The 115343-nt window shown below is 65.5% G+C and carries 94 protein-coding genes, 2 tRNA genes, 4 pseudogenes and 1 riboswitch (2 of these 101 running past the window's edge); of the genes and pseudogenes, 36 read left to right on the top strand and 64 right to left on the bottom strand.

Translation table 11 applies throughout. The features are described from left to right. The 6 genes from ACDI39_RS20515 to ACDI39_RS20490 all read right to left on the bottom strand — a co-directional run. Positions 1-893 carry the 5' portion of a YybS family protein gene (locus tag ACDI39_RS20515; protein WP_253081069.1) on the bottom strand. It extends 1 nt beyond the left edge of the window, so the window shows 893 of its 894 coding nt (coding positions 1-893); it begins with the start codon at positions 891-893; only part of the stop codon is in view: it crosses the left edge, with 2 bases visible at positions 1-2. Between the two features lie 33 nt (positions 894-926). Further along, a complete protein-coding gene (gene rpsR, locus ACDI39_RS20510; protein ID WP_009403887.1) occupies positions 927-1157 on the bottom strand; it encodes a 30S ribosomal protein S18 in 231 nt (76 codons plus the stop codon). 29 nt (positions 1158-1186) lie between these two features. Further along, the gene (rpsF, locus tag ACDI39_RS20505; protein ID WP_225788960.1) at positions 1187-1612 is read right to left on the bottom strand and encodes a 30S ribosomal protein S6; all 426 of its coding nucleotides are present in this window, start codon (positions 1610-1612) and stop codon (positions 1187-1189) included. Between the two features lie 242 nt (positions 1613-1854). Beyond that, entirely contained in the window at positions 1855-2601 is a 747-nt protein-coding gene (gene rlmB, locus ACDI39_RS20500; protein WP_253081068.1) for a 23S rRNA (guanosine(2251)-2'-O)-methyltransferase RlmB, read from the bottom strand. Further along, positions 2598-5162, bottom strand: a complete 2565-nt coding sequence (rnr, locus tag ACDI39_RS20495) for a ribonuclease R (RefSeq protein ID WP_253081067.1) — start codon at positions 5160-5162, stop codon at positions 2598-2600. The genes rlmB and rnr overlap by 4 nt, the downstream gene beginning before the upstream one ends. After that, entirely contained in the window at positions 5162-5416 is a 255-nt protein-coding gene (locus ACDI39_RS20490) for a hypothetical protein (protein ID WP_486537002.1), read from the bottom strand. Before ACDI39_RS20490 ends, rnr begins: the two co-directional genes overlap by 1 nt. 16 nt (positions 5417-5432) lie before the next feature. On the opposite strand from ACDI39_RS20490, the gene ACDI39_RS20485 reads away from it, so the two are divergent. The 4 genes from ACDI39_RS20485 (at position 5433) to ACDI39_RS20470 (ending at position 8483) form a co-directional block, all read left to right on the top strand. Further along, positions 5433-5519, top strand: a tRNA-Leu gene (locus tag ACDI39_RS20485). 80 nt (positions 5520-5599) lie between these two features. Next, a tRNA-Leu gene (locus tag ACDI39_RS20480) sits at positions 5600-5686 on the top strand. 218 nt (positions 5687-5904) lie between these two features. Further along, a complete protein-coding gene (locus ACDI39_RS20475; protein WP_225788956.1) occupies positions 5905-6918 on the top strand; it encodes an extracellular solute-binding protein in 1014 nt (337 codons plus the stop codon). Continuing rightward, positions 6918-8483: an ABC transporter permease gene (locus ACDI39_RS20470; RefSeq protein ID WP_225788955.1), complete on the top strand. Its 1566-nt coding sequence runs from the start codon at positions 6918-6920 to the stop codon at positions 8481-8483. The genes ACDI39_RS20475 and ACDI39_RS20470 overlap by 1 nt, the downstream gene beginning before the upstream one ends. Positions 8484-8589: 106 nt before the next feature. On the opposite strand, the gene ACDI39_RS20465 is transcribed toward ACDI39_RS20470, so the two are convergent. The 13 genes and pseudogenes from ACDI39_RS20465 to ACDI39_RS20405 form a co-directional block, all read right to left on the bottom strand. After that, positions 8590-9294 (bottom strand): methyl-accepting chemotaxis protein, encoded by a 705-nt coding sequence (locus ACDI39_RS20465; protein WP_486539018.1) that lies wholly within the window; start codon positions 9292-9294, stop codon positions 8590-8592. A 201-nt stretch (positions 9295-9495) separates the two neighbouring features. Beyond that, positions 9496-9708, bottom strand: a pseudogene (locus ACDI39_RS20460) (methyl-accepting chemotaxis protein); the annotation flags it as partial. Between the two features lie 1032 nt (positions 9709-10740). Further along, complete coding sequence (locus tag ACDI39_RS20455; RefSeq protein ID WP_225788953.1) at positions 10741-12033, bottom strand: adenylosuccinate synthase; 1293 nt, start codon at positions 12031-12033, stop codon at positions 10741-10743. Between the two features lie 56 nt (positions 12034-12089). After that, entirely contained in the window at positions 12090-13277 is a 1188-nt protein-coding gene (locus ACDI39_RS20450) for an ATP phosphoribosyltransferase regulatory subunit (protein WP_225788952.1), read from the bottom strand. A 290-nt stretch (positions 13278-13567) separates the two neighbouring features. Then, entirely contained in the window at positions 13568-14437 is an 870-nt protein-coding gene (hflC, locus tag ACDI39_RS20445) for a protease modulator HflC (protein WP_225788951.1), read from the bottom strand. Then, positions 14437-15615, bottom strand: coding sequence for an FtsH protease activity modulator HflK (gene hflK, locus ACDI39_RS20440; RefSeq protein WP_225788950.1), 1179 nt, complete (start codon positions 15613-15615; stop codon positions 14437-14439). The genes hflC and hflK overlap by 1 nt, the downstream gene beginning before the upstream one ends. Before the next feature lie 96 nt (positions 15616-15711). After that, entirely contained in the window at positions 15712-17013 is a 1302-nt protein-coding gene (gene hflX / locus ACDI39_RS20435) for a ribosome rescue GTPase HflX (RefSeq protein WP_225788949.1), read from the bottom strand. 12 nt (positions 17014-17025) lie between these two features. Next, complete coding sequence (gene hfq / locus ACDI39_RS20430) at positions 17026-17286, bottom strand: RNA chaperone Hfq (protein ID WP_196176002.1); 261 nt, start codon at positions 17284-17286, stop codon at positions 17026-17028. 94 nt (positions 17287-17380) lie between these two features. Beyond that, entirely contained in the window at positions 17381-18352 is a 972-nt protein-coding gene (miaA, locus tag ACDI39_RS20425) for a tRNA (adenosine(37)-N6)-dimethylallyltransferase MiaA (protein WP_225788948.1), read from the bottom strand. 1 nt (position 18353) lies between these two features. Beyond that, a complete protein-coding gene (gene mutL / locus ACDI39_RS20420; protein WP_225788947.1) occupies positions 18354-20252 on the bottom strand; it encodes a DNA mismatch repair endonuclease MutL in 1899 nt (632 codons plus the stop codon). Next, the gene (locus ACDI39_RS20415; protein ID WP_486537001.1) at positions 20249-21688 is read right to left on the bottom strand and encodes an N-acetylmuramoyl-L-alanine amidase; all 1440 of its coding nucleotides are present in this window, start codon (positions 21686-21688) and stop codon (positions 20249-20251) included. The genes mutL and ACDI39_RS20415 overlap by 4 nt, the downstream gene beginning before the upstream one ends. After that, on the bottom strand, positions 21689-22162 hold the full coding sequence (tsaE, locus tag ACDI39_RS20410; protein WP_225788945.1) for a tRNA (adenosine(37)-N6)-threonylcarbamoyltransferase complex ATPase subunit type 1 TsaE: 474 nt from the start codon (positions 22160-22162) through the stop codon (positions 21689-21691). After that, positions 22150-23010, bottom strand: coding sequence for an NAD(P)H-hydrate dehydratase (locus ACDI39_RS20405; RefSeq protein ID WP_225788944.1), 861 nt, complete (start codon positions 23008-23010; stop codon positions 22150-22152). Before ACDI39_RS20405 ends, tsaE begins: the two co-directional genes overlap by 13 nt. A gap of 65 nt (positions 23011-23075) precedes the next feature. Between ACDI39_RS20405 and queG the strand changes: the two genes are divergently transcribed. Then, positions 23076-24146 carry a tRNA epoxyqueuosine(34) reductase QueG gene (gene queG / locus ACDI39_RS20400; protein ID WP_225788943.1) on the top strand — a complete coding sequence of 357 codons (1071 nt, stop codon included), beginning with the start codon at positions 23076-23078 and terminating at the stop codon, positions 24144-24146. A 66-nt stretch (positions 24147-24212) separates the two neighbouring features. Here the strand turns inward: queG and ACDI39_RS20395 are convergent, their stop codons facing one another. Next, positions 24213-24824 carry a trimeric intracellular cation channel family protein gene (locus ACDI39_RS20395; RefSeq protein ID WP_225788942.1) on the bottom strand — a complete coding sequence of 204 codons (612 nt, stop codon included), beginning with the start codon at positions 24822-24824 and terminating at the stop codon, positions 24213-24215. 108 nt (positions 24825-24932) lie between these two features. Further along, positions 24933-25475: an oligoribonuclease gene (gene orn / locus ACDI39_RS20390; RefSeq protein WP_225788941.1), complete on the bottom strand. Its 543-nt coding sequence runs from the start codon at positions 25473-25475 to the stop codon at positions 24933-24935. A gap of 145 nt (positions 25476-25620) precedes the next feature. Between orn and rsgA the strand changes: the two genes are divergently transcribed. Next, positions 25621-26652 (top strand): small ribosomal subunit biogenesis GTPase RsgA, encoded by a 1032-nt coding sequence (gene rsgA, locus ACDI39_RS20385; RefSeq protein WP_225788940.1) that lies wholly within the window; start codon positions 25621-25623, stop codon positions 26650-26652. A 134-nt stretch (positions 26653-26786) separates the two neighbouring features. Here the strand turns inward: rsgA and motB are convergent, their stop codons facing one another. Beyond that, positions 26787-27806: a flagellar motor protein MotB gene (motB, locus tag ACDI39_RS20380; RefSeq protein WP_225788939.1), complete on the bottom strand. Its 1020-nt coding sequence runs from the start codon at positions 27804-27806 to the stop codon at positions 26787-26789. 3 nt (positions 27807-27809) lie between these two features. Further along, the gene (gene motA / locus ACDI39_RS20375) at positions 27810-28661 is read right to left on the bottom strand and encodes a flagellar motor stator protein MotA (protein ID WP_253081062.1); all 852 of its coding nucleotides are present in this window, start codon (positions 28659-28661) and stop codon (positions 27810-27812) included. A gap of 123 nt (positions 28662-28784) precedes the next feature. Between motA and ACDI39_RS20370 the strand changes: the two genes are divergently transcribed. The 3 genes from ACDI39_RS20370 to asd are packed head-to-tail and all read left to right on the top strand — an operon-like array spanning position 28785 to position 32057. Further along, positions 28785-30320, top strand: coding sequence for an HDOD domain-containing protein (locus tag ACDI39_RS20370; RefSeq protein WP_486537000.1), 1536 nt, complete (start codon positions 28785-28787; stop codon positions 30318-30320). Between the two features lie 46 nt (positions 30321-30366). Beyond that, the gene (locus ACDI39_RS20365; protein ID WP_225788936.1) at positions 30367-31176 is read left to right on the top strand and encodes a rhodanese-like domain-containing protein; all 810 of its coding nucleotides are present in this window, start codon (positions 30367-30369) and stop codon (positions 31174-31176) included. Positions 31177-31193: 17 nt separating this feature from the next. After that, positions 31194-32057, top strand: coding sequence for an archaetidylserine decarboxylase (asd, locus tag ACDI39_RS20360; RefSeq protein ID WP_225788935.1), 864 nt, complete (start codon positions 31194-31196; stop codon positions 32055-32057). Positions 32058-32154: 97 nt separating this feature from the next. Here the strand turns inward: asd and serB are convergent, their stop codons facing one another. Then, complete coding sequence (serB, locus tag ACDI39_RS20355) at positions 32155-33366, bottom strand: phosphoserine phosphatase SerB (protein ID WP_253103080.1); 1212 nt, start codon at positions 33364-33366, stop codon at positions 32155-32157. 136 nt (positions 33367-33502) lie between these two features. On the opposite strand from serB, the gene ACDI39_RS20350 reads away from it, so the two are divergent. Beyond that, complete coding sequence (locus ACDI39_RS20350) at positions 33503-34936, top strand: histidine kinase (protein WP_225788933.1); 1434 nt, start codon at positions 33503-33505, stop codon at positions 34934-34936. 276 nt (positions 34937-35212) lie between these two features. Here the strand turns inward: ACDI39_RS20350 and ACDI39_RS20345 are convergent, their stop codons facing one another. The 9 genes from ACDI39_RS20345 to ACDI39_RS20305 form a co-directional block, all read right to left on the bottom strand. Further along, positions 35213-35923: a PqiC family protein gene (locus ACDI39_RS20345; protein WP_225788932.1), complete on the bottom strand. Its 711-nt coding sequence runs from the start codon at positions 35921-35923 to the stop codon at positions 35213-35215. 175 nt (positions 35924-36098) lie between these two features. Next, complete coding sequence (gene parC / locus ACDI39_RS20340) at positions 36099-38357, bottom strand: DNA topoisomerase IV subunit A (protein WP_486536999.1); 2259 nt, start codon at positions 38355-38357, stop codon at positions 36099-36101. Between the two features lie 10 nt (positions 38358-38367). Then, positions 38368-38886 carry a retropepsin-like aspartic protease family protein gene (locus ACDI39_RS20335; RefSeq protein WP_486536998.1) on the bottom strand — a complete coding sequence of 173 codons (519 nt, stop codon included), beginning with the start codon at positions 38884-38886 and terminating at the stop codon, positions 38368-38370. Then, on the bottom strand, positions 38883-39869 hold the full coding sequence (locus ACDI39_RS20330) for an esterase-like activity of phytase family protein (protein WP_225788929.1): 987 nt from the start codon (positions 39867-39869) through the stop codon (positions 38883-38885). Before ACDI39_RS20330 ends, ACDI39_RS20335 begins: the two co-directional genes overlap by 4 nt. Further along, a complete protein-coding gene (gene parE, locus ACDI39_RS20325; RefSeq protein ID WP_225788928.1) occupies positions 39866-41770 on the bottom strand; it encodes a DNA topoisomerase IV subunit B in 1905 nt (634 codons plus the stop codon). Before parE ends, ACDI39_RS20330 begins: the two co-directional genes overlap by 4 nt. Positions 41771-41805: 35 nt before the next feature. Further along, complete coding sequence (locus ACDI39_RS20320) at positions 41806-42414, bottom strand: YqiA/YcfP family alpha/beta fold hydrolase (protein WP_225788927.1); 609 nt, start codon at positions 42412-42414, stop codon at positions 41806-41808. Positions 42415-42547: 133 nt separating this feature from the next. Continuing rightward, positions 42548-43363 (bottom strand): 3',5'-cyclic-AMP phosphodiesterase, encoded by an 816-nt coding sequence (cpdA, locus tag ACDI39_RS20315; RefSeq protein WP_225788926.1) that lies wholly within the window; start codon positions 43361-43363, stop codon positions 42548-42550. A 76-nt stretch (positions 43364-43439) separates the two neighbouring features. Next, complete coding sequence (locus ACDI39_RS20310; RefSeq protein ID WP_225788925.1) at positions 43440-43892, bottom strand: DUF1249 domain-containing protein; 453 nt, start codon at positions 43890-43892, stop codon at positions 43440-43442. Then, positions 43883-44500 (bottom strand): NUDIX domain-containing protein, encoded by a 618-nt coding sequence (locus ACDI39_RS20305; RefSeq protein WP_225788924.1) that lies wholly within the window; start codon positions 44498-44500, stop codon positions 43883-43885. Before ACDI39_RS20305 ends, ACDI39_RS20310 begins: the two co-directional genes overlap by 10 nt. 184 nt (positions 44501-44684) lie before the next feature. Here ACDI39_RS20305 and ACDI39_RS20300 point away from each other — a divergent pair, with 184 nt between their 5' ends. Continuing rightward, positions 44685-45431, top strand: a complete 747-nt coding sequence (locus ACDI39_RS20300; protein WP_225788923.1) for an RsiV family protein — start codon at positions 44685-44687, stop codon at positions 45429-45431. Here the strand turns inward: ACDI39_RS20300 and cytX are convergent. Then, entirely contained in the window at positions 45400-46677 is a 1278-nt protein-coding gene (gene cytX, locus ACDI39_RS20295) for a putative hydroxymethylpyrimidine transporter CytX (RefSeq protein ID WP_225788922.1), read from the bottom strand. The two genes, ACDI39_RS20300 and cytX, sit on opposite strands and share 32 nt — an antisense overlap. A gap of 116 nt (positions 46678-46793) precedes the next feature. Continuing rightward, the gene (thiC, locus tag ACDI39_RS20290; RefSeq protein ID WP_225788921.1) at positions 46794-48680 is read right to left on the bottom strand and encodes a phosphomethylpyrimidine synthase ThiC; all 1887 of its coding nucleotides are present in this window, start codon (positions 48678-48680) and stop codon (positions 46794-46796) included. Between the two features lie 152 nt (positions 48681-48832). Continuing rightward, positions 48833-48939, bottom strand: a riboswitch (TPP riboswitch). Between the two features lie 162 nt (positions 48940-49101). Between thiC and ACDI39_RS20285 the strand changes: the two genes are divergently transcribed. Next, on the top strand, positions 49102-50538 hold the full coding sequence (locus ACDI39_RS20285; protein ID WP_225788920.1) for a TolC family outer membrane protein: 1437 nt from the start codon (positions 49102-49104) through the stop codon (positions 50536-50538). A 31-nt stretch (positions 50539-50569) separates the two neighbouring features. Here ACDI39_RS20285 and waaA read toward each other — a convergent pair whose 3' ends face one another. Continuing rightward, positions 50570-51841 (bottom strand): lipid IV(A) 3-deoxy-D-manno-octulosonic acid transferase, encoded by a 1272-nt coding sequence (waaA, locus tag ACDI39_RS20280; RefSeq protein ID WP_225788919.1) that lies wholly within the window; start codon positions 51839-51841, stop codon positions 50570-50572. Positions 51842-52023: 182 nt separating this feature from the next. Further along, positions 52024-52914: a LysR family transcriptional regulator gene (locus tag ACDI39_RS20275; RefSeq protein WP_225788918.1), complete on the bottom strand. Its 891-nt coding sequence runs from the start codon at positions 52912-52914 to the stop codon at positions 52024-52026. Between the two features lie 88 nt (positions 52915-53002). Between ACDI39_RS20275 and ACDI39_RS20270 the strand changes: the two genes are divergently transcribed. From ACDI39_RS20270 to ACDI39_RS20255, 4 genes are all read left to right on the top strand, one after another. Beyond that, a complete protein-coding gene (locus tag ACDI39_RS20270) occupies positions 53003-53335 on the top strand; it encodes a DMT family transporter (protein WP_225788917.1) in 333 nt (110 codons plus the stop codon). Between the two features lie 120 nt (positions 53336-53455). Continuing rightward, positions 53456-54631, top strand: coding sequence for an NAD(P)/FAD-dependent oxidoreductase (locus ACDI39_RS20265; protein WP_225788916.1), 1176 nt, complete (start codon positions 53456-53458; stop codon positions 54629-54631). Next, entirely contained in the window at positions 54628-55440 is an 813-nt protein-coding gene (locus tag ACDI39_RS20260; RefSeq protein WP_225788915.1) for an aldo/keto reductase, read from the top strand. Before ACDI39_RS20265 ends, ACDI39_RS20260 begins: the two co-directional genes overlap by 4 nt. A gap of 37 nt (positions 55441-55477) precedes the next feature. Then, positions 55478-56446 (top strand): metal ABC transporter ATPase, encoded by a 969-nt coding sequence (locus ACDI39_RS20255; protein ID WP_225788914.1) that lies wholly within the window; start codon positions 55478-55480, stop codon positions 56444-56446. A 174-nt stretch (positions 56447-56620) separates the two neighbouring features. Here the strand turns inward: ACDI39_RS20255 and hldE are convergent, their stop codons facing one another. The 3 genes from hldE to ACDI39_RS20240 form a co-directional block, all read right to left on the bottom strand. Beyond that, positions 56621-58042 carry a bifunctional D-glycero-beta-D-manno-heptose-7-phosphate kinase/D-glycero-beta-D-manno-heptose 1-phosphate adenylyltransferase HldE gene (hldE, locus tag ACDI39_RS20250; protein ID WP_225788913.1) on the bottom strand — a complete coding sequence of 474 codons (1422 nt, stop codon included), beginning with the start codon at positions 58040-58042 and terminating at the stop codon, positions 56621-56623. Positions 58043-58171: 129 nt separating this feature from the next. Beyond that, on the bottom strand, positions 58172-59980 hold the full coding sequence (gene msbA / locus ACDI39_RS20245) for a lipid A export permease/ATP-binding protein MsbA (RefSeq protein WP_225788912.1): 1809 nt from the start codon (positions 59978-59980) through the stop codon (positions 58172-58174). 15 nt (positions 59981-59995) lie between these two features. Beyond that, complete coding sequence (locus tag ACDI39_RS20240) at positions 59996-61171, bottom strand: O-antigen ligase family protein (RefSeq protein WP_225788911.1); 1176 nt, start codon at positions 61169-61171, stop codon at positions 59996-59998. Between the two features lie 103 nt (positions 61172-61274). On the opposite strand from ACDI39_RS20240, the gene ACDI39_RS20235 reads away from it, so the two are divergent. Beyond that, a complete protein-coding gene (locus ACDI39_RS20235) occupies positions 61275-61880 on the top strand; it encodes a BUD32 family EKC/KEOPS complex subunit (RefSeq protein WP_225788910.1) in 606 nt (201 codons plus the stop codon). Positions 61881-61883: 3 nt separating this feature from the next. Here ACDI39_RS20235 and ACDI39_RS20230 read toward each other — a convergent pair whose 3' ends face one another. From ACDI39_RS20230 to putP, 9 genes are all read right to left on the bottom strand, one after another. Then, positions 61884-62975 carry a glycosyltransferase gene (locus tag ACDI39_RS20230; RefSeq protein ID WP_225788909.1) on the bottom strand — a complete coding sequence of 364 codons (1092 nt, stop codon included), beginning with the start codon at positions 62973-62975 and terminating at the stop codon, positions 61884-61886. 48 nt (positions 62976-63023) lie between these two features. After that, positions 63024-63797: a glycosyltransferase family 2 protein gene (locus ACDI39_RS20225; RefSeq protein WP_225788908.1), complete on the bottom strand. Its 774-nt coding sequence runs from the start codon at positions 63795-63797 to the stop codon at positions 63024-63026. A gap of 66 nt (positions 63798-63863) precedes the next feature. After that, complete coding sequence (locus ACDI39_RS20220) at positions 63864-64820, bottom strand: glycosyltransferase family protein (protein ID WP_225788907.1); 957 nt, start codon at positions 64818-64820, stop codon at positions 63864-63866. A gap of 47 nt (positions 64821-64867) precedes the next feature. After that, positions 64868-66271: a PIG-L deacetylase family protein gene (locus ACDI39_RS20215; protein WP_225788906.1), complete on the bottom strand. Its 1404-nt coding sequence runs from the start codon at positions 66269-66271 to the stop codon at positions 64868-64870. Next, a complete protein-coding gene (locus ACDI39_RS20210; RefSeq protein WP_225788905.1) occupies positions 66268-67164 on the bottom strand; it encodes an antimicrobial resistance protein Mig-14 in 897 nt (298 codons plus the stop codon). Before ACDI39_RS20210 ends, ACDI39_RS20215 begins: the two co-directional genes overlap by 4 nt. Next, positions 67164-68294, bottom strand: coding sequence for a glycosyltransferase (locus tag ACDI39_RS20205; protein WP_225788904.1), 1131 nt, complete (start codon positions 68292-68294; stop codon positions 67164-67166). Before ACDI39_RS20205 ends, ACDI39_RS20210 begins: the two co-directional genes overlap by 1 nt. After that, positions 68278-70035, bottom strand: coding sequence for a carbamoyltransferase family protein (locus ACDI39_RS20200; RefSeq protein WP_225788903.1), 1758 nt, complete (start codon positions 70033-70035; stop codon positions 68278-68280). The genes ACDI39_RS20205 and ACDI39_RS20200 overlap by 17 nt, the downstream gene beginning before the upstream one ends. Before the next feature lie 175 nt (positions 70036-70210). After that, positions 70211-71047, bottom strand: coding sequence for a 23S rRNA (adenine(2030)-N(6))-methyltransferase RlmJ (locus tag ACDI39_RS20195; RefSeq protein WP_225788902.1), 837 nt, complete (start codon positions 71045-71047; stop codon positions 70211-70213). Between the two features lie 126 nt (positions 71048-71173). Then, positions 71174-72652, bottom strand: a complete 1479-nt coding sequence (gene putP, locus ACDI39_RS20190; RefSeq protein WP_225788901.1) for a sodium/proline symporter PutP — start codon at positions 72650-72652, stop codon at positions 71174-71176. A gap of 360 nt (positions 72653-73012) precedes the next feature. Between putP and putA the strand changes: the two genes are divergently transcribed. Then, the gene (putA, locus tag ACDI39_RS20185) at positions 73013-76966 is read left to right on the top strand and encodes a trifunctional transcriptional regulator/proline dehydrogenase/L-glutamate gamma-semialdehyde dehydrogenase (RefSeq protein WP_253167880.1); all 3954 of its coding nucleotides are present in this window, start codon (positions 73013-73015) and stop codon (positions 76964-76966) included. Positions 76967-77211: 245 nt separating this feature from the next. Here putA and ACDI39_RS20180 read toward each other — a convergent pair. From ACDI39_RS20180 to ACDI39_RS20170, 3 genes and pseudogenes are all read right to left on the bottom strand, one after another. After that, a pseudogene (locus ACDI39_RS20180) lies at positions 77212-77376 on the bottom strand (IS5/IS1182 family transposase); the annotation flags it as partial. A 33-nt stretch (positions 77377-77409) separates the two neighbouring features. Then, the gene (locus tag ACDI39_RS20175) at positions 77410-77889 is read right to left on the bottom strand and encodes a hypothetical protein (RefSeq protein ID WP_486536997.1); all 480 of its coding nucleotides are present in this window, start codon (positions 77887-77889) and stop codon (positions 77410-77412) included. A 226-nt stretch (positions 77890-78115) separates the two neighbouring features. Then, positions 78116-79420 carry an IS1380-like element ISPa33 family transposase gene (locus ACDI39_RS20170; protein ID WP_010793081.1) on the bottom strand — a complete coding sequence of 435 codons (1305 nt, stop codon included), beginning with the start codon at positions 79418-79420 and terminating at the stop codon, positions 78116-78118. A gap of 1623 nt (positions 79421-81043) precedes the next feature. Between ACDI39_RS20170 and ACDI39_RS20165 the strand changes: the two genes are divergently transcribed. The 7 genes from ACDI39_RS20165 (at position 81044) to yccS (ending at position 92278) form a co-directional block, all read left to right on the top strand. Continuing rightward, on the top strand, positions 81044-82846 hold the full coding sequence (locus ACDI39_RS20165; protein ID WP_486536996.1) for an acyl-CoA dehydrogenase: 1803 nt from the start codon (positions 81044-81046) through the stop codon (positions 82844-82846). 34 nt (positions 82847-82880) lie between these two features. Then, positions 82881-84323: a TldD/PmbA family protein gene (locus tag ACDI39_RS20160; protein WP_225788897.1), complete on the top strand. Its 1443-nt coding sequence runs from the start codon at positions 82881-82883 to the stop codon at positions 84321-84323. Then, positions 84323-85654, top strand: a complete 1332-nt coding sequence (locus ACDI39_RS20155) for a TldD/PmbA family protein (protein WP_225788896.1) — start codon at positions 84323-84325, stop codon at positions 85652-85654. Before ACDI39_RS20160 ends, ACDI39_RS20155 begins: the two co-directional genes overlap by 1 nt. A 120-nt stretch (positions 85655-85774) precedes the next feature. Then, on the top strand, positions 85775-87202 hold the full coding sequence (gene mdtD, locus ACDI39_RS20150) for a multidrug transporter subunit MdtD (RefSeq protein ID WP_225788895.1): 1428 nt from the start codon (positions 85775-85777) through the stop codon (positions 87200-87202). A 112-nt stretch (positions 87203-87314) separates the two neighbouring features. Further along, positions 87315-88652: an ATP-dependent RNA helicase DbpA gene (gene dbpA / locus ACDI39_RS20145; protein ID WP_253080931.1), complete on the top strand. Its 1338-nt coding sequence runs from the start codon at positions 87315-87317 to the stop codon at positions 88650-88652. 49 nt (positions 88653-88701) lie between these two features. Continuing rightward, positions 88702-89883: a BaiN/RdsA family NAD(P)/FAD-dependent oxidoreductase gene (locus tag ACDI39_RS20140; protein WP_225788893.1), complete on the top strand. Its 1182-nt coding sequence runs from the start codon at positions 88702-88704 to the stop codon at positions 89881-89883. Between the two features lie 211 nt (positions 89884-90094). Further along, complete coding sequence (gene yccS, locus ACDI39_RS20135) at positions 90095-92278, top strand: YccS family putative transporter (RefSeq protein WP_225788892.1); 2184 nt, start codon at positions 90095-90097, stop codon at positions 92276-92278. A 15-nt stretch (positions 92279-92293) separates the two neighbouring features. Here the strand turns inward: yccS and ACDI39_RS20130 are convergent, their stop codons facing one another. The 5 genes and pseudogenes from ACDI39_RS20130 to ACDI39_RS20110 form a co-directional block, all read right to left on the bottom strand. After that, complete coding sequence (locus ACDI39_RS20130) at positions 92294-93031, bottom strand: substrate-binding periplasmic protein (RefSeq protein ID WP_225788891.1); 738 nt, start codon at positions 93029-93031, stop codon at positions 92294-92296. Positions 93032-93341: 310 nt separating this feature from the next. Beyond that, positions 93342-94319, bottom strand: a complete 978-nt coding sequence (locus ACDI39_RS20125; protein ID WP_225788890.1) for a threonine/serine dehydratase — start codon at positions 94317-94319, stop codon at positions 93342-93344. 8 nt (positions 94320-94327) lie between these two features. Then, positions 94328-94486: pseudogene (locus ACDI39_RS20120) on the bottom strand (PAS domain-containing protein); the annotation flags it as partial. Positions 94487-94558: 72 nt separating this feature from the next. After that, on the bottom strand, positions 94559-94855 hold the full coding sequence (locus ACDI39_RS20115) for a winged helix-turn-helix domain-containing protein (protein ID WP_225788889.1): 297 nt from the start codon (positions 94853-94855) through the stop codon (positions 94559-94561). Between the two features lie 12 nt (positions 94856-94867). Then, positions 94868-95368, bottom strand: coding sequence for a M48 metallopeptidase family protein (locus tag ACDI39_RS20110; protein WP_225788888.1), 501 nt, complete (start codon positions 95366-95368; stop codon positions 94868-94870). Between the two features lie 107 nt (positions 95369-95475). Between ACDI39_RS20110 and ACDI39_RS20105 the strand changes: the two genes are divergently transcribed. From ACDI39_RS20105 to ACDI39_RS20070, 8 genes are all read left to right on the top strand, one after another. Further along, complete coding sequence (locus ACDI39_RS20105; protein ID WP_225788887.1) at positions 95476-96381, top strand: AraC family transcriptional regulator; 906 nt, start codon at positions 95476-95478, stop codon at positions 96379-96381. 153 nt (positions 96382-96534) lie between these two features. Next, positions 96535-97845, top strand: coding sequence for an ABC transporter substrate-binding protein (locus ACDI39_RS20100; protein WP_225788886.1), 1311 nt, complete (start codon positions 96535-96537; stop codon positions 97843-97845). A 78-nt stretch (positions 97846-97923) separates the two neighbouring features. Further along, positions 97924-98847 (top strand): carbohydrate ABC transporter permease, encoded by a 924-nt coding sequence (locus tag ACDI39_RS20095; protein WP_225788885.1) that lies wholly within the window; start codon positions 97924-97926, stop codon positions 98845-98847. 10 nt (positions 98848-98857) lie between these two features. Further along, positions 98858-99691 (top strand): carbohydrate ABC transporter permease, encoded by an 834-nt coding sequence (locus tag ACDI39_RS20090; protein WP_225788884.1) that lies wholly within the window; start codon positions 98858-98860, stop codon positions 99689-99691. A 49-nt stretch (positions 99692-99740) separates the two neighbouring features. Next, the gene (locus tag ACDI39_RS20085; RefSeq protein WP_225788883.1) at positions 99741-100853 is read left to right on the top strand and encodes an ABC transporter ATP-binding protein; all 1113 of its coding nucleotides are present in this window, start codon (positions 99741-99743) and stop codon (positions 100851-100853) included. A gap of 24 nt (positions 100854-100877) precedes the next feature. Then, the gene (locus ACDI39_RS20080) at positions 100878-102353 is read left to right on the top strand and encodes a mannitol dehydrogenase family protein (protein WP_225788882.1); all 1476 of its coding nucleotides are present in this window, start codon (positions 100878-100880) and stop codon (positions 102351-102353) included. Positions 102354-102370: 17 nt separating this feature from the next. Beyond that, positions 102371-103858, top strand: coding sequence for a xylulokinase (gene xylB / locus ACDI39_RS20075; protein ID WP_225788881.1), 1488 nt, complete (start codon positions 102371-102373; stop codon positions 103856-103858). Between the two features lie 41 nt (positions 103859-103899). Further along, positions 103900-104919, top strand: coding sequence for a carbohydrate kinase family protein (locus ACDI39_RS20070; protein WP_486536995.1), 1020 nt, complete (start codon positions 103900-103902; stop codon positions 104917-104919). Between the two features lies 1 nt (position 104920). Here ACDI39_RS20070 and ACDI39_RS20065 read toward each other — a convergent pair. The 7 genes and pseudogenes from ACDI39_RS20065 to tkt form a co-directional block, all read right to left on the bottom strand. Next, positions 104921-106273, bottom strand: a pseudogene (locus ACDI39_RS20065) (diguanylate cyclase domain-containing protein); the annotation flags it as partial. A gap of 220 nt (positions 106274-106493) precedes the next feature. Further along, on the bottom strand, positions 106494-107558 hold the full coding sequence (gene fba / locus ACDI39_RS20060) for a class II fructose-bisphosphate aldolase (protein WP_225788879.1): 1065 nt from the start codon (positions 107556-107558) through the stop codon (positions 106494-106496). A 99-nt stretch (positions 107559-107657) separates the two neighbouring features. Next, positions 107658-107987 (bottom strand): MliC family protein, encoded by a 330-nt coding sequence (locus ACDI39_RS20055; RefSeq protein WP_225788878.1) that lies wholly within the window; start codon positions 107985-107987, stop codon positions 107658-107660. Positions 107988-108065: 78 nt separating this feature from the next. Next, on the bottom strand, positions 108066-108284 hold the full coding sequence (locus ACDI39_RS20050; protein WP_225788877.1) for a hypothetical protein: 219 nt from the start codon (positions 108282-108284) through the stop codon (positions 108066-108068). A 32-nt stretch (positions 108285-108316) separates the two neighbouring features. Further along, positions 108317-109480, bottom strand: coding sequence for a phosphoglycerate kinase (locus ACDI39_RS20045; protein ID WP_225788876.1), 1164 nt, complete (start codon positions 109478-109480; stop codon positions 108317-108319). A 12-nt stretch (positions 109481-109492) separates the two neighbouring features. Next, positions 109493-110554 (bottom strand): erythrose-4-phosphate dehydrogenase, encoded by a 1062-nt coding sequence (gene epd, locus ACDI39_RS20040; RefSeq protein WP_225788875.1) that lies wholly within the window; start codon positions 110552-110554, stop codon positions 109493-109495. 148 nt (positions 110555-110702) lie between these two features. After that, positions 110703-112700, bottom strand: a complete 1998-nt coding sequence (gene tkt / locus ACDI39_RS20035) for a transketolase (RefSeq protein WP_225788874.1) — start codon at positions 112698-112700, stop codon at positions 110703-110705. A 265-nt stretch (positions 112701-112965) separates the two neighbouring features. Between tkt and ACDI39_RS20030 the strand changes: the two genes are divergently transcribed. The 3 genes from ACDI39_RS20030 to ligB form a co-directional block, all read left to right on the top strand. After that, positions 112966-113961, top strand: a complete 996-nt coding sequence (locus ACDI39_RS20030) for an ArsR/SmtB family transcription factor (RefSeq protein ID WP_225788873.1) — start codon at positions 112966-112968, stop codon at positions 113959-113961. A 19-nt stretch (positions 113962-113980) separates the two neighbouring features. Next, positions 113981-115171, top strand: a complete 1191-nt coding sequence (gene metK, locus ACDI39_RS20025; protein WP_225788872.1) for a methionine adenosyltransferase — start codon at positions 113981-113983, stop codon at positions 115169-115171. Positions 115172-115316: 145 nt separating this feature from the next. Then, positions 115317-115343, top strand: the 5' end (the start) of a protein-coding gene (gene ligB, locus ACDI39_RS20020) for an NAD-dependent DNA ligase LigB (protein ID WP_225788871.1). 1641 nt of this gene lie beyond the right edge of the window; only the first 27 of its 1668 coding nucleotides appear in the window; its start codon is at positions 115317-115319; its stop codon lies beyond the right edge, outside the window.

The following is a 115343-nucleotide window of genomic DNA, read 5'->3' as shown; positions in this document are numbered from 1 at the left end:
TAACCTTCACCGTTCGCGGAATCGTCACCCTGGTGAGGGGACTTGCGACCGCGAAAATCAATCAGGCTATCGACAATGGCCAAGACCACGAGCAACGGATAGGTCAGCTGCATGAACAGCACCAGCGTCACGTACAACCCCACCAGCCAGAACCTGGCCAGGCGTTTCTGGGCCACCAGCCCATGCAGCAGGGCGATCCCCGCGAACATGAGCGGCACGCTGCACAGCGGCGTCAGCAATGCCAGGGCAGAACCGAAGTTCGGCCCGAACAGCATGCACGCCAGCAGCACCAGTGCCGGCACCAGGGGAATCCGCACCGCTTGAAACTCGCGGCCGAAACCTCCCGGGTTGTACAACGCGGCCTGCCAGTAGCGCCCCAACATCAGGGCCAGCACACTGACCACCTGCAGCAACGCCGCGATCAGGCCGTTGAGCACCGGTACGATGAGGCTCCCGAGGTGTGCCTGCTCCTCCACCGACAACTGCTGGTAGAGACCGCCGAGCATCTGCGGCAGGGCTTTTTCAAGCGCTCGCGCCAGAGCTTCGATCGGTTCGCGGAACACCGAACCCAGGATGACACCGTACAACAGGCCCAAGGCGATGCTGGACAACAGCACCCGGCTCCAGGAATGCCCGGCGCGCAACAGCGCAGCCAGCCCCAGCGTCCCCAGCAGCACCATCAAGGTGCGCGGCTCGCCGAAGATCCACCAGGCCAATGCCGGCAGGATGCCCCAGACGATCACCGAGGAAGCGTCCTTGAAACCGCGCCGCAGGAACACCAGGCTCCCGGCAGCGGCACTCAACCAGAACAACAGCGGCAATGCCGCACAACCGGCCACCACGATGGAGGCCTGCACGCGACCGCGCATGATGAAATCAGCCAACGCTCGCATGCTTATCCCTTGCTACTTGTCGACGACCCGGTCTCAGCGGCCGTGGCTGTCGGTGTAGGGCAGCAGGGCCAGGAAGCGGGCGCGCTTGATAGCGGTAGCCAGCTGACGCTGATAACGAGCTTTGGTACCGGTGATACGGCTTGGAACGATTTTGCCGGTTTCGGATACGTAAGCTTTCAGGGTGTTGAGATCTTTGTAGTCGATCTCTTTCACGTCTTCGGCAGTGAAGCGGCAGAATTTACGACGACGGAAGAAACGTGCCATGTAATAGGCTCCTCAAAAAGGTCCGTGGATTACTCGTCAGCGTTATCGCTGTTGTCGCTGTCGTTGCTGTCGTCGCCTTCGGCGCCATCAGCAGCTTCAGGACGCTCACGACGCTCACGGCGCTCGCTGCGGTTCTCTTCGGCCTTCAGCATCTCGGACGGGCCGGTGATGGCTTCGTCGCGACGGATGATCAGGTTACGGATCACGGCATCGTTGTAGCGGAAGTTGTCTTCCAGCTCGGCTAGGGCCTTGCCGGTGCACTCGACGTTCAGCATCACGTAGTGAGCCTTGTGAACGTTGTTGATGGCGTAGGCCAGCTGACGACGGCCCCAGTCTTCCAGGCGGTGGATCTTGCCGCCGTCTTCTTCGATCAGCTTGGTGTAACGCTCGACCATGCCGCCGACTTGCTCGCTCTGGTCAGGGTGGACCAGGAAGATGATTTCGTAATGACGCATGAATGCTCCTTACGGGTTAGTAGTCTGCCAGCGATCTGGTCAGACAAGGAGTGAATGACACTGTATGTCTTGCCTTGGAAAGAAGGCACATGCGCGCCTGCCTGCACGGCAAGGGGCGCAATTGTAGAGAAGGCGGGGCGGACAAGCAAGGCGCCGGAAGCTTCAAGTTACAAGCGGCAAGCGGCACGTTGAAAGCAGATCCACCACGGTTCTGCTTTCTCCTGCCGCTTGGCGCCCGCAGCTCAAGGCTGCTGGCGGCGCTGCCTGACAGCCTCGAACAGGCACACCCCGGTGGCCACCGAGACGTTCAGGCTGCTGACGCTGCCGGCCATCGGCAGCTTGACCAAAAAGTCGCAGTGCTCGCGGGTCAGCCGGCGCATGCCCTTGCCTTCGGCGCCCATGACCATGACCAGCGGCCCGGTCAGGTCCTGCTGGTACAGCTCCTGCTCAGCCTCGCCGGCGGTGCCGACCACCCACAGGCCGCGCTGCTGGAGCTTCTCCAGGGTGCGGGCGAGGTTGGTCACGGCCACCAGCGGGATCACCTCGGCGGCGCCGCAGGCGACCTTGCGCACCACGCCAGTGAGGGTCGCCGACTTGTCCTTGGGGATCACCACCGCCGTGGCGCCGGCGGCATCGGCCGTGCGCAGGCAGGCGCCGAGGTTGTGCGGGTCGGTGACCCCATCGAGCACCAGGATCAGCGGCGGCTGCTCGGTGCGCTCGAGCAGTTCGTCGAGCATGGCCTCGCCCCAGACTTGGCTGGGGCTGACCTCGGCGACCACGCCCTGGTGCACGCCTTCGACCCAGGCATCGAGCTCGCGCCGCTCGGCCTGGCCGACCGGCACGCGGTACTCCGCCGCCAGCGCCAGCAAGGCCTGGATGCGTGGCTCGCTACGCCCCTCGGACAACCAGATCTGCTTGACCCGCTTGGGATGATGCTGCAGCAACGCCTGTACGGCGTGCACGCCGTAGATCTTTTCCAGCTGGCTCATGACTTGTTCTTGCCTTTACGTGGCGCGCCGGACTTCGACGGCCCCTTGCGATGCTTGGTCTTGCCGGAGGCCTTGGCGCCCTTCTCGGCCTTGGCGCCAGCCTGGCCGTGGCGGGCCTCGCTCATCAGCGCCTTCTTCATTTCGCGGCTCTTGCGCACTTCGGCGTTACGCTGCACGGCATCCTTGGGGAAGTACGCCTCGGCGGACTCGCGCTTGCCGCTGCGCGGCTTGGGTGTGGCCTTGGGCTCAGGCGCCGGCTCTGCCGCAGGCTCGGGCGAAGGGCTGCGCGACTTGCGCCCGACCGGTGCGGTGGCTGCCTTCTCCGACAGTTCGAAGTCGATCTTGCGCTCGTCCAGGTCGACCCGCATGACCTTGACCTCGATCGTGTCGCCCAAGCGGAAACTGCGCCCGCTGCGCTCGCCGGACAAGCGATGGTGCACCGGGTCGAAGTGGTAGTAGTCACCCGGCAAGGCGCTGACATGCACCAGGCCTTCGACGTAGATGTCGGTCAGCTCGACGAACAGGCCGAAACCGGTCACCGCGGTGATCACGCCCGGGAAGGTCTCGCCGACGCGGTCGCGCATGTACTCGCACTTGAGCCAGTTGACCACGTCGCGGGTGGCTTCGTCGGCACGCCGTTCGGTCATCGAGCACTGTTCGCCCATCTGCTCCAGGGCATGCTCGTCGTACGGGTAGATGCGCGCCTTGGGGATGCTCATGGCGCCGGCACGCTTGACGTGCGGGGTGTCGACCCGCGAGCGGATCACGCTGCGGATGGCGCGGTGCACCAGCAGGTCCGGATAGCGGCGAATCGGCGAGGTGAAGTGGGTGTAGGCCTCGTAGTTCAGGCCGAAGTGGCCATTGTTCTCGACGCTGTACACCGCCTGGCTGAGCGAGCGCAGCATGACGGTCTGGATCAGGTGGAAGTCCGGGCGCTCGGCGATGCTCGCCAGCAGCGCTTGGTAGTCCTTCGGCGACGGCTCCTTGCCCTTGTGCAACGACAGGCCCAGTTCGCCAAGGAAGGCGCGCAGTTTTTCCAGGCGCTCCGGCGGCGGGCCGTCATGCACCCGGTACAGGGCCGGCACGCCGTGCTTCTGCAGGAACTCGGCGGTGGCCACGTTGGCCGCCAGCATGCATTCCTCGATCAGCTTGTGGGCATCGTTGCGCACGGTCGGGCGGATTTCCGCGATCTTGCGCTCTTCGCCGAAGATGATGCGGGTTTCCTGGGTCTCGAAGTCGATCGCACCCCGGGTATGACGGGCCGCCACCAGCGCCTTGTACAAGGCGTAGAGGTGCTTGAGGTCTGGCAGCACCGCGCTGTACTCCTCGCGCAGCGCCTTGCCCTCGCGGGTGCGGGCGTGCTCGAGCATGCTGCTGACCTTGTTGTAGGTCAGCCGGGCATGGGAGTGGATCACCGCCTCGTAGAACTGGTAGTCGACCATCTGGCCGGCCTTGTTGATGGTCATCTCGCAGACCATGGCCAGGCGATCGACGTGCGGGTTCAGCGAGCACAGGCCGTTGGACAGCTCCTCCGGCAGCATCGGCACCACCCGCTCGGGGAAGTACACCGAGTTGCCGCGCTGCTGCGCCTCGGTGTCCAGGGCCGAGCCCAGGCGTACGTAGCTGGACACGTCGGCGATCGCCACGTACAGGCGCCAGCCGCCCGAGAACAGGCGCAGCTTGCCCAGTGGCTCGCAGTAGACGGCGTCGTCGAAGTCGCGGGCGTCCTCGCCATCGATGGTGACGAACGGCAGGTGGCGCAGGTCGATGCGCTTTTCCTTGTCCTTCTCTTCGACTTCGGAGCGGAACTTGCGCGCTTCCTTGATCACCTCCTTGGGCCAGACATGCGGGATGTCGTAGCTGCGCAGGGCGACATCGATCTCCATGCCCGGCGCCATGTAGTTGCCGATTACCTCGACCACGTCGCCCTGGGGCTGGAAGCGCGGGGTTGGCCAGTGGGTGATCTTGATCTCGACGAACTGGCCGATCTTGGCGCCACCGTTGCGCCCGGCGGTGACCAGCACTTCCTGCTGGATCTTCGGGTTGTCGGGGGTGACGTAGCCGATGCCGCCTTCCTCGAAGTAGCGGCCGACCACGCTCTCGTGGGCACGGGAGATGACCTCCACCAGCACACCTTCGCGGCGGCCACGGCGGTCGACGCCGGAAACCCGGGCCAGGGCGCGGTCGCCGTCGAACACCAGGCGCATCTGCGCCGGGCTGAGGAACAGGTCGTCGCTGCCATCATCGGGGATGAGGAAACCAAAACCGTCGCGGTGGCCGGAGATGCGGCCGCAGATCAGGTCCAGCTTGTCCACCGGGGCATAGGTGCCGCGCCGGGTGTAGATCAGCTGGCCATCGCGCTCCATCGCCCGCAGGCGACGGCGCAGGGCTTCGATCTGGTCTTCCTCGTAGAGGCCGAACTCCGCCGCCAGCTGCTCGCGCGCAGCCGGTTCGCCGCGGTCGGCAAGGTGTTGCAGGATCAGCTCACGGCTGGGGATGGGATTCTCGTATTTTTCCGCTTCACGGGCGGCCTCGGGGTCGAGGGATTGCCAATCGGCCATCAGGAGGGGTTCACCTTGGTATATATAGAGAAGAAGTTTGGCATAGGCGTATTGAAACCGGAAATGTCAGCCTTGGACAGCCCCGTCGGAGTCCCGGGGGTCGGTAGAAGGCCTGCGGAATCAACAAGTTGAATTTTTTGAAAATTTTTTCGATCCGGGGCTTTACAGCCCACCGGGGCATCCGTATAGTGCGCACCACGACGACGGACACCCCCGACGTTGTAGTTGAGAGAAGCGATGTTGTAAAGCATCATGTGATCTCGACGATGTGCCCAGGTGGCGGAATTGGTAGACGCGCTGGTTTCAGGTATCAGTGGCTTAACGGCCGTGGAAGTTCGAGTCTTCTCCTGGGCACCAAAATTTTCGAGCGATAGATAACAGGTTTGTCTGTCACTCAGCAAGTGATGCATCTTGCACGCTGTAGACGTAAAAGATTTGCCCAGGTGGCGGAATTGGTAGACGCGCTGGTTTCAGGTATCAGTGGCTTAACGGCCGTGGAAGTTCGAGTCTTCTCCTGGGCACCATATAAAAACCCACTAGCTTGCTAGTGGGTTTTTTCTTGCCCGCGATTTAATCAGCCACATGAAAAAGATCGTCCAGACCACGGGGCGATCTCCTAGTGGCCCCGCAGTCCATCTCATTCGATAGTCTGCTCATGAATTTTCCCTCACACGGCCACTTGAGAAACGATTTCGTTTACCATTGTTTCCAAATATGTAGCCGTAAGCGAGGAAGTACCCGCATGACGATCCGCCCGCAACCGCTGATGCGCATCCTGGCCGCCGCTGTCCTGGGCCTGGCGATCGGCGCTCCGGCCGCCTTGGCAGACGAACCGGTCACCCTGACCCTATACAACGGCCAGCACAAGGAAATCGGCGAAGCCATCGCCAAGGCCTACGAGGCCAAGACCGGCATCCACATCAATATCCGCAAGGGCAGCAGCAACCAGCTGGCCAGCCAGATCATCGAGGAAGGTGATCGCTCGCCAGCCGATGTCATCTATACCGAGGAATCGCCGCCGCTGAACAACCTGGGCGAGCTGGGCCTGCTGGCGAAGATCGACGATGCCACCCTGGACATGCTGCCCAAGGAGTACGTCGCCGCCAACGGTACCTGGATGGGCGTCACCGCCCGCACCCGCGTGGTCGTCTTCAACCCCAAGAAGATCGATGAAAAGGACCTGCCGCAATCGGTCATGGACTTCGCCAACCCCGAATGGGACGGCCGGGTCGGTTTCGTGCCGACCAGCGGCGCGTTCCAGGAGCAGGCCGTGGCCATCCTCAAACTGCACGGGCGTGACGCAGCCGAGGACTGGCTCACCGGCCTGAAGGCCTTCGGCAAGACCTACACCAACAACATGGTCGCGCTGAAAGCCGTGGAAAAGGGTGAAGTCGATGCTGTGCTGGTGAACAACTACTATTGGTATGCCCTCAAGCGCGAACGCGGGCAACTGGACTCCAGGCTCTATTACCTGGCCGACGGCGACGCTGGCGGCCTGGTGACCATTTCCGGCGCCGCCGCGGTCAAGGCCAGCAAGCACCCGAAAGAGGCCCAGGCCCTGCTCAACTGGATGGCCAGCGAAGAAGGCCAACGGGTGATCACCCAGACCACCGCCGAATACCCGCTGCACAAAGGCATGGTCTCCGACCAGGGCCTGAAGCCGTTCGAGGAACTGCGCCCGCCGAAGATCACTCCCGCCGACCTGGGCAATGCCGAGGAAGCCCTGGAGCTCGAGCGCGAGGTCGGCCTGCTCTGATGACTGCCGCCCTGCCCCAGCCGGCCTTGGCGCGTTTCGTGCCACGCCGCAAGCGCCCCTCGATCTGGGTGGTGCTGCCTGTCCTGTTCCTGGTGGCGATGAGCTTGCTGCCGCTGCTGTACGTCGCCCTCAAGGCCTGGCAGGCCGGCTGGCACGAAGCCCTGCGCCTGCTCTGGCGCCCTTTCGTCTGGGGCTTGCTGCGCAACACCCTGATGCTGATGGTCGGGGTCACGCTGGCCTGCATGGTGGTCGGCCTGGCCCTGGCCTGGCTGCTGGAACGCAGCGACCTGCCCGGCCGGCGCCTGTGGGGTGTGGTGCTGTGCCTACCGTTCGCCGTGCCGGCGTTCGTCAGCAGCTTCACCTGGGTCTCGCTGAGCTCCGACTTCGAGGGCCTGGGCGGGGCGATCCTGGTCATGGCATTGTCCAAGTACCCGCTGGTGTTCCTGCCGGTGGCGGCGACCCTGCGCAACCTCGACACTTCCCTGGAGGAGTCGGCGCGCACCCTGGGCTGCGGGCGCTGGGGCGTCTTCCTCAAGGTCACCCTGCCGCTGCTGTGGCCCTCGATCCTCGGCGGCGCACTGCTGATCGCCCTGCACATGCTGGTGGAGTTCGGCGCCCTGTCGATCCTCGGCCTGCAGACCTTCACCACGGCGATCTACCAGCAGTTCGAGCTGGAATTCAGCAACGCCAACGCCGCCATGCTCTCGGCGGTGCTGCTGGCGCTGTGCCTGGCGATGCTCTGGCTGGAGCTGCGGGTACGCGGCAAGGCCCGCCACGTGCGCATTGGCCAGGGCGTGGCGCGCCGTGCCCAACCGCTGCGCCTGCGGGGCTGGATGCCATTGGCGCAGGCGTTCTGCCTGGGCTTGGCGGTGCTGGGTAGCGGCATCCCCCTGGCCATGCTCGGCTACTGGCTGAGCGTCGGTTCCTCGGCCGCCTTCCCGGTCGCGGAAATCGGCAAGGCGCTGCTCACGTCGCTGTCGGTATCCCTCGGTGGCGCAGGCTTCTGCGTGCTGCTGGCGCTGCCGGTCAGCTTCCTGGTGGTGCGCTACAAGGGGCGACTGGCACTCTGGGCCGAGCGCCTGCCGTACCTGCTGCATGCCCTGCCGGGCCTGGTGATCGCCCTGACCCTGGTGTTCTTCGCCCTGCACTATGTGCCGGTGCTGTACCAGACCACCGCGCTGTTGCTGCTGGCCTATGCCCTGTTGTTCCTGCCATTGGCCCAGGCGCCGGTGCGCACGGCGCTGAACAAGGCCTCGCCGACGCTGGAGGAAGCCGCGCGCACCCTCGGTGCCAGCAGCTTTGGTGCCTTCTGCCGGGTGACCTTGCCGATCATCTTCCCGGCCCTGGCCGCCGCCTTCGCCCTGGTGTTCCTCGATGCCATGAAGGAGCTGACCGCCACCCTGCTGCTCAGCCCCACGGGCATGACGACCCTGGCCACCGAAGTGTGGGCGCATACGGCCAATGTCGAGTTCGCCGCGGCAGCGCCCTATGCGGCGCTGTTGATCGTGGTGTCGGGACTGCCGGTGTACCTGCTGACCACACGGATGTACCTGAACAAGGCGTAGGCCTCTTCGCGGACAAGCCCGTTCCCACGGGGGCCGAACCGATCATGGATGATGCGGTTTTCGGTCGAGCGACATTGGGGCTGCTTTGCAGCCCCGCCTTCGGTCCTCAGGCGCGGAACTGCCCCAGGCTGGCCCGCAACTGTGCCGCCAGGTCATCCAGTACCTTGCTGCTGGCCGTCGTCTGCATCACCACCTCGGCCGAGCGTTCGGCCTGGGCATGGATATTCTCCACCCGCCCGCGCACCGCCTGGGCGCCATGGGCCTGCTGCTCGGCGGCCCGGGTGGCCAGGCCGATGGCCGCATGCACCTGCTCCACCGCGGCCTGCACCGATTGCTGGCGACGCTCGTTCTCGCGCAGTACCAGCAAGCCCTCGCTGGCCTGGCGCCCCGCCTGGCCGATGGTCGCCACAGCCTCCTTCGCCCCTTGCTGCAGCGCAGCGATATGCGCCTGGATATCCCCGGTGGAGCTTTGTGTCTTGCTCGCCAGGGCCCGCACCTCGTCGGCCACCACGGCGAAACCACGACCGGTCTCGCCAGCCCGGGCCGCCTCGATGGCCGCATTGAGCGCCAGCAGGTTGGTCTGCTCGGCAATACCGTGGATCACCGTCAGCACCACCTCGATCTGCTCGCTCTGCCTGGCCAGCCGCTCGATCACCTCGGAGCCGGTCTCTACCTGCCCGGCGAGGTTCTCGATCAACCCTGCCAACTGGGTCGAGGCGCGGCTGTTGTCATCGGTGGCCTGGCGGATGTCGACCACCTGCTGCAACGCGGCCTGCATGGCCTGGCTCTCGGCCTGGGCCTCGTCAGCCATGCTCGACAGATCGCGCAGGCTGGCCGCGACCTCGTCACGCTGCAACGCGGCGGCGGCATCGGCACCGGCATTGCGCTGGGCCATGGCACCGATTTCCACGCCGGTGCGCTGGGCCACCTCACCGGCCTCACGGACGATGGGCTGCAGCTTGTCGACGAAACGGTTGACCGCCGAGGCCATGTCGCCGATCTCGTCACGGCTGTCGAGGGGCACGCGCCGGGTCAGGTCTCCATCGCCAGCGGCCAGGTCATCGAGGGCCGCGATCAGCAGGCGCAGCTTGCTGACCACTCGCCGCCCCAGGACCACCGCCACCACCAGCAGCACACCCAGGCCCACCAGCACCAACCCCAGGCCGATGCGCCAGCGCAGTTCGGCGGCGGCATCGCGGACGGTCTGCGCGGTGTTGGCCTGCATGGCCGTGGCGCTGTTCTGTGCGGTCTCCAGGCGTGCGCGCAAGGCCTTGCCGCTGTCGGCAGCCGCCGCTACCAGGCTGTCGCCCACCAATTGCTCGCCGCTGGCGATCAAGGCGGTGAAACGCTGGTCCAGGGCCTTGAGTTCCTGCTCGACAGCGGCGGTGGACACCCCCATCAGCACCTTGCCGATCTCGGCACCATTGGGGTTGATCGAGGCCTCGACGTAATAGACGGATGGATCCTTGCGCGCGGCATCCAGCACCTTGTCCAATGCCCGCTCGCCCTGGCCCTTCTCGATCAGCGCCTGGTTGATCGGGTTCTGCCGGTTGAGGTAGCGCGTCAGGTGCTGGCCCTGGGCGTCGTCGTAAATGACGAACAGTACGTTGGGATTGCGCTGGGCACGACGGGCGAAGTCCGAGAGCATCGGCACGTCATTGTCCCAGATGGCCCGGGGTGCGACCGAGGCGAGCAATTCGGCCATGTCGTTGGCCGAGTCCTTCAGGTTCTTCTCCAGGGTGGCGCGCAGTTGCTGCTGCTCGCTCTCCAGGCGCGACGACAACCCGGCGCTCAGGCGCTGGCGGGTGCTGGCGGAAAGGCTGTCGAGGCCTGAACGCACGTCCTGGCCAGCCTGCTCCAGCTCCGTGGCGAGCTTGCGGCTGTCGTTGCCCAGACGCTCCCCCAGGTCGGCTTCCAGGGCCGTGACCGTGCTCCGGGTCAGTGCAACGGCAACCAGCACCTGCACCAGAAGAGCGATACCGAGCGCAACAAACACAGGCCGCAGGAGGCGGCTTCGTAACAGTGAAAGGATGGCAGACACGTTGTAACCCTCGTGTTTCTGGCGCCACTATTTTGATGGCAACTACAGACATTTCTTACAGCAAGGGTTGTGCCGCAGGCAGCAGGCATAAACGCCAAATGCACTGACTGTGTTTGTCAGGGTCGGCTTTTTTGCGTAGCAAGACTTTCGGGGACTATGAAAAACGCCGCGCCCCTTGCGGGAACGCGGCGTTCGATCAGCTTGCGAGGCAGCGGATCAGGCGAACGGGTGACGCAGGACGATGGTCTCGTTGCGGTCCGGGCCGGTGGAGATGATGTCGATCGGCGCGCCGACCAGCTCTTCGATGCGCTTGATGTAGGCGCGAGCGTTAGCAGGCAGTTCTTCCAGGGTCTTGGCGCCCACGGTCGACTCGCTCCAGCCTGGCATCTCTTCGTACACCGGCTTCAGGCCGATGTAGCTGTCGGCGTCGGTCGGGGCGTCGATGACCGCACCGTTTTCATCCTCGTAGCCCACGCAGATGCTGATGGTTTCCAGGCCGTCCAGGACGTCCAGCTTGGTCAGGCACAGGCCGGAGATGCTGTTGACGTCGATGGCGCGGCGCAGGATGACGGCATCGAACCAGCCGCAGCGACGGGCACGGCCGGTGGTGGAACCGAACTCATGGCCGCGCTTGGCCAGGGTGGCACCGGTCTCGTCGAACAGTTCGGTCGGGAACGGGCCCGAACCCACACGAGTGGTGTAAGCCTTGGTGATGCCGAGGATGTAGTCCAGGTACATCGGGCCAACGCCGGAGCCGGTGGAGATACCGCCGGCGGTGGTGTTGGAGCTGGTGACATACGGGTAGGTGCCGTGGTCGATATCCAGCAGCGAGCCCTGGGCGCCTTCGAACATGATGTCCTTGCCGGCACGACGCAGGTTGTGCAGCTCGGCGGTGACGTCGAGCATCAGCGGCTTGAGCTGCTCGGCGTAGGCCATGCACTCGTCCAGGGTCTGCTGGAAGTCGATGGCCGGTTCCTTGTAGTAGTTCACCAGCTGGAAGTTGTGGTAATCCAGCAGCTCGCCGAGCTTGGCGGCGAAACGCTCGCGGTGGAACAGGTCGCCCACGCGCAGGCCACGACGGGCCACCTTGTCTTCGTAGGCTGGGCCGATGCCACGGCCGGTGGTGCCGATCTTGGCTTCGCCACGGGCCTTCTCGCGGGCCTGGTCGAGGGCCACGTGGTAGGACAGGATCAACGGGGCAGCCGGGCTGATACGCAGGCGCTCGCGCACCGGTACGCCCTTCTCTTCCAGCTTGGTGATTTCACGCATCAGGGCATCCGGGGCAACGACCACGCCGTTGCCGATCAGGCACTGCACGCCTTCACGCAGGATGCCGGAGGGGATCAGGTGCAGCACGGTCTTCTCACCATTGATCACCAGGGTGTGACCTGCGTTGTGGCCGCCCTGGTAACGCACGACGGCGGCAGCATGTTCGGTCAGCAGATCGACGATCTTGCCTTTGCCCTCATCACCCCACTGGGTGCCCAGGACGACGACATTCTTACCCATAACACTTGTCCTCATTCACGCAAACTTGGTTGCCGGCCTGCTGCCGGCGAAGAATCTCAATGGGTCAGCGGCAGTACCTGCCAGCGCCCGTCCTGCTGAATCAATTGACGATCACAATCCGCCTCGAAGGCAGCACTCAGCGGCTGGCCAGGCAGGGCCTGGACCACACGCTGGCCCTCGTTGCGCAACTGGCAGACCATCTGCCAGAGGGCCGTGTCGCCGCTGTCGGGCATCCAGATCCCGCCAGAGGGCAGCACGACCTCCGCTCGCCCCAGTGTGACCAGGGTCTTCAAATCCGTGGAGAAACCAGTGGCCGGGCGCGCCCGGCCGAAGTCGGCGCCGATGTCGTCATAGCGCCCACCCTGGGCGATCGACTGGCCGACGCCCGGGACGAACACGGCGAACACCACGCCGGTGTGGTAGTGGTAGCCGCGCAGCTCGCCCAGGTCGAAGTACAGCGGCAGGTCCGGGTAGCGCGTGGCCAGGCGATCGGCGATCGCCAGCAGATCGTCCAGAGCCGCCAGCACGCTGGCCGGTGCCCGGCCCAGGCGCACGCGGGCCTCGGCCAGCACTTCGCGGCCGCCGCACAGTTCGCTCAGCGCGCGCAGCATGTTGCCCAGGTCCGCCGGCAGGTCAGCGGTCAATGCATGCACTTCGTCGCTGGCCTTGCGCTGCAGGGCGTCGAACAGCTGCTGCTCGACCGCACCGGAGAGGCCGGCGGCACGGGCCAGGCCGCGGTAGATACCGACGTGGCCCAGGTCCATGTGCACGTCCGGCACATCGGCCAGTTGCAGCATGGCCAGCATCAGGCTGATCACTTCGACGTCGCTGGTGGGGCTGGCATCGCCGTACAGCTCGGCACCCAGCTGGATCGGGCTGCGCGAGGTGGACAGGGCACGCGGCTGGGCATGCAGGACGCTACCGGCATAGCACAGGCGGCTCGGGCCTTCGCGGCGCAGGGTGTGGGCATCGATGCGCGCCACCTGGGGGGTGAAGTCGGCACGAAAGCCCATCAGGCGACCGGACTGCGGGTCGACCACCTTGAAGGTCCGCAGGTCCAGGTCCTGGCCGGCACCGGTGAGCAGCGATTCCAGGTACTCGATATGCGGGGTGACGACCAGTTCGTAACCCCAACTCTGGAACAGGTCCAACACCTGGCGGCGCGCGATCTCGATGCGCGCAGCCTCAGGTGGCAGTACTTCCTCGATGCCATCTGGCAGCAGCCAGCGGTCTACCGTTGCCATTACGCCATTTCCCCTCTGGTCCGGGCGGCTTGCCTGCAGGCGAGCCGTCAGTGAAGCAGGCATTGGCGCACAGCAGCGGGCAGCACCGATCCCAGCGCTACCACCGTACCCAATACCCTCGAATTGCCTTGCGACCTGACCCAACCGTCAACTGGCCGTTTGCCAATCAACCTTGCAGACGCAAAAAAGCCGGGAAATTTCCCGGCTGCCTCATCATACACCCCTTTTCATTCAGGATGCACCCCGACTGGTGTTTTAGCTGCCAGGCGGGGCGCTCCCGAATCAGAGCATCAGGGTTTGCTCTTGTCCAGGAAGCGGAAGAACTCGTTCTTCGGATCCAGGACCAGTACATCGCTCTTGCTGGCGAAGCTCTCGCGGTACGCCTGCAGGCTACGGTAGAACGCATAGAACTCGGCGTCCTGGGTGTAGGCCTTGGCATAGATGGCGGCCGCCTGGGCGTCGCCGTCACCACGGGTCTCCTCGGCCTCGCGATAGGCCTCGGCCAGCAGCACCCGGCGCTGACGGTCGGCATCGGCGCGAATACCTTCGGCCAACTCGTTACCCTTGGCGCGGTGCTCGCGGGCTTCCCGTTCACGCTCGGTGCTCATCCGGTCGAACACGCTGCGGTTGACTTCCTTCGGCAGGTCGATGGCCTTGACGCGCACGTCGATGACCTCGATGCCCAGCTCCTTGCTGGCCATGCGGTTCAGCGAAGCGGTGATGTCGGCCATCAGCGCGTCACGCTCACCGGAGACCACCTCGTGCAGGGTACGCTTACCGAACTGGTCACGCAGGCCGCTTTCCAGACGACGGGACAGACGCTCGTCGGCGATCTGCTTGAGGCCCGAGGTCGCGGTATAGAAGCGCTCGGCGTCCTGGACGCGCCACTTGGCGTAGGCATCGACCATCACCGCTTTCTTCTCCAGGGTCAGGAAGCGCTGGGTCGGGGCATCCAGGGTCATCAGGCGGGCGTCGAACTTGCGCACCTGGTTGACGTATGGAATCTTCACATGCAGGCCCGGCTGGACATCCGCCTGGACCACACGGCCGAACTGCAGCAATACCGCACGTTCGGTCTGGGCCACGATGTAGAAGCTGTTCCAGGCCACGATCGCCAGCACCACGGCGGCGATCAGGACGATCAGCGATTTATTGCTCATCAGCGGCTCTCCCTAGAACGCAGCGACTGTTGTTGCTGTTGCATGTCCTGCGCTGCGCGCACGGCCGCATCGTTGACCGACGCCGGTACGCTGCCACCCGACGCGGCAGAGCTGCTGCGGCTGCCCTCGACCATCTTGTCCAGCGGCAGGTAGAGCAGGTTGTTCTGCCCATCCTTGGTCGCCACCAGGACCTTGCTCGAATTGCTGTAGACCTCCTGCATGGTCTCCAGGTACAGACGCTGACGGGTGACGTCGGGCGCCTTGCGGTACTCGGCGACCAGCTTGGTGAAGCGGTCGGCCTCACCCTTGGCGCGGGCGATCACTTCGTCGCGGTAGCCGTTGGCATCCTCGATGATGCGCTGGGCCTGGCCTCGGGCTTCCGGCACCACGCCGTTGGCATAGGACTCGGCCTGGTTGCGCGCACGCTGCTCGTCCTCACGGGCACGGATCACGTCGTCGAAGGCTTCCTGCACCTCACGCGGGGCTGCCGCGCTCTGTACGTTGACCTGGGTGACGGTGATACCGGTGCGGTAGTTGTCGAGGAAGCGCTGCAGGCGCTCGCGGATGTCCACGGCCATCTGCTCACGACCCTCGGTCAGCACCTGGTCCATGGAGGTGGAGCCCACCACGTGGCGCAGGGCGCTGTCGGTCGCATGCTGCAGGCTGACCTCCGGCTGGTCGACGTTGAGCACGAAGTCCTGCAGGTTGGTGATCTTGTACTGCACGGTCAGCGGCACCTCGACGATGTTCTCGTCCTCGGTGAGCATCTGCCCCTGCTTGGTGTAGGCCCGCTCGCGGGTCACGTTCTCCAGGTACTTGCGATCGATCGGCGGGAAGTAGATGTTCAGGCCCGGGCCAACCGTCTCGTAGTACTTGCCGAAGCGCAGCACCACGGCCTGCTCCTGCTCGTCCACCACGTACACGGCGTTGTACAGCCAGATCGCAGCCAGCACCGCCAGGCCAATGCCCAGCAAGCCGAAGCCGCCACCCTTGCCGATGTTCCTGTCACCACCACCGCGTTTCTTGCCGCTGCCGAACATGCCGTTCAGGCTGTCCTGCAGCTTGCGGAAGGCCTCGTCGAGATCCGGTGGACCTTTCTTGTCGCCACCACCACCGCCACGGCGGCCGCCCCAGGGATCCTGATTGTTCGAGTTGCCACCCGGCTCGTTCCAAGCCATAGCGCTCTCCATCTGATAAAGCAAAGACGCGCCCACGGCGCGCCGTCCAATGCTACAGAATGCCTGTCACGGCTGCCCGGCGACCTCGACGGGCATTTATTGCAAAGTGTGTTGCTCGATGAACACCTGCGGCTCCATACCCTCGCGGCTGACCAGCCGATTGAGTTCGACCCGGGGCAGTCGCACGCTCAGCAGGCTGCTGCCGTGTTCATCATGCACCTCGCCTTGCACCGCGCCGAGAGCGAAGAATTGCGCGCGCAAGCGGGCAAATCGCTGCTCCAGGCGCAGGGTTCCGACAAACAGATCATCCCCCAGCAACTCGGCAATCGCCTGGCCGATCAATTCCAGGCCACGTCCATCACGTGCCGATACCCAAACCCGCTGCGGCTTGCCGTCGGCATCGCGCTGGATCTGCGGCTCGACATCTTCGAGCAGGTCGAGTTTGTTATAGACCTCGAGGATCGGCAAGCCTTCGGCACCGATCTCGCCCAATACCGCCAGTACCTGCTCGATCTGCTCCATGCGCTCGGGCTCATGGGCGTCGATCACGTGCAGCAGCAGGTCGGCGTTGCTCGATTCCTCGAGCGTAGCCCGAAATGCCTCGACCAGCTTGTGCGGCAGGTGGCGGATGAAGCCCACGGTATCGGCCAGCACGATCGGCCCCAGGTCGTCCAGCTCGAGCCGGCGCAGGGTCGGGTCGAGGGTGGCGAAGAGCTGGTCGGCGGCATACACCTGCGAAGCGGTCAGGGCATTGAACAGCGTGGACTTGCCGGCGTTGGTGTAGCCCACCAGCGAGACCGACGGGATGTCCGCGCGCCGGCGCCCGCGCCTGGCCTGCTCGCGCTGGCTGCGCACCTTCTCCAGACGTGCCTTGATCTGCCGCAGGCGCACCCGCAGCAGGCGACGGTCGGTTTCCAGCTGGGTCTCGCCCGGGCCGCGCAGGCCGATACCGCCCTTCTGCCGCTCCAGGTGGGTCCAGCCGCGCACCAGCCGCGTGCTCATGTGTTCGAGCTGGGCCAGTTCGACCTGCAGCTTGCCTTCATGGGTACGCGCCCGCTGGGCGAAGATGTCGAGGATCAGCCCGGTACGGTCGAGCACGCGACACTCGAAGACACGTTCGAGGTTGCGCTCCTGGCTGGGCGTGAGGGTGTGATTGAAAATCACCAGGTCTACCTGCTCGGCGTGGACCAGGTCGCGCAGTTCCTCGACCTTGCCGCTGCCAATCAGGTATTTCGCTGTAGGTTGGTGCCGTGCCACTGTCGCCAGCGAAACGATGTCCGCTCCGGCCGACAGTGCCAGTTCCCGAAACTCCTGCGGATCTTCGCGCGCCTCAGGGTTCTGACCTTCCAAGTGAACGAGAAGGGCCCGTTCACCACCACCGTGGCGCTCAAAGAACAATGCAGGCTCCTATCAGGCGTTGCCTGGCTCGGCGTCGCCGTGGTCGGAATCGGACGGGCTTGGCAGGCGAACCGGACGGGCAGGTACCACGGTCGAGATGGCGTGCTTGTAGACCATCTGGCTGACAGTGTTCTTCAGCAGCACCACGAACTGGTCGAAGGATTCGATCGAGCCCTGCAGCTTGATCCCGTTGACCAGGTAGATCGAAACCGGGACCTTTTCTTTTCTCAAGGTGTTCAAGTAAGGGTCTTGTAGCGAATGCCCTTTTGACATATGCCGCACTCCTGTAAGGATCAATAGTAGAAAAACAAGAAAATTCGATAATTCCGGCCGCCCTTTCGCAAGAATAGACGGCATTTGCAGGGACTCAGCTCAATATGGAGACGGTCCCCAGGTATTTCAAGGTGCGGGACAGATTGTCGCAGGCCAGGCTATCCAGCCAATGCACGCCGGACCAGCCGCGCAACCAGGTGAATTGCCGCTTGGCCAGCTGGCGCGTGGCAATGATACCCCGCTCGCGCATCTCTTCGGCCGTCAGCTTGCCGTCCAGATGATCCCAGACCTGCCGATACCCCACTGCCCGTATAGACGGCAGCCCGGCGTGCAAGTCACTTCTGGCTCGCAGCTTTCGGACCTCGTCGACGAAACCCTGTTCCAGCATCTGCGAAAATCGTAACGCAATTCGCTGATGCAAAATGTGACGATCTGTAGGCGCGATGGCCAGGCTGGCGACAGTATAGGGCAAATGCCCGCCCGCGCCTGCGTCTGCCTCGCGACTTTCCGCGAATTGACGCCGCCGATGCGCGGTCATGCTCTGCCCACTGACCCGGTAGACTTCCAGGGCACGGATCAGCCGCTGCGGGTCGTTGGGGTGGATACGCGCCGCCGACTCCGGATCGACCTCGGCCAATTGCCGATGCAGCTCGGCCAGGCCCAGCTCCCGGGCTTGGGCCTCCAGCTCGGCGCGTACCGCGGCATCGGCCGCCGGCATATCCGCCAGGCCGTCGACCAGGGCCTTGTAGTACAGCATGGTGCCGCCGACCAGCAGCGGGACCCTGCCCCGCGCGGTGATCTCGGCCATGGCCTGCAGGGCATCGGTGCAGAATTGCGCGGCCGAATAGCTCTCGGCCGGGTCGAGGATATCGATCAACCGGTGCGGGTGGGCGGCCAGTACTTCCTTCGATGGCTTGGCGGTACCGATGTCCATGCCACGGTAGACCAGCGCCGAGTCGACGCTGATCAGCTCGCAGGGCAGCACCTTGGTCAGCTCGATGGCCAGGTCGGTCTTGCCGGCCGCCGTCGGGCCCATGAGGAATATCGCTGGGGGCTTGCCGCTCATCTCATCGACCGCGCAGGAAGAGTTTGTCCAGGTCGTCCAGGCCAAGCTGGGTCCAGGTCGGCCGGCCATGGTTGCATTGGCCGCTGCGCTCGGTGTTCTCCATGTCGCGCAGCAGCGCGTTCATCTCGGGGATGGCCAGGCGACGATTGGCGCGCACGGCGCCGTGGCAGGCCATGGTACCGAGCAGTTCGTTCAGGTGCGCCTGGATGCGATCGCTGGTGCCGTACTCCATCAGGTCGCCGAGCACGTCCTGGACCAGGCGATTGGCCTCGGCCTGCTTGAGCAACGCCGGGATCTGGCGAATCGCCAGGGTTTCCGGGCCCAGGCGCTGGAGCTCGAAGCCCAGGCGCTGGAACCACTGCGCATGCTCCTCGGCACAGTCCGCCTCGCGCTGGCTGAGCGCCAGCGACTCGGGCACCAGCAGCGGCTGGCCGCTCAGGCCCTCGCTGGCCATGGCCACCTTGAGCCGTTCGTACATGATCCGCTCATGGGCCGCGTGCATGTCCACCAGCACCAGGCCGATGGCGTTCTCGGCCAGGATATAGATGCCCTTGAGCTGGGCCAGCGCATAGCCCAGCGGCGGTATGTCGCCCTGGCTTTCCGGCAGCGCCACGGGGCTGGCCACGCCGCTCTCCAGCGGGGCGAAGAACTCGCGGTAGACCGCCTGGGCCTCGGCGGCCGGCACGGGCTGCGCGGGGCGCGGGCTGTAGCTGTACTGATAGCCCGCCCCACTACCACCGGAAAACGCCTGGCGTGGCTCGGCTTGGGGCTGCTCGAGCACCGGCGAGGCCAGGCGCATCTCGCCCTGAGGGCCGAACTCGCCCGCCTGCTGGCCCGTGGGGCGAACGATCTCGCTCACCGCCGCCGGCGCGGCCACCTGGTCCTCCGGACGCACGTCCGCCAGGGCTCGGTGCAGGGTGCCGTAGAGGAAGTCGTGGACCATGCGCCCTTCGCGAAAGCGCACTTCGTGCTTGGTCGGGTGCACGTTGACGTCGACCCCGTTCGGCTCCAGCTCGAGGAACAGCACGAAGGTCGGGTGCCGGCCGTTGAACAGCACGTCGCGGTATGCCTGGCGCACGGCGTGGGCCACCAGCTTGTCGCGCACCGCGCGGCCATTGACGAAGAAGTACTGCAGGTCTGCCTGGCTGCGCGAGAAGGTCGGCAAACCGACCCAGCCCCACAGGCGCAGGCCGTTGCGCTCGACATCGATCGGCAACGCCTGCTCGAGGAAGCCCGGCCCGCAGATGGCACCGACCCGCCTGGCCCGGGCGATCTCGTCGGGCGCCTCGTGCAGGCTGAGGACGCTCTTGCCGTTGTGCCGCAGGTGGAAGCCGACGTCGAAACGCGCCAGGGCCAGACGCCGGATGACTTCCTGCAGGTGGTCGAACTCGGTCTTCTCCGACTTGAGGAACTTGCGCCGGGCCGGGGTATTGAAGAACAGGTCGCGCACCTCCACCGAGGTGCCGACCGGGTGCGCGGCCGGCTGCACCCGCGGCGTCATGTCACGGCCTTCGGTCTCCACCTGCCAGGCCTCGCCGGCACTGGCCGTGCGCGAGGTCAGGGTCAGGCGCGCCACCGAACTGATCGAGGCCAGCGCTTCGCCACGGAACCCCAGGCTGAGCACCCCTTCGAGGTCCTCCAGCTCGCGGATCTTGCTGGTGGCATGGCGGGCCAGGGCCAAAGGCAGATCGTCGGGGGCGATGCCACCACCGTCGTCACGCACGCGCAGCAGCTTGACCCCGCCCTGCTCGACATCGATGTCGATACGCCGGGCGCCGGAGTCCAGGCTGTTTTCCAGCAGTTCCTTGGCCACCGATGCCGGGCGCTCGACCACCTCGCCAGCGGCGATCTGGTTGGCCAGCCGAGGGCTGAGCAACTGGATACGAGAACCACCACTCATCGCTGGGACGCCAGGGTGGTGCTGGGGATATCGAGGTGCTGGCCGACCTTCAGCTCATCGCTCTTGAGGCTGTTGGCGCTGCGCAGGCTGGCCACGCTGACCTGGTAGCGCACGGCGATCATGGCCAGGGTCTCGCCCGGGCGTACCGTATGCTCGCGGGGCCCCTGGGCGATCTTGCCGCTGTCACGCAGCCAGGCGATGTAGGTGCCCGGCGGCGGGTTCTGCTGGAAGTACTGGCGCACGCCGGTATGGATCGAACGCGCCAGGGCCTGCTGGTGGCTCCGGGTGGCCAGCTTGGCGGCCTCGTTGGCGTTGGAGATGAACCCGGTTTCCACAAGGATCGATGGGATGTCCGGCGACTTCAGCACCATGAAGCCAGCCTGCTCCACACGCCGCTTGTGCAGCGGAGTGATACGGCCCATGTTGCCCAGCACCTTCTGGCCGACATCGAGGCTGGAGCTGAGGGTAGCGGTCATCGACAGGTCCAGCAGCACACCGGCCAGCATGCGGTCCTTGTCGTCCAGGCTGACGTTGCCAGCCCCGCCGATCAGGTCGGAACGGTTCTCCGTGTCGGCCAGCCAGCGCGCGGTCTCGGACGTGGCGCCACGGTCGGACAGGGCGAATACCGAAGCACCGAAGGCGGCCTTGGACGGCGCGGCATCGGCGTGGACCGAGATGAACAGGTCGGCGCCCTTCTTGCGGGCGATCTCGGTGCGCTTGCGCAGCGGGATGAAGTAGTCGCCCGTACGGGTCAGCTCGGCGCGGTAGCCCTTCTCGGTGTTGATCTGGCGCTGCAGTTCCTTGGCGATCTGCAGCACGATGTCTTTTTCATGCTGGCCACGCGAGCCCGAGGCGCCCGGGTCCTCGCCGCCGTGGCCGGCGTCGATGGCGATGACGATATCGCGCTTGCCGCTGGACACCGGCGGCAACTTGATCGCCGGCTGCGCGGGGGTCACCGGCACCGCCGGGGTGGTGGCAGGCGCACGCGCCGGCGGTGGCGTCGGCGCACTGGCGGCGATGGCGTCGGCTTCTCGGTCGTACAGGTCGACCACCAGACGATTACCGTACTGGGCGTTGGGGGTCAGGGTGAAGCTCTTGGGAGTGACCGCCTGCTTGAGGTCGACCACCACGCGCAGGTCGGTGGGCGTGCGCTGGGCCGAACGCACGTTGCTGATCGGCGTGTTGGAGGTGGAGACGTTCAGCGACCCGCCCAGGGTCGCCCCATTGATGTCGATGACCAGGCGGTCTGGCGCGGTCAGGGTGAAGACGCTGTGCTGCACGGGACCGGACAGGTCGAAGACCAGCCGCGTGTTATCCGGTGCGCGCCATAGGCGCATGCTCTTGACTTGCGTGACGGCCAGAGCGTCAACGGTCACCGCTGTCAGCAGCAGCCCAACGACGGCGACCAGTGCGCGTATGCGCATACCTAACCCCATTTACTGTTTGAATTCTACGGCCAGAGCGGCGCACCAGGACTCACCGCGAGCCCCCTGCGGTGACAGGATCAGCGAGCGCCCGCCCGCCTGCGGGCTTATGGTAATGGTCAGGTCGGGCTTTGGCAAAACGCCCGCACCCTTTTGCGGCCATTCGAACAGGCACAGCGGGTCGCCCTCGAAGTAGTCGCGGATCCCCATGAACTCCAGTTCCTCAGGGTCGACCAGGCGGTACAGGTCGAAATGGAAGGCGCGCACCTCGCCGATCTCGTAGGGCTCGACCACGGTGAACGTGGGGCTCTTGACCGGGCCCGTATGGCCCAGGCCGCGGATCAACCCACGCGACAGCGTGGTCTTGCCGGCACCCAGGTCACCCTCGAGAAAGATCACGCCATGACCGCCCGTCAGCTGGGCCAGACGAGCGCCGAAGGCGACGGTGGCCGCCTCGTCGGCCAGAAACAGGGTTATGCCTGACACGCTGAATGCTCCTCCAACAATTCACGAATGACCGGCACCAGGTCGCTGGCTGCCAGCCCTCTTCCTTTCACCCCCAGGCGCTCGCCGGCACAGGCGTGCAGCCACACCCCCAGGCCGGCCGCCGACCAGGCGTCCAGCCCCTGGGCCAGCAGGGCGGCCAGCACGCCAGTGAGCACGTCGCCAAGGCCGGCACCGGCCATCGCCGGATGGCCGCGCCCGCACAGCACCAGTTGCCCGGCCGGGTCGGCCACCAGCGTACCGGCCCCCTTGAGCACGCAGACGCTGGCATGCTTGCGAGCCAGCTTGCGGGCCGCGCCCGGCCGGTCGGCCTGCACGGCCTCGGTGGAAATACCCAACAGACGCGCCGCCTCACCCGGATGAGGGGTGAGGATGCTGCCACTGGGCAACGCCAGGGGCGTATGAGCCAGCAGGTTCAGCGCGTCGGCGTCCCATACCTGCGGCAGGTGGGCATTGGCCACCGCCGACAGCAGGCTGCGGCCCCAGGCGGCCTGGCCCAGGCCCGGGCCGACCACCAGCACCGAAGCCCGTTCGAGCAGGCCCTGCAACTGGTTGGCCGAGTTCGTCCCCAGCCACATGGTCTCGGGCAGGCGGGTCAGGCCAGCGGCGACGTGCTCCGGGCGGGTGGCCACGCTCACCAGGCCGGCCCCGCAGCGCAGCGCGGCCTCGGCGCTGAGCAGCACCGCGCCGCCGGTACCCAGGTCGCCACCGACGATGAGCACATGGCCGAAATCGCCCTTGTGGGCGTGCGCACGGCGTGGCGGCAGGCTGGCGATGCTCACGCTGCTGAGCAGTTGTGGGGCATTGGCAGGGTGTTTGGTCTGGGGCATGGGGTCAAAGGCTCCGATGTCTGGCAGAATTATACGCACCTGAGCCTGTATTGCCTTGTCCATCCATGTCCGCTCACACCCCTGACCTCGCCGCGCTGTCCCAATCGATCAAGGATTGGGGCCGGGAACTCGGTTTCGCCCACGTCGGTATCGCCGGCGTGGACCTTGGCGAGCATGAACAGCACCTGCAACGCTGGCTGGCGGCCGGCTACCAGGGCGAGATGGACTACATGGCCGCCCATGGCAGCAAGCGCTCCCACCCCGAGCAACTGGTACCCGGCACCTTGCGCGTGGTGTCGCTGCGCATGGACTACCTGCCCGGCGACACGCGCATGGCGCAACAGCTCGCCCAGCCCGAGAAGGCCTATGTCTCGCGCTATGCCCTGGGCCGCGACTACCACAAGCTGGTACGCAAGCGTGTGCAGCACCTGGCCGAGCGCGTGCAACAGGCGATCGGCCCGTTCGGTTTTCGCGCCTTCGTCGACAGCGCCCCGGTGCTGGAGAAGGCCATCGCCCAGCAGGCCGGCCTGGGCTGGATCGGCAAGAACACCTTGCTGCTCAACCGCAAGGCCGGCAGCTACTTCTTCCTCGCCGAGCTGTTCGTCGACCTGCCGCTGCCGGTGGACGAGGCCCAGGCCAGCGAGCACTGCGGCCGCTGCCAGGCATGCCTGGACATCTGCCCGACCAAGGCCTTCGTCGGCCCCTACGTGCTCGATGCACGGCGCTGCATTTCCTACCTGACCATCGAGCTCAAGCAAGCGATCCCGGTGGAACTGCGTCCGCTGATCGGCAACCGGGTGTTCGGCTGCGACGACTGCCAGATCGTCTGTCCGTGGAACCGCTTCGCCCGGCCGACCCAGGAGAACGACTTCAAGCCGCGCCACGGTCTGGACAACGCCGAGCTGGCGGAGCTGTTTCTCTGGGACGAAAGCACCTTCCTCAGCAATACCGAGGGTTCGCCGCTGCGCCGAGCAGGCTACGAGCGCTGGCTACGCAACCTGGCGGTGGGGCTGGGCAATGCGCCGACGACCATACCGGTGCTGGAGGCCTTGCGAGCGCGGCGCGAGCACCCCTCGGATCTGGTGCGCGAGCACGTGGCCTGGGCCCTGGCGCAGCATGGCCAAGCCTCCAGCTGACTTGCGCCGCTCAACCAAGCCGGGCACGCCCTCGGCACCAACGCCAATCCGCCTGCAGCTCGAAATTCACGGCTGATCGTTGTAGTGGAACTTGGGCATTTCCCAGTGGAAGCGAATCGCCAGCAGGCGCACCAGGAACCCGCCGAACAAGGTCAGCAGCATGGCCTGTTCGGCTGGCACCTTGAAATGCACGCACCCCAGGTAGAACCAGGCCGCGGCGAAGGACACGCTGGCATACAGTTCGCGACGGAATACCAAGGGGATGTCGTTGCAGAAGATGTCCCGCAGAATGCCGCCAAACACCCCGGTAATGACCCCGCTGATCGAAGCCACCAGCAGGCCCTGCCCCATCTCCAGGGCGGTCATGCAGCCGATGAGGGTGAAGGCCACCAGCCCCAGGGCATCGAGCACCAGAAACAGCGAGCGCAGATGGCGCATGAGCGGTGCAATGAAAATCGTCAACAAGGCCGCGAAACTGGTCAGCACCAGGTACTCCGGGTGTTTCACCCAGGTCAGCGGATAGTGCCCCAACAGCACGTCGCGCACCGAGCCGCCGCCCAGGGCGGTGACGCAGGCGATCAACACCACGCCGAACCAGTCCATGCCTCGCCGGCCTGCCGACAAGGCTCCGGTCATGGCTTCAGCGGTAATCGCAATCAGGTAAAGCATCAACAGCATGGTGCAGGTCCAGAAGAAGCGACAAGCGGCAAGCGCCAAGCCAAAAGCAATACGCGCGCTCGAGCGCGCCGTTGCTCAACTTGAAGCTTGCAGCTCGGGGCTTGAAGCTTAGAGTTTGATGAAATGTTCGCGGTAGTGACGCAGCTCGGCGATCGACTCGCGGATATCGTCCAGCGCCAGGTGGGTACCGCCCTTCTTGAAGCTGTCGCGCACCTGCGGGGCCCAGCGTGCGGCCAGTTCCTTGAGGGTGGAGACGTCGAGGTTACGGTAGTGGAAGTAGCCTTCGAGCGCCGGCATGTGGCGATACAGGAAACGCCGGTCCTGGCAGATGCTGTTGCCGCAGATCGGCGACTTACCCTTGGGCACCCATTGTTCGAGGAACGCCAGGGTCTGCGCCTCGGCCTCGGCCATGCCGATGCGGCTTTCGCGCACGCGCTGGGTCAGGCCCGAGGCACCGTGGGTGCGGGTGTTCCACTCGTCCATGCGCGCCAGCACCTCGTCGCTGTGATGGATCGCGATTACCGGGCCCTCGGCCAGGGTGTTCAGCTCGCTGTCGGTGACGATGGTGGCCATCTCGATGATGACGTCGTTGTCCGGATCCAGGCCGGTCATTTCCAGATCGATCCAGATCAGGTTCTGTGGGTTCTGCATGAAAGAGCTCCTCGAATAGGCCGTCATATTAGCCTAGCGGTCGCTGCCGATGCATTCGCGCTGGAAAGGTAACGGAATGGCACGCCAGCCGGGCGTGCTAAACTGCCTGCCGTTTTTCCTTCTGCCCCGCCGACACGGAACCTCCATGGCCAAACGCCAGCTCAACCGCCGCCAGAACTGGCGCATCGAAAAGATCCAGGGCGAACGCGCCGCCCGCGCTGCCAAACGCGAGCAGCATGCCCTGCAGGAACTGGAAGGTGGCGACCTGGGGCCTGAGCAACTGGGCCTGGTGATCGCCCACTTCGGCGTGCAGGTGGAGGTCGAGGCCCAGGACAGCGAGGCGGCAGGCCAGGTGTTCCGCTGCCACCTGCGGGCCAACCTGCCGGCGCTGGTCACCGGCGACCGGGTGGTGTGGCGTGCCGGCAACCAGGGCAACGGCGTGATCGTCGCGCAGATGCCGCGCAGCGCCGAGCTGTGCCGGCCGAACAACCATGGCCAGCTCAAGCCGGTAGCAGCCAACGTCGATCTGATCGTGATCGTTTTCGCCCCGGCCCCCGAGCCCCAGGCCAACCTGATCGATCGCTACCTGGTGGCGGCCGAGCATGCGGGCATCCGCCCCCTGCTGCTGCTGAACAAGGCCGACCTGATCGACGAGGGCAATGCCTCGACGCTCGAGGCCCTGCTGGCGGTGTACCGCGAGCTGGGCTACCCGCTGCTGGAGGTTTCGGCCCACCAGGGCGATGGCATGCAGCGCCTGCAACAGGCGCTGGACGGGCATATCAGCGTCTTCGTCGGCCAGTCCGGGGTGGGCAAGTCATCGCTGGTCAACAGCCTGCTGCCGCAGGCGCAGACCCGCGTGGGCGATCTCTCCGAGTGGTCCGGCCAGGGCACCCACACCACGACCACTGCCCGCCTCTATCACTTCCCCAATGGCGGCGACCTGATCGACTCGCCCGGCATCCGCGAGTTCGGCCTGGGCCATGTCAGCCGCGACGACGTCGAGGCAGGCTTCATCGAGTTCCGCGACCTGCTCGGCCATTGCCGCTTCCGCGACTGCAAGCACGACCGCGAGCCTGGCTGCGCCCTGCTCCAGGCGCTGGAGGAAGGGCGCATCAAGCCGCAGCGGATGAGCAGCTACCGCTCGATCATTGCCAGCTTGGCGCAGGACAGCTACTGAGCCCGGGCATCGGCGTTGGCCTTTTCGCGGGCAAGCCCGCTCCCACAAGGGCCGAGTCGATCCTGAATGAGGCGGGTTGCAGCCCCGTGTGGGAGCGGGCTTGCCCGCGAAAGGGCCAGCACTGACAGCAGGAATTATTCCTGGGCGTCATCCATCTTCAGCACGCCATCCTCGAAGATATTCAGCTTCTGACGTAGCTCGCGTGGCTGCATCGGCGCCTGGGCGGCATCGCCCTGGCCCGGCGCCGGCGAAGCCGAGGCACCCGGTGCGCCATCGGCGGGCGTCTCCGGCGCTTGCTGTGTGCCCTGCTCGCCTTCGATGGTGCGCTGGGCCTTCTTGGTCAGGACGATGATGTCGATACGCCGGTTGACCGGGTTGAACGGGTCCTTGCGGTCGAACAGCGACGACGAGGCATAGCCGACCACCCGCGCCACCTGCGCATCTGGATAGCCACCGGCGACCAGCGCCCGGCGCGCGGCGTTGGCACGGCTGGCCGACAGCTCCCAGTTGCCGAACTCGCCAGTGCCGGCATAGGGCTTGGCATCGGTATGGCCGCTGATGCTGATCTTGTTCGGCACCGCCTTGATGGTGTCGGCCATGGCCAGCAGGATGTCCTCGAAGTACGGCTGCAGGCGCGCACTGCCCAGGTCGAACATCGGCCGGTTCTCGGCGTCCATGATTTGGATGCGCAGGCCATCCTGGGTGATCTCGAACAGGATCTGGTCCTTGAACTTCTGCAGCTGGGGATTTTCCTCGACCTTGTTCTGCAGTTCCTGCAACAGCAACTGGAGGCGTTCCTGCTCGACCTGCTCGGCCAGGCTCTCGACCCGGTCCTTGTCCAGTTGGATGCTGGTGTCGGGCATAGGCTCGGACTCCGCCTCCGGGTTGATGGTCTTCTCCGGCGCCAGTTTCGGCGAGCCGCCCAGGTCGATGATGTAGGGGGTACCGCTCTCGGAAAAGCCAATCGGGTCCTTGAAGTAGCCGGCGATGGCGATCTTCTGCTCGGGCGTGGCCGTGGACAGCAACCAGAGCACCAGGAAGAATGCCATCATCGCCGTGGCGAAGTCGGCGAAGGCGATCTTCCAGGAACCACCGTGGTGGCCGTCGCCAAAGCGCTTGACGCGCTTGACGATGATGGGTTGATTGTTCTCCATGGCTTAGCGACCGCGGACCGCTTGTTCCAGTTCGGCGAAACTCGGACGGTGCGCCGGGTACAACACCTTGCGGCCGAACTCCACGGCCAGCGACGGCGGCATGCCGGAAGCCGAGGCCACCAGCGAGGCCTTGATCGCCTCGTAGACGTTCAGTTCTTCCTTGGCGTCGTGGCGCAAGGCGTTGGACAGCGGGCCGAAGAAGCCATAGGCGGCGAGAATACCGAAGAAGGTACCCACCAGCGCCGCGCCCACATGCAGGCCGATGGACGTCTGGTCGCCATCGCCCAGGGACGCCATGGTCACCACGATGCCCAGGACCGCCGCGACGATACCGAAGCCCGGCATGCCGTCGGCAACGCTGTTCACCGCGTGCGCAGGGTGGTCCAGCTCTTCCTTCAGGCTCATCAGTTCCATGTCGAACAGGCCCTCGAGCTCGTGCGGGGCCATGTTGCCGGTGGACATGATGCGCAGGTAGTCGCAGACGAACGCGGTCATGCGCTCGTCGCCCAGCACCGTCGGGTACTTGGCGAAGATAGGGCTGGCGGCCGGGTCTTCGATGTCACCCTCGATGGCCATCATGCCTTCGCGGCGGCTCTTGTTGAGGATCTCGTAGATCAGGCCCAGCACCTCCAGGTAGAAAGTGTGGGTGAAGCGGGTGCCGAACATCTTCAGCGACTTCTTCATCACATGCAGGGTCATGTGGCCAGGGTTGGCCTGAAGAAACGCACCGAAGGCGGCACCACCGATGATCAGCACTTCGAACGGCTGGATCAGTGCCGCGATCTTGCCGTGGGAAAGCACGTATCCGCCGAGCACGCTCGCGATTACGACGATGATGCCGATAATTTTAGCCATAGGTTCAAAGCACTTGCAGTCAGGGTCAGGGGCGGGCGCATTGGAACGCTCTTCTACTTATCGGCAGAACTGCGCCAGACTATAGCCACTAAACGTGAAAAGCCAGTTCGGACTGATATCAAAATGCCAATCGAAACCAAGGTGCCAAATCAGGCTCCGCGCACGCTCCAGGCCTGGGTAAAGCTGCTCGATGGCATCCGCCTGCCGGTGCCGAAGCAGAGCCATGACCAGGTGTTGTCGGCCATCAACGACAGCCGCCGCTCCCTGCGCGATATCGCCGAACTGATGCAGGACAGCCCGGCCCTGGTGCTGTCGGTCATGCGCGAGGCCAACCATCCGGCCAATGCCAGCCTGGCCGAGCCCGCCGAAAGCCTCGAGATCGCCCTCAACCGCCTGGGCCTGGCGCGCAGCGCCGAGTTGCTGGCGCGCCTGCCCGCCGTGCCGGGCGAGGAGATCCCACCGGTGTTGCGCCAGTTCCTGCTGATCAGCCAGCACGCCACCCAGCAGGCCAACGGCTTGTTCGCCAGCCGCCTGGCACGGCTGTGGCAAGAGATCCACTGGGGCAGCCTGCTGTTTCTCTCCCCGCTCTGGCCCCTGGCGCTGGCCTATCCCAGGCTGCTCGACGCCTGGGAGCTGCGGGTCATCCACAAGGACGAGGCGGCCGCCGAGGTCGAGCACGAGTTGTTCGGCGTGCGCATCATGCAACTGTGCCAGGCCATGGCCGAGCACTGGCGCCTACCCGAATGGGTGACCCAGGGCTACCGCCTGCTGATGGACGAACGCGAACGACTGGCCCAGGTGCTGAACATCGCCCGTGACCAGGACCGCCTCAGCCAGCAACAGCGCCTGGACGACGAGCCCGGGCTGCGGCGTTGGTTCAACCAGCCGGCCAACACCGTGCTGCTGGCCAACGGCCTGGCCCTGGCGGCCCAGGTCGGCTGGGACCACCCACACCTGCTGCGCTGGCAGTTGCTGACCGCCCTGTACCTGCAGACGTCCCTGGACGACGTGCAGCAGCAAGTCCACCAGCAGGCTGCGGCCAGTGCCCGCCAGCATGCCCGGCACGCGCTATTCCATCCCGCCGAGGCACTGATCTGGCCATGGCAGCAGCGCCGCCCACACCCGGACATGCTCGCCCCGCCGCCACCACCCAGCCAGGACCTGGAGCGCTGGCGCAGGCTGTGCGGCGAACTGCTGGTGACCCCCAGCCCGTTCAGCAACGCCATTCACCTCGCCACCCAAGGCAGCGACGCCCTGCTGGCCTGCGGCATGCAACGGGTCATGCTGTTGATGCTCGACAAGCCCAACGAGTGCCTGCGCGTGCAACAGGCCGCCGGCCATCCCAAGGAGGCCTCTGCCCTGGTGCTGCCGCTGGCCCAGAGCAAACTGTTGCAACGCCTGATGAGCCAGGCGGCGCAGTTACGTCTGACGCCGGAGAACCACGCCCAGTTCTGCGCGCTGATGCCAGCGCCGCTGCGCACCTTCTGGCGCAGCGAGCACCTGCTGCTGCGTTCGCTGGCGGTCGATGGCCAGCCGCTGATGCTGGTGATCGCCGACCAGGGTGGCAAACCGCTGGCCGATATCGGCGTGCAGGCGTTCGGCAAGACCGCGCAATGCCTGGAGCGCGCCCTGGCCACCTTTGCCAACCGCAACGCCTGAGCCTTGCGCTACAATCGCCCCCTCTATTCCACCCTGGAGACCGTGGATGACTGACTTTTCCGGCTTGCCTCTGGTGATCGAACCGGCCGACCTGCTGCCACGCCTGGCTTCGCCACAGCTGATCCTGGTCGACTTGACCTGCGCCAACCGCTATGGCAGCGGGCATATCCCTGGCGCCCGCTTCGTCGATCCCAAGCGCACCCAGCTGGGCCAGCCGCCAGCCCCCGGCCTGCTGCCGGCGCGCGCCGACCTGGAGAAGCTGTTCGGCGAGCTCGGCCACCGCGACGACGCGGTCTATGTGGTCTACGACGACGAAGGCGGCGGCTGGGCCGGGCGCTTCATCTGGATGCTCGATGTCATCGGCCACAAGGCCTACCACTACCTCAATGGCGGTATCCAGGCGTGGCCGGCGGACAAGCTCTCCACCGAGGTGCCACCCAGCGCCGGCGGCCCGGTCCACCTGCAACTGCACCCGGAACCCACGGCCACCCGCGAATACCTGCAAAGCCGCCTGGGCGCGACCGACCTGGCCATCTGGGACGCCCGCAGCCCCGGCGAGTACCGCGGCGAGAAGGTCCTGGCGGCCAAGGGTGGACACATCCCCGGCGCGGTCAACTTCGAGTGGACCGCCGGCATGGACCTCAACGACCACCTGCGCATCCGCCAGGACATGGCCGACATCCTCCAGCAGCTTGGCATCACTCCCGACAAGGAAGTGATCACCCACTGCCAGACCCACCACCGTTCCGGCTTCACCTACCTGGTGGCCAAGGCCCTGGGCTACCCACGGGTCAAGGCCTACGCCGGCTCCTGGGGCGAATGGGGCAACCACCCGGATACGCCTGTAGAAGTCTGAAATTCCAAGGAAACCCAATGAAATCCCGCTTGTTCATCCTCAGCCAGTACCTGCTGGCGCACCATCTGCTGTCGCGCCTGGCCGGCTGCATCGCCGAATGCCGCGCACGCTGGTTCAAGAACGCCTTCACCGCCTGGTTCGCCAAGCGCTACCAGGTGAACATGTCCGAGGCGCTGGTCGAAGACCTGACGGCCTACGAGCACTTCAACGCCTTCTTCACCCGCGCCCTCAAGCCAGGCGCGCGGCCGCTGGACGAGACCCCGGGCGCCATCCTCTGCCCGGCCGACGGTGCGGTCAGCCAGCTCGGCCCGATCGAGCACGGCCGCCTCTTCCAGGCCAAGGGCCACAGCTTCAGCGCCCTGGAGCTGCTCGGTGGCGACCCGGCCCTGGCCGCACCGTTCATGGGCGGCGAGTTCGCCACCATCTACCTGTCGCCCAAGGACTACCACCGCGTGCACATGCCGCTGGCCGGCACCCTGCGCGAGATGGTCTATGTGCCGGGGCGGCTGTTCTCGGTCAACCAGACCACCGCCGAGAACGTACCGGAGCTGTTCGCTCGCAACGAGCGGGTGGTGTGCCTGTTCGACACCGAGCGCGGGCCGATGGCCGTGGTGCTGGTCGGCGCGATGATCGTCGCCTCGATCGAGACGGTCTGGGCTGGCCTGGTCACCCCGCCGAAGCGTGAGCTCAAGACCTTCCGCTACGACGAAGCCAGCCGCACGCCGATCCACCTGGAAAAAGGCGCCGAGCTGGGACGCTTCAAGCTGGGTTCGACCGCCATCGTGCTGTTCGGGCCGGAGCAGGTGAAATGGGCCGAGGGCCTGGGTGCAGGCTCGGCAGTGCGCATGGGGCAGCAGTTGGCGGCGCCGGCGCAGGCGTGATCGCCGCTTGATACAAAAAGGCCCTGCCTGGCGTGCGTCAGGCAGGGCCTTTTTCATGGGCTGTCGGGGCTGCCTTGCAGCTCGCTACCCCGTAACCTCAGCGCGCGTCGCGGTCGCGCAAGCCCAGCAGGTACAGCACGCCATCCAGCCCCAAGGTGGAGATCGCCTGCTTGGCCGACTGGCGCACCAGCGGCTTGGCCCGGAAGGCCACGCCCAGCCCGGCCAGCGACAACATCGGCAGGTCGTTGGCGCCATCGCCCACGGCGATGGTCTGCTCCAGTCGCAGGCCCTCCCGGCTCGCCAGTTCCTGGAGCAGCTCGGCCTTGCGCTGGGCATCGACGATCGGCTCGACGGCAACGCCGGTGACCTTGCCATCGACCACTTCCAGTTCATTGGCGAAGACGTAGTCGATACCCAGGCGCGCCTGCACCTGCTTGGCGAAGTAGGAAAAGCCACCGGAGAGAATCGCTGTCTTGTAGCCCAGGCGCTTGAGCTCGGCGAACAGGCGCTCGGCGCCTTCGGTCAGGCGCAGGGAAGCACCGATCTCATCCAGCACGCCGACGTCCAGGCCCTTGAGCAGCGCCATGCGCTCCTTGAAGCTGGCGCGAAAATCCAGCTCGCCGCGCATGGCCCGTTCGGTGATCGCCGACACCTGCTCGCCAACCCCCGCAGCCTTGGCCAGTTCGTCGATCACCTCGGCCTCGATCAGGGTCGAGTCCATGTCGAACACTGCCAGGCGGCGATTGCGGCGGAACAGGTCATCCTTCTGGAAGGCGATGTCGACGCTCAGTTCCTCGGCCAGGGCGAAGAAGTCCGCACGCAGGGCCTGGGCGTCGCTCGGCTCGCCACGCACGGAAATCTCGATGCTGGCCTTGCCCTTCTCCCGCGGGGCATCCAGCACCACGCGCGCAGACAGCCGCTCGATCCGCTCGATGGTCAGGCCGTACTGGCTGATGACCGCACTGACCCGCTGCAGTTGCTCGGGGGTCACCTTGCGGCTGAGCAGGGTCACGATATGGCGTGCCTCGCCCTGGCTATCGGCCCAGTGCTGGTAGTCGGCCTCGGAGATCGGTGTGTAGCGCGCCTGCAGGTTCAGTTCGTGGGCCTTGGCCTGCACGCTCTGCAACAGGGCGGTGGCCACCTCGTTGTCCGGAATGTCGACCAGGATGCCGAAGGACAGGGTGCCGTGCATCACCGCCAGGCCGATGTCGAGAATGTTCACTCCGCCCTGGACCAGGACGCCGGTGATGGCCGCGGTGAGACCTGGACGGTCTTCACCAGTGATGTTGATCAGGACGATTTCGCGCAAGACCGGGCTCCGACTTCGATGAAAAATGCGCATTCTACCGATTTTCCGTGATCATCGGGCACCGCCGATACTTTGCCGACAAAACACGGCTCGCTATACTGCGCAACACCTTTTCCGCCATGAAGAGCCGCGCTCTGTGAACCGGCCCACGCCAGTCAAACCCGATAATTTCTTCCTGATGATCTTCCGTGCCCTGCGCCAGCGTCGCATTCCCCTGGCACTGCGCATCGCCAGCCACAACATTTTCCTGGTGGCCCTGGCGCTGGTGATCTATGCCTGCGTGATGGGCCTGCAGTTCAGGCAGGCCATGCACGACCAGGCCGATGCCCTTGGCCAGAGCCTGACCATCCAGACCGCCACCTCGGCCACCGAGCTGCTGGTGTCCAACGACATCCTCAGCCTCAACGTGCTGCTGGGCAACCTGGTGAAGAACCCGCTGGTGGCCCATGCAGCGATCTACAGCGTGGACAACCGCATCCTCGCCGAGGCCGGCCAACGGCCGAAGAACAGCCTGCTGGGCGAGGCCGAAGGCCTGTACCAGACCAAGATCACCTTCCAGGACGTCACCGCCGGGCAGTTGCGCATCAGCCTGGACATGAACCAGTTCCAGCAACCGATGACGATCAGCCTGCAGAGCATGGGCATCCTTGCCGCCATCCTGCTGGCCCTGGCGCTGGCCCTGAGCCTGCGCCTGGGGCGCTTCATCTCCACCCCGCTGCTGCAACTGCGCGTGTGGCTGCGCGACCCGCATCCCTACACCCCGGCGATCGATCGCCAGGACGAGATCGGCGACCTGGCCAGGCAGTTGCATGCGCGCCTGGCGCCACCGCCACCGGAGCCCGAGGAAGAAGACGAGGACGATTTCGACGAGCTCGGCGACGACCAGGCCCCCAAGGCCACGCCACGGCTGCAGGACGACGAGGACGATGAGGCCTTCGCCGGCCTGATCGATGCCGAAGACAGTGCAGCCAAGCCTGCCGTCGTCGAGTCGGACGAACCACAGTACAGTGCTGTGCTGGCCGTGCAACTGGGCTCCCAGGAGCAGTTGCGCCGCCTGCCGCGCACGCGCCTGACCGAGCTGCTGGAGCGCTACCGCGACTGCCTGGAGCAGGCCGCCTCGCTGTATGAAGGCGAGACCCACACCCTCAACGACGGCAGCACCCTGGTGCTGTTCCACAGCCGTGACTGTGGCGAGGACTACCTGACCAACGCCATCTGCTGCGGCGAGCTGCTGCGCGCCCTGGGCCATGCCTTGCAGATCGAGGTGGCCGACAGCGGCATCACCTTGCAACTGCAGTTGGGCCTGGCCCTGGGCGATGACCTGCAGGGCCTGGAACAGGTGGACCTGCTGATGGCCGAGAAGGCCCAGGATGCCCTGGCGCTGTCCCAGCACAGCCGCAACCTGCTGCTGGTGGAACGCCAGATCAGCGATGACGCCCTGATTCGCCAGCGGGCACGCATCCGGCCGATCGCCAGCCCCGAAGGGGCCTGCTGTGTCGAGCGGCTGATGGAGCCTTATCCTTCGATGCTCGAGCGCCAGCTGGCACGGATGCACGAGCGCCGGGCCTGATACCCGCCCTCTCCCACTGAGCTGGCCGGGCTTGTGGGAACGGGCTTGCCTCGAGAACAAGGGCACAGCCCTTACCGTGTGGATTGGGGCTGCTTTGCAGCCCATCGCCGGCAAGCCGGCTTCCCGCAGGTTCATCACGGCCCTTGAGCCCAGCGGAGTACCTGTGGGGCTTGCCGGCGATGGGGCGCGAAGCGGCCCCAACAACCGACACCGATCCTCAGAACCAGCAGACATGAAAAAGCCCGCATCGCTGCGGGCTTTTTCATGCTTGGGCAATCAGAATCGATAGACTTCCATATCGGTACGGATAGGCGAAGCCATGGGGATCTTCGGCTTCTCGGGCGCCTTCTTGACCTGGGTGGGCGCTGCTGGCTTCTTGCGTGTCTCCTCGGCGAGGGCCGGCTGGTTGGCCAGCGGCTTGACCGCAGTGCTGAGCTGCTCGGCCAGCTTTTGCAGCAATTGCCCCTGGGCCTGGACCTGGGACGCCTCGGAGCCCTCGTGCGGCTGCTCCAGGTGGACGATGCGGTTGTCACGCACCTGGCCACGACGATCCAGCAGGCGCCACTGGGCATCCAGGATCGCCGGCTGGTTCTTGCCCGAGTCCAGGCGGGTGATCGACAGCAGCACCTGCACGTCCGGCGAGAAGCCGGCACTGGCCGGGGCCAGGACCACGCGCTGGCTGTCCAGGCGCCAGGCCAGCTGGCGCACCAGCAGTTGGTCGATATCCGACGACAGGCTACCCGCCCAGCGACCGTCGGTCGCCGACGTCAGGCTGCCATCGGCCTGGCGCTGCAGGAAGGTCTCGCGTTGCAGGTAGTCGGCCAGCGACACCGGGCCAAGCACCACGGCCATGCCCGCACTCTGCGAAGGCTGGCCAGGATCACCGCTGTCGAGCTGATACAGGGCCACCTGCTGATGCATGCTGCATCCGCTCAAGCCCAGCAGGCCAGTGATCAACAGCGCAAATGGAAGGCGCAGAAATTTCATTCATCCCATCCAAGCGGTCGCCATCAGGCATACCGCAGTGATACTCATGTAGATTCTTACGGGCACACGGCCACGCCGGCACCGCAAGGGCACTATCATCCGCGAAATATGCGTCCGACTCCAGCATTTCTGCCTGGAACGACGCTGAAAATGCCGCTCCAGGCAGACAGCCGGTTCACACCGGGCGCTCTACCGCCATGCCATCCACCCGCTGGAAGCCACGTGGCAATTTGCTACCGCGACGCCCGCGCTCGCCCTTGTAGTGCTCCAGATCGTCCGGTTTGAGCGACAGGGTACGCTTGCCAGCCTGCAACACAAGGGTCGAGCCCTCGCCGAGCACGGCCAGGTCGGTGACGAACTCTTCACGACTGGCCACCCGATCGCCCGGCACGCCGATGATCTTGTTGCCCTTGCCCTTGCCCAACTGCGGCAGGTCGCCAACCTTGAACACCAGCAGGCGCCCTTCGGTGGTGACGGCCGCCAGCCAGTCCTGCTCACGGTCGACCACCGGCCGTGGGGTCATGACCTTGGCGCCGCTGGGCAGGCTGAGCAGGCTCTTGCCGGCCTTGTTCTTGGCCTGCAGGTCCTCGCCCTTGACCACGAAACCGTAGCCGGCATCGGAGGCTACCACATAGAGCGCTTCGTCATCGGGCAATAGCACGCACTCGAAGCTCGCTCCCGGCGGTGGCGTCAGGCGCCCCGTCAGTGGCTCGCCCTGGCCACGGGCCGACGGCAGGGTATGCGCCGCCACCGAGTAGCTGCGCCCGGTGGAGTCGATGAACACCGCAAACTGGTTGGAACGCCCGGCAGCCGCGCCCTTGAAGCTGTCGCCGGCCTTGTACGACAGGCCGCCGGCATCGATGTCGTGGCCCTTGGCGCAGCGCACCCAGCCCTTCTCCGAGAGCACCACGGTGACCGGCTCGGTCGGCATCAGCTCGTTTTCCGAGAGGGCCTTGGCCTCGGCCCGCTCGACGATCGGCGAGCGCCGTTCGTCGCCATAGGTCTCGGCATCCTTGATCAGTTCGCTGCGCACCAGCTTGCGTAGCTTGGCCTCGCTGCCGAGCAGGGCAAGCAACTTGGCCTGTTCCTTGAGCAGCTCGTCCTGTTCGCCACGGATCTTCATCTCTTCCAGGCGAGCCAACTGGCGCAGGCGCGTCTCGAGGATGTAGTCGGCCTGGACTTCGCTGAGGTCGAAGCGGGCGATCAGTGCCTGCTTGGGGTGGTCCTCGGTGCGAATGATGTGGATCACTTCGTCCAGGTTGAGGAAGGCGGTGAGCAAGCCTTCGAGCAGGTGCAGGCGCTTTTCCACCTTGTCCAGGCGGAACTGCAGGCGGCGGCGGACGGTGCCGATGCGGTACTGCAGCCACTCCTGCAGCAGGGTGCGCAGGTTCTTCAACTGCGGGCGACCGTCCAGGCCGATGATGTTGACGTTGACCCGGTAGCTGCTCTCCAGGTCGGTGGTGGCGAACAGGTGCTGCATCAACTCGTCGGCATCCACGCGGTTCGAGCGCGGGATGATGACGATACGGCAGGGGTGCTCATGGTCCGACTCGTCACGCAGGTCGGCGACCATCGGCAGCTTCTTGGCCTGCATCTGTGCGGCGATCTGCTCCAGCACCTTGGCGCCGGAGACCTGGTGCGGCAACGCCGTGACGACGATGTCGCCATCCTCGACCCGGTAGACGGCACGCATGCGGATCGAGCCCCTGCCACTCTCGTAGAGCTTGAGGATCTCGGCACGTGGGGTGACGATCTCGGCCTCGGTCGGATAGTCCGGCCCCTGGATATGCTCGCACAGCTGCTCGACCGTGGCCTTGGGCTCGTCGAGCAGGCGCACGCAGGCGCTGGCCACTTCGCGCAGGTTGTGTGGCGGCACGTCGGTGGCCATACCCACGGCGATGCCGGTGGTGCCATTGAGCAGGATGTTCGGCAGGCGTGCGGGCAGTACCGCCGGCTCCTGCAGGGTGCCGTCGAAGTTGGCGACCCAGTCGACAGTGCCCTGGCCCAGCTCGCTGAGCAGCACCTCGGAATAGCGGGACAGGCGCGCCTCGGTGTAGCGCATGGCGGCGAACGACTTGGGATCGTCTGGAGCCCCCCAGTTGCCCTGGCCGTCGACCAGGGTGTAGCGGTAGCTGAATGGCTGGGCCATCAGCACCATGGCCTCGTAGCAGGCAGAGTCGCCGTGGGGATGGAACTTGCCGAGCACGTCGCCGACGGTACGCGCCGACTTCTTGTGCTTGGCGTCGGCATCCAGGCCCAACTCGCTCATGGCATAGACGATGCGCCGCTGGACCGGCTTGAGCCCGTCGCCGATGTGCGGCAGGGCGCGGTCCATGATCACGTACATGGAGTAGTTGAGGTAGGCCTGTTCGGTGAAGTCAGCCAGTGAGCGGCGTTCGACGCCGTCGAGACTGAGTTCCAGTGAGTCGCTCATGCGGGCCTCGTCATTTCAGGTTCTGGCGCAGCAGCAAGGTACCGCCGCGCTGGGTAAATTCAAGTTGTTTCAGGGCGCTCATGCCCAGCAGCACCTGCTCGCCGTCCAGCCCGGGAACCACCAGGGCGCGTACGTTGCGCAGGTGGATGTCGCCCAGTTGCAGGCTGTCCAGGCGGGTCCGGTAGCCCTGGGTACGACCATTGGCGGTACTGAGCATCACCGGTGCGCCACGTTGCAGGTCAAGCTCGCGGGCCAGCGTCTCGGGGATCGCCACGTCGGTTGCGCCGGTGTCGAGCAGCAAGCGCACCCTTTGGCCGTTGATCACCCCGTCAGCGACGAAGTGGCCCTGGCCATTGCTCAGCAGGCGGACCTCGATGAAGCCTTCGCCGTGCGAAGACTGCACCTGGGCGTTGGGGTTCTGCTGGCGCTCCTCCCACTGCCCGAAAAAGCGCGTGGCAAGGAACAGCGCCGCCGCCCAGGCGACGATCAGCAGCAGCTTGCCCGCACGCTTGCCCGGCGGCTGGCTCACGGCTTGGCGCTCCAGCCGCCTTCAGGCGCCGCGAAGCGCCAGACGATCGGGCGTGTCTCGCCATCGGCACGGTCGCCGCCGTTGTTGTCCAGGCCGATCCAGGCCCCCTTGGCGTCGATCACCAGGGCTTCGGCCAGGCCGAACGGCTGGTCGTAGCGGCGCGAGTCCACCAGCGCATCGGCGGCGAACGACCAGCAGCGCTCGACCTTGCCACTGTCGGCATCCCGCCGGCAGATGCGAAACGCGTTGCGCTCGAGGGTGAACAGCTTGCCCTGGTACAGCGCCAGGTCGGAAAAATCCCGCGACCGTGCCTGGGGCGACGGCATCTGCGGTGGCTGCATCTCGACCCCGGCTTCGCTGAGCAGCACGCAACTGCGCCCGCAAGTCCATACCGACTGCTGGCGCTGGATCGCCACCAGCCCGCGCCGCTCACGCTCGGCAGCCAGCCACAGGCGGTCACCCGCCGGGTTGACCGCCAGGCCCTCGAACAGCGCATTGAAATGCAGGAGCATGCCGCTGGCGCGCGCCTGGCGGACCATGGCCTGGTCGATCTTCAACCACTCCGGCTCGCCCTCGGCCGGCACCTGCAGCACCGCCGCATGGGCTTCGCTGACCAGGTAGAAATTGCCAGCCTGGTCGCAGCTGACACCTTCGAAGTCCAGCTCGCCACCGCGCAGGAAGGACACCGCCCAGTTACGCGACTTCAGGCCCCAGGGCAGTCCGCTCTCCGGTGCCGGTGGCGGCGTGAACACCAATGGCTGGGCGCGCATGACCCGGTTCGTCTGGTCGAGGCGGTAGATACGATCGTCGTCCCGGTCGGAGATGGCCCACAGGGCGCCACGGCACTCGGCCAGGCCCGACAGGTTGGCGCCACGCATGCCTTCGACCGGGTGCTCGTCGACAAGCTTGAGCTCCGGCCAGTTGCCGGCAAGGCTCGGCATGGCGAGCAACGTCAGGCACGCCGCGAGCAGCAGACGGATCAAACCAGTACCTCGGCCAGGTTGCCCTTGGTTTCCAGCCAGCTCTTGCGATCGCCCGCACGCTTCTTGGCCAGCAGCATGTCCATGATCTCGGTGGTGCCCTGCAGATCGTCCAGGGTCAGCTGGACCAGGCGCCGGGTGTTCGGGTCCATGGTGGTTTCACGCAGCTGCGGCGGGTTCATTTCACCCAGCCCCTTGAAGCGGGTGACCTGCGGCTTGCCGCGCTTCTTCTCGGCCACCAGCCGATCGAGGATGCCATCGCGCTCGGCCTCGTCGAGGGCGTAATAGATCTCCTTGCCCAGGTCGATGCGATACAGCGGCGGCATGGCCACGTAGACATGGCCTGCCTCCACCAGCGGGCGGAAATGCTGGACGAACAGGGCGCACAGCAAGGTGGCGATGTGCAGGCCGTCGGAGTCGGCGTCGGCGAGGATGCAGATCTTGCCGTAGCGCAGTTGGGACAGGTCGGTGGCCCCCGGGTCGACGCCAATGGCCACGGCGATGTTGTGCACTTCCTGGCTGGCCAGGACCTCGCCGCCATCGACCTCCCAGGTGTTGAGGATCTTGCCGCGCAACGGCAGGATCGCCTGGAATTCCTTGTCCCGTGCCTGCTTGGCCGAACCGCCGGCCGAGTCACCCTCGACCAGGAACAGCTCGGCGCGCATCGGGTCCTGGCCGGCGCAATCGGCCAGCTTGCCAGGCAGCGCCGGGCCCTGGGTGATGCGCTTGCGCTCGACCTTCTTGCTCGCCTTCAGGCGCCGACCGGCGTTGCTGATGGCAAGCTCGGCCAGTTGCATGCCCAGCTCGGGGTGGGCGTTGAGCCACAGGCTGAAGGCATCCTTGACCACACCGGAGACGAACGCCGCCGCCTCGCGGGACGACAGGCGCTCCTTGGTCTGCCCGGAGAACTGCGGCTCCTGCATCTTCATCGACAGCACGAAGGTGATGCGCTCCCAGACGTCCTCGGGCGCCAGCTTGACGCCACGCGGCAGCAGGTTGCGGAACTCGCAGAACTCGCGCATCGCATCCAGCAGGCCCTGGCGCAGGCCATTGACGTGGGTACCGCCCTGGGCGGTAGGAATCAGGTTGACATAGCTCTCCTGGACGCTGTCGCCACCTTCGGGCAGCCACAGCAGGGCCCAGTCCACGGCTTCCTTGTTGCCGGCCAGGCTGCCGCAGAACGGCTCGTCGGGCAGGCGCAGGAACTCGCTGACCGAGTCGACCAGGTAGGAGCGCAGGCCGTCTTCGTAGTGCCACTCGACTTTCTCGCCGCTGGCCTTGTCCTCGAAGCTGACCAGCAGGCCGGGGCAGAGCACTGCCTTGGCCTTGAGCACATGCTTGAGACGGCTGACGGAGAACTTCGGCGAGTCGAAGTATTTCGGATCGGGGGAAAAGAACACGCTGGTGCCGGTATTGCGCCGGCCGACCGTGCCGACCACCTCCAGCTCGCTGGACTTGTAGCCATCGGCGAAAGTCATCTGGTACTCGTTGCCGTCGCGCTTGACGCGCACGCGCACCTGCTTCGACAGGGCGTTGACCACCGAGATACCGACACCGTGCAGGCCGCCGGAGAACTGGTAGTTCTTGTTGGAGAACTTGCCGCCGGCATGCAGCTTGGTGAGGATCAGCTCGACCCCCGACACGCCCTCCTCGGGGTGGATGTCCACCGGCATGCCACGGCCGTCGTCGCAGACCTCCAGCGAATGGTCGGCGTGAAGGATCACCTGCACCGAGCGGGCGTGGCCGGCGAGGGCTTCGTCGACGCTGTTGTCGATGACTTCCTGGGCCAGGTGGTTGGGCCGGCTGGTATCGGTGTACATGCCTGGCCGCTTGCGGACCGGGTCAAGGCCGGAGAGGACTTCGATGGCGTCTGCGTTATAGGCGCTAGCGCTGGGATTGGCCATGGGTTCTCGTCGTCAGTCTGGTGAATGCAAAAAGATCAAAATACAGAAAAATCGAGCGCCGCATACTGCCCCCGGGCAATCCCGGCGAAGGCCAGCAAGGCCGGCAGGCGCTCGGCGAAGCCTTGGAAACCGTGGTCGCCGCCGGCCTGGATGCGCAGGGCGCAGGCCCGGTAATAACGCTCGGCCTGGCGATAGTCCAGGGTTTCGTCGGCTGTCTGCAACCATACCTGGTAGCGGCTGGCGTCCTGCGGCGGCGGCACTTCCAGTTCGGCCAGGGCCTGCACGTGGTCCAGGGTCAGTTCCCAGGTTTCGTCGGTGTACAGGTTGCGCTGGGTACCGAGGTAGCCGTCGAACAGCCGGTGCGGCGCGACCGCCGGGTTGATCAGCAGGGCCTTGAGGCCATGGCGCTCGGCCAGATGGGTGGCATAGTAGCCGCCCAGCGAACTGCCGACCAGCAAGGGCGCGCCGAGTTCGTCGATGGCGGTTTCCAGCTGGGCGATGGCCTGGCGCGGCTGGTGATGCAGCGCCGGGACGCGCAAACGCTCGGCCAGGCCCAACTGCTGCATCACCGCCTCGAGCTGACGCGCCTTCCTCGACAGTGGCGAGCTGTTGAAACCATGGATATAGAGGATGGAACCCGACATGCTGCCCCCGGTGTCTGCTGCGGTACGCCCGTCCGTGCGGGCGCAGGGACGCGCAGTGTAGCCTGTTCGCAGGGCTTTGGCGCAGCATCGGGTTTTTCGCAACAAATTTCACTGGGGCCAGGGGCCTGGCGTGTCAGTACCCTGCGCTGTCGAAGTCCAGCCTCACCTCGAAGTCCCGTGCCCGCTCCACACCGGTTTCCACCCGCCCGTCGGCATGCAGGCGCAACCAGCGGTAGCCCGGCAACTCCTCGCTCACCTTGAATTCCTCGCTGCGCGCGGCGAACTGGATGCAGGTGGAAGGCGATGCCAGCCATCGCAGCCCGTCGCGCACTTCGTCCCACTCCTGGTGGATGTGCCCCCAGAGCACCGCCCGCACCCGCGGATGCCCCTGCAGCCGCTGGAGCAACGCCTCGGCATTGCGCAGGCCGATCGGCGCGATCCAGGCACAGCCGATATCCACCGGCTGATGGTGCAGGCACACCAGGCAATGGCGCTCGCCCGCGCCGGCCAGGGCCTGGTCCAGGCAGGCGAGCTGGTCATCGGCCAGCCAGCCGTGGGTCGCGTCGGGCACTGCCGAGTCGAGCATGACGATGCGCCAGGCGCCGATATCGGTCACCGCCCGCACCAGGTCGCTACCACGCGCCACCTGCGCCATGACCCGGGCCTCGTCATGGTTGCCGGGCAACCAGCGGGTCGGCACGCCGAAGTCGGCGGTCAACTGGCGAAAGGCCTCATAGGAAGCGACGCTGCCGTCCTGGGAGAGATCCCCGGTACACAACAGCAGGTCGATGCGCGGCTGCTCGCGGCGAGCCTGGTCGATCACATGGCGCAGGCTGTCGCGGGTATTCATGCCCAGCAGGGTACCGCCTGGCTCGGCGAACAGGTGGGCATCGGACAATTGCACCACATGGACGGGTGCAGGGTCTTGGCAATGATTGGGCTGCGGCAACGGCCGTCTCCTCGAACGGATTCAGCGCGATTATGGCGGCTATGCGGGTTCGAGCAAATACGCGAAAGCGCTCATTTCAGCGCACGGTTTCCAACTCATGGCCACAGGCCAGGCAGTGGCTCAGCCATTCACCGAGGAACAGGTTGAGCTGGGCCTTCTCGTCCGGCTGGTGCATGGCGGCGTTGGGATACGGGTAGATGCTGCGCAGGCGCCGGGTGTGCTCGGCGCTGACCACCTCGGCCATGCGCGCGTCGTGGTACACCTGCACCTCCAGGTGCGGCACCGGCAACCAGGGCAGGCTGTGCTCCTGGCGCACCCGCAGGGTGGTGGTGTAGGGGCAGGCCAGCAGCACGTCGAGCACCAGCACGCCGAGCATCTGGTCGCCCTGGGTCATGCCGATGCGGCGCGAGCTCTGGGCGGTACGCATGTCCGGCAGCAAGCGCATCAAGCGGGCATAGTTGGCTTCGCAGGCCGCCTGCAGCCCGGCCAGGTCGACCCGATAGCGCTCACGCAGCAGGTTCACGACCACATACCTCGCACTTCGCTACGGTTCAGCGCCAGCCATTGCAGGCCGATGATGGTGGCGGCGTTGCAGATCCGCCCGTCCCGCACGGCCTGCAGGGCATCCTCGAACGCCCAGACACGCACACGGATGTCCTCGCCCTCCTCCTCCAGGCCATGCAGGCCACCGGCACCTTCGCTGCTGCAACGGCCGAGGAACAGGTGGACATACTCGTCGCTGCCGCCCGGCGAAGGGAAGTAACGGGTCATCGGCCACAGCGCGCTGAAAGCCAGGCCGGCCTCTTCCTCGGCCTCGCGATGGGCGACCTCCTCGGGCACTTCGTCCTTGTCGATCAGGCCAGCCACCATCTCGATCAGCCAGGGATTGTCGACCTTGCCCAGCGCGCCGACCCGGAACTGCTCGATCAGCACCACCTCGTCGCGCTGCGGATCGTAGGGCAGCACGCAGACCGCGTCGTGGCGCACGAACAGCTCGCGGCTGATCTCACGCCCCATGCCCCCGGCGAACAGTTCGTGGCGCAGGCGCAGCTTGTCGAGCCTGTAGAAACCCTGGAAGCAGTTGGCCTGCTCGACGATCTCGACCGTCCTGGGCTGCGAATTCAACGTATCTGACATGGAAATCCTCATGACCTCGTGTGCCGCATCGCGCCATCCTACTCTGCGTGCCGCCGGGTTTCATCCCTTTCCGGCGACCGTTCGGGCAGCCGGGACAGGCTGGCGCCTCTCTGTTAGCTTAGTGGCGAACCGAAGGCTCCGCCGACGGTCCAAGGCCGACTACCTTTGACCTGCAAGGATCATCATGACGCTTGTCAAACTCACTTCCGTGGCCGTGCTGGCACTGGCCCTGGGCGCCTGCCAGAGCCTGTTCGAGCCCAACTACCGGGCACCGCTCGAGGTCAAGCGCGACGCTTGGGAACACGTCAAGCCCGGTTGCAGCGAGCGTGACTGCCCGCTGGTGAACATCGATACCATCCACTTCCCGGACCTGCCCAAGCTCGACGGCATCGTCGAACGCCGCCTGCTGCAGTTGACCGAGGACAACCAGCGCGCCAACGCGCCGACCTCGCTCAAGGCCTACGAGGAGCAGTACCTGGCCAGCGCCGAGAAGCGCAACAGCAGCTACCTGCAGGCCAAGGTACGCGAGCAGCATGACGGGCTGGTGATCATCGAGCTGTCCAGCTACCTGGACAGCGGCGGCGCCCATGGCATGCCCGGGCGTGGCTTCATCAACTACTCGCGCAAGCTGGACAAGGTCCTGACCCTGCAGGACATGCTGCTGCCGGGCCAGGAGGAGACCTTCTGGAAGACCGCCGAACAATCCCACCAGGCTTGGCTGGCCAGCACCGGCATGGACAAGGACCCGGAATTCGTCAAGACCTGGCCGTTCCGCCAGACCCCGCACGTGGCCCTGACCTACGGCGCGGTGGTGCTCAAGTACGAGGTCTATGCCATCGCACCCTACTCCATGGGCCACATCGAATTGAAGATCCCCTACCCGCGCCTGAACGGCATTCTCAGGCCCGAGCTGTTTCCCGGCCGCGGCTGAGGCTCAGCACAGCGTGCAACACCCCTGCCAGCAGCAATGCCGGCAGGGTCGCCCCCAGCTCCGGTGCGGCATTCGCCATCAGGTGATAAGCCGCCACCCCCACCGCCCAGGCCACCAGAGCCTGCCAATGCAGCCCGCCGATCGCCACCGGCATCTGCCGGCGGCGGATCACGAAGTGATCCACCAGCACCACGCCGAACAGCGGCGCGAACACCGAGCCGATCAGCAGCAGGAAGTTCTGGTACTGCGCCAAGGGCGCCAGCAGCGCCACCAGGGTGCACAGCGCACCGATGGCCAGGGCCAGGTGCTCGACCTTAAGGCGTACCAGCAAGCCGGTGGAGACCGCCGCCGAATGGATGTCGGCAAAGGCGTTTTCCGACTCGTCGAGCAGGATCAGCAGCAGCGGGATCCCCAACCCGGCCCCTGCCAGCGCCAGCAACAGCGCATTGACTTCGCCGCTCGGGGCGAAGGCCAGGGTGTAGGCCACGCCCAGGCTCATCAACCAGGCGTTGCCGATGAAAAAGCCCAGAGCCGTACCGCCGAACACCCGCCTGGCACGCTGGCCGAAGCGTGAATAGTCGGCGATCAATGGCAGCCAGGACAGCGGCATGGCGATGACGATGTCGAAGCCCACCGCCAAGGACAGCGAACCATCCCCGCCACGCCCCCACAACGCGGCCAGGTCGGCTTTGGCGAACAGGTTCCAGGTCAGCCACAGGCAGGCACCGAGCAACAGCCAGATGCCCCACTTGCGCAACACCTTGCGCACGAAGGCCAGCGGCCCGCTGACGGCCAACAGGGTGGCCAGGGCGCCGAAGCACAGGGTCCAGAGCAGCGGGCTGCTCCAGTGGCTGCCCTCGCCGAAGGCACGGGCGCCGAGCAGGCTGGCGGCGTCGCGCATGACGATGATCTCGAACGAGCCCCAGCCGACCAGTTGCAGCAAATTGAGCAGCGCCGGCAGGCGGGCACCGTGGCGCCCCAGGCTCAGGCGCAGGGTGGCCATGGCCGACAGGCCGGTATCGCTGCCGATCACCCCGGCCGCCGCCAGCAGCATCACCCCCACAGCGCTGCCGAGGACGATCGCCAGGATTGCCCCGGCCAGCCCCAGGCCCGGCGCGAGCAAGCCACCGACCTGCAGGACCATCAGGCCGATGCCGAGGGAGAACCAGAGCGAGAACAGGTCGCGGGCACCGAACAGGCGCTGGTTGGAAGGGACCGGATGGTCGGGGGAGAAGTGGCTGCTCATTGGAATTCGTCCACACGTTGAATCTGTAATCACAGGGGCCGCCTTGCGTCCCATTCGCGGCGCTCCGGCGCGAATGGGACGCAAGGCGGCCCTCAACGATCAGTCAGTCGCTGCCATCACACCTTGTGATACAGCTGGCTGCCTTCCTGGCGGAACCGCTCGGCCTGCTCGCGCATGCCCTCCTCGACCGACACGTCCACCGCATCGATGCGCTGGTTAGCGGCGTACTCGCGCACTTCCTGGGTGATCTTCATGGAGCAGAACTTCGGTCCGCACATCGAGCAGAAGTGGGCGACCTTGGCCGACTCCTTGGGCAGCGTCTCATCGTGGAAGGCACGCGCGGTGTCCGGGTCCAGGCCCAGGTTGAACTGGTCTTCCCAACGGAATTCGAAACGCGCCTTGGACAAGGCATTGTCACGGATCTGCGCCCCGGGGTGCCCCTTGGCCAGGTCGGCGGCGTGCGCGGCGATCTTGTAGGTGATGATGCCGGTCTTGACATCGTCCTTGTTCGGCAGGCCCAGGTGCTCCTTGGGCGTCACGTAGCAGAGCATGGCGCAACCGAACCAGCCGATCATCGCCGCACCGATACCGGAGGTGATGTGGTCGTAGCCTGGGGCGATGTCGGTGGTCAGGGGGCCGAGGGTGTAGAACGGCGCCTCGTCGCAACACTCCAGCTGCTTGTCCATGTTCTCCTTGATCAGTTGCATCGGCACGTGGCCGGGGCCTTCGATCATGGTCTGCACGTCATGCTTCCAGGCGGTCTTGGTCAGCTCGCCGAGGGTTTCCAGCTCGCCGAACTGGGCAGCGTCGTTGGCGTCGGCGATCGAACCCGGACGCAGGCCGTCGCCCAGCGAGAAGCTGACGTCGTAGGCCTTCATGATCTCGCAGATTTCGTCGAAGTGGGTGTAGAGGAAGTTCTCCTGGTGATGGGCCAGGCACCACTTGGCCATGATCGAGCCACCGCGGCTGACGATGCCGGTGACCCGCTTGGCGGTCAGCGGCACATAGCGCAGCAAGACGCCTGCGTGGATGGTGAAGTAGTCCACGCCTTGCTCGGCCTGTTCGATCAGGGTGTCGCGGAACAGCTCCCAGGTCAGGTCCTCGGCGATGCCGCCGACCTTCTCCAGGGCCTGGTAGATCGGCACGGTACCGATCGGCACCGGCGAGTTGCGGATGATCCACTCGCGGGTCTCGTGGATGTGCTTGCCGGTGGACAGGTCCATGACCGTGTCCGAACCCCAGCGGATACCCCAGGTCAGCTTGGCCACCTCTTCCTCGATGGACGAGCCCAGGGCGCTGTTGCCGATGTTGCCGTTGATCTTCACCAGGAAGTTGCGGCCGATGATCATCGGCTCGAGTTCGGTGTGGTTGATGTTGGCTGGAATGATCGCGCGACCACGGGCGATCTCCTGGCGCACGAACTCAGGGGTGATTTCCTTGGGGATCGCCGCGCCGAAGCTGTGGCCAGCGTGCTGCTGGGCCAGCAGGCCGGCTTCGCGGGCCTCCTGCAGCTTCATGTTCTCGCGGATGGCGACGTATTCCATCTCGTCGGTGATGATGCCCTTGCGCGCATAGTGCATCTGCGTGACGTTGGCGCCGGCCTTGGCGCGGCGTGGGTTGCGCACATGGGCGAAGCGCAGTCGGGTCAGCTCCGGGTCGCTCAGGCGCTGCTGGCCGAAGTTCGAGCTCAGGCCGTCCAGGCGCAGGGTGTCGCCACGGGCCTCGATCCAGGCCGAGCGCACATCGCCCAGGCCCTTGCGCACGTCGATGATGACGCTGGGGTCGGTGTAGGGGCCGGAAGTGTCGTACACCAGCACCGGGGCGTTCTGCTCGCCGCCGAAGTCGGTGGGGGTATCGTGCAGGCTGATCTCGCGCATGGGCACGCGGATGTCGGGACGAGAGCCCTCGACATAGACCTTGCGCGAGCGGGGGAAGGGTTGCACGGACTGCTGGTCGACTTGCGCCGACTCGCTGAGGTGGATCGTTTTTTCTTGTTTGCTCATCACAGGCTCTCCAGACAGCTTCCTAGCGGGTGGAATGTCGGGGGAGAACCTGAATGGCGTGGATGCACCCTCCACGGGTGCGGTGCCGGATGCACGGGGGGCCTCGAGCGCGAGCTCGACGATCCCGGACCTGGCACAAGAGTCTCGCCGGGAAAGCGAGCAATCTTGTTCCCTACGCAGGCGCTAACCTGATCAGGTTCAACGGGACCCGGACCTCTCCGATCTCAGCCTTTGATTCAAGGCACCCCGACAAGAACATGCGCAGTCTAGACTCAAGTGGTCGGCAAAGCCAAGCGTGTCAGCAGGGGGAATGATGAAAGGCGCAACAGGCGGATTGTTGCCGGCTGCGCGCGGCACTACACTGGCCCATCGCCCGATACTCAACAGTTCAGTAATTCAATTTCGTACAAGGATTGCCCCTATGCTGCGCAAACTCTCACTGGCGATCGCCGTGTCTTGTGCGTCCAACACGGTGGCCTGGGCAGCGGACGTGCCCACGACGGTGAAGACCGACCTGATCAGCGTCTACCAGGAAGCGGTCGACAACAACGCCGACCTGGCCGCCGCCCGCGCCGACTACGGCGCCCGCCGCGAAGTGGTGCCCCAGGCCCGGGCCGGCCTGCTGCCGAACCTGTCGGCCGGTGCCGAGATGATGAGTACCCGCACCAAGCTCGACGAACCGTCGATCACCTCCAACCGCAGCGGCAATGCCTGGAGCGCCACCCTGGCGCAACCGATCTTCCGTGCCGACCGCTGGTTCCAGCTGCAAGCGGCCGAGGCGGTCAACGAACAGGCCGCGCTGGAGCTGTCGGCCACCGAACAGAACCTGATCCTGCAGACGGCCGAGAACTACTTCGCAGTGCTGCGCGCCCAGGACAACCTGGCCTCGACCAAGGCCGAGGAGGCGGCCTTCAAGCGCCAGCTGGACCAGTCCAACGAGCGCTTCGACGTCGGGCTTTCCGACAAGACCGACGTGCTGCAGTCCCAGGCCAGCTACGACACCGCCCGGGCCAACCGGATCATCGCCGAGCGCCAGGTGCAGGACGCCTTCGAGGCCCTGATCACCCTGACCAACCGCCAGTATTCGTCGATCCAGGGCGTGGTCCACAGCCTGCCGGTGCAAGTGCCGACACCCAATGACGCCAAGGCCTGGGTCGAGACCGCCGCACGCCAGAACCTCAACCTGCTGGCGACCAACCATGCCGTCAGCGCCGCCGAGCAAACCCTGCGCCAGCGCAAGGCCGGTCACGCCCCGACCCTGGACGCGGTGGCACGCTACCAGCGGGGCGACAACGACAACCTGGGTTTCACCAACCCCGCCCCCCAACCGGGCGTGCGCTACAGCGGCGACGTGGAGCAGACCAGCATCGGCCTGCAGCTGAACATCCCGATCTACAGCGGTGGCCTGACCAGTTCCCAGGTACGCGAGGCCTACCAGCGCCTGAACCAGACCGAGCAACAGCGTGAGAGCCTGCGCCGCCAGGTGGTGGAAAATACCCGTAACCTGCATCGGGCGGTGAACACCGATGTGGAACAGGTGCAGGCGCGCAAGCAGTCGATCATTTCCAACCAGAGCGCTCTGGAAGCCACCGAGATCGGTTACCAGGTCGGCACCCGCAACATCGTCGACGTGCTCGATGCCCAGCGCCAGCTGTACACCTCGGTACGCGACTACAACAACAGCCGCTACGACTACATCCTCGACAACCTGCGCCTCAAGCAGGCCGCCGGCACCCTCAGCCCGCAAGACCTGCAGGACCTGGGGCGCTACCTGAAGGCCGACTACAACCCGGACCGGGACTTCCTGCCACCGGACCTGGCAGAGGCGGCGGCGAAGAACTTCGAACGCCGACCGTGAACGCAACCCTTGGCCTGTAGGAGCGGCTCCGTCACCCCAAAAGGCGAGCCAACCCATCCAGCAAGCGCTGCAATGCCCCTTGGTTGGCACGCATCACCTGGTTGCCCGCCTCACCCATGCGCCGGGCATCCTGGGGCAACTCGACCAGGCGGCGCACGGCCGTGGCCAGGCCCTCGGCATCGTCCACTTCCTGCAACGCTCCTGCCTCGCGCAGCATCGCGCTGATCTCGAGGAAGTTGAACACGTGCGGCCCGGTGATCACCGGCAGTGACAGCGCTGCCGGCTCCAGCGGGTTGTGCCCGCCAGTGGGTACCAGGCTGCCGCCGACGAAGGCGATGTCGGCCAAGGCATAGAGGAACAGCAGCTCGCCCATGGTGTCGCCGAGCAACACGCGGGTCTGCCCGTCGACGGGTGCACCGCTGGAGCGGCGCACCGTGGCGAACTGCTCGCGGCACAGCGCATGCACCGCCTCGAACCGCTCGGGATGGCGCGGCACCAGGATCAGCAGCGCATCGCCATGGGCCTGCAACAATTGCCGATGGGCCTGGAGCACCAAGGCATCCTCGCCCTCGTGGGTGCTGGCGGCGATCCAGACCGGGCGTTGCTCGGCGCCCCATTGCTCACGCAACTGGCGCGCGCGCGGCAGCAGTTGCTCATCGATCTTCAGGTCGAACTTGATCGAGCCGGTCACCTGCACGCACGCGGGGCGAGCGCCCAGGCTGCGGAAGCGTTCGGCCTCGACCTCGGTCTGCACGGCGATCAGGTTCATCTCGGCGAGCATCGGCCGGGTCAGGCCGGCGAAACGCCCGTAGCCTCGGGCGGAACGCTCCGACAACCGCGCGTTGGCCAGGGCCACCGGGATGCCACGCCTGGCGCACTGGTGAATATGGTTGGGCCACAGCTCGGTCTCCATGATGATGCCCAACCGTGGCCGGACATGATCGAGGAAGCGCCCGGCCGCCCATGGCAGGTCGTAGGGCAAATAGCAGTGCTGGATGCGCGGTTCGCCTTCGAACATCGCGCGGATCCGCTGCGAACCGGTCGGGGTCATGCAGGTGAGGGTGATCGGCAGGTCCGGATAGGCCTTGAGCAAGGCACGGACCATGGGCGCTGCGGCGATGCTCTCGCCCACCGACACCGCATGCACCCAGATGCCGCCTTGGCGCATGGGCGGTAGCTTGCAGGCGAAACGCTCGGCGATCCGCTGGCCGTAGGCCGGCGCCTTGCGTGCACGCAGGAACAGGCGCAGCGCGACCAGCGGCAGGCCCAGGTGAAACAGCAAGGTATAAAGAGTTCTGTTCATGGCGGCGCAGTTTACTAGGAACGGGATGAAAAGGCCTGTGTCCAGGTCATTCGTTCAGGTGATGGACAGGGAATCCAGGGTGTCAAGGCAGGCCTATTCGCAGCGGTTCGGCGCCCCGACAAGCCCGTTCCCACAAGAGCCTCCGTCAACCGTATGTTCTGTGTGCGACAGCGCATGGTCCCCTAGCCGATTGCCCGTAGGTGCACGGCAAAGCGCTCGGCCAGCCACTGTGCCGCCGGCCCCAGTGGCTGGTCGCGGCGCCAGGCCAGTTCGGCCACCAGCGCCGGTGGCCGCCATTCGCTGTCCAGCTCGACCATCTGCGCCTGGTAGGTTGGGTATTGCACCACATGCCGCGGCAACCAGGCCCAACCCAGGCCGCGCATGAGCAACTCGGCCATGGCGTAGAAGCTGTCCGCGCGCCACACCTGCGGGCTGATCGCCTCTCCGCCTGGGTAGCCGCTTTGCTGCGGGGTGATCAGCAACTGCCGGTGACGCGCCAGTTGCTGGCGCGAGACCCGGCCCTGGCGGGCCAGGGGATGGTCCACGGCACAGACCGTGATCATCTCGACGCTGCCCAGGGCACGCCGCTCCAGCGAGGCCGGGATCTGCTCGTGATGGAAGAACAGCCCCAGGTCGGCGCGGCGCTCCACCAGCTTGCGCGCCACGTCGCCCTGGGCCCCGCTGGCCAGTTGCACTTCGAGAAACGGGTAGTGGCTGGCCAGCTCGTCCAGGCTGTCGATGACCGGCTGATACGGCATGGCCTCGTCCTGGGCGACCCGTAACTGGGCCTCCTGGCCACGCATCAGGGCCAGCGCGCGACCGTCCAGGCGCTCGCACTGGCGCAACAGTTCCCGGGCGTCCTCCAGCAATGCGGCGCCCCGCTCGGTCAGGCGCGGCTGGCGGCCGCTGCTGCGCTCGAACAGGACCACGCCCAGGTCGGTTTCCAGCAGGGCGATGGCATTGCTGATCGCCGACTGGGCCTTGCGCTGCTCGCGGGCGACAGCGGAAAACGAACGCAGCTCGGCAACCCGCACGAACAGGCGCAGTTGCTCCAGGTTCCAATGCTCGGCCATGCAAGCTATCTCCATAACAGATAGGTAATGACTTTACCGCATCCATGGAGCGTCTAGAATGCCAGCCCAGCAACGGAGGACCTGCACCATGAACGCCTACACCTACCTGGCCATCGCCATTTGCGCCGAAGTCATCGCCACCGCTTCCATGAAGGCGGTCAAGGGCTTGAGCACGCCGCTGCCGCTGCTGCTGATGGTCTGCGGCTATGCCGTGGCGTTCTGGATGCTGACCCTGGTAGTGCGCAGCATTCCGGTAGGCATCGCCTATGCGATCTGGTCGGGCCTGGGCATCGTGCTGATCAGCGCGGTGGCACTGGTGATCTATGGGCAGAAGCTGGACTTCCCGGCCATGCTCGGCATGGCCATGATCGTCGGCGGCGTGGTGGTGATCCAGGTATTCTCCCGGACCGCAGGGCACTGATCCGTATCCGGGGCTGCTTTGCAGCCCCAAATGGCAACTGCAAGCCCTGAGCCCGGCATTGGGAAGCCTGCCTTCACAGCCTGTATACTTGCCAGCTGTCCCAATCCTCGAGGTGCCCGCATGCCAACCGCCATTTCCACTGACGTGCTGATCGTCGGCGCTGGGGTCGCTGGCCTCTGGCTCAACGCCCGCCTGCGGCGCCTGGGCTATTCGACGGTGCTGGTGGAGCGCGCCAGCCTTGGCGGCGAACAGACCATCAAGTCCCAGGGCATCATCCATGGTGGCACCAAGTACGCGCTGCACGGCGCCCTGACCGGTGCCTCGGAGGCCATCGCCGACATGCCGCGGCGCTGGCGCGAGGCCCTGGCCGGCAGCGGCGAGCTTAACCTGGGCAACACCCGCCTGTTGTCCGATGCCCACTACCTCTGGTCCCCAGGCACCCTGGCAGGCAACCTCACCAGTTTCTTCGCCAGCAAGGCCGTGCGCGGCCGGGTCGACCAAGTCAAGGGCGAGCAACTGCCCCCCGCCCTGCAAGACCGCGCCTTCAAGGGCAAGGTCTACCGCCTGGCCGAGCTGGTCATCGATGTACCCAGCCTGCTCGCCAACCTGGCCGAGCTGGCCGGTGACAGCCTGCTGGCCGGCGAGCGCATCGAGCCGCTGCGCGAGGGCGGCGAACTGCTCGGCCTGCGCGTGGACGATCGCGAGATCCGCGCCCAGCGCATCGTGCTCAGCGCCGGTGCCGGCACCGAGGCACTGCTCCAGGCCCTGGGCCTGGAGCAGCCGGCCATGCAGCGCCGTCCCCTGCACATGGTCATGGCCAAGGGGCCGAACCTCAAGCCGCTCTATGCCCACTGCCTGGGCGGCGGGCCGAAGCCGCGGGTCACCATCACCACCCACCCGGCCGCAGACGGCCAGTGGGTCTGGTACCTCGGTGGCGACCTGGCCGAAGCCGACGGCGTGGCCCGCGAGCCGGCGGCGCAGATCGCCGCAGCGCAAAAGGAAATCGCCAACCTGCTGCCCTGGGTCGACCAGCGCCAGGTGCGCTGGGCCACCCTGCGGGTCGACCGCGCCGAGCCGGCGCAGTCCGGCCTGGTGCGCCCGGACAATGCCTTCCTGGCCGAGCAACAACGCCTGCTGGTGGGCTGGCCAACCAAGCTGGCCCTGGCGCCCGACTTCTGCGACCGTGTGCTGGCGAGCCTGGAGCGTGATGGCATCCGCCCAAGCGCGCAACCGAACCTTGCCGACCTGCCCCGCCCCGCGCTGGGCGTGCCTGCCTGGGAGCAACTGCTGCCATGAGCCTGCCGACCCTGCACGACTTCCACCGCCCGTTGGGCAGCACCGGCCTGACCGTGTCGCCCCTGGGCCTGGGCACGGTCAAGCTTGGCCGCGACCAGGGCGTCAAGTACCCCACCGGCTTCACCATCCCCGGCGACGACGAAGCCCGCCTGCTGCTGGCCCAGGCCCGTGAGCTGGGCATCAACCTGATCGACACCGCGCCGGCCTATGGCCGCAGCGAAGAACGCCTGGGCCCGCTGCTGCGTGGCCAGCGCGATGAGTGGGTGATCGTCAGCAAGGTGGGCGAAGAGTTCGAGAATGGCCAGTCGCATTTCGATTTCAGCGCCGCCCACACCCGACTTTCGGTGGAACGCAGCCTGCGCCGCCTGGAAACCGATCGCATCGACCTGGTGCTGGTGCACTCCGATGGCAACGACCTGGCGATACTCGAGCAGCAGGAGGTCTACCAGACTCTCGCCGCCCTCAAGCAGGAGGGCAAGATCCTCGGCTACGGCCTCTCCGGCAAGACCGTGGCCGGCGGCCTCAAGGCCCTGGAACAAGGCGACTGCGCCATGGTCACCTACAACCTCAACGAGCAGGCAGAACGCCCGGTACTGGACTACGCTGCCGAGCACGGCAAGGCCATCCTGGTGAAAAAGGCCCTGGCCAGCGGGCACGTTTGCCTGGCGCCTGGGGTCGATCCGGTGCAGGCCAGCTTCGAGCTGCTGTTCTCCCACCCTGGCGTGAGCAGTGCTATCGTCGGCACCATCAATCCGTTGCACCTGGCCCATAACGTGGCCACCGTCGCCCGCATCCTGGGCCAGTCTTGAGCCAACCACCAGGGCGCCCAACGCAAGGAGGAGCCTCGTGCCGCGCATGCTGATCCGCAAGAACCCGAGCAACTTCAAGACCTTGCCGCTGCATGTAGAAGCCACCCCCGACGGCCTGACCTACCAGAGCATCGGCATGCCGTTGAACTTCGCCCAGGTCCAGCAACGGCGCAAGGCCATCCAGTTGGCCGACACCGAGCGTTTCGTGGTGGAACTGGCCAACCTCGGCGTCTCGGTGCGCCTGACCCTGCACTGGCAGCACCGCGACTACTGGGTGCTGGTACGCCAGCGCCGGCAGGACCGTGGCGATGTGGTCTTGAAGCTGATCTCAGGCTACGTGCCCGCCCAGGAACTCAACCTGCCGCTGCACACCGCCATCCAGGAAGTGGCGGAGGAGTGCCTGCTGGAAACCCCCGAAGGCTGGCTCGGCGGGCGTTTCAACGACACCTGGCTGCCGGCGCCCTACGCCACCGCCCTGCACTACCGCGAGGCCCTGCCCTTCGTCCTTACACCCGAGTCCGGTGCCGCACGGCCGGTGCATTGCGCCAACCTGATGCTGCTGGAGCGGCCACGGGCCTACGTGCACCTGCCCACGGCATCGCTGCAACTGATCTACGACCTGCGCCTGCAGGTGCCCAGGGAAGCCAAGTCGCTGAGCCTGTTCCATGTCGACGAGCGGCTGGAGGGTGAGCACCTGGTGGCCCGGCTCAACCGCAAGCGCCCGGACCTGTACCTGATGCCGCTGAAGGACGGTCGGCCGCTGGCCGAGCTCTATACCTTGAAGAAGGACGAACTGGTGCCCGCCAGCACCCGTGGCCTGTACCTGGCCGAGAGCTTCGCCCGACAGGAGGGTTGGGTGGTGCAGGATGAGCGGGTGCGCTGGAAGGACTGGGTGAAACGGCAGGGGTTGGTGGAGCCGAAGCGGGAGCCGGCATCGCACCTGGAGCGCTTCGGTGAGAAAGCGCGGGAGTTGCTGGCCCGGGCACGGACCACCTTGCACAAGTGATCATGGGGCTGCTGCGCAGCCCATCGCCGGCAAGCCGGCTCCCACAGGTTTCCCGCTGGATTCAAGCCCTGCGCTCTATCTGTGGGAGATCATGCGCTGCGCTATCTGCGGTTTACGCAGGCCCTTGTGGGAGCCGGCTTGCCGGCGATGGGCCGCATTGCGGCCCCGGCACTCTCAGTGCTTGCGGATCTTCTCGACGATCGCCGTGGTCGAGCTGTTTTCCACCAGCCCCAGCACCTTCACCGTCCCGCCATAGGCCTTGACGATATCGGCGCCGACCACTTGGTCGATGCCATAGTCGCCCCCCTTGACCAGCACATCCGGCTTGACCTGGCGCAGCAGGTTCTCGGGCGTCCCCTCGGGGAAACTGATGACCCAGTCCACCGCACCCAGGCCGGCGAGCACGGCCATGCGCCGATCGACGCTGTTGATCGGCCGGCCCGGCCCCTTCAGGCGGCTGACCGAAGCGTCGTCGTTGACCGCCACGATCAGGCGGTCGCCCTGGGCACGTGCCTGCTCCAGGTAGGTCACGTGGCCGGCATGGAGAATGTCGAAGCAGCCGTTGGTGAAGACGATCGTCTCGTTGTGCGCCCGCGCATCGTCGATGGCCAGCAACAGCTGGTCGAGGGTCAACACGCCGCGCTCGGAGCCCTCCTCGCGCTGGATCGCCCGACGCAGTTCGGGGGCGCTGATAGCTGCAGTACCGAGCTTGCCGACCACGATGCCGGCAGCCAGGTTGGCCAGGGCGACCGCGTGGGGCAGGTCCTCGCCGGCGGCGATGGCCGCCGCCAGGGTGGAGATCACGGTATCGCCGGCACCGGTGACATCGAACACCTCGCGGGCACGTGCCGGCAAGTGCAGCGCCGGATGGCCGGTGCGCAGCAGGGTCATGCCATGCTCGCCACGGGTCACCAGCAAGGCGCCGAGCTCCAGATCGTGCAGCAGTTGCAGCCCCTTGGCGACCAGGTCGGCCTCGTCGACGCAGCGCCCGACGATGGTCTCGAACTCGCTCAGGTTCGGCGTGATCAGGCTGGCGCCCCGGTAGATGGAGAAGTCCTTGCCCTTGGGGTCGGCCAGCACCGGGATGCCCTTGGCCCGCGCCGCCTGGATCAGGCTCTGGTGGTTCTTCAGCGCGCCCTTGCCGTAGTCCGACAGCACCAGCACCTTGACGCCCTCGAGCAGGTCGTCGACTTCCTCCCCCAGCGACAATGGGTCGGTGGCGAAGGGTTCTTCGAAATCGATGCGCAGCAATTGCTGGTGGCGGCTCATGACCCGCAGCTTGACGATGGTCGGCTGGTGGGCGATGCGCTGGAAGATCGAACGCACGCCCGCGGCCTGCAAGCTGTTGGACAGGCTATCGGCGGCCTCGTCCTGGCCGGTCACGCCGACCAGCGCGGCCGGCGCACCGAGCGCGGCGATGTTCAGTGCGACGTTGGCCGCGCCGCCGGGGCGATCCTCGATCTGCTCGACCTTGACCACCGGCACCGGCGCTTCGGGAGAAATCCGCGAGGTACCGCCATGCCAGTAGCGGTCGAGCATGACATCGCCGACCACCAGTACCGGGGCTTGATCGAAACGCGGCATGGACAACTTCATGGGCAACCCAAATGGAAAAATGAACAGGGGCAGGATATTAGCACAGGGCAAGCGACGGCTTTATGGCCACCTGCGCTCGCGACAACTCCAGTGACAATCGGGGCCGGCCAGGCCCCGATTCAGTAGGCTTCAGGTGATATCGGCCTTTTCCGGCTGATCCAGGCCCATGGCATGCAGGCGGGCATAATGGCCATTTGCCTGGAGCAACTCGGCGTGGGTGCCGCGCTCCACCAGCCGGCCCTGATCCATGACCAGGATCTGGTCGGCCTTCTCGATGGTCGACAGGCGATGGGCGATCACCAGGGTGGTGCGGCCTTCCATCACATGGTCGAGCGCGGCCTGGATGTGGCGCTCGGACTCGGTATCCAGGGCCGAGGTGGCCTCGTCGAGGATCAACAACGGCGCGTTCTTCAACAGGGCACGGGCGATCGCCAGGCGCTGGCGCTGGCCGCCGGACAGCAGTACGCCGTTCTCGCCGACCTGGGTGTCGAAGCCCTGGGGCAACTGGTCGACGAACTCCTTGGCGTAGGCATCGGCAGCCGCGGCCTCGATGGCCTCGCGCGGCGCACCGGCCAGGTCGCCATAGGCGATGTTGTTGGCGACCGTGTCGTTGAACAGGGTCACGTGCTGGGTCACCTGGGCCACGTGGCGGCGCAGGTTGCGCAGGCGGTAGTTCTCGATCTCCACGCCATCGAGCAGGATCTGCCCCTTGTCATGGTGATAGAAGCGTGGAATCAGCCCGGCCAGGGTCGACTTGCCGCTGCCGGAGCGACCGACCAGGGCGATCATCTGCCCAGGCTCGGCGGTAAAGCTGATGTCGCTCAGCACCTCGCGCTCGGTGCCTGGGTAGGTGAAGCTGAGGTTGCGCACCTCCAGGCGACCTTCGACCCGCTCCATCTCCACGGTGCCGGCATCCACCTCCGGCTGCTCGTCCAGTTGCTCGAAGATGCTCTCGGCACCGGCCAGGCCTTTCTGGATGGTCGAGCTGACTTCCGACAACTGGCGAATCGGCTTGGGCAACAGGCCCGCCGCCGTGATGTAGGCGACCAGGTCGCCCGCAGAGGCATCGCCCCGCAGGAACAGCACCAGGAACATCAGCGCCGCCATGGCGCTGTAGATCACCAGTTGCAGCAACGGCGTGTACAGCGCGCCGGTCTTGGTCATGCGCAGCTGCTTGTCGGTATTGCCCTGGCTGGCCTGCTGGAAGCGCCGCTCCTCGTAGGCCTCGCCACCGAAGCTGCGCACCACGCGGTAGCCCTGGATGGTCTCGGAGGCAACGTGGGTCACGTCGCCCATGGCCACCTGGATCTTCTTGCTCTGCTTGCGGAACTTCTTGCTGGCGGTGCTCACCATCAGGGCGATGATCGGCAGGATGGCGACCATCACCAGGGTCAGCTTCCAGTTCATCCACAACAGGTAGGCGAACAGGAAGACCACGGTCAGGCCCTCGCGGATCACCACCTTGATCGCATCGGTGGCGGCGCCGGTGACCATGGTCACGTTGAAGGTGATCCGCGAGATCAGGTGCCCGGAGTTGTGGTTGTCGAAATAGCGGTTGGGCAGTACCAGCAGCTTGTTGAACAGCTCCACCCGCAGGTCGTGCACCAGGCACAGGGATACCTTGGCCAGGAAATAGTTGCCCAGGAACGAGCCCAGCCCCTGCCAGGCGGCGATCAGGATGATCAGCAGCGGCACCGCCTGCAGCAGCTGCAGGTCGCGCAGGTAGGGCACGTCGGGGAACAGCACCGCTTGCGGATTGCTCAGCCCATCGACGAAGTACTTGAGGATCCCGGCCAGCATCGGCTGGGTCGAGGCGAAGATCACGAAACCTACGATGCTCAGCAGGAAGATGCCAATGTAGGGTTTCACGTAGCCCAGCAGCCGGAAGTAGATCTTCAGGCTGGAGGCATGCTCCGCGGTTCGCGGTGTTTCGGCCATCATCGAACTCGCTGTTCAGGTTGAACCGGAAATTTTACCACAGGCTCGATCCTCGGCACGCACCCAGGGCAACAACATCGCCAGCCCCACCGGCAGCCAGCTGATGAACCACTCGGCACGCGGCGTGTCGGTCAGGCTCGCGGCGTCGAACTGCATGGCCAGGGTGGCGAACACCCAGAACGCCAGCAGGGCCTTGCCGAACGCCGTATGGCGGACCCGCACGATCTCGCCTAGGGTGAACAGCCATACCGCTGTCCATAGCAGCAGGCCTGGCAGGCCAAGCTCCACGGCAACGTGGGTGAACATGTTGTGGGTATGGTCGAAGGACTTGCCGAACGCCTCGACCCGATAGACCTCGCCCAGCCCCAAGCCGGTCCAAGGGTGCTCGGCGATCATCTGCAACGCCGACTGGAACAGCTCTGGACGGAAGGACGCCCCACGGCGCAGGATCAGCTCGTGCATCACGCCGAAAGCAACGACGGTGGCGACCAGGGCCAGGATGGCATACAGGCCGCTCTTGCGGTCACGGAACCACAGCGGCGCCAGGACCACGGTCATGACCAGCGCCAGGGCCGCCCCGCGACTCTGGCTGAACACCACGAACGCGCCCAGACAGGCCAGCGCCACGGCCCAGGCGACTTGCAGGCCACGCTGTCGGGGTACGTCGTAAAGCGTCCAGAAGATCGCGGCGGCAATGACATAGGCGCCCAGGATAGGGTGGGAGATCTCGCCGATCCCCTCCAGGCGAGCCGTCAGTCGATTTGGCTGCAGGCCATAGTAATGAACGATCGACGCCAGCGCGGCCACTGCCAGCAGGGCGCCCCCCATGCGTAGCAGGGCCTGGCAGCGCGCCAGGCCAGCCTGGGCCAGGAGAGGAAAGGCGAGGAGAAACAGCAGGATGTACAGCAGCCTCTTGGCGTCCCGCCCGGGCTGCTCGGAGGCCGACCAGGCCAGGCTCACGGCGCTCCAGCCAACCAGCAACGCGACGCCGATCCACAGGGCGGGCTGACGGCGCCAGGCCTCCACCAGCACGCGGCGCGCAGGCCAGGCCAACAGCAGCGTCGGCAACCAGAGAAAGAGGATGAGCCCCTGCTGGTAGAGCTTGTTGCTGGGCGCCAGGGCAATCCCTCCCAAAAACCAGACAAAGCCGAGCCCAAACCAGGCCTGGGCCCAGCGATTCTGATACGACATCCATTCCCCCCGGTAGATCAACAAGACACCATCATGGTGCTACAGCTTCAAATTCGGCATTATGGCCGGTCATTTTCGCTTGCAAGACGACAAGGCCCTATCCATGCAATGCTCCCGGCTCTCCCAAGTCGACTTCGATCAGCTGACACTCGGCGCCAAGGTTCTAGAGGCAGATAGCTATGGCGCTAAAGTCTACCTGCTCGGCGATGGAAATATCCTGAAGGTTTTTCGTCGCAAGCGGCTGATTTCATCTGCGCTGCTACGCCCGTACTCGCAGCGCTTCGTCGACAACGCCAGGCGCCTGGCCCAGCTGGGCATTCCAACGCTCGAGGTGATCAGCCAGTACAAGCTGCCAATGCCTGGGCGCACGGCCGTGCTCTACCGCCCGCTGCCGGGCGAGACGCTGCTGCAGTTGTCGCGCCAAGAGGGTTTCAGCTGGGACGAGTACCTGCCCCAGTTGATCGAACTGGTCCGCCGCTTGCACCGTTCAGGGATCTACTTTCGCTCGCTGCACCTGGGCAACGTGGTCGTCACCCCCGAGCAGCGCTTGGGCCTGATCGACGTGGCGGACATGCGTTTCCTGCGCCCACCGCTGTCGGCGCGCATGGTACGGCGTAACGTGCAGCACCTGGCCAGCTATATCGAGCGGGAGAAACTCGCCGACCGCTTCCCCCTCGCCGACTTCCAGGCGGCCCTGCTCGGGCGCTGAACCTCAGCGGCGCAGCAAATTGGCCGAACCCTGGCGAAATGCCTGCCAGGCCAGCTCCGGCGCCAGGGCCTGGCGTTGCTGGCCGGCCGTGTCGCTGGCGTCGAGCGTGACGCAGCGCTCGATCGCCGCAGTCCAGGCGGCTTCGTCGCCGATCGGCAGGTAATAGCCCGCCTCGCCCAATTGCTCGCGAAATACCGGCAGGTCGCTGCACAACACCGGCACGTCGGCCAGCACGGCTTCCTGTAGCACGAGCCCCAGGCCCTCTGACCGTGAGGGCACGAGCAGCCAGTCGAAGGCCCGGTACAACTGCGACATGTCCGGTCGGTAGCCGCAGAACCACACGCTCCCCCCCAGCCCCAGCGCCTCGCTGCGTGCCACCAGGTGCGCTTTCAGTTCACCCTCGCCGAGAATCGCCAACTGGATGTCCGGTTGCTGCGCCCGCGCCTTGGCGAATGCTTCGATCAGCATCTCGAACCCCTTGCTCTCGACCAACCGCCCCACCGCACCGAACAGGCGACCAGGGTTTGCGGGCAAGGCCAGGGAGCGCCGGGCCGACGCCTGATCGAGCAACCCGTCGGCGAACGCCCGGGGGTCGAGCGCGATACGCAGGGTCTGCACTGGACACCCAAGGGTCTGTTCCAGCTCCCGGGCGAGCGTGCGGGACACCGCGGCGACGCTCAGGCGCTCGACACCCACGTCACACAGCAAACGGATATCCCGGCGGCGCAGGCGGGTCGAGCCATGGAACAGCACCGTCGCCCGTACATTCGGCAGATGGCGCAACAACGGCAGTACCAGACGGGCGACGCCCAGGCCATCGAGCAACAGCACGTCGGCCTCGGCCTGCTCCAATGCCTTGCGCAGACGCAGGCGCAGCCACGGCCGCAACAGCCGCCAGAAGTACCGTCCCTTGAGCGCGCGCTGTGGCATGTGCCACTCACGCGTGGTGCCGAGGCCGCAGCACAGGCCATCGCCAAGCAGCAACCAGTTGCTGATGCGGGCATCGTCACCGGCGTGCTTGAGCATTTGCCGGTGGACCTCATGCACGGAGATATACGGAGCTCCGCCCGACCACATCACGTTGACGATGTTCATCGGAATAGCTCCCTTGCACCTGGCAGGCTATCTGCCAGGCCAGCAGATTCAGTGAACAAGAAAACCGATTCCCGTACCAATCAAGACCCCTGCCACCAATACCGCTGCCAGCCTGACCCGGTCGCGCTGTCGTCGCTTGGCCTTGCGCTGGACCTCCTCGGGGACGGTCACGTGGCTACCAAAGCCCGTGTGCAGCACCGCGTCACCCTCCAGGGTGATGGCGGTCAGGTTCAATTCAGCGTAGCGCCGCGACAGCGCTTTTTCACCGGCATAATCAGCGAAAGGCGCACAACGCTGGTAATCGCTCAGCCTGCGCAGGCCTGGATTGAGCGAGAAGGCTTGCCACTCGGCCTTGTCCGAGAGCAGCGGGTAGCAGGGTACGCCGGCGATCACCTGGCGATCGCCGAGGTGGATGTAGGGGCTGTGGATCGCCAGGTCATGGGCATGGCTGCGCAACCAGACCTGCAGCACGTCCGGGCTCGCTTCCAGGATGGCCCGTGAGTCCTCGACGAAGCCCTGCCGGTAGAACCGCCAGTCATCCTCGCAGTGAAAGATGTAGGGCGTCTTGACCCGGCCATAGGCCAGGTCGATCGAGGCCAGTTGGCCCAGCTTCGGCCGGTTGACGAACACCGTGCAGTGATCCTTCCAGTGCGCGGGCACCGCGTCGTGCACGGCATCGTCGCCGGAGTCCTCGGTAATGAAGACTTCGCGTATGGGCGCCGTGTTGTAGCGGTCGAAACTCTCCAGGGTTTCCTTGAGCAGGTCGAAGCGCCCGCAACTGGTCACCACCAGGGTAATGTCACTGTTTTCCGAGAAGCGCACGGGGCTCCCTCCACCTTACGGTCTTGAATTGTTGATGCCCAACCCCCGGGACCTGCGATTCGTCACTCACAGCCCAAGCCTCAGGCGCAGGCGCTGCCATCCCGTCAGCGGCGGGTGTGGCCTCAATGGAGGGGTCATGTGTTCGACGATGCTACGCCCAACCTGGGCAAAGCTGAAACGCGAAACCGCCAGCTCGCGTCCATTCGCGGCGATTCGCTCGGTCAACGCAGGGTCTGCCCGTAAAAGCCGGAGCTTCTCCTGCAATACAGGGATGCTGTCGTACAGCACCACGCTGTGCATGTCCTGCAAGCCCAGGGCGCGATTCTCCTCCTCGCCCTGGTCGAACGCCAGCAAGACACAGCCGCACGCCATCGCTTCGAAGTTCTTGATCATGTATTCGCCCATGCCGACATCGGCACTGACGAAGAAGCGGATGCGGTTGAGGGTGTTGCAGTAGTCCTCACCCGAGTTGGTGCGGGTCACCACCAGGTTCTCCACCCGCCCCAGTTCGTCCAGCAGCGCCTTGCGCCCACTGTAGGCCACGCTCTTGGTACTGCCGACGAACGCCAGTTCGATATCGCGTTCACGCCCCTGGTCGCTGAGCAGTTGCTCATCGTAGCCCTTGGGCACGAACACCGCGTCGAAGCCCTCCTCGCGCAGGCGCTCGCTGACACGGTAGCCGGAACTGATCACCCGCGCCCAGGGCAGCTTGCGGTAATGCGCGCTGAACTTGCCGGTGTATTTGCAAGGGATGTAGTTCTGGTAGGCGTCATGCTCGAGGATCACCAGGTTCGGCACCGTGCGGATGAAGCCGGCCTGACGCATCTCCTGCTTGAAGCGCAGGAAGAAGACGATGCGGTCGTAGCGCGAGACATCCACCTCGCGCCGGAAATAACGGCGCAGGTTGCGCTGGTCCTCGCTGCTCAGCCAGCGCAGGTCGCAATCGCAGTTCGCCGCGACGCCATCGTACAGCCGGTCGAGGATTGCCCGCTGTTCTTTCTGCACCAGAAATAGGACTTTCATGGCTTTCCTTGGGCTCTTTGCGTCAGACGCTCAATCATAGGTGGCACTCAGGAGTCTCGGCGCCAGAACAATTCGTGCCGGCGCACCGCCTTGCGGAAGAACTCGTTCTCCCCGTACGGCGATGGGCGGCGCCCTGCCAACCAGCGCTGCAAGGCCCGGCGCACGCGACGCTTGAACGGTGCGGGCGGCTGCAGGTCGTGCATCATGCCCAAGGCCATGGCCTTGTCGCGCTGGGTCGGCACGTCCAGGACCAGGCTGCAGGGGGCCCAGGCCTGGTCGGCATGCAGTTGCGGCGGCAACGCCACGCCATCGCCGCTGTCGCCCATGGGCCAGCGGTCGTTGTCATGCAGGTGGTTGGCGTAGCAGAGTACGGTTTCCGGTTGCCAGGCCAAGCCCTGCAAGGCCTCGAGCACCGCCGCCCGGGCACACAGGTGGTCGGGGTGCGGGTCGAGCTGCGGATGGGGCATGACCAGTACCTGCGGCCTGGCCCGCTCCAGCAGGACGCGTAGGTCGGCCAACAGGTTGTTCCAGGTCGGCGCACCGTCGGCATCGGCTGGCAGCGCAAACGGATTGAAACGGCGGAATGGGCGAATATCGGCCATGTCAGCCTCACGCGAGTCCACGGGCTGGTCGGGCGCCGCCTGCATGGCCGGCAGTTGCAGGCAGAAGTAACCCAGTTGCACGCAGCGCGACTCGGGCACGCCAGCCCAGCGTGGCACGGCGATGCTGTCCCAGGCCCGCAGTCGCCCTTTCAGCCGTGCGGCCTCGGCCTTGGCCATGCCCATCCGCTGGTAATGCTCGGCTTCGATTTCACCGGCGGTCAAGGTCACCACCCAGGCTTCGTCGGCCTGGCTGTACAACCCGTAGGCGGCCAGCTCGGCATCGTCGGCATGGGGGGCGATGACCATGACTCGGCGTTGGCGCAGCTCGACACCCGGTGCAATCCACAACCGTGGCGCCCCCACCAGCCGGCAGTGCCGTCCCCGCAGCCGCAGGGTGCCCGCCATCAGGGGGGCCGCCAGGCCGGTCAGGTTGAGAAAGCGCACACCCTCGACCCCGCGTTCGAACGTCTGCCGGTCACCCTGCCCCTCTGCAAGCAGTTCGACCTGCGGATCGAGCAGGCGGCCCAGCCAGGTGCTCTTCACCCGGACCTCGAGGACCAGCGTCTCGTCCCCGGCCAGCGCGGCATCTACCTCGAGCAGGCCGCCGCGCAGGGTCACGGACGCCTCGCGGGTCTGCTCACCGAAGCGGTACTCGTAGTCCTCGGCCGGGGAATAGAACAGGTGATCGGCGAACCAGGCCTCGTGGGCCACCCAGATCAGCGGCAGCAGTACCAGCGGCAGCCACCAGTACGTGGCGACCCCGAGCACGACCAGCAGGACCAGGCCCGCCAGCAGGCCGAAGCGCTTGTTGCGCCGGTGGCGCCTGAGCAGCGCCTGCTTGCGGCTCATGCCTGGAACACCGGCACAGGGTTGCACCAGCGGTCCTTGTACTCGCGGTCGGCACGACCGAACGAGAACCGCAGCGGCTTGTTGCGGGCGCGGGCATCCTCCCAGGCGGCCTGGGTATTGAGGAAGCTCAGCACGCTGCCGGGGCTGAAGGCCTTGGTTTCAGGGTCGACGCCGCCATTGACGTACTCGACGCTGATCCATTCCGGCGCCTCGACCCGGTACACCAGCTGGATGGCGATGGGTGCGCCTTCGAGCAACAGCACCGAACCGATCATCAGCTCGCGCAAACGCTCCAGCACCTCTGCCATGCGCGCAGCGCCAGTGGCCGGAAAGCCCCAGCGCCGCTGGAACAGGTCGCAGTACATGGCGGCGAGCTGCGCGGCGCTGAAGTCGCCGATCGGTCGCACCTGGCCGCCCGCCTCTTCCAGCAGGCGCAGCTCGCGACGCTGGTTGTAGCGGAACTTCTTCGACAGGTCTTCGTGGGGGCGGGCCATGGCCAACTGCTCGGGCTGCGCCTTGAGGCCGGTGAAACGCCCCTGGTTCAGCTCGGACAGGTAGCGCCCGGCGTGCCGCAGCGGCGCACCGGCGTCGGCGGCGGCCGGCAGGATGATCTCCGCATTGCCCAGGTCGAACAGCCCCTTCTTGCCCATGCGCTTGAGCACGTCCTTGGACAGCGCCAGGTGGCGTCCCCAGGTAGGAATGGCGGCCTTGAGCTCGCCATCCTGTCGCCAGCCCAGGTAGCGCACCGGGATTTGCGCCAGGTCGGCCAGTTGCTCGACCACCAGGGGGTGCGTCGCCACGCTGCCGCCGAAACGCTGCCAGGCGGCGGCATAGTCTGCTGGGTCGATGGCCTGCCAGCCGCGTTCGCGAAAGGCCTGGATATGATTGAGCATCACGCCTGCACCACCAACGCGCGCACCTGCGCAAGCTGCCAGAATGCCTCGCGCACGGCCTGGTCGCTGAAGCGCTCGCGCAGGCGTTGCAGCATGTGCTCGGCGCACGCCTGGCGCTGTGCCTCGTCCAGCCCTGCCAGGTGCTGCAGGCCCTGGGCCAACTGCCCGGCATCGCCCAAGGGGAACAGCACGCCCACGCCCTCGACCACCTCGCGGGCACCACCGCAGGCCGTGGCCAGCAGCGGGACTCCAGCAACCATGGCCTCCAGCAGGACCATGCCGAACGGCTCGTGGTCGGAGCTCAGGGCGAACACATCGAACGCCTGGAAATAACGGCGGGCATCGGCCACCTGGCCGAGGAAGTCCACCTGCCCGGCGATCCCCAGTGCCGCGGCCTGGGCCTTGAGTTTGTCTTCCAGGCGGCCTTGGCCCAGCAGCACCAGGCGGGCGCTGGCCGGCAGGCCCGGCAGCGCCTCGGCGAAGCCACGCAGCAGGGTGGCCTGGTCCTTGTCAGGGTGCAGGCGACCGACGTTGCCGACGATCCAGGCCTGCGGGTCGAGGCCCAACGCACGGCGCGCCTCGTCACGCGGCACGAGGGCTGCCTGCAGGGCCTCGACGTCGATGCGGTTGTACAAGGTCTGGATACGCTCGGCGGGCCACGTGGGCAGGCAGCGACGCATGTCGTCGCGCACCGCGTCCGAGACCCCGAGCAGGCTCAGGCGTTTGCGAAAGAGGTTGGCGAACAGCCGCCGCCCGCCGCGTGCGTAGTCGCCGAAGGCATGGTGCACGCCGATCACCGGCAGGCCGGTGGCCAGCAGCGTCACGTAGATGGGCTTGAAGCGGTGGGCGATGCAGAAGCTGAAGTTGCGCTCGGCAGCGATCTTGCGCAGCGCCTGGATGGCACCCAGCTTCAGCCCGCGTACAGCCTTGGAACTGAACGCCAGGAACAAGACCTCGTCGGACGCGCAGCCGGCGGCTACCCGTGGGTCGGCCTTGCCAGTGAGAAAGACCGTGGTGACCCGGTAGCCCGTGCCCTGGAACAGACTGGCGTATTGACGGGCGCAATCGAGGAAAGGCCCGTCATAGCCATGGCAGAACTGCAGGATGCGCTGTTCAGAGCGGTTGGTCATAAGGCGCCGCGCCATCCTTGACCACCAGGATGTCTTCCATGATCAGGTACTGCAGGTCCGAGCCGAAGAACATGTTCAAGGCATCGGTCGGCGAGCAGATCATGGGTTCGCCACGACGGTTGAGCGAGGTGTTCAGCGACACGCCGTTGCCGGTCAGGTCTTCGAGGGCCTTCATCATGTCGTAGTAGCGCGGGTTGTACTCCCGCTTGAGCACCTGGGCGCGCGACGTGCCGTCCTCGTGGACCACTTCCGGGACACGGGTCTTCCACTCCTCGGCGACTTCGAAGGTGAACGTCATGAACGGTGCCGGATGGTCGACCTTGATCATCTGCGGTGCGACGGTGTCGAGCATCGACGGGCAGAATGGTCTCCAGCGCTCGCGGAACTTGATCTGCTCGTTGATCCGGTCGGCCACGCCCGGCACGCTCGGGCAACCGATGATCGAGCGGCCGCCCAGGGCACGCGGGCCGAACTCCATGCGGCCCTGGAACCAGGCCACCGGGTTGCCATCGACCATGATCTTGGCGATGCGCTGGGGCATGTCGTCGATCTTGCGCCACTTCGGCGCGCTTGGGTGGCGGGCGCAGGCGGCGATCACGTCTTCGTTGGAATACGAAGGACCGAGGTAGACGTGCTCCATCTTCTCGACCGGCACGCCACGGGCATGGGACACATAGGCCGCCGCACCGACCGCGGTACCGGCGTCACCGGAGGCAGGCTGGACGAACAGCTCCTTGACGTCCGGGCGGGCGATGATCTTCTGGTTCAGCTTGACGTTCAGCGCACAACCGCCGGCGAAGGCCAGCTTGCCGGTCTGCTTGAGGATATCGCCCAGGTAATGGTCGATCATCTGCAGGGCCAGCTTCTCAAACAGCGCCTGCATACTCGCCGCATAGTGGATGTACGGCTCGTCGGCGATGTCGCCCTCGCGCTTGGGGCCAAGCCATTCGATGAGCTTGGGCGAGAAGTAGAAGCCCTTGCCCTTCTCTTTATAGCGACGCAGGCCGATGACGTTGGCGTATTCGGTGTTGATCACCAGTTCGCCATTCTCGAAGCTGGCCAGGCGGGAGAAGTCGTACTTGCTGGCATCGCCGTACGGGGCCATGCCCATGACCTTGAACTCGCCGTCGAGCATCTCGAAGCCGAGGAACTCGGTGATCGCGCCGTACAGGCCACCGAGCGAGTCCGGGTCGTAGAATTCCTTGATCTTGTGGATACGGCCGTTTTCACCGTAGCCGAAGAAGGTGGTGGCGTACTCGCCCTTGCCGTCGATGCCGAGGATCGCGGTCTTTTCCTGGAAGCCCGAGCAGTGATAGGCGCTGGAAGCGTGGGCCAGGTGGTGCTCGACCGGCTCGATCTTGATCTTTTTCGGATCGAAGCCCAGTTGCTCCAGACACCAGACGATCTTCTTGCGGTAGCGCTTGTAGCGGCGGTTGCCCATCAGGATCGCATCGAGCGCGCGGTCAGGGGCGTACCAGTAGCGCTTGGCGTAGTGCCAACGGGCCTTGCCGAACAGGCTGATCGGGGCGAACGGAATGGCCACCACGTCGACGTCGGACGGCTTGATGCCGGCCTGCTCCAGGCAGAACTTCGCCGACTCGTAGGGCATGCGGTTCTTCGCATGCTTGTCACGCACGAAGCGCTCTTCTTCGGCGGCGGCAACCAGCTTGCCGTCGATGTACAGGGCCGCGGAAGGGTCATGGCTAAGGGCGCCGGACAGGCCAAGAATCGTCAATGCCAAGGGTCTAGCCTCTTCATTCGGTAGAAATGCGCCGCCGGCTCGCGGGCGGACGGCGACTAAAGAGCGGGATTATAACGCAAAGCGCTGTGTGCGGATGCCTCTGCGAGGGCTGCGCCTTCGATTGCGGGCCTGCACCAATGCCGGGGCCGCTTCGCGCCCCAAAGAGGTCTACAGGCTACTCCGCGATCAACCAGTCCATCCGCCAGCTACCCGCCGTCTGCGCCAGCTCCTTGGCCAGCCAAGGCAGCAACTCGCGCAGTTCCTCTTCCAGCCCCCAAGGCGGGTTGGCGATGGCCAGGCCCGAGCCATTGAGCCCCTGCGGGCTGTCCTGGTGGTGCACGTACAGCTCTGCGCGCAGCAGCTTGGGCGCACCGGTGCTGGTCAGGTCCTGGTAGAAGCGGGTCAGCGAGCGCTGGTCCTTGATCGGGTACCAGATCGCGGCGACGGTCTGGCGCATGCGCCCGATCGCCTCCTTCATCGCCACGGTGCAGCGCTTGAGCTCGTCGGGCTGCTCGAATGGTGGGTCGACCAGCATGATCGCGCGCTTCTCCTGCACCGGCAGCAGGGCCCGCGGCACGTGCCAGCCCTCGCCCAGGTGAACGACGACCCGTGGGTCCTTCTTCATGTTCTCCTTGAGCAGCGGCCCGTCCTCGGGGTGCTTCTCGTTGAGCAGGGCGCGGTCCTGCTGGCGCATCAAGCGCCGGGCCAGCTCTGGCGAGCCAGGGTAGTAGCGCAGCTCACCGTCGGCGTTCAGGCGCTTGACGATGCGCAGGTAGTCGGTGGTGATGGCCGGCAGGTCGTCGCGGTTCCACAGCCGGGCGATACCTTCGAGGTATTCGCCGGTGCGCGTCGCCTGGTCGCCCTGCAGGTCGTACAGCCCCAGGCCGGCATGGGTATCGAGGTAGGCGAACGGCTGCTCCTTGCGCGACATCAGGGCGATGAGGCGGGTCAGCACGATGTGCTTGAAGACGTCGGCATGGTTGCCGGCGTGGAAGGCGTGACGATAGTTCATGGCAACTCCTGCGAAGCCGGCAAGTTTACCTTGTCGCGCCGACGCCGTCAGGTCGCGCCCGCCGAAACGACAGCGGCCCGCGTCTCGGCGAGGCGCGGGCCGCTTCAGGCAGGCGTCAGCGAAACATCACTTGCCGATATGGTAGGCCTCGTCGGCCTTCTCGAAGCTCGAGACCATGCTGGCCGAAGGACGCCCCAGCTTGCTCACCACGACGATGGCGAGGGTCGCCAGCAGGAAGCCCGGGATGATTTCGTACAGACCCAGGCCGACATAGTTCTTCCACACGATCACGGTCACGGCACCGACCAGGATACCGGCCAGGGCGCCGTTGCGGGTCATGCCCTTCCACAGCACAGAGATCAGCACCACCGGACCGAAGGCGGCGCCGAAGCCGGCCCAGGCGTAGGCCACCAGGCCCAGCACGCGGTTCTCAGGGTTGGCGGCCAGGGCGATGGCGATCAGGGCCACGGCCAGGACCATCAGGCGGCCGACCCAGACCAGCTCGACCTGGGAAGCGTTCTTGCGCAGGAAGGCCTTGTAGAAGTCTTCGGTCAGGGCACTGGAGCACACCAGCAGCTGGCAGCTCAGGGTACTCATCACCGCCGCCAGGATGGCCGACAGCAGTACACCGGCGATCCATGGGTTGAACAGGATCTTCGCCAGCTCGATGAACACACGCTCGTGGTTCTCGGTGACCGGGCCGGCCAGGCCAGGGTTGGCCGAGAAGTAGGCGATACCGAAGAAGCCCACGGCGCAGGTGCCGGCCAGGCACAGAATCATCCAGGTCATGGAGATGCGGCGGGCGTTGGCGATCGACTTGACCGACTCGGCGGCCATGAAGCGCGCCAGGATGTGCGGCTGGCCGAAGTAGCCCAGGCCCCAGCCCAGCAGCGAGATGATGCCGATGAAGGTGGCGCCGCGGAACATGTCGAAGTTGGCCGGGTTCTGCGCCTCGATGGCGAGGAACGTGGTGTCGAAGCCGCCAGTGGAGATCAGCACGATGATCGGGGTGAGGATCAGCGCGAAGATCATCAGCGAGGCCTGCACGGTGTCGGTCCAGCTCACCGCCAGGAAGCCACCGACGAAGGTGTAGGCGATGGTCGCCGCGGCACCGGCCCACAGGGCGGTCTCGTACGACATGCCGAAGGTGCTTTCGAACAGGCGGGCGCCGGCGACGATGCCGGAAGCGCAGTAGATGGTGAAGAACACCAGGATGACGACGGCCGAGATCACCCGCAGCAGGCCGCTCTTGTCTTCGAAACGGCTGGTGAAGTAGTCCGGCAGGGTCAGGGCGTCGCCGTTGTACTCGGTCTGCACGCGCAGGCGGCCGGCCACGAACAGCCAGTTCAGGTAGGCGCCGATGGTCAGGCCGATGGCGATCCAGGCCTCCGAGAGGCCCGACAGGTAGATGGCGCCCGGCAGGCCCATCAGCAGCCAGCCGCTCATGTCGGAAGCGCCGGCGGAGAGCGCGGTGACCACGCTGCCGAGGCTACGGCCGCCGAGGATGTAGTCGGAGAGGTTCTTGGTGGAGCGATAGGCCACGAAGCCGATCAGCACCATTGCCGCGATGTAGACCACGAAGGTGATCGTGAGTGGATTGCCCATGGTTGTGCCCTGGCGTTTGTTTTTATCTCTTGCGAACCGCCTCGGTAAAGGTGGTTGCACCCAGGCGGCGCATCCTATGCAACAACACGAACAGGGTGCAACCATTTTTCAATGCCAAGTTGCACCTGGACGCACCTTTTCAGAAAAAGTGCCTTTTTTGCTCCTTTTCGGAGCATACGGCACGTTTTTCATAAGAAAACGCACCGACAACGACCTTTTTCGCCATGTGGGAAATACCACCGGACGAGTTGCACCTTTTCCTCCAAAAAAACGGGTTGCACCCGGTTGCACCCGAATTGTCCTACAGCTAATCTTGCCGACAGCTTAGGCCACACCCGTGGCAATATCGAGGAATAAGAAATGGCGACGACCACCCTTGGGGTCAAACTCGACGACCCGACCCGTGAGCGACTCAAAGCCGCTGCGCAGTCCATCGACCGCACACCGCACTGGCTGATCAAGCAAGCGATCTTCAGCTACCTGGAGAAGCTCGAGGGTGGCGCCACCCTGACCGAACTCAACGGCCAGGCCGGTCACCCGGCCGACGATGCCGGGGAAATCCAGCCCGACCACAGCCACCAGTGCTTCCTCGAGTTCGCCGAGAGCATCCTGCCGCAGTCGGTGCTGCGCTCGGCCATCACCGCCGCCTACCGCCGCCCGGAACAGGAAATGGTGCCGATGCTGCTGGAGCAGGCCCGCCTGTCGGCCGCCCAGGCCGAGGCCACCAACAAGCTGGCCTCCGGCATCGCCGAGAAGCTGCGCAACCAGAAGAGCGCCAGCGGCCGTGCCGGCATCGTCCAGGGCCTGCTGCAGGAGTTCTCCCTGTCGTCCCAGGAGGGCGTGGCCCTGATGTGCCTGGCCGAAGCCCTGCTGCGCATTCCCGACAAGGGCACCCGCGATGCCCTGATCCGCGACAAGATCAGCACCGGCAACTGGCAGCCGCACCTGGGCAACAGCCCGTCGCTGTTCGTCAATGCCGCCACCTGGGGCCTGCTGCTGACCGGCAAGCTGGTTTCCACCCACAACGAATCCGGCCTGACCTCCTCGCTCACCCGCATCATCGGCAAGAGCGGCGAACCGATGATCCGCAAGGGCGTCGACATGGCCATGCGTCTGATGGGCGAGCAGTTCGTCACCGGCGAGACCATCGCCGAGGCCCTGGCCAATGCCAGCCGCTTCGAGTCCAAGGGTTTCCGCTATTCCTACGACATGCTCGGCGAAGCCGCACTGACCGAGCACGACGCACAGAAGTACCTGGCTTCCTACGAGCAGGCGATCCACTCGATCGGCAAGGCGTCCCACGGCCGTGGCATCTATGAAGGCCCGGGCATCTCCATCAAGCTGTCGGCCCTGCACCCGCGCTACAGCCGCGCCCAGTACGAGCGTGTGATGGAAGAGCTGTACCCACGCCTGCTGTCGCTGACCCTGCTGGCCAAGCAGTACGACATCGGCCTGAACATCGATGCCGAGGAAGCCGACCGCCTGGAGCTGTCCCTGGACCTGCTCGAGCGCCTGTGCTTCGAGCCTGCGCTGGCCGGCTGGAACGGTATCGGCTTCGTCATCCAGGCCTACCAGAAGCGCTGCCCGTACGTGATCGACTACGTCATCGACCTGGCCAAGCGCAGCCGCCACCGCCTGATGATCCGCCTGGTCAAGGGCGCCTACTGGGACAGCGAGATCAAGCGCGCCCAGGTCGAAGGCCTGGAAGGCTACCCGGTGTACACCCGCAAGGTGTACACCGACGTGTCCTACATCGCCTGCGCACGCAAGCTGCTGTCGGTACCGGATGCCATCTACCCGCAGTTCGCCACGCACAACGCCCACACCCTGTCGGCCATCTACCACATTGCCGGTCAGAACTATTACCCGGGCCAATACGAGTTCCAGTGCCTGCACGGCATGGGCGAGCCCCTGTACGAGCAGGTGGTGGGCAAGGTTTCCGAAGGCAAGCTGAACCGCCCGTGCCGCGTCTACGCGCCGGTCGGCACCCATGAGACCCTGCTGGCCTACCTGGTGCGCCGCCTGCTGGAAAACGGCGCCAACACCTCGTTCGTCAACCGCATCGCCGACCACTCGATCTCCATCCAGGAACTGGTCGCCGACCCGGTCGTCAGCATCGAGCGCATGGCCACCCAGGAAGGCGCCATCGGCCTGCCGCACCCGCGCATCCCCCTGCCGCGTGACCTCTACGGCAGCGAGCGGGCCAACTCGGCCGGCATCGACATGGCCAACGAACACCGCCTGGCGTCGCTGTCCTGCGCCATGCTGGCCACCGCGCACAACGACTGGAAAGCCACCCCGCTGCTGGCCTGCGCCGCCAGCGAGCAGGCTGCCGCGCCGGTGCTCAACCCGGCCGACCACCGCGACGTGGTGGGCCATGTGCAGGAAGCCACCGTCGCCGACGTCGACAACGCCATCCAGTGCGCCCTCAATGCCGCGCCGATCTGGCAGGCCACCCCGCCGGCCGAGCGTGCTGCGATCCTCGAGCGCACCGCCGACCTGATGGAAGCCGAGATCCAGCCGCTGATGGGCCTGCTCATCCGCGAGGCCGGCAAGACCTTCGCCAACGCCATCGCCGAAGTACGCGAGGCGGTGGACTTCTTGCGCTACTACGCGGTGCAGGCACGCAACGACTTCAGCAATGACGCCCACCGCCCGCTGGGCCCGGTGGTGTGCATCAGCCCGTGGAACTTCCCCCTGGCGATCTTCACCGGCCAGGTAGCCGCTGCCCTGGCCGCCGGCAACCCTGTCCTGGCCAAGCCTGCCGAGCAGACCCCGCTGGTCGCCGCCCAGGCCGTGCGCCTGCTGCTGGAAGCCGGCATTCCGCAAGGCGTGCTGCAGCTGCTGCCAGGCCGTGGCGAGACCGTCGGCGCCGGCCTGGTCGGCGACGAGCGGGTCAAGGGCGTGATGTTCACCGGCTCCACCGAGGTGGCGCGCCTGCTGCAACGCAACATCGCTGGCCGCCTGGATGCCCAGGGCCGCCCGATCCCACTGATCGCCGAGACCGGCGGCCAGAACGCCATGATCGTCGACTCCTCGGCCCTGACCGAGCAGGTGGTGATCGACGTGGTGTCCTCGGCCTTCGACAGCGCCGGCCAGCGCTGTTCGGCGCTGCGCGTGCTGTGCCTGCAGGAAGACTCCGCCGACCGCGTGATCGAGATGCTCAAGGGCGCCATGGCGCAGAACCGCCTGGGCAATCCGGAGCGCCTGCCGGTGGACATCGGCCCGGTGATCGACGCCGAGGCCAAGGCCGGCATCGAGAAACACATCCAGGGCATGCGCGAGAAAGGCCGCTCGGTCTACCAGGTGGCCATCGCCGATGCCGAGGAATGCAAGCGCGGCACCTTCGTCATGCCGACCCTGATCGAACTGGAAAGCTTCGACGAGCTCAAGCGCGAGATCTTCGGCCCGGTGCTGCATGTGGTGCGCTACAACCGTCGTAACCTCGACCAGTTGATCGAGCAGATCAACGCCTCCGGCTACGGCCTGACCCTGGGCGTGCACACCCGCATCGACGAGACCATCGCCAAGGTGGTGGACAACGTCAACGCCGGCAACATGTACGTCAACCGCAACATCGTCGGTGCGGTGGTCGGCGTGCAGCCGTTCGGTGGCGAAGGCCTGTCTGGCACCGGCCCGAAAGCCGGCGGCCCGCTGTACCTGTACCGCCTGCTGTCGACCCGCCCGGCCGACGCCATCGCCCGTCACTTCCAGCGTACCGACGGTGACAGCAAGATCGACGGCGCCCTGCGCGACCAGTTGATCAAGCCGCTGCACACCTTCAAGACCTGGGCCGACAGCAGCCAGCTGACGGGCCTGGCCGAGCTGTGCGAGCAGTTCGCCGAGCAGTCCCAGAGTGGCATCACCCGCGTGCTGCCCGGCCCGACCGGCGAGCGCAACACCTACACCGTGCTGCCGCGCGAGCACGTGCTGTGCCTGGCCGACAACGAAGCCGATCTGCTGGCCCAACTGGCAGCCGTACTGGCCGTCGGTAGCTCGGCGGTGTGGGTCGATGGCGAGCCAGGCAAGGCCCTGCGCGCCCGCCTGCCGAAGGAGCTGCAAGCGAAGGTCAAGCTGGTGGCGGATTGGAACAAGGATGAAGTCGCGTTCGACGCGGTCATCCACCACGGCGACTCCGACCAACTGCGCCGCGTCTGCGAGCAGGTGGCCAAGCGTGCCGGGGCGATCGTGGGCGTGCATGGGCTGTCCAGCGGCGATCACCAGATTGCGCTGGAGCGTTTGGTGATCGAGCGGGCGGTGAGTGTGAACACCGCTGCGGCGGGGGGTAACGCCAGCTTGATGACCATTGGCTGACGGTCGTTGAATGGAAGAAGGAGAGCTTAGGCTCAATGTCAGTCAGTTAAGCGGCGCTTTGTCATTTTTGGGGCTACCTTGCAGCCCATCGCCGGCAAGCCGGCTCCCACAGGGACCGCGGCGACACACATGTGCGGTTTGCACGGACAGTGTGGGAGCCGGCTTGCCGGCGATGGGGCGCGAAGCGGCCCCAAATGACAACTGAAAGTCTTAACTGACCGGCATTGAGCTTAGGCTCTCCTTTTTTTGGCCAAGCCACGAAAGCGGGTCTTCACATAACCGAACTGGCGCTTGATCTCCCGGAACGGGTGCTTGACCTTCGCACATACCTGGGCTTCTGACTTTTCAATATTGCGCCTGGCCTTGTAAAGCGCACTGCGTTTTATCAAATGCTTGTAGGTACTGCGTCTACACTGGCATCAAGAGCGCCATGTAGCCATGCTTCAAGCCATGAAGAGAGCGTACAGTTTGACCAGCTCCATTACGCAACCGGGAATCATCCAGAGCCAATTGGCCAGTGTGAAACGGCTATTCGACTCGCCTGACGCATCACCCGCGCTGAAATTTATACCTTTCTGCATGGCCACCATAATAGAGATCCAAGCAATTTGAAGGATAAGCTCTACGGCCAAGACGGTAGCCAGGTGACCATCCAGAAAAAAACCGGCAACAGCCGTCATGATTGACAACGCATAGTAGGTCAACGTTAGCCGCAGGATTGACCAGGGATAACTCCCTCCCGACTCACGTATAAAATCGTTCGCTCGACTCAACAAGGGGTAAATAAAGAAAATACCGAAAGCCGAGCGCAAGATTGGGATCACCCGCTCCCCTGTACGCACCTTGTGCAATCTCCAGCTTTGGTAGAAGCAGTACCACCAATAGACGCCAAATGTGAAGAATGTCATCACACCCAGCTTCACGGGCGACACCACGAAGAATGGCGCGCCATCAGTCTTGACGTTATCTACATCGAGACCGGCACTAGCCCGGATTTCTCATGAGGCCGGCAGGCGTGGCCGGTGAAGCCTCGGCGTATCAACAACCTGCCTTCCACCGCTAAAAATTGATCGTTTTTTATTCAATTCCCGCGTATGGGGCGCACTGCCCCCTTTCCCCCATTGAGCCGGGCCGGGGGCGCCCGCCTGTTCAGGTCGGCTTGAGGCGGGCAACCAGCCCCGCAAAGAGTTCCTGATGCGGATAGGCCTCGCTGATCAGCACGCGGATGCGCCGGCTGTTGCGAATGATCACCGCACCGATCTTGAGCAGTTTCAAGCGCAGGTTATGGATGCTCATGCGCGCCAATGCGGTGCCCTGGAGATGATCGCGTAGCCGTTCGAACAGCACATAGGCAAAGGCCGACAGCATCAGCCGCCACTGGTTGGTCCACCAGCGTGGGCTGGAGGTGCGGTCGGCGAACAGATCCAACTGTTGGTCCTTGATCCGATTCTCCATGTCGCCACGGCCGCAGTAGTCTTCGTAGTACTGCTGGGCAGCATCCTCGGCAAAGCGGGACACGACGATGAAGCGTGGATTGGCACCCTGCTCGCCATGTTCCAGGCGCGACACGACCAGGCGGCGCCTACGCCAACTACCGGCCTGATAGAGGAAGCGATACACGCCGGACATCTTCTGCCCGGTTTCTTGGTAGGCCTCGGCGACCGCTTGCATGGCCGGCGCCGCCATCCGCTGCAGGCGGGTGTTGCGGGCCAGACCCACCACATAATCCACCTGCTTGCGGTCACACCAGTCGAGCATGCGATGTCGGCAAAAACCGCCGTCACCGCGGAACACGATGCGGGTCTCTGGCCAGAAGCGGCGAATGAACTTGACCAGCAGTGCCAGGATGGCCCAACTGTGTCGGGCGCCATCGATGTTGCTCGGGCGCAAATAGCTCACCAGCAGATGGCGACCACAGAACACATAGAGCGGCAGGAAGCAGTAATGGTCGTAATAGCCATGGAAGAAGCGCCCTTCCTGATCTCCATGCACCGGCACATCGGTCGCATCGAAGTCGAGCACGATCTCAGCCGGCGCCTGGTCATGCTGGGCGATGAAGTGCTCCCACAGCAGGCGATGGGCTTGCACCACCGTTTCGCGATCGGCTTGCTGTTCCAGGCGCCCCAGAGTGGATTTGCCGGCCAGCGGTTGCAGGCGGTTGACCGCAGTCTGCAGCGCGTAGTCATGGCGCAGGCCGTCATGATCGTTGAGATCCTCGTAGCCGGCGGCCAGTGCATAGATACGCTGGGCGAGCAGTGTCTGCAGTCCATGCTGGACACGCCCAGGATCACGCCGATCGGGAACGATTTTGGCCAGGCGGCGGGTCAAGCCATGTTGCCGGTCGACCTCGCGCAGCAGCAACAAGCCCGCATCCGAGGTGATGTGACCACCGGTGAAAGAGGCCTCGACGAGGCGGCGAGAGAGGGGTGAAAAGTGGAGTTTTTCTGGTAGCATTTTGTGCGCGGCTGAAGACTTATGGGGCTTTGTTTGGCGACAAGAATCATAAGGCTTTCAGCCGTTTTTGTTTATGCGGTCATGAGAAATCCGGGCTAGCCAGATCACCCATTAGAAAGATCCCCTTGAAAAACTCAAAGCACTCATTCAAGACGATCATCATTTCAGGCGCAGCAATCCATTTTCGATCGTCCCCGTAGGAAATATCTCTACAATTTGTGTGCACAGAGCATTGGATAATGCGTTCCCGAGCATTCTCACTTCAGTTGCTAGGCATTACGGCTTCGCCAAAGCCACCAAAGACTCCAGCCTTTAACCCCCTCGGAAGCAACCAGGAGACTCAGCCAGAGCCAGGTACTGATACCTGGCAATAACAGAATCACGGAAACAGAGGGAACTACGAACAAGATACGAAATGGCATTTGCGCAGCGGCCAAGTAAACCCCAGACGTTCGACCTTGATAAAGCAATATCCCACTAGCAACAACGGAGAGCTGCACAAACACTCCCATCCATATTAAAACCTCAAGCCCGCCTCCCCAATCCCCCATAGTTGTTAGTGCCGCATCAAAGTCACTCAAAAATGGTATTACACCTCGCCTGAGACTAGCAACCACCACGAAACATACATAAAAAGCGTCCATACAACTCCAAAACAATTGCACCAACCGCCTTAGCTTGATCATCGGCACGTTTCATCTCACTCGCCTTTAAATTCATAAACTTCATTTGCAATGACCGGACGCCAGTGCCACGAAGCCCCTGAAATATCCCAGTGGTCATCAGCCTCCACATAAACTTGTATAGTTTTCCGCAGCACTCCGTATCTATGAATTGCAGATGACGGAGCAAAATCGCGCTCCTGGCTGTCCAAAGCCACCCACTTCTGAATTACAGTTCTCGTTGTGTTAGCGTAGTCCTTCCCCGAGGATAAGAACACTCGCCCCTCATCTCCTCGCGACGCCAGAAAATTTGCAATAAAGGCCGCACTCGATGCCCCTTGTTTATTCTAATGTCCACTATTCTCCACTTGCCGGGACCACTATCAACAAAACCAGCAGATACAAGACGCTCACGCTCAGACTTTGACCTACACATCCTTGCAAACCAATACCTATCAGGATCAATGGAGAGAAATGGCTCTTTCTTCAACAGCATCCATTCACCCGTCCCAACTGGCCGAAGCGCCATTTCAACTTCATCCCCGGTCAGGCTTCGAGAAGTATAAAGACCGCAGGACCTCAAAAGCCCTGTCACTCCTTCTATTTCCCGCACATATCCCCTGCTTCGTAAATCCCTGCGAACATTTATAACCGCCAGAAAAGGATCTTCGACGTTACACAAATCCTCCTTCCAAACTTCACCCCAATGAGAAAGCCTTTCCATCACCCAACCTCCTGAGCAAAAGCCCAACATCTACCCTAATCAGCTCAGTGGTGTCTCAACAGCGCATCCTAAAATCTTGTGGGAAATTTCCTTTTTCTAACAACTCAACTTGCAACCTATGCAAACACGCGACAGCGCATCCTTACCTTTTAATCCCATATCACTCAAACCTATTAACCTGTCCTCCATCCCATCCTCCACCTAGACTCGCAGTATCCCGCCCCAGGACCTCCCCATATGCCCGAGACCCTGCTCAGTTCCCGCAACCTCGCCTTCGAACTCTACGAAGTCCTCGACGCCGAAGCCCTGACCCAGCGCACGCGCTTCGCCGAGCACAGCCGCGAGACCTTCGACGCGGCGCTCGCCACCGCCCGCACCATCGCCGAGAAGTACTTCGCCCCGCACAATCGCAAGGCCGATGAGAACGAGCCGCGCTACGTGGATGGCCGGGCCGAGCTGATCCCCGAGGTGAAGCCTGCCGTCGATGCCTTCCTCGCAGCGGGTTTTCTCAACGCCAATCGCGACTTCGAGGTCGGCGGCATGCAGTTGCCCAGCCTGGTTTCGCAAGCCTGCTTCGCCCACTTCCAGGCGGCCAACGCCGGTACCACGGCCTACCCGTTCCTGACCATGGGCGCGGCCAACCTGATCGAGAGCTTCGGCAGCGACGAGCAGAAACGCCTGTTCCTACAGCCCATGATCGAGGGCCGCTACTTCGGCACCATGGCCCTGACCGAGCCGCACGCAGGCTCGTCGCTGGCCGATATCCGTACCCGTGCCGAAGCCGCCGGCGACGGCACCTACCGGATCAAGGGCAACAAGATCTTCATCTCCGGTGGCGACCACGAATTGTCGGAAAACATCGTGCACATGGTCCTGGCCAAGCTGCCGGATGCACCTCCCGGCGTGAAGGGCATTTCGTTGTTCATCGTGCCCAAGTACCTGGTCAACCCGGATGGCAGCCGTGGCCAGCGCAACGATGTGGCGCTGGCCGGGTTGTTCCACAAGATGGGCTGGCGCGGCACCACCTCCACGGCGTTGAACTTCGGCGACGACGGCCAGTGCGTCGGCTACCTGGTCGGCCAGCCGCACCAGGGCCTGGCGTGCATGTTCCAGATGATGAACGAGGCGCGCATCGGCGTCGGCATGGGCGCGGTGATGCTGGGCTACGCTGGCTACCTCTATTCCCTGGAGTACGCCCGCCAGCGACCACAGGGCCGGCTGCCGGACAACAAGGACCCGCGCAGCCCTGCCGTGCCGATCATTGGCCACAGTGACGTGAAACGCATGCTGCTGGCACAGAAGGCCTACGTGGAAGGCGCCTTCGACCTGGGCCTGTACGCCGCGCGCCTGTTCGACGACACCCAGACGGCCAGCGACGAAAGCGCCCGCCAGCAGGCACAGGCTCTGCTCGACCTGCTGACGCCGATCGTCAAGTCCTGGCCCTCGGCCTTTTGCCTCAAGGCCAACGAACTGGCCATCCAGGTCCTTGGTGGTCACGGCTATACCCGCGAATACCCCGTCGAGCAGTATTACCGCGACAACCGCCTGAACCCGATCCACGAAGGCACCGAGGGTATCCAGTCGCTCGACCTGCTGGGCCGCAAACTGGCACAGGACAACGGTGCCGGCCTCAAGCGACTGATCCGCCTGATCGCCAGCACCGCCGAGCGTGCCAGCCACCATCCAAGCCTGGACGCCATGCGCCAGCCGCTGGAGCACCTGGTCAACCGCCTGCAAGGCGTGACGCTGGCCCTGCTCGGCGACCTGGCCCAGGGCAAGGTCACCACCGCCCTGGCCAATTCCGCCCTGTACCTCAAGGCGTTCGGCCACTGCGTGATCGGCTGGCGCTGGCTGGAACAGGCGATCCACGCCGAACTCGGCCTGCTCCAGGGCAATGCCGCGGACCGCGACTTCTACCTCGGCAAGCTGCAGGCCGCACGTTATTTCCTGACCTGGGAGGTACCAGGCTGCCATAATGAGCTGGCATTGCTCGAGGCCCGCGACGACACCTGCCAGGGCATGCAAGAGGGGTGGTTCTGAGGGGGAGCCACCGCGCACACGGAGGTTTTTCCGCATGTTCGATTCCAGCGCCCTGCTGCGCCAGCGCTTCAGCGCACTGCGCAGCACGGCCGAGATGTTTTCCCTGCGCCACGTGAAGCAATCGCACCAGGCCCTGTCGGTACGGCGCAATGTCGCCGAGCCGCCGTTCTTCAGCCAGGACGAGGGCGCCATGCTCACCGTACGGGTCAAGGGCGTGGAAGCCTATGCCGCCACCGCCGACCTGTCCCAGGCGGGCCTGCAGCGCGCCTTGGAACACGCCGAGGCACTGGCCCGGCAGATCGCCGCGCATAGCCTGCTCGACCTGCGCGAGCAACCGGTGACCTGCGCGCGTCACGATCATCTCTCACCCAACCTCGACCAACCCGTTCCCACCCTTGCCGATTGCCTCGGCCTGCTCGCCGCCGAATCGGCCAGCGTGCCCAAGGACAGCCGCCTGGTGGACTGGCAGGCCAGCCTCGGCATGAGCCTGGTCGAGCAGACCTACCTCAACTCGGCCGGCGCCGAGTTGCGGCACGCCCAGCGTTTCCTGTTCCCGGGCCTGAGCGTCACCGCCAGCGACGGCCAGGACAGCCAGTGCCGCAGCCTGGGCCGCGACAACTTCGGCCAGCAGGGCGGCTTCGAGATCATCGAACGCTGCGGCCTGGTCGGCGCCGGCCGCCGTGTCGCCGACGAGGCGCTGCAACTGCTGCTGGCGCCCAACACCCCCAGTGGCCCGCGCGACCTGCTGCTGATGCCCGACCAGATGATGCTGCAGATCCACGAGTCCATCGGCCACCCGCTGGAGATGGACCGCATCCTCGGCGACGAGCGCAACTACGCCGGCACCAGCTTCGTCAAGGCCAGCGACTTCGGCCACCTGCAGTACGGCTCGCCGCTGCTCAACGTGACCTTCGACCCGACCATCGGCGAAGAGTTGGCCAGCTACAGCTACGACGATGACGGCAGCCAGGCCAGCAAGCAGTTCCTGATCCGCAACGGCCTGTTGCTACGCCCGCTGGGTGGCGCCCTCTCGCAGTTCCGCTCTGGCCTCGACGGCGTGGCCAACAGCCGCGCCTGCGGCTGGAACCGTGCGCCGATCGACCGCATGGCCAACCTCAACATCGAGCCCGGCGACCAGTCGCTGCAGCAGCTGGTCGCCGGTATCGAGCATGGCATCCTCATGCGCACCAACCGCTCCTGGTCCATCGACGATGCGCGCAACAAGTTCCAGTTCGGTTGCGAGTGGGGCCAGTTGATCGAGCACGGCGAACTCAAGGACATCGTCAAGAACCCCAACTACCGTGGCATTTCCGCGCAGTTCTGGCGCAACCTCGCGGCGGTCGGCGACCGCAGCACCTTCCAGGTCCTGGGCACGCCCAATTGCGGGAAGGGCGAACCCAACCAGGTGGTACGGGTCGGCCACGCCTCGCCGGCTTGCGTGTTCCGCCAGATCGACGTATTCGGAGGAGACGCCTGATGAGCGCCACGCCCCAACAACGCTTCGAAGCGCTGGTCAGCGCCGTGCGCGATGCGCTGCGCCCCGAAGAGCAATTCACCCTCGGCTACAGCGCCGAACAGTCGCAATTCGTGCGTTTCAACCATGCCAAGGTGCGCCAGGCCGGCGAGGTCAGCCAGGCCAGCGCGCAACTGCGGCTGATCCGCGATGGGCGCCAGGCAGAACAGCAGGTCACCTTGAGCGGCGATGCACAGCTGGATCGCCAGCGCCTGGACGATGCTCTCGAGCAACTGCGCCAGACCCTGCCGCTGCTGGCGATCGACCCTTACCTGAGCCTGGACGAGAACGCCTGGCACAGCCACAGCCTGCAGGACCGAGCGTTGCCCGCCCTGGACGAGGTGCTGACGCTGCTCGACCGTGAAGCCGGCGACCTGGACCTGGTTGGCATCTATGCCGCCGGCCCGATCTGCCGGGGCTTTGCCAGCTCCTTCGGGGCCTTCGGCTGGCACCAGGCCAACAGCTTCAACTTCGACTGGAGCCTGTTCCACGACAATGGCCAGGCGGTGAAGGCCAACTATGCCGGCCAAGCGTGGAACCCCGAGGCGTTCACCGCGCGCCTGCGCCAAGCGCGGGAACAACTGGGCTTGCTCGGCCGCCCGGCCATCACCCTCGCGCCAGGCGGCTACCGCGCCTACCTGGCGCCTGCCGCCATGGACGAAATCACCGGCATGCTGTGCTGGGGCGGCTTCTGCGCACAGGCCCTGGCCACCGGCAACAGCGCCTTGCAGCGCCTGTACAACGGCGATGCGAGCCTGAGCCCGCTGGTCAGCTTCGACGAGCAGGTCAGCGGCTCGTTGAGCCCGGCGTTTTCCGATGAAGGCTCGCCGCGCCTGGACGTACCGCTGATCCACCAAGGCCGGGCGCTGCAGCGACTGGTCAGCGCGCGCAGTGCCGCCGAGTTCGCGCTGGCCGCCAATGGTGCCGACAGCTACGAGTCGCCCTGCGCGCTCAGCCTGGCACCAGGCAACCTGGCCAATGACCAGATTCTCGAACGCCTGGGCACCGGCCTGTACATCAGCAACCTCTGGTACCTGAACTACTCGGACCTGCCAGCCGCGCGCATGACCGGCCTGACCCGCTTCGCCACCTTCTGGGTGGAGAACGGCGAGATCCAGGGCCCGGTCAGCACCATGCGTTTCGACGACAGCCTGTACAGCCTGCTGGGTAGCCAGCTGGAAGACCTGACCTGCGAACGCGAGCTCATCTTGTCGACCAGTACCTATGGGCAGCGCAGTACCGGATCGAGTCATTTGCCGGGGGCGCTGGTCAAAGCCCTGACCCTGACCTTGTGATTGATCGAACCGCCCCTATCGCCGGCAAGCCGGCTCCCACAGGTTTTGCAGCGCCACGAACCTTGCGGGGGCTTGCCGGCGATCGGGGCGGTGCAGGCAATGCTGAACATTGAGGTTCCCATGCCCGAACGCCCCCCGCTGGACCCCGTCACCGCCCGTTGGATCCCCTGGGTGGTGGCCATCGCCTTCTTCATGCAGTCGCTGGACGGCACCATCCTCAACACTGCGCTGCCCGCCATGGCCCGCGACCTGGCCGAGGACCCGCTACGCATGCAGGGGGTGATCATCGCCTACATGCTCACCGTGGCCCTGCTGATCCCCGCCTCGGGCTGGATCGCCGACCGTTTCGGCACCCGGCGTATCTTCTTCAGCGCCATCGTGCTGTTCAGCTTCGGCTCATTGCTCTGCGCCATGGCCAACAGCCTAGCCTTTCTCATCGCCGCCCGGGTCGTCCAGGGGCTGGGCGGTGCCCTGATGCTGCCGGTCGGGCGGTTGGTAGTGCTGCGCGCCTATCCGCGCTCGGAACTGGTGCGGATCATGAGCTTCATCACCATCCCGGGCCTGCTCGGCCCACTGCTCGGGCCGACCCTGGGCGGCTGGCTGGTGGAAATCCTCAGTTGGCACTGGATCTTCCTGCTCAACCTGCCGGTCGGGGCCCTGGGCTGCTATGCGGTGTGGAAGTTCATTCCCGACCTGCGCGGTGCCGAGCGCACCCGCTTCGACGGCCCCGGCTTCCTGCTGTTCGGCGCGGCGATGGTGCTGATCACCATCGCCATGGAAGGCCTGGGCGAACTGCACCTGCCGCACCTGCGGGTGATGCTTCTGCTGTTCGCTGGCATGGCCTGCCTGGCCGCCTACTGGCTGCGCGCCGGGCGCGACCCGGAGCCGCTGTTCTCGCCCAGCCTGTTCCGCGTGCGCACCTTCGCCATCGGCATCCTCGGCAACCTGTTCGCCCGCCTGGGCAGCGGCGCCCTGCCCTTCCTGGTGCCGTTGCTGCTGCAGGTGGCCCTGGGTTATTCGCCCGCCCAGGCCGGCATGAGCATGATCCCCCTGGCCGCCGCGGCGATGGTCGCCAAGTCCATCGCCCGGCCGCTGATCGAGCGCTTCGGCTATCGCATCATCCTCACCGGCAATACCCTGCTGCTCGGCGTGCTGCTGGCCAGCCTCGGGCTGGTGGACGAACAGACGCCCTACGCCCTGCTGCTGGTGCAACTGGCCCTGCTCGGCGCGGTGAACTCCATGCAGTTCACCGCCATGAACACCGTCACCCTGATCGACCTGGACGACGCCCACGCCAGCAGCGGCAACAGCCTGCTGTCGGTGGTCGCGCAGCTGTCGCTGAGCCTGGGCGTGGCCTGTGCCGGCGCCTTGCTCGGCGGTTTCAGCGCGGCTGGCAGCACCGAGGGCGTGGAAAGCACCCTGGGCGCCTTCCAACTGACCTTCCTGACCATCGGCCTGATGGCCATGCTGGCGGCGGCGATCTTCCTGCAGCTGTCGCCGACGGACGGGAGGCGTGCCCGTCGTCTGGAAGCGCAGAGGGAACCGTAGGGCGAATGGCCACGAGGCTGGTAGACTGTGCGGCATTTTTCGCTTCGCACCGCAGGCCCGCCTCGTGACCACCGACTCCACCGCCTTTGCCACCTTGCCGCTGTCCGCCGCCATGCTGGCCAACCTGGACGCCCTCGGCTACACCTCGATGACCCCGATCCAGGCCCAGGGCCTGCCGGTCATCCTCAAGGGCCAGGACCTGATCGCCCAGGCCAAGACCGGCAGCGGCAAGACCGCCGCCTTCGGCATCGGCCTGCTCAACCCGATCAACCCGCGCTACTTCGGTTGCCAGGCGCTGGTCCTGTGCCCGACCCGCGAGCTGGCCGACCAGGTGGCCAAGGAGCTGCGCCGGCTGGCCCGCGCCGAGGACAACATCAAGGTCCTCACCCTCTGCGGCGGCGTGTCCCTGGGCCCGCAGATCGCCTCCCTGGAACACGGTGCGCACATCATCGTCGGCACGCCAGGGCGCGTGCAGCAGCACCTGGACAAAGGCACCCTGGTGCTCGACGGGCTCAACACCCTGGTCCTCGACGAGGCCGACCGCATGCTCGACATGGGCTTCTTCGACGCCATCGCCAGCATCATCGGCCGCACCCCGGCACGGCGCCAGACCCTGCTGTTCTCCGCCACCTACCCGGCTGGCATCGAGCAACTGGCCGCCGACTTCATGCGCCAGCCACAACAGGTCAAGGTCCAGAGCCTGCACGCCGACAACCAGATCGAGCAGCGCTTCATCGAGATCGACCCGCAGCAGCGCCTGGAGGCGGTGACCCGCGTGCTCGGCCACTACCGGCCACAGTCCTGCGTCGCCTTCTGCTTCACCAAGCAGCAGTGCGAAGACCTGGTCGCCCACCTCAAGGCCAAGGGCATCGCCGCCCAGGCCCTGCACGGTGACCTGGAGCAACGCGACCGCGACCAGGTCCTGACGATGTTCGCCAACCGCAGCAGCTCGGTGCTGGTGGCCACCGACGTGGCCGCCCGTGGCCTGGATATCGACGGCCTGGACATGGTGATCAACGTCGAGCTGGCCCGTGATGCAGAAATCCACGTGCACCGCGTCGGCCGTACCGGCCGTGCGGGCGAGAAGGGCATCGCGATCAGCCTGGTGGCCCCGGCCGAAGGCCATCGTGCCCAGGCCATCGAAACGCTGCAGAAGGCCCCGCTGCGCTGGGACCAGCTGGACAGCCTGAAGAACAAGGGCGGCGAGCCGCTGCTGCCCCCCATGAGCACCCTGTGCATCGCTGCGGGGCGCAAGGACAAGCTGCGCCCGGGCGACATTCTCGGCGCACTGACCGGTGACGCCGGCATCCCTGGCAAGCAGGTGGGCAAGATCGCCATCTTCGATTTCCAAGCCTTCGTGGCGGTGGAGCGCGACGTGGCCAGGCAAGCCATGCAGCGGCTCAACAGCGGCAAGATCAAGGGGCGCTCCCTGAAGGTCCGCATCGTCTGAGATTCTTCCTGGGCTGCCGTGGGGCCCTGGTTCTTGAAGAGGTAACACCGTGCACACCACCGACGTGATCATCATCGGCGCCGGCGCCGCCGGCCTGATGTGCGCCCAGCTCGCCGCCCGTCGCGGCCGGCGGGTGCTGCTGCTCGACCACGCCAACAAACCGGGCAAGAAGATCCTCATGTCCGGCGGCGGGCGCTGCAACTTCACCAACCTGTACACCGAGCCGGCCAACTTCCTCTCGCAGAACCCGCACTTCTGCAAGTCGGCCCTGGCTCGCTACACCCAGTGGGATTTTCTCGAGCTGGTGGCCAAGTACCGCGTGCCCTACCACGAGAAAAAGCTTGGCCAGCTGTTCTGCGACAACAAGGCCAGCGACATCCTCGACATGCTCCTGGCCGAGTGCGACGAGGCCGGCGCCGAGCTGCGCATGCACACGAGCATCGAGCGGATCGAGAAGACCGACGAGGGCTACCTCCTGGACACCAGCGCCGGCCCGTTCGCCTGCCAGTCCCTGGTGATCGCCACCGGCGGCCTGTCGATTCCCACCCTCGGCGCCACCGGCTTCGGCTACCAGGTCGCCCGCCAGTTCGGTCACCACACCCTGCCGACCCGCGCCGGCCTGGTGCCGTTCACCATCACCGAGCCCCAGCTCAAGGCACTGTGCACGGAACTGTCGGGCACCTCGCTGGACTGCACCGCCAGTTGCAATGGCGCCAGCTTCCGCGAAAACCTGCTGTTCACCCACCGTGGCCTGAGCGGCCCGGCCATCCTGCAGGTCTCGTCGTTCTGGGAAGCCGGCGATACGGTGCAGATCAACCTGCTGCCGGACCGCGACGCCCTGCAGTGGCTGCAACAGCAGCAAGCCGAGCGCGCCAATGCCGAGCTCAAGACCGTGCTGGGCGAGGTGTTCACCCGCAAGCTGGCCAACCTGCTGGCCGAGCAGTGGTTCGAGTCCAGGCCGATGAAGCAGTACACCCCGGCGGAACTGGCACAGATCGCCGAGAAGCTGGCGGCCTGGCAAGTGGTTCCGGCAGGGACCGAGGGCTACCGCACCGCCGAGGTCACCCTCGGTGGGGTGGATACCCGCGAGGTGTCCTCCAAGACCATGGAGTCGCTCAAGAGCCCGGGGCTGTACTTCATCGGCGAGGTGCTCGATGTCACCGGCCACCTGGGCGGTTTCAATTTCCAGTGGGCCTGGGCATCGGCCAACGCTGCGGCGCAGTTCGTGTAGAGTAGAATCCATTCAGCAGCACGGAACGCTTCTTGCTGGTCCGTGCGGCAGAGCCGGCATTGCATGGGGCTGCTTCGCAGCCCATCGCCGGCAAGCCGGCTCCCACAAGGTCCGCGGTGTTGCACAACCTGTGGGCGCCGGTTTGCCGGCGATGGGCGGCCCCAGCTGCACGGCCTCGAAAGCGACTTCATCGATCACCGCCAAGGCCATCATGTCATCGAGCTCGTTCCGCCATTCATTGCGTCGCCTGTGGGGCCAAGACAAGTTCAGCTACAGCATCCGGGTGACGGTCGCCCTCACCGGCAGCCTGGCCCTGTGCTGGTACCAGAACGAGATGGGCCTGCTGATCCCGCTGTTCCTCGGCATCATCGCCAGCGCCCTGGCCGAGACCGACGACAGCTGGCAAGGCCGCCTCAGCGCCCTGGCCGTCACCCTGGTGTGCTTCGCCATCGCCGCGCTGTCGGTCGAGCTGCTGTTCCCCTACCCCTGGATATTCGCCGGCGCCCTGGCCCTGGCGGCCTTCGCCCTGACCATGCTCGGCGCCCTGGGCGAGCGCTATGGCACCATCGCCTCGGCGACACTGATCCTCTCGGTGTACACCATGATCGGCGTGGACCAACGCGGCGGCCAGGTCAGCGACTTCTGGCACGAGCCGATGCTGCTGGTGGCCGGCGCGGCCTGGTATGGCCTGCTTTCGGTGCTGTGGCAGGCGCTGTTCTCCAACCAACCGGTGCAGCAGAGCCTGGCCAAGCTGTTCCTCGAACTGGGCCGCTACCTCAAGCTCAAGGCCAACCTGTTCGAACCGATCCGCAACCTCGACGTGGAAGCTCGGCGCCTGGAGTTGGCCCAGCAGAACGGCAAGGTCGTCGCAGCCCTGAACGCGGCCAAGGAAATCATCCTGCACCGGGTCGGCAACAGCCAGCCGAACGCCAAGGTCAGCCGTTACCTGAAGCTGTACTTCCTGGCCCAGGATATCCATGAGCGGGTCAGCGCCTCGCACTACCCCTACAACGCCCTGGCCGAGGCGTTCTTCCACAGCGACGTGATGTTCCGCTGCCAGCGCCTGCTGCGCCAGCAGGGCTCGGCCTGCCAGCAGTTGGCCCAGTCGATCCGCCTGCGCCAGCCGTTCGTCTACGACACCGGTTTCACCGAAGCCCTGGAGGACCTCGACGCCTCCCTGGAGCACCTGCGCATCCAGAGCAACCCGGCCTGGCGTGGCCTGCTGCGCTCGCTGCGGGCACTGGCGGCGAACCTGGCCACCCTCGACCGCCTGCTCGGCGCCGCCAGCAACCCGGACAGCCTGGCCGACGCCAGCGACAGCAGCCTGCTCGACCGTTCGCCACGCAGCCTCAAGGATGTCTGGAGCCGCCTGCGTACCCAGCTGACCCCGACCTCGCTGCTGTTCCGCCATGCCCTGCGTCTGCCTCTGGCGCTGTCGGTCGGCTACGGCATGGTGCACCTGATCCACCCGACCCAGGGCTACTGGATCATCCTCACCACCCTGTTCGTCTGCCAGCCCAGTTATGGCGCGACACGGCGCAAGTTGGTGCAGCGGATCTTCGGCACGGCGATCGGCCTGACCGTCGGCTGGGCGCTGTTCGACCTGTTCCCCAACCCGGTCATCCAGTCGATGTTCGCCGTGGTCGCCGGGGTGGTGTTCTTCGTCAACCGCACCACCCGCTACACCCTGGCCACCGCGGCGATCACCCTGATGGTGCTGTTCTGCTTCAACCAGATCGGCGACGGCTACGGCCTGTTCCTGCCGCGCCTGTTCGATACCCTGGTCGGCAGCCTGATCGCCATCCTCGCGGTGTTCCTGTTCTTGCCCGACTGGCAGGGCCGGCGCTTGAACAAGGTGCTGGCCAATACCCTGGCCTGCGCCAGCGTCTACCTGCGCCAGATCATGCAGCAGTACGCCCATGGCAAGCGTGACGACCTGGCCTACCGCCTGGCCCGGCGCAATGCCCACAACGCCGATGCAGCACTGTCCACCACCCTGGCCAACATGCTCATGGAGCCGGGGCACTTTCGCAAGGAAGCGGACGTTGGCTTTCGCTTCCTGGTGCTGTCGCACACCCTGCTCAGCTACCTCTCCGGGCTTGGCGCGCACCGCGACACGGCACTGCCGGCCGACGTCCAGGAGCAGTTGATCGACGGTGCCGGCCAGGGCCTGGCCAACAGCCTCGACGAGATCGCCAATGGCCTCGCCGCGCGTTTGCCGGTCGCCATCCACAGCGATGCCGAGGAAGCCCTGGCCGCGACCCTGGAGCAGATGCCCGAAGACCTGGATGAACACCAACGCCTGGTGCAGACCCAATTGGCCCTGATCTGCCGCCAGCTCGGCCCGCTGCGGACCCTGGCGGCACACCTGATCAAGGAAAGCGCGCCGGCCTGAAGCCGTCACGCCTGATCAGAAACCATGCTCGTGCAATAACCGGGCGTAACTGCCGTCAGCTTTCATCGCTGCGATGGCCCGCTCGAAGCGTTCGACGACCTGCGCATGCCCGGGATACTTGAGGCTGACCAGGATATGCAGGCTGTTCTCGCCCAGCGCAGGCTCGACGAACGCAACCGCATCATGCACCGCCGGTGCCTCACGCTGCAGGTGGTAGCGCGCCACGTACTCGTCCTCCACCGCCAGGTCGACCCGCCCTGCCGCCAGCATGCGCACCGCGGACGAGAAGTCGCGCACCGGCACCTTGCGCAGACGGCTATCGCTGTCGAACTCAGGCGAGTAGGCATAGTCGCGCACCACGGCAATGGCGTAGGGGTAGAGGTCGGACAGCTGCTTGTAGCTGAAGGCCGCATCCTGCTGCCTGAGCAGGCGGATGCGGTTGCTCAGGTAGGGCTGGGAGAACTGGCCGACAAGGGTCCGCGAGTCGTTGTACCAGGCATTGACCAGCACATCGTAGCGGCCCTCGCCGATACCCAGCAGGGCCCTGGCCCAGGGTACCTCCTCGACGTCGCAGGCATAGCCGGCACGGGTCAGCGCCGTGGTGACGATATGGGTGGCCAGGCCACCACCGGGCATCGTACTGCCCGTGAAAGGCGGCCAGTTGTCGGCCACCAGGCGCAGCTTCTCGTAACCCGAGGCGCAGGTCGCCAACAGCATGCCCAGCAAACCCAGAACGTGAAGCAGTGGCCGCATGCTCAAGTCCTTTCGCAGTTGAAGACCCACGCCTTTGAAGGCGATCCTCACGACTACAGGTTTTGCAGATTACACAACGGTGGACGCCATCGGCAGCCGACAATAATGTCAATTAGCCTCTAATTTAGCCGATTTCAGGGAAAATACCGGCTTGCCGCGATGCTCAGGCACACGAGGAAAAACCGCCGGCCTGACCATAATGCTGTTCACTTAAGTCTGATGTGACATCGATTGGGGCTGCCTTGCCCGCGAAGGGCCGCAAGGCGGCCCCATTGCTTAAGCGCACAGCATTACCGGCCTGACCAGGCCTTCATGCGATCGCCTCAAGGTACTTGTCCAGCACGATGTTGCGCCCACACAACACCACCGCCACCTTCCTGCCCCGATAGGCCTGCGCCAAATGCTGCATGCCCGCCAGGGCGACACCTGCCGCGCCCTCGATGATCCAGCGTTCGCTGGCGGCAACGTCACGCATGGCCGCCCTGATCTGCTGTTCGCTGACCAGCACGGTGCGGTCCAGCAGTTGCTGGCAGAGGGGGAAGGTGATGCTGTCGGGCTCGACGCCGCCGGCGGTACCGTCGGAGATCGTCGGCGCCTCCTCCATCTCGATGATCCGCCCTTGCTCCAGCGAGCGCTGCAGGGTCGGGGCGTTGGCCGGCCAGCAGCCGATCACTTCCACCGACGGAGCAAGACGCCGCAGAGCGGCGCCAATGCCGCAGATCATGCCGCCACCCCCGACCGCGACGAAGACCGCCGCAAGGTCAGGCGCCTGCTCGAACAGTTCCATGCCGATGGTGCCCTGCCCAGCGATGATGTCGCGGTCGTTGTAGGGCGAGACGAAGGGTTTGCCCTGCAACCGTGCTTGCCTGCCCGCCTCCAGCTCCACGCCCAGCGGGTCCATGTCCAGGCTCACCACCTGCGCGCCCAGCGCACGCATGGCCTCGAGCTTGTAGGGTGAGGCGTCGCGGGTGGTGTAGACCGTCACCGGCACGCCCAGCGTGCGCCCCGCCAGGGCAAGCCCCTGCCCATGGTTGCCCGATGACGCGGTGATCACGCCCAGGCGCCGCTGCGAGGCGTCCAGCAGCCGCAGCTTGTTGCTGGCGCCGCGAAACTTGAAGGAGCCGGTGTGCTGCAGGTGTTCGCACTTGAGGAAGACCTCGCACCCGCTCATGGCCGAAAGTCGGGCGCTGTGCTCGAGCGGCGTCACGGCCACTTGTGGGCGCACTTCACGGTGCGCCTCGGTGATCGCCTGGTACAGCGCATCGAGGTAGGCGTCGTCGACGGTCATTGCAATGCCCCCAGCTTGCGCTTGGAGAGGTTGTTGGCGATGTGCACCACCGTCTGCGTCGAGAGGTCGTGGACCACCACCTCGGCATGGGGGAACAGCAAGGTGGCGATACCGTCGGCCATGGCGGCGTAGTTGCTGAAGCGGGTGGCCTGCCGTCGTGCTGGCATCTGGGGTTTCCTGGAGCGAAGGGTTGCCAATGCTAATCCACCGGGAAAAGCCGTGGAAAGCGGCGCTGCTGCTCAGGGGTACCCCAGCACCTCACGAATGCTGCGCAGGTGCTGGATGATCCACTGCTTGTCGATCGCCCCCCAGTCGAGGATGCGGTAGTGCCCGGCATGATTGCGCGCCCCCACCTGCTGCTCGAACTCGCAGATGATGTCCAGGTCGGCCAGGGCAGCGATGGTGTCCTGAGCGGTGCGCCTGGGCATGCCGGTGGCCTCCATCAGCGCCGGCACGCTGGTGGCGGTCTGGCTGTCGATCAGCCAGGCCACGTACAGGCGGCGGTAGAAACTGCTCTTGGTCTTGCTTACATCCATGCTGCTCGTTCCTCAGGTAATGCCCGGCAGCTCCCGGTAGGTCAGGTAGACGCGCAGGTCGAACTCCAGTTGATGGTAATCCGGTTCCATGTACTGGCAGAGCTGGTAGAACGCCTTGTTGTGATCCCGCTCCTTCAGGTGCGCCAGCTCATGCACCACGATCATGCGCAGGAACTGCGGCGCCGCCTCCTTGAACAACGAGGCGATGCGGATTTCCTTCTTGGCCTTGAGCTTGCCACCCTGGACCCGCGACACCGCGGTGTTCAGGCCCAGGGCACGGTGGGTCAGGTCCAGGCGGTTGTCATAGAGTACCTTGTCCAGGCCCGGTGCGGTGCGCAGGTACTCCTGGCGCAGGTCCTGGGCATAGGCGTACAGCGCCTTGTCGCTCTGCACGTCATGACGGCCGGGATAACGCTGCTGCAGATAGTCGCCCAGGCGGTCGCTGGCGATCATCTGGCGTACCTGTTCCTGCAGATGCGGGGGATAGGCTTGCAGGTAGCGTAGGGCGGTCATGGCGTCGTGTCTGCTGGGGCGATAAGGGATTCTAGCGAATATGCAGCCCGCACTGACCGGCATTTTTTGGCTAGGATGTTCACTCGCCCCCGGTCGACGCCACCGCCATGCCAAAAGTCAGCAAAGTCACCGACCCGTCCTACGAACTGATGGACGACCACGAAGGCCACTCGCTGATCTACCGTCAGCACGGTTTTCCCAGCCCGCTGGTGCGCTGGCACTTCCACAAGGAATACGAGCTGCACCTGATCGTCGCCAGCTCCGGCAAGGTATTCATCGGCGACTATATCGGCAACTTCGCCCCCGACACGCTGTTCCTCACAGGCCCGAACCTGCCGCATAACTGGATCAGCCAGGTCGCCCCCGACGAAGTGGTGAGCAAGCGCGACATGCTGGTCAATTTCACCGACGAGGTGCTCGAGGACGGCAGCAGCGTGTTCTCCGAGCTGAACCAGCTCACGCCACTGCTGGCCAGGGCGCGCTACGGCATCGAATTCCGCGACCCTGCGCTGATCGCCGAAAGCCGGCAGTTGCTGCAACGCATCGCCGACAGCCGTGGCATGACGCGCCTGGGATACTTTTTTATCCTCATGGAACAGCTCGCGGCCTGCGAGGACTACCAACTGCTGTCCACCGTCACCTCCTCGCAGCTGGCCGACGAACACCACGTCGAGCGCATCAACCGGGCCGTGGACTACATCTTCCAGCACTACGCCCAGGACCTCACCCAGAGCGAGGTCGCCGAACACCTGGGAATGACGCCCACCTACTTCTCGCGCTTCTTCAAGCAGGCCGCAGGGCGCGGCTTCGTCGAGTTCGTCAACCGCCTGCGGGTCAGCAAGTCCTGCGAACTGCTGGCCAAGAGCGACCTGCCGGTGACCGAAGTGTGCTTCGAGTCGGGCTTTAGCAACCTGTCGAACTTCAACCGGCGCTTCCAGCAGCTCAAAGGCATGACCCCTTCCGACTACCGCAGCCTGGTGACCCAGCGGCTGACCGAGCAGAACCGGCTCTGAACGAATCCCCGTGCCGCCCAGTGCAAAAAAGTATCAGCCAAAGTGCAGTCGAGGCTTTGTCGGCTCCGCTGCATGGCGGTGTAATCGGCGGCGAGCGACACAAAAACAATAATGTCTCCCGCACCGCCCCCGGTCCGGGAGGGGAGTTCACAGATGAACGACTCGATCAAGGCCTGTGTGGCCGCCGCCTGCCTGAGCCTGCCGCTGTTCGCCCAGGCCGCCGAAACCCTGACCATCGCCACGGTCAACAACAACGACATGATCCGCATGCAGCGGCTGTCCAAGGTGTTCGAGGAGCAGCATCCAGACATCAGGCTCAAGTGGGTGGTGCTCGAAGAGAACGTGTTGCGCCAGCGCTTGACCACCGATATCGCCACCCAGGGTGGGCAGTTCGACGTGCTGACCATCGGCATGTACGAAGCCGCGCTGTGGGGTGCCAAGGGCTGGCTGGAGCCGATGACGAACCTGCCCGCCGACTACGACTTGGACGACGTGTTCCCCTCGGTGCGCGACGGCCTGTCGGTGCAAGGCACCTTGTACGCGCTGCCCTTCTACGCCGAAGCCTCGATCACCTACTACCGCAAGGACCTGTTCCAGCAGGCCGGGCTGGACATGCCCGAGCAGCCGACCTGGACCCAGCTCGCCGGGTTCGCCGCCAAGCTGAACGCCCCCGACCAGGACCAGTACGGCATCTGCCTGCGCGGCAAGGCCGGCTGGGGCGAGAACATGGCCCTGGTCGGCACCGTGGCCAACGCCTTCGGCGCGCGCTGGTTCGACGAGCAGTGGCAACCGCAGTTCAGCGGCGCGCAGTGGAAGAACGCCCTGAACTTCTACGTCGACACCCTGAAGCAGTACGGCCCGCCCGGCGCCTCCAGCAACGGCTTCAACGAAAACCTGGCGCTGTTCAACAGCGGCAAGTGCGCGATCTGGGTCGATGCCAGCGTTGCCGGCTCGTTCGTCACCGACAAGCGCCAGAGCAAGGTCGCCGACCAGGTCGGCTTCACCTTCGCGCCGAAGGAAGTGACCGACAAGGGTGCCTCCTGGCTGTATGCGTGGGCGCTGGCGATTCCCAGCAGTTCCAAGGCCAAGGAGGCGGCGAAGACCTTCAGCACCTGGGCCACCTCCGAGGCATACGGCAAGCTGGTGGCCGACAGGGAAGGCGTGGCCAACGTGCCGCCAGGCACCCGCGCCTCGACCTACAGCGATGCCTATCTGGCGGCCGCGCCCTTCGCCCAGGTGACGCTGGAGTCGCTCAAACGGGTCGACCCGAACCACCCCACCCTCAAGCCGGTGCCTTATGTCGGTATCCAGCTCGTGACCATTCCCGAGTTCCAGGCCATCGGCACGCAGGTCGGCAAGCTGTTCTCCGCCGCCCTGACCGGGCAGATGAAGGTCGACCAGGTGCTCGCCGCCGCCCAGCAATCCACCGCCCGCGAGATGAAACGCGCCGGTTATCCCAAGTAACCCGCCCCTGACCGTTGCCGCGCCGCTACCGGCGCGGTGGCTGGCCGCTCGCCCTCTTTCGATGCACACGGAGTCGCCATGAACACTTCGGCCCTCGATACCCCGACCCTCGCCGCCACGCGCCCCGGCAAACGCCGTGTCGGCCCTGGCTGGTTCCTGGTCAGCCCCTCGGTGGCGCTGCTGCTGTTGTGGATGATCGTCCCCCTGGGCATGACCCTGTATTTTTCGTTGATCCGCTACAACCTGCTGTACCCTGGCGAGAACGCATTCGTCGGCCTGGAGAACTTCAGCTTCTTCGTCACCGACGCCGGCTTCTTGCCCGGCGCCCTGAACACCTTGACGCTGGTCGGGAGCGTGCTGGCGATCAGCGTGGTGTTCGGCGTGCTCATCGCCGCGTTGCTGGAGGCGGGTGAATTCTGGGGCCGGGGCGTGGTGCGGGTGCTGCTGATCTCGCCGTTCTTCATCATGCCCACGGTCAGCGCGCTGCTGTGGAAGAACCTGATCTTCCACCCGGTGTCGGGCATTCTCGCCGCCGTGTGGCGCCTGTTCGGCGCCCAGCCGGTGGACTGGCTGGCGCATTATCCACTGCTGTCGATCATCCTGATCGTCTCCTGGCAGTGGCTGCCGTTCGCCATCCTGATCCTGATGACCGCCATGCAATCCCTCGATCAGGAGCAGAAGGAAGCCGCGCGCCTGGACGGCGCCGGCCCGCTGGCCATTTTCTGGCACCTGACCCTGCCGCACCTGGCGCGGCCCATCGCCGTGGTGGTGATGATCGAGACGATCTTCCTGCTCTCGGTGTTCGCCGAGATCTTCACCACCACCAGCGGCGGCCCCGGCTACGAGTCCACCAACCTCGCCTACCTGATCTACAACCAGGCACTGCTGCAGTTCGATGTCGGCATGGCATCGGCCGGTGGCCTGATCGCCGTGCTGATCGCCAACATCGCCGCCATCGTGCTGGTGCGGATGATCGGCAAGAACCTCACCGAGCGCAGCTGAGGAGCCCGCCATGCTGACACTCAAGCAAACCCGTCGCCTGCGCGATGCATCGATCGGCCTGTTGTGCTGGGGCATCGCCCTGGTGATCTTCTTCCCGATCTTCTGGATGCTGCTGACCAGCTTCAAGACCGAGCTCGACGCATTCGCCACGCCGCCGCAGTTCCTCTTCCAGCCGACCCTGGAGAACTACCTGCACATCAACGAGCGCAGCGACTACTTCGCCTATGCCTGGAACTCGGTGCTGATTTCCTTCTCCGCCACCTTGCTGTGCATGCTGATCGCGGTGCCCGCCGCCTACTCCATGGCCTTCTTCGAGACGCGCCACACCAAGCGCACGCTGCTCTGGATGCTGTCGACCAAGATGCTGCCGCCGGTCGGGGTGCTGATGCCGATCTACCTGCTGGCCAAGCAGTTCGGCCTGCTCGACTCGCGCCTGGCGCTGGTCATCGTCTACACCCTGATCAACCTGCCGATCGTGGTCTGGATGGTGTACACCTACTTCAAGGACATCCCCGTCGACATCCTCGAAGCGGCACGCCTGGACGGCGCCGGTACCTGGCAGGAAATCATCCGCGTGCTGCTGCCGATCGCCCGTGGCGGCCTGGCCTCGACCCTGCTGCTGTCGCTGATCCTGTGCTGGAACGAGGCCTTCTGGTCGCTCAACCTGACCTCCTCGGCCGCCGCCCCGCTGACCGCGCTGGTCGCCTCCTATTCAAGCCCCGAAGGCCTGTTCTGGGCCAAGCTCTCGGCCGTTTCCACCCTGGCCTGCGCACCGATCCTGATCTTCGGCTGGATCAGCCAGAAGCAACTGGTCCGCGGCCTGTCCTTCGGCGCCGTGAAATGAATCGCCCGTTCTCCCCTAATGTTCCCGGCCAACGCGGAGGTAACTCGACATGGCTGACCTGAAGATCCGCAACCTGCAAAAAGGCTTCGATGGGCACGCCATCATCAAGGGCATCGACCTGGACGTGCGCGACCGCGAGTTCGTCGTGTTCGTCGGCCCGTCCGGCTGCGGCAAGTCGACCCTGCTGCGGCTGATCGCCGGCCTTGAGGAGGTCAGCAGCGGCAGCATCACCCTCGATGGCCTCGACATCACCGACACCGCCCCGGCCAAGCGCGACCTGGCCATGGTGTTTCAGACCTACGCGCTCTACCCGCACATGACCGTGCGCAAGAACCTGTCGTTCGCCCTGGACCTGGCGGGCGTGGACAAGCGCGACGTGGCCGCCAAGGTGGACAACGCCGCGCGCATCCTCGAGCTGCAGCCACTGCTCGAACGCAAGCCACGCCAGCTCTCCGGTGGCCAGCGCCAGCGAGTGGCGATCGGCCGGGCGATCGTGCGTAACCCGAAGATCTTCCTGTTCGACGAGCCGCTGTCGAACCTCGACGCGGCGCTGCGGGTGCAGATGCGCCTGGAGCTGGCGCGCCTGCACCAGGAACTGGCCGCGACCATGATCTACGTGACCCACGACCAGGTCGAGGCGATGACCCTGGCCGACAAGGTGGTGGTGCTCAACGGCGGGCGCATCGAGCAGGTCGGCTCGCCCCTGGAGCTCTACCACCACCCGGCCAACCTGTTCGTCGCAGGCTTCCTCGGCACGCCGAAGATGGGCTTCTTGCGCGGGCACCTGAGCCGCCACCAAGGCAACCAATGCGAGGTCGCCCTCGAGTGCGGCACACGCGTCGCCCTGCCCTTGTGCGTGGGCGAGCTGCCGACCGGCAGCCAGGTGACACTGGGCATCCGCCCCGAACACCTGAACATCACCCGCAGCGGGCACGGCGCCCTGGGTTCGCTGCAGGTCACCGCCGATGTCAGCGAACGCCTGGGCAGCGACAGCTACTGCCATGTGCGTACCGCCTCCGCCGAGATGCTCACCGTGCGCGTGCGCGGCGACTTCGCGCCAGCCTTCGGCGAGCAACTGGAACTGAACTTCGACCCGGGGCACTGCCACCTGTTCGACAGCCACGGCCAGGCCCTCGACAAACGCCTGCAACAGGTGGCCTGAAGCCGCCTTCCAAGGATGTTCAAGATGAAACTCAACCAGCACAACCTCGGCCTGCTGGCGACCACGGTCGCCTGTCCTTCCTATGATCCGGCGCACTTGCGTCAGGGCATCGTGCACATCGGCGTCGGCGGCTTCCACCGTGCCCACCAGGCCGCCTACACCGACGCCCTGATGAACCGTGGCGAGGGCCTCGACTGGGCCATCTGCGGCGTTGGCCTGCGCAGCGAGGATCGCGCCATGCGTGATGCCCTGGCCGCGCAGGACCACCTCTACACCTTGTTCGAGCTGGGCGACCAGGCCGACACCGACGTGCGCGTGATCGCCGCCATCAACGGCATGCTGCTGGCCGAAGATGGCGCCGAGGCGCTGCTGGCCAAGCTGGCCGAGCCTGCCATCCGCATCGTCTCGCTGACCATCACCGAGGGCGGCTACTGCATGGACGACAGCACCGGCGAGTTTCGCGCCGACCTGCCGCAGATCCAGCACGACCTGGCCAATCCGCAGGCACCGCGCAGTGTCTTCGGCTTTCTCTGCGAAGCGCTGCGCCGCCGCCGTGCAGCCGGGGTGGGGGCATTCACGGTGATGTCGTGCGACAACCTCCCGCACAACGGCGAGGTGACACGCAAGGCGCTGCTGGCCTTCGCCCATCACCTCGACCCCGACCTGGCCCAGTGGATCGACGGCAACGTGAGTTTCCCCAACGCCATGGTCGACCGCATCACGCCGATGACCAGCAGCGCCCACCGCGTGGCGCTGGCCGAACGGCATGGCATCGAGGATGCCTGGCCGGTGGTCTGCGAACCCTTCGTGCAGTGGGTGCTGGAAGACAAGTTCGTCGCCGGGCGCCCGGCCTGGGAACAGGTTGGCGTACAGTTCACCGACGATGTCACGCCCTACGAACAGATGAAGATCAAGCTGCTCAACGGCAGCCACCTGGCCCTGACCTACCTGGGCTTCCTGCAGGGCTACCGCTTCGTCCACGAAACCCTGGCCGACCCGCTGCTGCGCCGCTACGTGCGCACCTTCATGGACCGGGACGTGACCCCGCAGCTCGCGCCAGTGCCTGGTATCGACCTGGAATGCTACAAGGACAGCCTGGCCGAGCGCTTCGCCAACCGCGCCATCGCCGACCAACTGGAGCGGGTGTGCTCGGACGGCTCGTCGAAGTTTCCCAAGTTCATCGTGCCCACCGCCAATCGCCTGATCGCCGACGGCCAGCCGCTGGAGCGCGTGGCCCTGGTGGTGGCGGCCTGGGCGCTGTACCTGCGCGGGGTGGACGAGAACGGCACGACCTATGCGATTCCCGACCCGCGCGCCTCGGACTGCCAGGCCCGCGCCGTGCAACGCGATGGGCTGGCCGCCAGGGTGCTGGGCGACGAAGCGATCTTCGGCACGCTGATACCGGCCTCCAAGGCCTTCGTCGCGGCGTTCGAGCGGATGTACGACAGCTTGCGCGAATTCGGCGTGAGCGAAACCCTGCGCCGAGTACTCGGCGACTGAACCCGGAGCACGACGACATGGACGGACTGTTCCTCGGCATCGATTGCGGCACCCAAGGCACCAAGGCTTTGGTGCTGGACGCCGGCAGCGGCCACGTGCTCGGCCTGGGCAGCGCCGCGCATCAGCCACCGCAGGGCACTGGCGGACGCCGGGAACAGGACCCCGGCGACTGGCTGGCCGCCCTGCGTACCGCCGTGGGCGGTGCCTTGCGTGAAGCGGGCGTGAGCGGCAAGGCAATCCGTGGGCTGGCGGTGTCCGGCCAGCAGCACGGGCTGGTGCTGCTCGACGCCCAGGGCCAGGTGCTGCGTCCGGCCAAGCTGTGGTGCGATACCCAGAGCACGCCGGAAAACCTCGAACTGCTCGAGGCCCTCGGCGGCGCCCCGGGTTCGCTGGAGCGACTGGGGCTGGTGATCGCGCCGGGCTACACGGTGTCCAAGCTGCTGTGGAGCAAACGCCGCTTCCCCGAACTGTTCGAACGCGCCGCCCATATCCTGCTGCCCCACGACTACCTCAATCACTGGCTGACCGGCCGCGCCTGCAGCGAACCCGGCGATGCGTCGGGCACCGGCTACTACGATGTGCGCCGCCGGGCCTGGGCAGCCGATGTGCTGCAACTGATCGAACCGGGCGAGCGCTTGCTGGCAGCGCTGCCCGAACTGGTCGAGCCCGGTGACTGCATCGGCACGCTGCGCACGCAGGCCGCCGAGCTGCTCGGCCTCAGCCCCCAGGCCTGGGTGGCCAGTGGTGGTGGCGACAACATGCTCGGGGCCATCGGCACCGGCAATATCCACCCCGGCATGATCACCCTCAGCCTGGGCACCTCTGGCACCCTGGCGGCCCACGCCGATCATCCGCTGGTCACACAGGGCGAGGTAGCGACGTTCTGTGCCTCGAGCGGTGGCTGGCTGCCGCTGATCTGCACGATGAACCTGACCAGCGCCTGTGGCCTGGTGCAGGCGCTGCTGCAACTGGATCGGGAGCACTTCGCCCAGCTCGCCGGGCAGGCGCCGATCGGCGCCGAAGGCTTGCTCATGCTGCCGTTCTTCGACGGCGAACGGGTGCCCGCGTTGCCCGACGCCAGCGCCAGCCTGCACGGCATGACCAGCAACAACCTGACCCGCGCCAATCTCTGCCGGGCAGTGCTGGAGGGCACCTGCTTCAGCCTGCGCCTTGGCCTGGACCTGCTGCGCGCCAGCGGCCTGCCAGGCGAAGAGATCCGCCTGGTCGGCGGCGCGGCGAAAAGCCCGCTGTGGCGCCAGGTGCTCGCCGACCTGCTCGGCCTGCCGGTGGTCTGTCCCCGGCAGACCGAAGCCGCTACCCTTGGCGCGGCGATCCAGGCCGCCTGGAGCCTGGGCCGCCAGCAGGGCGATGGCGACAGCCTGGATGCCTTGTGCCAGCGCTGCGTGAGCCTCGACGAGCGCACCCGCACGGTGCCACGGCCCGCTCAGCAGGCCGCTTATGAAATGGCCTACCAACGTTACCGGGAGCATCTACCTGGACGCTGATCGCAGGCCCCTTTCCCCTCTTTCGTGTCGGAGAGCACTTCATGTACCTGGTCTGTGGCGAAGCCTTGTTCGATGTCTTCAGCCTGGAAAACGCCCCTCGCAGCGGCGAACTGGGCTTCACCGCGATCGCTGGCGGCTCGCCGTTCAACGTCGCCGTCGGCCTGCGTCGGCTGGGCGCAGAGGCGGCGCTGTTCGGTGGGTTGTCCAGTGACTACCTGGGTGAGCGCCTGCGCCGCGTGCTGGAAGAGGAGCACGTGGACTGCCGCTTCCTGGTCCCCAGCGACGCGCCCACTACCCTGGCCATGGTGGGCCTGGATGCAAAGGGAGCGGTGCAGTACCAGTTCCGCGGCGAAGGTTGTGCCGACCGGCAGGTTCGCCTCGAGCATCTACCGGCGCTGGACAAGCGGGTGCGCGGCCTGCATGTGGGCTCCTACACCCTGGTGGTGACGCCGGTGGCCGAAACGCTGCTGGCGCTGGTGCAACGCGAAAGCCACCGACGCTTCATCAGCCTCGACCCCAACGTACGCCTCAACCCGCAACCGGATGTACAGCGTTGGCGGCACCAGGTCGAAGCCTTCGCCCGCCATGCCCACCTCATCAAGGTCAGCGAGGAAGACCTGGCCCTGCTCTACCCGACCCGTTCTCCCGCAGAGGTGGCGCGTGGCTGGCTCAACGAGCGCTGCCGGCTGGTGTTCATCACCCACGGGGGCAACGGTGCCAGCGTGCATTGTGCGCATGGCTCCTGGGCACGGCCCGCCGACACTTCGCGGGAGGTGCGTGACACAGTCGGTGCGGGCGATACCTTCCAGGCCGCGGTGCTCGCCTACCTCGCCCGCCTCGGTGCGGACAGCGCCGAGGGGCTGGCGGCCCTGGAACGGGAAACGATCGACGGGATACTCACCTTCGCCATCCGCGCGGCCGCCATCACCTGTTCGCGAACCGGCCCGCAACTGCCCTTCGCCCATGAGCTGGCTAGCGCCCCCGCCATGGACAGCGCGCCGGAGCAGCCCCTGCTTCGTTGGCAGGCATCGGCCGCCCCCTCAGGTGGCGGTCGAGCTTGAGGTCGAGCATCAACTGCGAATGGGGCCGACCAGTGAGTTGCGGGTCATGGAACCGGTACTGCTGGCGCCCGTCGCGCTTGGCCGCGTACATCGCGGCATCGGCAGCACGCAGCAACCCTTCGACAGTGACGCCGCAGTCCGCAGAGGTGGCGATGCAGATACTGACGCCAAGGCTCATGCCAAACCCGTCCAGTTGCGGGTGGCTGGCCATGCGTTCGAGCAGCCGCTCGGCAAAGCGCCCGGCCAACGCCGGGTCGGGCAAGTCCCCGAACAAGGCAATGAACTCATCGCCGCCCATGCGCGCCAGCATGGCGTGGCCGCCCAGGCAATCCTCGAGCTGTTCGGCGACCCAACGCAGCACCTGGTCGCCAGCCTCGTGACCGAGCGAGTCGTTGATCCGCTTGAAGCCGTCCAGGTCCATGTACATCAGGGCCTGAACCTTGCCCTGGCACTCGTTGCGCAACAGTGCCCCTTCGGCAGCCTGGTAGAAACCACGGCGGTTGAGCAGGCCGGTGAGCGGATCGGTGACCGCTTGGTACTCCAGTTGCTGGTGCAGGGTACGCACCACCGACATGTCCAGCACCGTGATCACCATGGCCCGCTGCTCCGCAGGCAACGGCGCACAGGAAAGAGCGACGGGGATCGACTGGCCATCGAGGGTACGCAGGCAGGCATCGTGCAGGCGCATGATCCGCCGCTCCAGGTAGGCGTGGTGGAAGTCCGAATCGCACCAGTGGCTGGCGCCTGGCAGCTGGACCAGTTCCAGCACGGGAACGCCTTGCAGCTTTCCCTGCGGGGCGGCCAGCAGCCGTGAGAGGGCCGGGTTGGCAAAGGCGATGATGCCCGCCTCGTCCACCACCAGGATGCCCTCGGCGGCGTTGTCCAGGATCGAGGCGTTGAACGCCCTGGCCGACTCCAGTTCGCGGGTCAGGCACTGCAGCAAGCGCCGGTTGCGCTGATGCTCCAGCAATGCCTGGACCTTGGGCTTGAGGATCTGCGGGTCGAAGGGCTTGAACAGGTAGTCCACCGCGCCGATGGCATAGCCCTCGAGCACGGCGGCCTCGGATTGCTTGGCGCTAAGGAAGATGATCGGAATCAGGCGCGTGCGCTGGCTACCGCGCATCAGGCGGGCGACCTCGAAACCGTCCATGCCGGGCATGCACACATCCAGCAAGACCAAGTCCACATCGTGCTGCAGCAGGGCATCCAATGCCTCCCTGCCCGAGCCAGCCGTCAATATGCGCCGATCGTGCCGCGCCAGCAGGGCTTGCATGCTGGTCAGGTTCTGCGGGTAGTCGTCGACAACCAGCAGAACGGATTGGCCGTCCGGGGTCTGGGGGTGAGCTCCATCCATGCCGCGTCTCTTGTAAGGGGGATTCCGTCTGAGATTGGATCCGATTGATTACTCTAGACTCGGCCTTGCAGGAAGCAATGAAATCAGATCGCTATCAGCTAACAAAAGTACGATGAGCCGACTAACGGTCATGGCCCGTTCCTGGGGCTGCCTCGCAGTCCCCATGCACGCACAAAAAAAACCCGCATCACTGCGGGTTTTTTTCGTTGCGAAGGCCGGATCAGTTGATCTTGGCAGCCAACTCGCCCTTGGCGTAGCGCTGGAACATGCCTTCCAGGGAGATCGGCTTGATCTTCGAGGCGTTGCCGGCAGTGCCGAAGGCTTCGTAGCGGGCGATGCAGATGTCACGCATGGCTTCGATGGTCTTGGCGAAGTACTTGCGCGGGTCGAACTCGGACTTGTTCTGCTCCAGGAAGCGACGGATCGCGCCAGTGGAGGCCAGGCGCAGGTCGGTGTCGATGTTCACCTTGCGCACGCCGTGCTTGATGCCCTCGACGATCTCCTCGACCGGTACGCCGTAGGTTTCCTTGATGTCACCACCGAACTCGTTGATGATCGCCAGCCAGTCCTGCGGGACCGAGGAAGAACCGTGCATCACCAGGTGGGTATTGGGGATGCGCTTGTGGATTTCCTTGATGCGGTCGATGGCCAGGATGTCGCCGGTCGGCGGCTTGGTGAACTTGTAGGCGCCGTGGCTGGTGCCGATGGCGATCGCCAGGGCGTCGACCTGGGTCTTCTTGACGAAGTCGGCGGCCTCTTCCGGGTCGGTCAGCATCTGGCTGTGATCCAGGATACCTTCGGCGCCGACACCGTCTTCCTCACCGGCCTGGCCGGTTTCCAGGCTGCCCAGGCAGCCCAGCTCGCCTTCCACGGACACGCCGCAGGCATGGGCGAACGCCACGGTCTGCTGGGTCACACGGACGTTGTAGTCGTAGTCCGACGGGGTCTTGCCGTCTTCGCGCAGGGAACCGTCCATCATCACCGAGCTGAAGCCCAGCTGGATGGAGCGCTGGCACACGTCCGGGCTGGTGCCGTGGTCCTGGTGCATGCACACCGGGATGTGCGGGAATTCTTCGATCGCCGCCAGGATCAGGTGGCGCAGGAAGGGGGCACCGGCGTACTTGCGGGCACCGGCCGAGGCCTGGACGATGACCGGGGAGTCGGTCTTGTCGGCGGCTTCCATGATGGCGCGCATCTGCTCGAGGTTGTTGACGTTGAAAGCCGGAACGCCGTAGCCGAACTCGGCGGCGTGGTCCAGCATCTGGCGCATGCTAATGAGTGCCATTGTGTATCTCTCTCCCGACAAGCGTCGTTGTTTCGTGCAAGCCTGCCGCAGGGGCGGTTGCTGTTCAAGTAGTGTGGGCCATCATCGCGGCCCGGCCAGTCACGGTGCCTTGCAGCCCCGCCCTATCAGATCGTTGGTCGCCACCCAGTACAGCAGGCCTTCGTCGCCCTTGGTGTGGAAAGCCAGCACCCCGTCACTGTACAGCGCGCCGGAGGCGCCCGGCTCGGACGTTAGACGGTAGACCTGGTCGCCACCGCCCAGGCGCACGTCGACCGCATCCTGCGTGGCGTTGGCGAAGCGCCAGAGCACTTCGGCCTGGCTGTCGCAGACCCAACGGGTCCAGTTGTCCGCCGGGGCGGGTTGCGCCGGCTGCAGCAACGAGCATCCTGCCAGTGTCGCCAGGGCCATCGAGGCCATCAGCGCTTTCATTCGATATCCCCGCGAAGGGCCGCACAGCGGCCCCTTCTTCAAGACCACAAAACAACCGCCAGGTTGCCAGGTACCCGATCAAGGGCATCCCGGCGCCTTGCGCTGGTGCTCGTCGTCGTATTTTTCCAGGCCCTCCGGGCCCAGGCGCTTGTTGATCACCGGTACCGTCTCCGCCTGCCACTGGGACTGGTAGCAGCCGCCGGCAGGTGGCTGCGACGGCTCGGTATCCTGGCCCTTGTTGCTGGAGCAGGCGCCCAGCGACAGGGCCACGATCATCCACGGCAATTGCTTGACCATCAGGCCGCTCCCTTTGCCAGGCGCCTTCGTTCTCAGGCCTTGGCCCGTTCTTCCAGGATTGCCACGGCGGGCAGGACCTTGCCTTCGACGAATTCGAGGAACGCACCGCCACCGGTAGAAATGTAGGAGATATTGGCACCGACGCCATACTTGTCGATGGCCGCCAGGGTGTCGCCGCCACCGGCGATGGAGAACGCGGCGCTGTCGGCGATGGCCTTGGCCAGCACCTTGGTGCCGTTGCCGAACTGGTCGAACTCGAACACACCGACCGGGCCGTTCCACAGGATGGTCTGCGACGACTTAAGCAGCTCGGCGAACTGTGCGGCGGTCTGCGGGCCGATGTCCAGGATCATGTCGTCATCGGCCACCTCGGCGATGGCCTTGACGGTGGCCTCGGCGCTCTCGGCGAACGCCTTGGCGACCACTACGTCGACCGGCAGCGGCACGCTGACCTTGGCGGCGATGGCCTTGGCCGTCTCGACCAGGTCAGGCTCGTACAGCGACTTGCCGACCTTGTGGCCTGCGGCGGCGAGGAAGGTGTTGGCGATGCCGCCACCGACGATCAACTGGTCGCAGACGCTGCTCAAGCTGTTGAGCACATCCAGCTTGGTGGACACCTTGGAGCCGGCGACGATCGCCGCCATCGGCTTGGCCGGGGCCTTCAGGGCCTTGCCCAGGGCGTCCAGTTCGGCGGCCAGCAGCGGGCCGGCCGCGGCGATCTTGGCGAACTTGGCCACACCATGGGTGGAGCCCTCGGCGCGGTGGGCAGTACCGAAGGCGTCCATGACGAACACATCGCACAGGGCGGCGTACTTCTGCGCCAACTCGTCGGCGTTCTTCTTCTCGCCCTTGTTGAAGCGCACGTTCTCGAACAGCACCAGGTCGCCAGCCTTGACCTCGACGCCATCCAGGTAGTCGGCGACCAGCGGTACGTCGCGGCCCAGTGCCTTGGCCAGGTAGTCGGCGACCGGCTTGAGGCTGTTCTCGGCGGAGAACTCACCCTCGGTCGGACGGCCCAGGTGCGAGCAGACCATTACCGCCGCACCCTTCTCCAGGGCCAGCTTGATGGTCGGCAGCGCAGCCTGGATACGCGCGTCGCTGGCTACCACACCGTCCTTCACGGGGACGTTGAGGTCTTCGCGGATCAGTACGCGCTTACCTTGCAGGTCGAGGTCGGTCATCTTCAACACGGTCATGAATGCAGTCCTTCAGGGCTGTTTGGTGCGGGTTTGGTGGACGACGTGCAGGAAATGGTCGGCAACGTCGAGCATACGGTTGGCGAACCCCCATTCGTTGTCGAACCAGGCCAGCAGGTTCACCAGGCGGGGGCCTGAGACACGGGTCTGGCTGGCATCGACGATCGCCGAATGCGGGTCATGGTTGAAATCACAGCTGGCGTGCGGCAGTTCGGTGTAGGCCAGCAAGCCTTTCAACGGGCCGTCCAGCGCCGCCTCGCGCAACACCCGGTTGACCTCAGCCGCGCTGGTGTCGCGGGCGGTCTGCAGGGTGATGTCCAGGCACGACACGTTGACGGTCGGCACGCGTACGGCTTTGGCCTGGATTCGCCCGGCAAGTTCCGGAAGCAGGCGCTCGATGCCCCGCGCAAGGCCGGTGGACACCGGGATCACCGACTGGAAGGCCGAGCGCGTGCGGCGCAGGTCTTCGTGGTGGTAGGCATCGATCACCGGCTGGTCGTTCATCGCCGAGTGGATGGTGGTGATCGACACGTACTCGATACCGAATGCCTGGTCGAGCACGCGCAGCAGCGGCACGCCGCAGTTGGTGGTGCAGGAGGCGTTCGACACCAGGCGCTCGCTGCCGTCCAGGCAACCCTGGTTGATGCCGTAGACCACCGTGGCATCCACGTCCGCCTCGCTGGCCATCGGTTGGGAGAACAGTACCCGTGGCGCACCGGCATCGAGGAAGCGCTGGCCATCGGCACGGGTGTGGTAGGCGCCGGAGCACTCCAGCACCAGGTCGATACCCAGGGCGGCCCAGTCGATGCCTTCCGGGCTTGCGCTGCGCAGCACCTTCACGCAGTCGCCGTTGATGTGCAGGCAATCGCCGTCGACCTTCACCTCGCCGGGGAAACGCCCGTGGGTGGAGTCGAAGCGAGTCAGGTATTCGAGGCTGGCCTGATCGGCCAAATCGTTCAGCGCAACGATCTCGAAGCCGGCATCCGCCCCTCGCTCGAACAGTGCGCGCAAGACACAGCGGCCGATGCGGCCGTATCCGTTGAGTGCAACTTTGTAGGGACGCTGGTGGGGCATGAACAGGCTCACGAACTAGTGCGTTGTCTGGGCAGGCCAATGGGGCCGCTGCACGGCCCATCGCGGGCAAGCCCGCTCCCACAGGTTCACGCGATACCTGTGGGAGCGGGCTTGCCCGCGAAAAGGCCGGTACAGCCTCACCGACCGATCAGTCTTCCAGCAGCTCTTCGGCAGTACCCAGGATGTTCTCCAGGGTGAAGCCGAACGCTTCGAACAGCGCACCGGCCGGAGCCGATTCGCCGTAGGTGGTCATGCCGATGATACGGCCTTCGAGGCCCACGTACTTGTACCAGAAGTCCGCATGGGCCGCTTCGATGGCGATGCGCGCGCCCACCTCGACCGGCAGTACCGACTGTTTGTAGGCGGCATCCTGGGCATCGAACACGCTGGTGCATGGCATGGATACCACGCGCACCTTGCGGCCCTGCTCGGTCAGCGTGGCATGCGCCTGGACCGCCAGCCCCACTTCCGAACCGGTGGCGATCAGGATCAGCTCAGGCTCGCCGGCGCAGTCCTTGAGGACGTAGCCACCACGGGCGATGTCGGCGATCTGCTGGGCGTCGCGCTCCTGGTGCTGCAGGTTCTGGCGCGAGAAGATCAGCGCCGACGGGCCGTCCCGGCGCTCCAGGGCGCTCTTCCAGGACACGGCCGACTCGACCGCATCGGCCGGGCGCCAGGTGTCCAGGTTCGGCGTGCTGCGCAGGGCGGTCAGTTGCTCGATCGGCTGGTGGGTCGGGCCGTCCTCGCCCAGGCCGATGGAGTCGTGGGTGTAGACGTGGATCACGCGCTGTTTCATCAGCGCCGACATGCGCACCGCGTTGCGCGCGTATTCCATGAACATCAGGAAGGTCGCGCCGTACGGCACCAGGCCGCCGTGCAGGGCGACGCCGTTCATGATGGCGGTCATGCCGAACTCGCGCACGCCGTAGAACACGTAGTTGCCGCTGGCGTCATCGGCCTCGACGCCCTTGCAGCCTTTCCACAGGGTCAGGTTGGAGCCGGCCAGGTCGGCCGAACCACCGAGGAACTCGGGCAGCAGCGGGCCGAAGGCGTTCAGGGTGTTCTGGCTGGCCTTGCGGCTGGCGATGGTCTCGCCCTTGGCGGCGACTTCGTTGATGTAGGCCTGGGCCTTCTCGGCGAAATCGGCTGGCAACTCGCCGCTCTGGCGGCGTTGGAACTCGGCGGCCAGCTCAGGGTAGGCCTTGGCGTAGGCGTCGAAGCGCAGGTTCCAGTCGGCCTCGAGCTTGGCGCCGGCGGCCTTGGCGTCCCACTCGGCGTAGATCTCGGCAGGGATCTCGAACGGGCCGTGGTTCCAGTTCAGTTCCTTGCGCGCCAGGGCGATCTCGTCGTTGCCCAGCGGCGCGCCGTGGCAGTCTTCCTTGCCCTGCTTGTTGGGCGAGCCGAAGCCGATGATGGTCTTGCAGCAGATCAGGGTCGGCCGGTCGCTCTTGCGCGCGGTCTCGATCGCCATCTTGATCTCGTCGGCGTCATGGCCGTCGACGTTGCGGATCACCTGCCAGTTGTAGGCCTCGAAACGCTTCGGCGTGTCGTCGGTGAACCAGCCGTGAACCTCGCCATCGATGGAGATGCCGTTGTCGTCGTAGAAGGCGATCAGCTTGTTCAGGCCCAGGGTGCCGGCCAGCGAGGCGACTTCGTGGGAAATGCCTTCCATCATGCAGCCATCACCGAGGAACACGTAGGTGTTGTGGTCGACGATGGTGTGGCCGTCACGGTTGAACTGGGCGGCCAGCACCTTCTCCGCCAGGGCGAAGCCCACGGCGTTGGCCAGGCCCTGGCCCAGCGGGCCGGTGGTGGTCTCGACGCCCGCGGTGTAGCCGTACTCCGGGTGGCCCGGGGTGCGGCTGTGCAGTTGGCGGAAGGCCTTGAGGTCGTCGATCGACAGGTCGTAGCCGGTCAGGTGCAGCAGCGAATAGATCAGCATCGAGCCGTGGCCGTTGGACAGCACGAAGCGATCGCGGTCGGCGAATTTCGGGTTGCTCGGGTTGTGCTTCAGGTAGTCGCGCCAAAGCACTTCGGCGATATCCGCCATGCCCATGGGGGCACCTGGGTGGCCGCTGTTGGCCTTTTGCACGGCATCCATGCTGAGGGCACGAATGGCGTTGGCACGTTCACGACGGCTGGGCATCGCTGAGTCTCCTGGGGCTTGAATAAGGTAGTGGAACGAAAAAAGGCGGCCATTTTCGCCCACAGGCGGGTCCGGGGGCAAACTTTTCCAGCCACGAATCCAGCCACGAGTGACGAGCTTCAAGCTACAAAGGGAGGCAGAGCGGTGATCGGCCCGCTTTATCGCTCGCAGCGTGGCTGCTCGAAGCTTACAGCTCATCGGCAATATCAAAACTTTTTGATATTGCTATTGCGACGACAGCATCCCCTGTCTAGACTGCCGCCTCATGAACCTACGTGCGCCCTCGGCAGACCACCAGCGAAGCGACGAACTGGCCGCCCTGTGCAAGGCCGGTGGCGACCCCTTGCGCCTGAACGTGCTGCGCGCCCTGGCCAGCGATTCGTTCGGCGTGCTGGAGTTGGCGCAGATCTTCGGCATCGGCCAGTCGGGCATGAGCCACCACCTCAAGGTGCTCGCCCAGGCCGATCTGGTGGCCACCCGCCGCGAAGGCAACGCGATCTTCTATCGCCGCGCCCTGCCCGATAGCCTGCGCCTGGGCGGCCGCCTGCACGCGGCACTGCTCGAGGAGGTCGACGGCCTGGCCCTGGCGCAGGACGTGCAGGCGCGCATCGCCCAGGTACAGCAGCGCCGGGCGGCCACCAGCCAGGATTTCTTCCTGCGCGTGGAAGAGAAGTTCCGCGCCCAGCAAGACCTGATCGCCGGCCTGCCGCAGTACCGCGAGAGCCTGCTGGCCCTGCTCGACAAGCTCAGCTTCGCGCCGACGGCCAGCGCACTGGAGGTCGGCCCGGGCGACGGCGGTTTCCTGCCGGACCTGGCGCGGCGCTTCGCCCAGGTCACGGCGCTGGACAACAGCCCGACCATGCTCGAGCTGGCACGCCAGGTCTGCCAGCGCGAAGGCCTGGACAATGTAACCCTGCAGTTGGCCGATGCACTGGGTGCAACGGATGTGGAAGCCGACTGCGTTGTGCTGAACATGGTCCTGCACCACTTCAGCGACCCGGCCCTGGCCCTGCGCCTGCTGGCCAAACGGGTGAAGGCCGGCGGCAGCCTGCTGATCACCGAGTTGTGCAGCCATGACCAGGGGTGGGCGCGGGAAGCCTGCGGCGACCTCTGGCTGGGCTTCGAGCAGGACGACCTGGCCCGTTGGGCCAATGTTGCGGGGCTGGCACCCGGGGACAGCCTCTACGTGGGCTTGCGTAACGGTTTCCAGATCCAGGTCCGCCATTTCCAGCGGGCCACTGGCGACACTCACCATCGGTAAATTTTAGGAACCCGTCGAGATGAGCGAATACTCCCTTTTCACCTCCGAGTCCGTGTCCGAAGGGCATCCGGACAAGATCGCCGACCAGATTTCGGACGCGGTCCTTGATGCAATCATTGCCCAGGACAAGTATGCCCGCGTGGCCTGCGAAACCCTGGTCAAGACCGGTGTCGCCATCATCGCCGGCGAAGTGACCACCTCCGCCTGGGTCGACCTGGAGGAACTGGTGCGCAAGGTCATCATCGACATCGGCTACAACAGCTCCGAGGTCGGTTTCGACGGCGCCACCTGCGCGGTGATGAACATCATCGGCAAGCAGTCCGTGGACATCGCCCAGGGCGTCGACCGCTCCAAGCCTGAAGACCAGGGCGCTGGCGACCAGGGCCTGATGTTCGGCTATGCCAGCAACGAAACCGACGTACTGATGCCGGCACCGATCTGCTTCTCGCACCGCCTGGTCGAGCGCCAGGCCGAGGCGCGCAAGTCTGGCCTGCTGCCGTGGCTGCGCCCGGACGCCAAGTCCCAGGTCACCTGCCGCTACGAGAACGGCAAGGTGGTCGGCATCGATGCCATCGTCCTGTCGACCCAGCACAACCCGGAAGTGTCCTACAAGGACCTGCGTGAAGCGGTCATGGAGCTGATCGTCAAGCACACCCTGCCGGCCGAACTGCTGCACAAGGACACCCAGTTCCACATCAACCCGACCGGCAACTTCATCATCGGTGGCCCTGTGGGCGACTGCGGCCTGACCGGCCGCAAGATCATCGTCGACTCCTACGGCGGCATGGCTCGCCACGGTGGCGGCGCCTTCTCCGGCAAGGACCCGTCCAAGGTCGACCGTTCGGCCGCCTATGCCGGTCGCTACGTGGCCAAGAACATCGTCGCCGCCGGCCTGGCCGAGCGCTGCGAGATCCAGGTGTCCTACGCCATCGGCGTCGCCCAGCCGACCTCCATCTCGATCAACACCTTCGGCACCGGCAAGGTCGCCGACGACAAGATCGTGCAACTGGTCCGTGAATGCTTCGACCTGCGTCCGTATGCGATCACCACCATGCTCGACCTGCTCCACCCGATGTACCAGGAGACCGCTGCCTACGGCCACTTCGGCCGTATTCCGCAGCAGAAGACCGTCGGCGACGACACCTTCACCACCTTCACCTGGGAACGCACCGACCGCGCCGACGCCCTGCGTGACGCTGCCGGGTTGTAAGCAGCGGCAAGCTGCAAGACCAAAGCCCCTGCCGAGTGATCGGCAGGGGCTTTTTCGTGACATATCGGCTGACAACTGCGCGCGGCGGCCAGGGCGGGGCTTGCCTAGGCTAAGCATTTCCCGTTGCCACGCAAGGATGCTGGCCATGCCGTTCGTGTTGATCGTTGCCCTG

It is taken from the genome of Pseudomonas sp. Tun-23181, from assembly GCF_057415455.1.
The sequence above is the reverse complement of the archived record's forward strand: the minus strand, read 5'-3'. Positions and strand labels throughout refer to the sequence as shown.

Coding starts and splice junctions, on each gene's coding strand:
- waaA (WP_225788919.1), bottom strand. CDS start 51,841: ATGAACAGAACTCTTTATACCTTGCTGTTTCACCTGGGCCTGCCGCTG.
- dbpA (WP_253080931.1), top strand. CDS start 87,315: ATGCTGGCCAACCTGGACGCCCTCGGCTACACCTCGATGACCCCGATC.
- ACDI39_RS20055 (WP_225788878.1), bottom strand. CDS start 107,987: ATGAAAGCGCTGATGGCCTCGATGGCCCTGGCGACACTGGCAGGATGC.
- cytX (WP_225788922.1), bottom strand. CDS start 46,677: ATGAGCAGCCACTTCTCCCCCGACCATCCGGTCCCTTCCAACCAGCGC.
- ACDI39_RS20305 (WP_225788924.1), bottom strand. CDS start 44,500: ATGTCAGATACGTTGAATTCGCAGCCCAGGACGGTCGAGATCGTCGAG.
- motA (WP_253081062.1), bottom strand. CDS start 28,661: ATGGCTAAAATTATCGGCATCATCGTCGTAATCGCGAGCGTGCTCGGC.
- ACDI39_RS20085 (WP_225788883.1), top strand. CDS start 99,741: ATGGCTGACCTGAAGATCCGCAACCTGCAAAAAGGCTTCGATGGGCAC.
- ACDI39_RS20070 (WP_486536995.1), top strand. CDS start 103,900: ATGTACCTGGTCTGTGGCGAAGCCTTGTTCGATGTCTTCAGCCTGGAA.
- ACDI39_RS20095 (WP_225788885.1), top strand. CDS start 97,924: ATGAACACTTCGGCCCTCGATACCCCGACCCTCGCCGCCACGCGCCCC.
- ACDI39_RS20210 (WP_225788905.1), bottom strand. CDS start 67,164: ATGCTCAATCATATCCAGGCCTTTCGCGAACGCGGCTGGCAGGCCATC.
- ACDI39_RS20415 (WP_486537001.1), bottom strand. CDS start 21,688: ATGGGGTTAGGTATGCGCATACGCGCACTGGTCGCCGTCGTTGGGCTG.
- ACDI39_RS20265 (WP_225788916.1), top strand. CDS start 53,456: ATGCCAACCGCCATTTCCACTGACGTGCTGATCGTCGGCGCTGGGGTC.
- ACDI39_RS20275 (WP_225788918.1), bottom strand. CDS start 52,914: ATGGCCGAGCATTGGAACCTGGAGCAACTGCGCCTGTTCGTGCGGGTT.
- queG (WP_225788943.1), top strand. CDS start 23,076: ATGTCCGCTCACACCCCTGACCTCGCCGCGCTGTCCCAATCGATCAAG.
- ACDI39_RS20030 (WP_225788873.1), top strand. CDS start 112,966: ATGAACCTACGTGCGCCCTCGGCAGACCACCAGCGAAGCGACGAACTG.
- hldE (WP_225788913.1), bottom strand. CDS start 58,042: ATGAAGTTGTCCATGCCGCGTTTCGATCAAGCCCCGGTACTGGTGGTC.
- parC (WP_486536999.1), bottom strand. CDS start 38,357: ATGAGCGACTCACTGGAACTCAGTCTCGACGGCGTCGAACGCCGCTCA.
- ACDI39_RS20160 (WP_225788897.1), top strand. CDS start 82,881: ATGTTCGATTCCAGCGCCCTGCTGCGCCAGCGCTTCAGCGCACTGCGC.
- yccS (WP_225788892.1), top strand. CDS start 90,095: ATGTCATCGAGCTCGTTCCGCCATTCATTGCGTCGCCTGTGGGGCCAA.
- asd (WP_225788935.1), top strand. CDS start 31,194: ATGAAATCCCGCTTGTTCATCCTCAGCCAGTACCTGCTGGCGCACCAT.
- ACDI39_RS20230 (WP_225788909.1), bottom strand. CDS start 62,975: ATGAACATCGTCAACGTGATGTGGTCGGGCGGAGCTCCGTATATCTCC.
- mdtD (WP_225788895.1), top strand. CDS start 85,775: ATGCCCGAACGCCCCCCGCTGGACCCCGTCACCGCCCGTTGGATCCCC.
- ACDI39_RS20115 (WP_225788889.1), bottom strand. CDS start 94,855: ATGGATGTAAGCAAGACCAAGAGCAGTTTCTACCGCCGCCTGTACGTG.
- ACDI39_RS20205 (WP_225788904.1), bottom strand. CDS start 68,294: ATGACCAACCGCTCTGAACAGCGCATCCTGCAGTTCTGCCATGGCTAT.
- ACDI39_RS20045 (WP_225788876.1), bottom strand. CDS start 109,480: ATGACCGTGTTGAAGATGACCGACCTCGACCTGCAAGGTAAGCGCGTA.
- ACDI39_RS20090 (WP_225788884.1), top strand. CDS start 98,858: ATGCTGACACTCAAGCAAACCCGTCGCCTGCGCGATGCATCGATCGGC.
- orn (WP_225788941.1), bottom strand. CDS start 25,475: ATGCAGAACCCACAGAACCTGATCTGGATCGATCTGGAAATGACCGGC.
- ACDI39_RS20395 (WP_225788942.1), bottom strand. CDS start 24,824: ATGCTGTTGATGCTTTACCTGATTGCGATTACCGCTGAAGCCATGACC.
- ACDI39_RS20130 (WP_225788891.1), bottom strand. CDS start 93,031: ATGCGGCCACTGCTTCACGTTCTGGGTTTGCTGGGCATGCTGTTGGCG.
- ACDI39_RS20405 (WP_225788944.1), bottom strand. CDS start 23,010: ATGCCCCAGACCAAACACCCTGCCAATGCCCCACAACTGCTCAGCAGC.
- rsgA (WP_225788940.1), top strand. CDS start 25,621: ATGGCCAAACGCCAGCTCAACCGCCGCCAGAACTGGCGCATCGAAAAG.
- ACDI39_RS20125 (WP_225788890.1), bottom strand. CDS start 94,319: ATGACCGTCGACGACGCCTACCTCGATGCGCTGTACCAGGCGATCACC.
- metK (WP_225788872.1), top strand. CDS start 113,981: ATGAGCGAATACTCCCTTTTCACCTCCGAGTCCGTGTCCGAAGGGCAT.
- ACDI39_RS20105 (WP_225788887.1), top strand. CDS start 95,476: ATGCCAAAAGTCAGCAAAGTCACCGACCCGTCCTACGAACTGATGGAC.
- mutL (WP_225788947.1), bottom strand. CDS start 20,252: ATGAGTGGTGGTTCTCGTATCCAGTTGCTCAGCCCTCGGCTGGCCAAC.
- ACDI39_RS20465 (WP_486539018.1), bottom strand. CDS start 9,294: ATGGCTGACGAGGCCCAGGCCGAGAGCCAGGCCATGCAGGCCGCGTTG.
- hflC (WP_225788951.1), bottom strand. CDS start 14,437: ATGAGCAATAAATCGCTGATCGTCCTGATCGCCGCCGTGGTGCTGGCG.
- ACDI39_RS20260 (WP_225788915.1), top strand. CDS start 54,628: ATGAGCCTGCCGACCCTGCACGACTTCCACCGCCCGTTGGGCAGCACC.
- ACDI39_RS20235 (WP_225788910.1), top strand. CDS start 61,275: ATGCAATGCTCCCGGCTCTCCCAAGTCGACTTCGATCAGCTGACACTC.
- ACDI39_RS20455 (WP_225788953.1), bottom strand. CDS start 12,033: ATGGGTAAGAATGTCGTCGTCCTGGGCACCCAGTGGGGTGATGAGGGC.
- parE (WP_225788928.1), bottom strand. CDS start 41,770: ATGGCCAATCCCAGCGCTAGCGCCTATAACGCAGACGCCATCGAAGTC.
- tkt (WP_225788874.1), bottom strand. CDS start 112,700: ATGCCCAGCCGTCGTGAACGTGCCAACGCCATTCGTGCCCTCAGCATG.
- ACDI39_RS20345 (WP_225788932.1), bottom strand. CDS start 35,923: ATGAAATTTCTGCGCCTTCCATTTGCGCTGTTGATCACTGGCCTGCTG.
- xylB (WP_225788881.1), top strand. CDS start 102,371: ATGGACGGACTGTTCCTCGGCATCGATTGCGGCACCCAAGGCACCAAG.
- ACDI39_RS20270 (WP_225788917.1), top strand. CDS start 53,003: ATGAACGCCTACACCTACCTGGCCATCGCCATTTGCGCCGAAGTCATC.
- rlmB (WP_253081068.1), bottom strand. CDS start 2,601: ATGAGCCAGCTGGAAAAGATCTACGGCGTGCACGCCGTACAGGCGTTG.
- ACDI39_RS20285 (WP_225788920.1), top strand. CDS start 49,102: ATGCTGCGCAAACTCTCACTGGCGATCGCCGTGTCTTGTGCGTCCAAC.
- miaA (WP_225788948.1), bottom strand. CDS start 18,352: ATGAGCGGCAAGCCCCCAGCGATATTCCTCATGGGCCCGACGGCGGCC.
- ACDI39_RS20490 (WP_486537002.1), bottom strand. CDS start 5,416: ATGATGCTTTACAACATCGCTTCTCTCAACTACAACGTCGGGGGTGTC.
- ACDI39_RS20100 (WP_225788886.1), top strand. CDS start 96,535: ATGAACGACTCGATCAAGGCCTGTGTGGCCGCCGCCTGCCTGAGCCTG.
- ACDI39_RS20195 (WP_225788902.1), bottom strand. CDS start 71,047: ATGAACTATCGTCACGCCTTCCACGCCGGCAACCATGCCGACGTCTTC.
- thiC (WP_225788921.1), bottom strand. CDS start 48,680: ATGAGCAAACAAGAAAAAACGATCCACCTCAGCGAGTCGGCGCAAGTC.
- ACDI39_RS20165 (WP_486536996.1), top strand. CDS start 81,044: ATGCCCGAGACCCTGCTCAGTTCCCGCAACCTCGCCTTCGAACTCTAC.
- rpsF (WP_225788960.1), bottom strand. CDS start 1,612: ATGCGTCATTACGAAATCATCTTCCTGGTCCACCCTGACCAGAGCGAG.
- ACDI39_RS20220 (WP_225788907.1), bottom strand. CDS start 64,820: ATGAAAGTCCTATTTCTGGTGCAGAAAGAACAGCGGGCAATCCTCGAC.
- ACDI39_RS20370 (WP_486537000.1), top strand. CDS start 28,785: ATGCCAATCGAAACCAAGGTGCCAAATCAGGCTCCGCGCACGCTCCAG.
- putA (WP_253167880.1), top strand. CDS start 73,013: ATGGCGACGACCACCCTTGGGGTCAAACTCGACGACCCGACCCGTGAG.
- ACDI39_RS20450 (WP_225788952.1), bottom strand. CDS start 13,277: ATGGCAACGGTAGACCGCTGGCTGCTGCCAGATGGCATCGAGGAAGTA.
- ACDI39_RS20050 (WP_225788877.1), bottom strand. CDS start 108,284: ATGGTCAAGCAATTGCCGTGGATGATCGTGGCCCTGTCGCTGGGCGCC.
- fba (WP_225788879.1), bottom strand. CDS start 107,558: ATGGCACTCATTAGCATGCGCCAGATGCTGGACCACGCCGCCGAGTTC.
- ACDI39_RS20470 (WP_225788955.1), top strand. CDS start 6,918: ATGACTGCCGCCCTGCCCCAGCCGGCCTTGGCGCGTTTCGTGCCACGC.
- msbA (WP_225788912.1), bottom strand. CDS start 59,980: ATGGCCGAAACACCGCGAACCGCGGAGCATGCCTCCAGCCTGAAGATC.
- ACDI39_RS20080 (WP_225788882.1), top strand. CDS start 100,878: ATGAAACTCAACCAGCACAACCTCGGCCTGCTGGCGACCACGGTCGCC.
- ACDI39_RS20365 (WP_225788936.1), top strand. CDS start 30,367: ATGACTGACTTTTCCGGCTTGCCTCTGGTGATCGAACCGGCCGACCTG.
- ACDI39_RS20240 (WP_225788911.1), bottom strand. CDS start 61,171: ATGTCGTATCAGAATCGCTGGGCCCAGGCCTGGTTTGGGCTCGGCTTT.
- rnr (WP_253081067.1), bottom strand. CDS start 5,162: ATGGCCGATTGGCAATCCCTCGACCCCGAGGCCGCCCGTGAAGCGGAA.
- ACDI39_RS20155 (WP_225788896.1), top strand. CDS start 84,323: ATGAGCGCCACGCCCCAACAACGCTTCGAAGCGCTGGTCAGCGCCGTG.
- motB (WP_225788939.1), bottom strand. CDS start 27,806: ATGGAGAACAATCAACCCATCATCGTCAAGCGCGTCAAGCGCTTTGGC.
- ACDI39_RS20215 (WP_225788906.1), bottom strand. CDS start 66,271: ATGAGCCGCAAGCAGGCGCTGCTCAGGCGCCACCGGCGCAACAAGCGC.
- ACDI39_RS20110 (WP_225788888.1), bottom strand. CDS start 95,368: ATGACCGCCCTACGCTACCTGCAAGCCTATCCCCCGCATCTGCAGGAA.
- rpsR (WP_009403887.1), bottom strand. CDS start 1,157: ATGGCACGTTTCTTCCGTCGTCGTAAATTCTGCCGCTTCACTGCCGAA.
- ACDI39_RS20475 (WP_225788956.1), top strand. CDS start 5,905: ATGACGATCCGCCCGCAACCGCTGATGCGCATCCTGGCCGCCGCTGTC.
- hflK (WP_225788950.1), bottom strand. CDS start 15,615: ATGGCTTGGAACGAGCCGGGTGGCAACTCGAACAATCAGGATCCCTGG.
- ACDI39_RS20320 (WP_225788927.1), bottom strand. CDS start 42,414: ATGTCGGGTTCCATCCTCTATATCCATGGTTTCAACAGCTCGCCACTG.
- ACDI39_RS20300 (WP_225788923.1), top strand. CDS start 44,685: ATGACGCTTGTCAAACTCACTTCCGTGGCCGTGCTGGCACTGGCCCTG.
- putP (WP_225788901.1), bottom strand. CDS start 72,652: ATGGGCAATCCACTCACGATCACCTTCGTGGTCTACATCGCGGCAATG.
- hfq (WP_196176002.1), bottom strand. CDS start 17,286: ATGTCAAAAGGGCATTCGCTACAAGACCCTTACTTGAACACCTTGAGA.
- ACDI39_RS20170 (WP_010793081.1), bottom strand. CDS start 79,420: ATGCTACCAGAAAAACTCCACTTTTCACCCCTCTCTCGCCGCCTCGTC.
- epd (WP_225788875.1), bottom strand. CDS start 110,554: ATGCCCCACCAGCGTCCCTACAAAGTTGCACTCAACGGATACGGCCGC.